The sequence below is a fragment of the Variovorax sp. J22R115 genome (genome assembly GCF_030317005.1).
GTDB lineage: Bacteria > Pseudomonadota > Gammaproteobacteria > Burkholderiales > Burkholderiaceae_C > Variovorax.
The window spans coordinates 111,844-224,592 of record NZ_JASZYM010000002.1 but is presented as its reverse complement, the minus strand read 5'-3'; the positions used below and the strand labels follow the sequence as shown (position 1 = coordinate 224,592).

At 64.8% G+C, this 112,749-nt stretch carries 104 protein-coding genes, 1 tRNA gene and 1 pseudogene (2 of these 106 cut by a window edge); 63 read left to right on the top strand and 43 right to left on the bottom strand.

Translation table 11 applies throughout. The annotated features are described in order from the left end of the window. The 6 genes from QTI04_RS03975 to QTI04_RS03950 form a co-directional block, all read right to left on the bottom strand. Positions 1 to 702, bottom strand: the 5' portion of a protein-coding gene (locus tag QTI04_RS03975; protein WP_286614281.1) for an L-iditol 2-dehydrogenase. It extends 87 nt beyond the left edge of the window; only the first 702 of its 789 coding nucleotides appear in the window; the start codon lies at positions 700 to 702; the stop codon falls past the left edge of the window. Beyond that, entirely contained in the window at positions 699 to 2,117 is a 1,419-nt protein-coding gene (gene dalD, locus QTI04_RS03970) for a D-arabinitol 4-dehydrogenase (protein ID WP_286614280.1), read from the bottom strand. Before dalD ends, QTI04_RS03975 begins: the two co-directional genes overlap by 4 nt. A 7-nt stretch (positions 2,118 to 2,124) precedes the next feature. Next, complete coding sequence (locus tag QTI04_RS03965; RefSeq protein ID WP_286597825.1) at positions 2,125 to 3,156, bottom strand: ABC transporter ATP-binding protein; 1,032 nt, start codon at positions 3,154 to 3,156, stop codon at positions 2,125 to 2,127. Between the two features lie 27 nt (positions 3,157 to 3,183). Further along, positions 3,184 to 4,008, bottom strand: coding sequence for a carbohydrate ABC transporter permease (locus tag QTI04_RS03960; RefSeq protein WP_286614279.1), 825 nt, complete (start codon positions 4,006 to 4,008; stop codon positions 3,184 to 3,186). A 10-nt stretch (positions 4,009 to 4,018) separates the two neighbouring features. After that, entirely contained in the window at positions 4,019 to 4,876 is an 858-nt protein-coding gene (locus QTI04_RS03955; protein ID WP_286614278.1) for a carbohydrate ABC transporter permease, read from the bottom strand. A gap of 117 nt (positions 4,877 to 4,993) precedes the next feature. Next, the gene (locus tag QTI04_RS03950; protein ID WP_286597828.1) at positions 4,994 to 6,301 is read right to left on the bottom strand and encodes a sugar ABC transporter substrate-binding protein; all 1,308 of its coding nucleotides are present in this window, start codon (positions 6,299 to 6,301) and stop codon (positions 4,994 to 4,996) included. Positions 6,302 to 6,547: 246 nt separating this feature from the next. Between QTI04_RS03950 and QTI04_RS03945 the strand changes: the two genes are divergently transcribed. The 5 genes from QTI04_RS03945 (at position 6,548) to QTI04_RS03925 (ending at position 10,529) form a co-directional block, all read left to right on the top strand. Then, positions 6,548 to 7,075, top strand: a complete 528-nt coding sequence (locus QTI04_RS03945) for a 2,4'-dihydroxyacetophenone dioxygenase family protein (protein ID WP_286597829.1) — start codon at positions 6,548 to 6,550, stop codon at positions 7,073 to 7,075. Then, a complete protein-coding gene (locus QTI04_RS03940) occupies positions 7,072 to 7,806 on the top strand; it encodes an SDR family NAD(P)-dependent oxidoreductase (protein ID WP_286614277.1) in 735 nt (244 codons plus the stop codon). The genes QTI04_RS03945 and QTI04_RS03940 overlap by 4 nt, the downstream gene beginning before the upstream one ends. Positions 7,807 to 7,873: 67 nt before the next feature. Beyond that, positions 7,874 to 8,857: a tripartite tricarboxylate transporter substrate binding protein gene (locus QTI04_RS03935; RefSeq protein ID WP_286614276.1), complete on the top strand. Its 984-nt coding sequence runs from the start codon at positions 7,874 to 7,876 to the stop codon at positions 8,855 to 8,857. Between the two features lie 11 nt (positions 8,858 to 8,868). Continuing rightward, positions 8,869 to 9,588, top strand: coding sequence for an SDR family NAD(P)-dependent oxidoreductase (locus tag QTI04_RS03930; RefSeq protein ID WP_286614275.1), 720 nt, complete (start codon positions 8,869 to 8,871; stop codon positions 9,586 to 9,588). A gap of 95 nt (positions 9,589 to 9,683) precedes the next feature. Next, on the top strand, positions 9,684 to 10,529 hold the full coding sequence (locus tag QTI04_RS03925; protein WP_286614274.1) for an IclR family transcriptional regulator: 846 nt from the start codon (positions 9,684 to 9,686) through the stop codon (positions 10,527 to 10,529). Between the two features lie 35 nt (positions 10,530 to 10,564). On the opposite strand, the gene QTI04_RS03920 is transcribed toward QTI04_RS03925, so the two are convergent. Both QTI04_RS03920 and QTI04_RS03915 read right to left on the bottom strand, forming a co-directional pair. Then, positions 10,565 to 11,770 carry an MFS transporter gene (locus tag QTI04_RS03920; RefSeq protein ID WP_286614273.1) on the bottom strand — a complete coding sequence of 402 codons (1,206 nt, stop codon included), beginning with the start codon at positions 11,768 to 11,770 and terminating at the stop codon, positions 10,565 to 10,567. 46 nt (positions 11,771 to 11,816) lie between these two features. Continuing rightward, positions 11,817 to 13,046 (bottom strand): MFS transporter, encoded by a 1,230-nt coding sequence (locus tag QTI04_RS03915; RefSeq protein ID WP_286614272.1) that lies wholly within the window; start codon positions 13,044 to 13,046, stop codon positions 11,817 to 11,819. Between the two features lie 188 nt (positions 13,047 to 13,234). On the opposite strand from QTI04_RS03915, the gene dusA reads away from it, so the two are divergent. Then, positions 13,235 to 14,224 (top strand): tRNA dihydrouridine(20/20a) synthase DusA, encoded by a 990-nt coding sequence (gene dusA / locus QTI04_RS03910; protein ID WP_286614271.1) that lies wholly within the window; start codon positions 13,235 to 13,237, stop codon positions 14,222 to 14,224. A 120-nt stretch (positions 14,225 to 14,344) separates the two neighbouring features. On the opposite strand, the gene QTI04_RS03905 is transcribed toward dusA, so the two are convergent. Continuing rightward, a complete protein-coding gene (locus QTI04_RS03905; RefSeq protein ID WP_286597864.1) occupies positions 14,345 to 14,992 on the bottom strand; it encodes a GntR family transcriptional regulator in 648 nt (215 codons plus the stop codon). Positions 14,993 to 15,124: 132 nt separating this feature from the next. On the opposite strand from QTI04_RS03905, the gene scpA reads away from it, so the two are divergent. The 5 genes from scpA to QTI04_RS03880 are packed head-to-tail and all read left to right on the top strand — an operon-like array spanning position 15,125 to position 22,462. Continuing rightward, positions 15,125 to 17,284 carry a methylmalonyl-CoA mutase gene (gene scpA, locus QTI04_RS03900; RefSeq protein WP_286597865.1) on the top strand — a complete coding sequence of 720 codons (2,160 nt, stop codon included), beginning with the start codon at positions 15,125 to 15,127 and terminating at the stop codon, positions 17,282 to 17,284. Positions 17,285 to 17,286: 2 nt separating this feature from the next. Beyond that, complete coding sequence (meaB, locus tag QTI04_RS03895) at positions 17,287 to 18,345, top strand: methylmalonyl Co-A mutase-associated GTPase MeaB (RefSeq protein ID WP_286614270.1); 1,059 nt, start codon at positions 17,287 to 17,289, stop codon at positions 18,343 to 18,345. 47 nt (positions 18,346 to 18,392) lie between these two features. Continuing rightward, positions 18,393 to 19,925, top strand: coding sequence for an acyl-CoA carboxylase subunit beta (locus tag QTI04_RS03890; protein WP_286597867.1), 1,533 nt, complete (start codon positions 18,393 to 18,395; stop codon positions 19,923 to 19,925). A 15-nt stretch (positions 19,926 to 19,940) separates the two neighbouring features. Beyond that, positions 19,941 to 21,989 carry an acetyl/propionyl/methylcrotonyl-CoA carboxylase subunit alpha gene (locus tag QTI04_RS03885; RefSeq protein ID WP_286614269.1) on the top strand — a complete coding sequence of 683 codons (2,049 nt, stop codon included), beginning with the start codon at positions 19,941 to 19,943 and terminating at the stop codon, positions 21,987 to 21,989. Further along, positions 21,986 to 22,462, top strand: coding sequence for a VOC family protein (locus tag QTI04_RS03880; RefSeq protein WP_286614268.1), 477 nt, complete (start codon positions 21,986 to 21,988; stop codon positions 22,460 to 22,462). The genes QTI04_RS03885 and QTI04_RS03880 overlap by 4 nt, the downstream gene beginning before the upstream one ends. A 39-nt stretch (positions 22,463 to 22,501) precedes the next feature. Here the strand turns inward: QTI04_RS03880 and QTI04_RS03875 are convergent, their stop codons facing one another. The 3 genes from QTI04_RS03875 to QTI04_RS03865 form a co-directional block, all read right to left on the bottom strand. Further along, positions 22,502 to 23,131: an RnfABCDGE type electron transport complex subunit B gene (locus tag QTI04_RS03875; RefSeq protein ID WP_286614267.1), complete on the bottom strand. Its 630-nt coding sequence runs from the start codon at positions 23,129 to 23,131 to the stop codon at positions 22,502 to 22,504. 4 nt (positions 23,132 to 23,135) lie between these two features. Continuing rightward, positions 23,136 to 24,539, bottom strand: a complete 1,404-nt coding sequence (locus QTI04_RS03870; protein WP_286614266.1) for a polyhydroxyalkanoate depolymerase — start codon at positions 24,537 to 24,539, stop codon at positions 23,136 to 23,138. Between the two features lie 156 nt (positions 24,540 to 24,695). Continuing rightward, positions 24,696 to 25,892: an amino acid aminotransferase gene (locus QTI04_RS03865; protein WP_286597872.1), complete on the bottom strand. Its 1,197-nt coding sequence runs from the start codon at positions 25,890 to 25,892 to the stop codon at positions 24,696 to 24,698. 110 nt (positions 25,893 to 26,002) lie between these two features. Here QTI04_RS03865 and uvrB point away from each other — a divergent pair, with 110 nt between their 5' ends. The 10 genes from uvrB to QTI04_RS03815 all read left to right on the top strand — a co-directional run bounded on the left by uvrB (position 26,003) and on the right by QTI04_RS03815 (position 34,584). Further along, positions 26,003 to 28,120, top strand: coding sequence for an excinuclease ABC subunit UvrB (uvrB, locus tag QTI04_RS03860; RefSeq protein ID WP_286597873.1), 2,118 nt, complete (start codon positions 26,003 to 26,005; stop codon positions 28,118 to 28,120). A 229-nt stretch (positions 28,121 to 28,349) separates the two neighbouring features. Further along, the gene (iscR, locus tag QTI04_RS03855) at positions 28,350 to 28,886 is read left to right on the top strand and encodes a Fe-S cluster assembly transcriptional regulator IscR (RefSeq protein ID WP_028253560.1); all 537 of its coding nucleotides are present in this window, start codon (positions 28,350 to 28,352) and stop codon (positions 28,884 to 28,886) included. 73 nt (positions 28,887 to 28,959) lie between these two features. Then, positions 28,960 to 30,180 carry an IscS subfamily cysteine desulfurase gene (locus QTI04_RS03850; protein WP_286597874.1) on the top strand — a complete coding sequence of 407 codons (1,221 nt, stop codon included), beginning with the start codon at positions 28,960 to 28,962 and terminating at the stop codon, positions 30,178 to 30,180. Between the two features lie 18 nt (positions 30,181 to 30,198). Then, complete coding sequence (gene iscU / locus QTI04_RS03845) at positions 30,199 to 30,612, top strand: Fe-S cluster assembly scaffold IscU (RefSeq protein WP_286597875.1); 414 nt, start codon at positions 30,199 to 30,201, stop codon at positions 30,610 to 30,612. Position 30,613: 1 nt separating this feature from the next. Then, on the top strand, positions 30,614 to 30,937 hold the full coding sequence (gene iscA / locus QTI04_RS03840) for an iron-sulfur cluster assembly protein IscA (RefSeq protein ID WP_286597876.1): 324 nt from the start codon (positions 30,614 to 30,616) through the stop codon (positions 30,935 to 30,937). Between the two features lie 60 nt (positions 30,938 to 30,997). Beyond that, on the top strand, positions 30,998 to 31,516 hold the full coding sequence (hscB, locus tag QTI04_RS03835) for a Fe-S protein assembly co-chaperone HscB (protein ID WP_286614265.1): 519 nt from the start codon (positions 30,998 to 31,000) through the stop codon (positions 31,514 to 31,516). A 4-nt stretch (positions 31,517 to 31,520) separates the two neighbouring features. Continuing rightward, entirely contained in the window at positions 31,521 to 33,377 is a 1,857-nt protein-coding gene (gene hscA, locus QTI04_RS03830; RefSeq protein WP_286614264.1) for a Fe-S protein assembly chaperone HscA, read from the top strand. Positions 33,378 to 33,385: 8 nt separating this feature from the next. Next, the gene (gene fdx / locus QTI04_RS03825; RefSeq protein ID WP_286597881.1) at positions 33,386 to 33,724 is read left to right on the top strand and encodes an ISC system 2Fe-2S type ferredoxin; all 339 of its coding nucleotides are present in this window, start codon (positions 33,386 to 33,388) and stop codon (positions 33,722 to 33,724) included. Next, positions 33,724 to 34,443 carry a DNA polymerase III subunit epsilon gene (gene dnaQ, locus QTI04_RS03820; protein WP_286597883.1) on the top strand — a complete coding sequence of 240 codons (720 nt, stop codon included), beginning with the start codon at positions 33,724 to 33,726 and terminating at the stop codon, positions 34,441 to 34,443. Before fdx ends, dnaQ begins: the two co-directional genes overlap by 1 nt. A 66-nt stretch (positions 34,444 to 34,509) precedes the next feature. Beyond that, positions 34,510 to 34,584, top strand: a tRNA-Val gene (locus tag QTI04_RS03815). Positions 34,585 to 34,715: 131 nt separating this feature from the next. Here the strand turns inward: QTI04_RS03815 and QTI04_RS03810 are convergent. Continuing rightward, entirely contained in the window at positions 34,716 to 35,654 is a 939-nt protein-coding gene (locus QTI04_RS03810) for a hypothetical protein (RefSeq protein WP_286614263.1), read from the bottom strand. Between QTI04_RS03810 and QTI04_RS34265 the strand changes: the two genes are divergently transcribed. The 6 genes from QTI04_RS34265 (at position 35,562) to QTI04_RS03785 (ending at position 38,948) form a co-directional block, all read left to right on the top strand. Continuing rightward, on the top strand, positions 35,562 to 35,756 hold the full coding sequence (locus QTI04_RS34265) for a flagellar biosynthetic protein FliO (RefSeq protein ID WP_353506082.1): 195 nt from the start codon (positions 35,562 to 35,564) through the stop codon (positions 35,754 to 35,756). The genes QTI04_RS03810 and QTI04_RS34265 overlap by 93 nt on opposite strands. Next, a complete protein-coding gene (locus QTI04_RS03805) occupies positions 35,753 to 35,971 on the top strand; it encodes a hypothetical protein (RefSeq protein WP_286614262.1) in 219 nt (72 codons plus the stop codon). The genes QTI04_RS34265 and QTI04_RS03805 overlap by 4 nt, the downstream gene beginning before the upstream one ends. Before the next feature lie 580 nt (positions 35,972 to 36,551). Continuing rightward, entirely contained in the window at positions 36,552 to 36,698 is a 147-nt protein-coding gene (locus tag QTI04_RS03800; protein WP_286614261.1) for a stereocilin, read from the top strand. Positions 36,699 to 36,724: 26 nt separating this feature from the next. After that, positions 36,725 to 37,822 (top strand): NAD(P)/FAD-dependent oxidoreductase, encoded by a 1,098-nt coding sequence (locus tag QTI04_RS03795; RefSeq protein WP_286614260.1) that lies wholly within the window; start codon positions 36,725 to 36,727, stop codon positions 37,820 to 37,822. A 91-nt stretch (positions 37,823 to 37,913) separates the two neighbouring features. Then, positions 37,914 to 38,222: a DUF883 family protein gene (locus QTI04_RS03790; protein WP_286368215.1), complete on the top strand. Its 309-nt coding sequence runs from the start codon at positions 37,914 to 37,916 to the stop codon at positions 38,220 to 38,222. 33 nt (positions 38,223 to 38,255) lie between these two features. After that, positions 38,256 to 38,948 carry a phage holin family protein gene (locus QTI04_RS03785; protein WP_286614259.1) on the top strand — a complete coding sequence of 231 codons (693 nt, stop codon included), beginning with the start codon at positions 38,256 to 38,258 and terminating at the stop codon, positions 38,946 to 38,948. Positions 38,949 to 38,958: 10 nt separating this feature from the next. Here QTI04_RS03785 and QTI04_RS03780 read toward each other — a convergent pair whose 3' ends face one another. After that, positions 38,959 to 40,026 carry a quinone-dependent dihydroorotate dehydrogenase gene (locus QTI04_RS03780; protein WP_286614258.1) on the bottom strand — a complete coding sequence of 356 codons (1,068 nt, stop codon included), beginning with the start codon at positions 40,024 to 40,026 and terminating at the stop codon, positions 38,959 to 38,961. 40 nt (positions 40,027 to 40,066) lie between these two features. Between QTI04_RS03780 and rpiA the strand changes: the two genes are divergently transcribed. Continuing rightward, positions 40,067 to 40,768 (top strand): ribose-5-phosphate isomerase RpiA, encoded by a 702-nt coding sequence (gene rpiA, locus QTI04_RS03775; RefSeq protein WP_286597892.1) that lies wholly within the window; start codon positions 40,067 to 40,069, stop codon positions 40,766 to 40,768. 27 nt (positions 40,769 to 40,795) lie between these two features. Here the strand turns inward: rpiA and QTI04_RS03770 are convergent, their stop codons facing one another. The 5 genes from QTI04_RS03770 to QTI04_RS03750 all read right to left on the bottom strand — a co-directional run bounded on the left by QTI04_RS03770 (position 40,796) and on the right by QTI04_RS03750 (position 47,768). After that, on the bottom strand, positions 40,796 to 41,422 hold the full coding sequence (locus QTI04_RS03770; RefSeq protein WP_286614257.1) for a glutaredoxin family protein: 627 nt from the start codon (positions 41,420 to 41,422) through the stop codon (positions 40,796 to 40,798). A 66-nt stretch (positions 41,423 to 41,488) separates the two neighbouring features. Then, complete coding sequence (locus QTI04_RS03765) at positions 41,489 to 43,537, bottom strand: M3 family metallopeptidase (RefSeq protein ID WP_286597894.1); 2,049 nt, start codon at positions 43,535 to 43,537, stop codon at positions 41,489 to 41,491. Between the two features lie 130 nt (positions 43,538 to 43,667). Next, on the bottom strand, positions 43,668 to 44,519 hold the full coding sequence (gene folD, locus QTI04_RS03760) for a bifunctional methylenetetrahydrofolate dehydrogenase/methenyltetrahydrofolate cyclohydrolase FolD (protein ID WP_286614256.1): 852 nt from the start codon (positions 44,517 to 44,519) through the stop codon (positions 43,668 to 43,670). 79 nt (positions 44,520 to 44,598) lie between these two features. Further along, on the bottom strand, positions 44,599 to 45,228 hold the full coding sequence (locus QTI04_RS03755) for a response regulator transcription factor (protein WP_028253580.1): 630 nt from the start codon (positions 45,226 to 45,228) through the stop codon (positions 44,599 to 44,601). Continuing rightward, entirely contained in the window at positions 45,225 to 47,768 is a 2,544-nt protein-coding gene (locus tag QTI04_RS03750; RefSeq protein ID WP_286597896.1) for a PAS domain-containing sensor histidine kinase, read from the bottom strand. The genes QTI04_RS03755 and QTI04_RS03750 overlap by 4 nt, the downstream gene beginning before the upstream one ends. Positions 47,769 to 47,960: 192 nt before the next feature. On the opposite strand from QTI04_RS03750, the gene aceE reads away from it, so the two are divergent. The 4 genes from aceE to lpdA (QTI04_RS03730) are packed head-to-tail and all read left to right on the top strand — an operon-like array spanning position 47,961 to position 54,777. Next, positions 47,961 to 50,675, top strand: coding sequence for a pyruvate dehydrogenase (acetyl-transferring), homodimeric type (aceE, locus tag QTI04_RS03745; RefSeq protein WP_286597897.1), 2,715 nt, complete (start codon positions 47,961 to 47,963; stop codon positions 50,673 to 50,675). 36 nt (positions 50,676 to 50,711) lie between these two features. Beyond that, complete coding sequence (gene aceF / locus QTI04_RS03740) at positions 50,712 to 52,367, top strand: dihydrolipoyllysine-residue acetyltransferase (protein ID WP_286614255.1); 1,656 nt, start codon at positions 50,712 to 50,714, stop codon at positions 52,365 to 52,367. Beyond that, positions 52,364 to 52,954, top strand: coding sequence for an MFS transporter (locus QTI04_RS03735; protein WP_286597900.1), 591 nt, complete (start codon positions 52,364 to 52,366; stop codon positions 52,952 to 52,954). The genes aceF and QTI04_RS03735 overlap by 4 nt, the downstream gene beginning before the upstream one ends. Then, on the top strand, positions 52,951 to 54,777 hold the full coding sequence (gene lpdA, locus QTI04_RS03730) for a dihydrolipoyl dehydrogenase (RefSeq protein ID WP_286597902.1): 1,827 nt from the start codon (positions 52,951 to 52,953) through the stop codon (positions 54,775 to 54,777). The genes QTI04_RS03735 and lpdA (QTI04_RS03730) overlap by 4 nt, the downstream gene beginning before the upstream one ends. A gap of 58 nt (positions 54,778 to 54,835) precedes the next feature. Here the strand turns inward: lpdA (QTI04_RS03730) and QTI04_RS03725 are convergent, their stop codons facing one another. Next, positions 54,836 to 55,396, bottom strand: coding sequence for a C40 family peptidase (locus tag QTI04_RS03725; RefSeq protein WP_286599238.1), 561 nt, complete (start codon positions 55,394 to 55,396; stop codon positions 54,836 to 54,838). A 296-nt stretch (positions 55,397 to 55,692) separates the two neighbouring features. Here QTI04_RS03725 and QTI04_RS03720 point away from each other — a divergent pair, with 296 nt between their 5' ends. Further along, a complete protein-coding gene (locus QTI04_RS03720; RefSeq protein WP_286614254.1) occupies positions 55,693 to 56,748 on the top strand; it encodes a PQQ-dependent sugar dehydrogenase in 1,056 nt (351 codons plus the stop codon). Between the two features lie 66 nt (positions 56,749 to 56,814). Beyond that, positions 56,815 to 57,414, top strand: coding sequence for an isochorismatase family protein (locus tag QTI04_RS03715; protein ID WP_286614253.1), 600 nt, complete (start codon positions 56,815 to 56,817; stop codon positions 57,412 to 57,414). Positions 57,415 to 57,447: 33 nt separating this feature from the next. Here QTI04_RS03715 and QTI04_RS03710 read toward each other — a convergent pair whose 3' ends face one another. From QTI04_RS03710 to QTI04_RS03680, 7 genes are all read right to left on the bottom strand, one after another. Further along, positions 57,448 to 58,296 (bottom strand): tetratricopeptide repeat protein, encoded by an 849-nt coding sequence (locus tag QTI04_RS03710; protein ID WP_336621871.1) that lies wholly within the window; start codon positions 58,294 to 58,296, stop codon positions 57,448 to 57,450. Further along, positions 58,293 to 59,222 carry a Ku protein gene (locus tag QTI04_RS03705; RefSeq protein WP_286614252.1) on the bottom strand — a complete coding sequence of 310 codons (930 nt, stop codon included), beginning with the start codon at positions 59,220 to 59,222 and terminating at the stop codon, positions 58,293 to 58,295. Before QTI04_RS03705 ends, QTI04_RS03710 begins: the two co-directional genes overlap by 4 nt. A 179-nt stretch (positions 59,223 to 59,401) precedes the next feature. Continuing rightward, positions 59,402 to 59,830, bottom strand: coding sequence for a hypothetical protein (locus QTI04_RS03700; RefSeq protein WP_286597910.1), 429 nt, complete (start codon positions 59,828 to 59,830; stop codon positions 59,402 to 59,404). Positions 59,831 to 60,152: 322 nt separating this feature from the next. Then, positions 60,153 to 61,109: a LysR family transcriptional regulator gene (locus QTI04_RS03695; RefSeq protein WP_286614251.1), complete on the bottom strand. Its 957-nt coding sequence runs from the start codon at positions 61,107 to 61,109 to the stop codon at positions 60,153 to 60,155. Positions 61,110 to 61,154: 45 nt separating this feature from the next. Continuing rightward, positions 61,155 to 62,948 (bottom strand): cytochrome c biogenesis protein DipZ, encoded by a 1,794-nt coding sequence (locus QTI04_RS03690; RefSeq protein ID WP_286614250.1) that lies wholly within the window; start codon positions 62,946 to 62,948, stop codon positions 61,155 to 61,157. A gap of 29 nt (positions 62,949 to 62,977) precedes the next feature. After that, complete coding sequence (locus QTI04_RS03685; RefSeq protein ID WP_286614249.1) at positions 62,978 to 64,342, bottom strand: ATP-binding protein; 1,365 nt, start codon at positions 64,340 to 64,342, stop codon at positions 62,978 to 62,980. A 107-nt stretch (positions 64,343 to 64,449) separates the two neighbouring features. Next, positions 64,450 to 65,235, bottom strand: coding sequence for a hypothetical protein (locus QTI04_RS03680; protein WP_286597917.1), 786 nt, complete (start codon positions 65,233 to 65,235; stop codon positions 64,450 to 64,452). Between the two features lie 113 nt (positions 65,236 to 65,348). On the opposite strand from QTI04_RS03680, the gene QTI04_RS03675 reads away from it, so the two are divergent. Then, the gene (locus QTI04_RS03675) at positions 65,349 to 66,089 is read left to right on the top strand and encodes a response regulator (RefSeq protein ID WP_286597919.1); all 741 of its coding nucleotides are present in this window, start codon (positions 65,349 to 65,351) and stop codon (positions 66,087 to 66,089) included. Here the strand turns inward: QTI04_RS03675 and QTI04_RS03670 are convergent. Beyond that, positions 66,053 to 66,631, bottom strand: coding sequence for a thioredoxin family protein (locus QTI04_RS03670; protein WP_286614248.1), 579 nt, complete (start codon positions 66,629 to 66,631; stop codon positions 66,053 to 66,055). The genes QTI04_RS03675 and QTI04_RS03670 overlap by 37 nt on opposite strands. A 258-nt stretch (positions 66,632 to 66,889) precedes the next feature. Between QTI04_RS03670 and QTI04_RS03665 the strand changes: the two genes are divergently transcribed. Continuing rightward, a complete protein-coding gene (locus tag QTI04_RS03665; protein ID WP_286614247.1) occupies positions 66,890 to 67,714 on the top strand; it encodes an oxaloacetate decarboxylase in 825 nt (274 codons plus the stop codon). A gap of 12 nt (positions 67,715 to 67,726) precedes the next feature. On the opposite strand, the gene hmpA is transcribed toward QTI04_RS03665, so the two are convergent. Beyond that, positions 67,727 to 68,920: an NO-inducible flavohemoprotein gene (gene hmpA / locus QTI04_RS03660; protein WP_286614246.1), complete on the bottom strand. Its 1,194-nt coding sequence runs from the start codon at positions 68,918 to 68,920 to the stop codon at positions 67,727 to 67,729. Positions 68,921 to 69,070: 150 nt separating this feature from the next. Between hmpA and norR the strand changes: the two genes are divergently transcribed. Continuing rightward, a complete protein-coding gene (norR, locus tag QTI04_RS03655) occupies positions 69,071 to 70,675 on the top strand; it encodes a nitric oxide reductase transcriptional regulator NorR (protein WP_286597924.1) in 1,605 nt (534 codons plus the stop codon). A 41-nt stretch (positions 70,676 to 70,716) separates the two neighbouring features. Here norR and QTI04_RS03650 read toward each other — a convergent pair whose 3' ends face one another. Continuing rightward, positions 70,717 to 71,376 (bottom strand): FHA domain-containing protein, encoded by a 660-nt coding sequence (locus QTI04_RS03650; protein ID WP_286597925.1) that lies wholly within the window; start codon positions 71,374 to 71,376, stop codon positions 70,717 to 70,719. Between the two features lie 258 nt (positions 71,377 to 71,634). On the opposite strand from QTI04_RS03650, the gene QTI04_RS03645 reads away from it, so the two are divergent. Further along, the gene (locus QTI04_RS03645) at positions 71,635 to 72,621 is read left to right on the top strand and encodes a tripartite tricarboxylate transporter substrate binding protein (RefSeq protein WP_286597926.1); all 987 of its coding nucleotides are present in this window, start codon (positions 71,635 to 71,637) and stop codon (positions 72,619 to 72,621) included. 12 nt (positions 72,622 to 72,633) lie between these two features. Here the strand turns inward: QTI04_RS03645 and QTI04_RS03640 are convergent, their stop codons facing one another. Beyond that, a complete protein-coding gene (locus QTI04_RS03640) occupies positions 72,634 to 72,795 on the bottom strand; it encodes a hypothetical protein (RefSeq protein ID WP_286597927.1) in 162 nt (53 codons plus the stop codon). Positions 72,796 to 73,000: 205 nt separating this feature from the next. Then, positions 73,001 to 73,216, bottom strand: a complete 216-nt coding sequence (locus QTI04_RS03635) for an oxidoreductase-like domain-containing protein (RefSeq protein ID WP_286614245.1) — start codon at positions 73,214 to 73,216, stop codon at positions 73,001 to 73,003. Positions 73,217 to 73,289: 73 nt separating this feature from the next. Between QTI04_RS03635 and QTI04_RS03630 the strand changes: the two genes are divergently transcribed. From QTI04_RS03630 to QTI04_RS03595, 8 genes are all read left to right on the top strand, one after another. Continuing rightward, the gene (locus QTI04_RS03630; protein ID WP_286614244.1) at positions 73,290 to 73,868 is read left to right on the top strand and encodes a nucleoside 2-deoxyribosyltransferase; all 579 of its coding nucleotides are present in this window, start codon (positions 73,290 to 73,292) and stop codon (positions 73,866 to 73,868) included. Positions 73,869 to 74,520: 652 nt separating this feature from the next. Then, positions 74,521 to 75,834, top strand: a complete 1,314-nt coding sequence (locus QTI04_RS03625; protein ID WP_286614454.1) for an MFS transporter — start codon at positions 74,521 to 74,523, stop codon at positions 75,832 to 75,834. Between the two features lie 22 nt (positions 75,835 to 75,856). Beyond that, positions 75,857 to 76,576, top strand: coding sequence for an aspartate/glutamate racemase family protein (locus tag QTI04_RS03620; RefSeq protein ID WP_286614243.1), 720 nt, complete (start codon positions 75,857 to 75,859; stop codon positions 76,574 to 76,576). Further along, positions 76,573 to 78,009: a dihydropyrimidinase gene (gene hydA / locus QTI04_RS03615; protein WP_286614242.1), complete on the top strand. Its 1,437-nt coding sequence runs from the start codon at positions 76,573 to 76,575 to the stop codon at positions 78,007 to 78,009. Before QTI04_RS03620 ends, hydA begins: the two co-directional genes overlap by 4 nt. Continuing rightward, a complete protein-coding gene (locus tag QTI04_RS03610) occupies positions 78,006 to 78,761 on the top strand; it encodes an aspartate/glutamate racemase family protein (protein WP_286614241.1) in 756 nt (251 codons plus the stop codon). Before hydA ends, QTI04_RS03610 begins: the two co-directional genes overlap by 4 nt. 25 nt (positions 78,762 to 78,786) lie before the next feature. Then, positions 78,787 to 79,500, top strand: a complete 714-nt coding sequence (locus tag QTI04_RS03605) for a GntR family transcriptional regulator (protein WP_286597936.1) — start codon at positions 78,787 to 78,789, stop codon at positions 79,498 to 79,500. Between the two features lie 83 nt (positions 79,501 to 79,583). After that, on the top strand, positions 79,584 to 80,753 hold the full coding sequence (locus tag QTI04_RS03600; protein ID WP_286614240.1) for a lipocalin family protein: 1,170 nt from the start codon (positions 79,584 to 79,586) through the stop codon (positions 80,751 to 80,753). Positions 80,754 to 80,863: 110 nt separating this feature from the next. Continuing rightward, positions 80,864 to 81,775 (top strand): hypothetical protein, encoded by a 912-nt coding sequence (locus QTI04_RS03595; protein ID WP_286614239.1) that lies wholly within the window; start codon positions 80,864 to 80,866, stop codon positions 81,773 to 81,775. A gap of 19 nt (positions 81,776 to 81,794) precedes the next feature. Here QTI04_RS03595 and QTI04_RS03590 read toward each other — a convergent pair whose 3' ends face one another. Together QTI04_RS03590 and QTI04_RS03585 are read right to left on the bottom strand one after the other, a co-directional pair. Then, positions 81,795 to 82,475 (bottom strand): plastocyanin/azurin family copper-binding protein, encoded by a 681-nt coding sequence (locus QTI04_RS03590; protein WP_286614238.1) that lies wholly within the window; start codon positions 82,473 to 82,475, stop codon positions 81,795 to 81,797. A gap of 4 nt (positions 82,476 to 82,479) precedes the next feature. Then, positions 82,480 to 82,890, bottom strand: a complete 411-nt coding sequence (locus QTI04_RS03585) for a hypothetical protein (protein ID WP_286614237.1) — start codon at positions 82,888 to 82,890, stop codon at positions 82,480 to 82,482. A 201-nt stretch (positions 82,891 to 83,091) separates the two neighbouring features. Between QTI04_RS03585 and QTI04_RS03580 the strand changes: the two genes are divergently transcribed. Further along, complete coding sequence (locus QTI04_RS03580) at positions 83,092 to 84,489, top strand: patatin-like phospholipase family protein (RefSeq protein ID WP_286614236.1); 1,398 nt, start codon at positions 83,092 to 83,094, stop codon at positions 84,487 to 84,489. Positions 84,490 to 84,500: 11 nt separating this feature from the next. On the opposite strand, the gene QTI04_RS03575 is transcribed toward QTI04_RS03580, so the two are convergent. Then, the gene (locus QTI04_RS03575) at positions 84,501 to 85,808 is read right to left on the bottom strand and encodes a ClC family H(+)/Cl(-) exchange transporter (RefSeq protein WP_286614235.1); all 1,308 of its coding nucleotides are present in this window, start codon (positions 85,806 to 85,808) and stop codon (positions 84,501 to 84,503) included. Positions 85,809 to 85,815: 7 nt separating this feature from the next. After that, entirely contained in the window at positions 85,816 to 86,256 is a 441-nt protein-coding gene (locus QTI04_RS03570; protein ID WP_286597946.1) for a response regulator transcription factor, read from the bottom strand. 44 nt (positions 86,257 to 86,300) lie between these two features. On the opposite strand from QTI04_RS03570, the gene QTI04_RS03565 reads away from it, so the two are divergent. After that, a complete protein-coding gene (locus tag QTI04_RS03565; protein ID WP_336621870.1) occupies positions 86,301 to 87,158 on the top strand; it encodes a glutathione S-transferase family protein in 858 nt (285 codons plus the stop codon). A 269-nt stretch (positions 87,159 to 87,427) separates the two neighbouring features. On the opposite strand, the gene QTI04_RS03560 is transcribed toward QTI04_RS03565, so the two are convergent. From QTI04_RS03560 to QTI04_RS34260, 5 genes and pseudogenes are all read right to left on the bottom strand, one after another. Then, entirely contained in the window at positions 87,428 to 88,573 is a 1,146-nt protein-coding gene (locus QTI04_RS03560) for a 3-deoxy-7-phosphoheptulonate synthase (protein ID WP_286614453.1), read from the bottom strand. A gap of 90 nt (positions 88,574 to 88,663) precedes the next feature. Next, positions 88,664 to 89,446, bottom strand: coding sequence for an adenylate/guanylate cyclase domain-containing protein (locus QTI04_RS03555; protein WP_286614234.1), 783 nt, complete (start codon positions 89,444 to 89,446; stop codon positions 88,664 to 88,666). Beyond that, entirely contained in the window at positions 89,443 to 90,528 is a 1,086-nt protein-coding gene (locus QTI04_RS03550; protein WP_286614233.1) for a carboxymuconolactone decarboxylase family protein, read from the bottom strand. The genes QTI04_RS03555 and QTI04_RS03550 overlap by 4 nt, the downstream gene beginning before the upstream one ends. A gap of 90 nt (positions 90,529 to 90,618) precedes the next feature. After that, positions 90,619 to 91,275 carry a hypothetical protein gene (locus QTI04_RS03545; protein ID WP_286614232.1) on the bottom strand — a complete coding sequence of 219 codons (657 nt, stop codon included), beginning with the start codon at positions 91,273 to 91,275 and terminating at the stop codon, positions 90,619 to 90,621. Positions 91,276 to 91,299: 24 nt separating this feature from the next. Then, a pseudogene (locus tag QTI04_RS34260) lies at positions 91,300 to 91,869 on the bottom strand (DUF1835 domain-containing protein); the annotation flags it as partial. A gap of 283 nt (positions 91,870 to 92,152) precedes the next feature. On the opposite strand from QTI04_RS34260, the gene QTI04_RS03535 reads away from it, so the two are divergent. The 7 genes from QTI04_RS03535 to QTI04_RS03505 all read left to right on the top strand — a co-directional run bounded on the left by QTI04_RS03535 (position 92,153) and on the right by QTI04_RS03505 (position 102,727). Then, entirely contained in the window at positions 92,153 to 92,983 is an 831-nt protein-coding gene (locus tag QTI04_RS03535) for a phosphate/phosphite/phosphonate ABC transporter substrate-binding protein (protein WP_286614230.1), read from the top strand. A 114-nt stretch (positions 92,984 to 93,097) separates the two neighbouring features. Then, a complete protein-coding gene (locus QTI04_RS03530; protein ID WP_286614229.1) occupies positions 93,098 to 95,053 on the top strand; it encodes a propionate--CoA ligase in 1,956 nt (651 codons plus the stop codon). Positions 95,054 to 95,291: 238 nt separating this feature from the next. Continuing rightward, the gene (locus tag QTI04_RS03525; RefSeq protein WP_286614228.1) at positions 95,292 to 98,174 is read left to right on the top strand and encodes a 2-oxoglutarate dehydrogenase E1 component; all 2,883 of its coding nucleotides are present in this window, start codon (positions 95,292 to 95,294) and stop codon (positions 98,172 to 98,174) included. A 47-nt stretch (positions 98,175 to 98,221) separates the two neighbouring features. After that, the gene (gene odhB, locus QTI04_RS03520) at positions 98,222 to 99,490 is read left to right on the top strand and encodes a 2-oxoglutarate dehydrogenase complex dihydrolipoyllysine-residue succinyltransferase (RefSeq protein WP_286614227.1); all 1,269 of its coding nucleotides are present in this window, start codon (positions 98,222 to 98,224) and stop codon (positions 99,488 to 99,490) included. A gap of 10 nt (positions 99,491 to 99,500) precedes the next feature. Continuing rightward, entirely contained in the window at positions 99,501 to 100,931 is a 1,431-nt protein-coding gene (lpdA, locus tag QTI04_RS03515) for a dihydrolipoyl dehydrogenase (RefSeq protein WP_286597959.1), read from the top strand. A gap of 3 nt (positions 100,932 to 100,934) precedes the next feature. Further along, positions 100,935 to 102,032: a cell division protein ZapE gene (zapE, locus tag QTI04_RS03510; protein ID WP_286597960.1), complete on the top strand. Its 1,098-nt coding sequence runs from the start codon at positions 100,935 to 100,937 to the stop codon at positions 102,030 to 102,032. Beyond that, the gene (locus QTI04_RS03505) at positions 102,032 to 102,727 is read left to right on the top strand and encodes a hypothetical protein (protein ID WP_286614226.1); all 696 of its coding nucleotides are present in this window, start codon (positions 102,032 to 102,034) and stop codon (positions 102,725 to 102,727) included. The genes zapE and QTI04_RS03505 overlap by 1 nt, the downstream gene beginning before the upstream one ends. A gap of 19 nt (positions 102,728 to 102,746) precedes the next feature. Here QTI04_RS03505 and QTI04_RS03500 read toward each other — a convergent pair whose 3' ends face one another. After that, the gene (locus QTI04_RS03500) at positions 102,747 to 103,514 is read right to left on the bottom strand and encodes a PP2C family serine/threonine-protein phosphatase (protein ID WP_286597962.1); all 768 of its coding nucleotides are present in this window, start codon (positions 103,512 to 103,514) and stop codon (positions 102,747 to 102,749) included. Between the two features lie 123 nt (positions 103,515 to 103,637). On the opposite strand from QTI04_RS03500, the gene QTI04_RS03495 reads away from it, so the two are divergent. Further along, positions 103,638 to 103,841: a DUF465 domain-containing protein gene (locus QTI04_RS03495; RefSeq protein ID WP_286597963.1), complete on the top strand. Its 204-nt coding sequence runs from the start codon at positions 103,638 to 103,640 to the stop codon at positions 103,839 to 103,841. Beyond that, the gene (locus QTI04_RS03490; RefSeq protein ID WP_286614225.1) at positions 103,841 to 105,856 is read left to right on the top strand and encodes an ATP-dependent DNA helicase; all 2,016 of its coding nucleotides are present in this window, start codon (positions 103,841 to 103,843) and stop codon (positions 105,854 to 105,856) included. The genes QTI04_RS03495 and QTI04_RS03490 overlap by 1 nt, the downstream gene beginning before the upstream one ends. Positions 105,857 to 105,973: 117 nt before the next feature. On the opposite strand, the gene QTI04_RS03485 is transcribed toward QTI04_RS03490, so the two are convergent. Next, the gene (locus QTI04_RS03485) at positions 105,974 to 106,780 is read right to left on the bottom strand and encodes an outer membrane protein assembly factor BamD (RefSeq protein WP_286597966.1); all 807 of its coding nucleotides are present in this window, start codon (positions 106,778 to 106,780) and stop codon (positions 105,974 to 105,976) included. Between the two features lie 50 nt (positions 106,781 to 106,830). On the opposite strand from QTI04_RS03485, the gene QTI04_RS03480 reads away from it, so the two are divergent. From QTI04_RS03480 to pilW, 6 genes are all read left to right on the top strand, one after another. Continuing rightward, on the top strand, positions 106,831 to 107,820 hold the full coding sequence (locus QTI04_RS03480) for an RluA family pseudouridine synthase (RefSeq protein ID WP_286614452.1): 990 nt from the start codon (positions 106,831 to 106,833) through the stop codon (positions 107,818 to 107,820). A gap of 127 nt (positions 107,821 to 107,947) precedes the next feature. Next, complete coding sequence (scpB, locus tag QTI04_RS03475; RefSeq protein ID WP_286614224.1) at positions 107,948 to 108,778, top strand: SMC-Scp complex subunit ScpB; 831 nt, start codon at positions 107,948 to 107,950, stop codon at positions 108,776 to 108,778. After that, entirely contained in the window at positions 108,775 to 110,469 is a 1,695-nt protein-coding gene (locus tag QTI04_RS03470) for a pseudouridine synthase (RefSeq protein WP_286614223.1), read from the top strand. Before scpB ends, QTI04_RS03470 begins: the two co-directional genes overlap by 4 nt. Positions 110,470 to 110,619: 150 nt before the next feature. Continuing rightward, positions 110,620 to 111,045 carry a nucleoside-diphosphate kinase gene (gene ndk / locus QTI04_RS03465; RefSeq protein WP_286597970.1) on the top strand — a complete coding sequence of 142 codons (426 nt, stop codon included), beginning with the start codon at positions 110,620 to 110,622 and terminating at the stop codon, positions 111,043 to 111,045. Positions 111,046 to 111,065: 20 nt separating this feature from the next. Continuing rightward, complete coding sequence (gene rlmN / locus QTI04_RS03460) at positions 111,066 to 112,214, top strand: 23S rRNA (adenine(2503)-C(2))-methyltransferase RlmN (RefSeq protein WP_286597972.1); 1,149 nt, start codon at positions 111,066 to 111,068, stop codon at positions 112,212 to 112,214. A gap of 4 nt (positions 112,215 to 112,218) precedes the next feature. Further along, a protein-coding gene (gene pilW / locus QTI04_RS03455; RefSeq protein WP_286614222.1) for a type IV pilus biogenesis/stability protein PilW crosses the window boundary here: on the top strand, positions 112,219 to 112,749 show its 5' portion. The gene runs 300 nt beyond the window's last position; the window shows 531 of its 831 coding nt (coding positions 1–531); its start codon is at positions 112,219 to 112,221; its stop codon lies off the right edge, out of view.

Genomic DNA, 112,749 nt, shown 5'->3' with positions numbered 1-112,749 from the left:
GGTGATGTCGTCGGGCTTGCCCATGCGGCCGAGGGGGACTTCGAGGCCGACCCGGCGCTTCTTCTCGCCGGGGGCGAGATTTTCGTACCTGGCAAAAAGAGAGTCGACCTGATCCCACATCGGCGTGTCGACCACGCCCGGCGAGATGGCGTTCACGCGGATGCCGCGCGGCGCCATGGCGAGCGCGGCGCTCTGGGTGTAGCTGATGACCGCCGCCTTGGTCGCGCAATAGTGCGACACCAGCGCTTCGCCGCGCCGCCCGGCCTGCGAGGCCATGTTGATGACCGAGCCGCCCTGAACGCCGGCATCGACCATGTGCTGCAGCACGCGCTGCATCACGAAGAACATGCCCTTCACGTTGACGGCGAAGAGGCGGTCGTACGCGGCCTCGCTGCTTTCCAGCAGCGGCGCCATGTCGAAGAGGGCAGCGTTGTTGACCAGCGTGTGGATGGCACCGTGCGACGCCTGCGCCGCGAACAGCATGCCGCCGATCGAGGGTAAGTCGGTGACGTCCGTTGCGACATAGGCCAATGCGTTCGGGTGCTTGCGCCGCAGGGCCTGCACGCCATCGGATGGGTCTTCCGCCAGATCGGCCAGCGTGCAGCGAGCGCCCTCGGCCAAACAGGCTTCGGCGATCGCGAGCCCGATGCCGCCACCTGCGCCGGTGATCAGGACGTGGCGCTCCGCAAGACGACCGGTCATTTGCCGCCTCGCTGGATGAAGGCCTGAACGCGCGCATCGGCCTTGCGCATGGCTTCGACGAGTCGCCTATCGGCGGCCGTGTCGCCCCACAAGGTCCCGTCGGCGCTCATCGAGGCGACGGGATCCGACGCGTCGCAGATGGCGTGCGCCGCAGCCTCGTCCATGCCCTGGTCCTGGTAGACATAGGGGAGCGCTCCCTTGTGCCAGCGTTGCAGGAAGGCAAGAAAAAGGGCCGGCAGCATCGCCACGCTCTCGATGCTCTCGCCGCGCGCCAGCCGCTCGTGGACGGTGGGCGCGATGAAGCCGGGAATCTTCGAGAAGCCATCCATTGCCACCCGCTGGTTGGTGTCGCGGATTGCGGGATTGCCGAAGCGCTCGAGCACGACGTCGCGGTAGACCGGCAGGTCGACCGGGCTCGGTCGCCCAGGCGAGTGCAGGCAGGGAATGACGTCATCCGTCACATAGTCGAAGGCCATGCGCCGGATCGCTGGCATGTGCGTTCCTTCGTGGATGTAGTGCAGGCCGACCAGCGTGCCGGCCCAGGCGATGCAACTGTGGCTTGCGTTGAGGATGCGGATCTTGGCCTCTTCGTAGGGCGACACCGAATCCACCAGCTGCACGCCGACGCGCCACCAGTCGGGTCGGCCGTTGACGAAGTCGTCCTCGATCACCCACTGGATGAAGCTCTCACCCGTCACCGGCGCGGCGTCGTCCCACCCCGTGGCCTGGAACACGCGCTGGCGCAGTTCGGGCGGCGGCCTTGGTGTGATGCGGTCGACCATGGCATTGGGGCTGCTGGTTTGCTTGCGTACCCAGTCGAGCAGTTCGGGTTGCCCGGCACGCTCGATGAACTCCAGCAGTCCCTTGCGAAAGCGGTCGCCGTTGTGGCGAAGGTTGTCGCAATTCAGCAATGTCACCGGCCCGGCATTCGCCGCGCGGCGCGCGCCCAGGATCGCGCAGACCGCGCCGTAGATCGTCGTACCGGGCTGGCCGTTGCGCGCCCGCTCGAGGTCGTTCGCGAGATCGGCGGCGCCGAAGTCGAGGCGGTCCTTCGAATCGAGGTAGTAGCCAGCCTCCGTCACCGTGAACGAGATCACTCGCGTGCGCGGATCGGTGCCTCGGGCGATGACTTCCTTCAGGTTCGCGTCGTAGGGAAGAACCTTGCGGATCGATTCGATACGCTGGTATCGGTACTCGCCGGCGGGTGAAACCGTCTCGAGCGTGTAGTGCCCGCCCTGTGCACGCAGGGCGCCTTCGACGTCGGCCATGTCCGGCCGCAGGTTGGCGCCGACCAGCGACCAGCGCGTGTCGCCGGCGTCGATCAGCGCTTGCAGGTACACGGCCTGATGCGCGCGATGGAACGAGCCGAGTCCGAGGTGCAGGACCACGAAGTCGGAAGGAGTGGAATCGGCCATGGCAGTGTCAGGCGGCGACGGTGCGGCCTTCGCGGTTGAAGAAGTGGAGCACCGATGGATCGAGTTCGACCCTCACCGCGTCGCCAGCCTGCAGGTCGGTGCGATCGTTCTGGCGTGCGACCAGCGGTACGCCGCCGACGTCGATGTGGATCAGTGTGTCGGCGCCCAGGGCTTCGATCAGTTCGACCCGGGCGGGCGCGCCCGACCCCTGCCCCTGGTGGACGCGCAGCCCTTCCGGCCGCACGCCGAGGAAACCGTCGCTCGGCAGCCGGCCGCCCGTCAACGCCGAGAAGCTCGGTATGGCCTTCGCCTCGACCATGTTCATCGACGGCATGCCGATGAACTGCGCGACGAACTGGTTGGCCGGGCGGTCGTACAGGTCCATCGGCGTGCCGACCTGCTCGATCAGGCCGTCGCGCAGCACGACGACGCGGTCGGCCAGCGTCATGGCCTCGACCTGGTCATGGGTCACGTAGATGCTGGTCGCGCCGAGTGCGCGGTGGAGCTTGTGGATCTCGACGCGCGTGTTGCCGCGCAACGCTGCATCGAGGTTGGAGAGCGGCTCGTCGAAGAGAAACACCTTGGGCGCCCGCACGATCGCGCGCCCGATCGCCACGCGCTGCCGCTGGCCGCCGGAGAGTTCCTTCGGTGTGCGGCTCAGGTACTGCGTGAGGTTCAGCGTCTTGGCGGCGTGGTCGACTTTGGTCTTGATGACGTCCTTCGAAACTTTGGCCAACTTGAGCGCGAAGGACATGTTGTCGTAGACGCTCATGTGCGGGTAGAGCGCATAGCTCTGGAACACCATCGCGAGATCGCGCTTGCCGGAAGGCGTGTGCGTGATGTCCTTGCCGTCGAGCGAGAGCTTGCCGCTGGTGATCGGTTCGAGGCCGGCGATCAGCCGCAGGAGCGTCGACTTGCCGCAGCCCGACGGGCCGACGAACACGATGAACTCGCCTTTGTCGATTTCGAGGTTCACGCCCTTGATGACATGGGTGTCGCCGAAGCTCTTCTGGATGTTGTCGAGTTGGAGGTAGGCCATGGGATGTCCTCTGTCTTGCGTGTTCGTTTACTTGACGGCGCCGAAGGTCAGGCCTTGGACGAGTTGCTTCTGGCTGAACCACCCGAACACCACGATGGGCGCGATGGCCATCAGCGAGGCGGCGGAGAGCTTGGCCCAGAACAGACCCTCGGGGCTGGAGTACGAGGCGATCAGCGTCGCGAGCGTGCCGGCCTTGGCGGAGCTGAGGTTCAATGCCCAGAAAGCCTCGTTCCAGCTCAGAACCAGGCACAGCAGGCCGGTGGAGGCCAGCCCGCCGATCGACAGCGGCAGCACCACGTGGCGGAACTCGGTCCAGAGGCTGGCGCCGTCCATACGGGCTGCCTCGAGGATCTCGGGCGGGATGTCCTTGTAGCTCGTGTAGAGCATCCACACCATGATCGGCAGGTTGGACAGCGTGAAGACGACAGTGAGCGCCGTGCGCGTATCGAGCAGGCCTGCGGTTTGCGCGATGACGTAGATCGGCACCAGCGCGCCGACGGCCGGCATCATCTTGGTCGAGAGCATCCACATCAGGATGTCGCGCGTGCGCTTCGTGCGGAAGAACGCCATCGAGTACGCGGCCGGCGCGGCGATGAGCAGGCCGATGACCGTCGATCCCACGCTCGTGATCAGGGAGTTCTTCGCGAAGAGCAGGTAGTCGCTGCGCCGCTGCACTTCCGCGAAGTTCTCCAGCGTCGGCTCGAAGATGAAGAGCGGCGGCACGTGGATCGCCTGCAACTCCGTCTTGAACGAGGTCAGCACCAGCCAGCCCAGCGGAAAGAAGAGCAGCAGCGACGCGACCCACGCGCCCACGGTGCGCAGGCCCAGGGAGAGGATGTTTTCGGTTTGCATGCCGGTGCCCTCAGTCGAGGTTCTTTCCGATGATCCGGATCAGGAAGGCGGCCACGATGTTGGCCAGCACCACCGCGAAGAGCGCGCCCGCCGAAGCCACGCCGACGTCGAAGTTCATCAGCGACTGCTTGAAGATCAGGTAGGTGAGGTTGGTGCTCTCGTTGCCCGGGCCGCCATTCGTCGTGACCGCGATCTCCGCGAACACGGAGAGCAGAAAGATCATCTCGATCATGATCACGACCGCCATCGGCCGGCCCAGGTGAGGCAGGGTGAGGTAGCCGAAGCGCTGGAAGGCGGTGGCACCGTCCATGCGCGCGGCCTCCATCTGCTCGCGGTCGAGCGATTGCAGCGAGGTGATGAAGATCAGGCAGGCAAAGGGCAGCCACTGCCAGGCGACCATGATGATCACGGAGAACAGCGGCACGTCCGTCAGCCAGTCGACCGGCTCTGCGCCGAAGCTGCGCCAGAGGTCCGCGAGGATGCCGTAGATCGGATTCATCATCATGTGCTTCCACAGCAGCGCATTCACCGTCGGCATGACGAAGAAGGGCGAGATGAGGAGCACGCGCACGATGCCGCGGCCGGGGAAGGGCTCGTTGACCAGCAGTGCGAGCCCCACCCCGAGCGCCACCGTGATGATGATGACGCTGCCGATCAGCACCAGCGTGTTCCACACCGCCGGCCAGAAGTCCGGGTCGGTGACGAAATAGTGGAAGTTCTCCAGCCCGTTGAACGTTCGTTCGCCCGGCTGCATGAGGTTGTAGTTGACGAACGAGAAGTAGATCGTCATCGCCAGCGGCACGAGCATCCAGAGGAGCAGCGTGACCACGGCCGGCGCCATCAGCGCGCGAGGCAACAAGCGGTTCATAAGAAGACCCCCAAGTCTTTCGTCGTGAGCTGCCGCGGACCCGGCTTCGCCGGTCCGCTGGCAGCGTCCCCCGCGGGGGGAAGGAGAAGCGACACGCAGTGCGCGCAGCCTGGGGGGCTACTTGTAATACCCACCTTTTTTCATCTCGCGTTCGGCGGCGGTCTGCGAGGTCTTCAAGGCCTGGTCGACCGTGACCTTCCCTGACAGCGCCGCGCTCATCTGCTGTCCGACCGCCACGCCGATCGCCTGGAACTCGGGGATGGCGGCGTACTGCACGCCGACGTACGGCGACTTCGGCAGCGTGCTGTCGTTCGCGTTCGCGGTGTCGATGGCCTTCTTCTCGGCTTCGGCGAAACGCGCCGCCTTCATGAACTCCGGCGATGCATAGGTGGACTTGCGCGTGCCGGTCGGCACCGTACCCCAACCGTGCTCCTTGGCGACAAGCTTGACGTAGTCCTTCGAAGTCGCCCATTTGACGAAGGTCTGTGCCGCGTCGACCTTCTGCGAGCTGGCCGGAATCGCAAGTGCCCAGGCCCACAGCCAGTTTGCGCCCTTGGGCGTGACGGCCACCGGCGCCTGCGCGAAGGCCACCTTGTCGGCCACCTTGGATTGCTTGGGATCGCTCACGAAAGAAGCCGCGATGGTCGCGTCGACCCACATGCCGCACTTGCCTTCGTTGAAGAGCGCGAGGTTTTCGTTGAAGCTGTTGGCCGAGGCGCCGGGCGGGCCGTAGGCCTTCATGAGGTCGACGTAGAAGTTGATCGCGTCATGCCAGGGCTTGGTGTCGATCTGCGGCTTCCAGCTCATGTCGAACCACTGGCCGCCGTTGGTGTTGACCATCGTCGTCAGCAGCGCCATGTTGTCGCCCCAGCCGGGCTTGCCGCGCAGGCACATGCCGTAGACGCCGGCCTTCGGGTCGTGGATCTTGCCGGCGAGTTCCTTCACCTGCACCCATGTCGGTTGGTCGGGCATCTTGAAGCCGACCTTGTCGGCCAGGTCCTTGCGGTACATCAGCATCGAGCTCTCGCCGTAGAAGGGCGACGCGTAAAGCTTGCCGTCGGCCGACAGGCCATTGCGCATGGCGGGCAGCAGGTCGTCGACGTCGAAGTTGGCGTCCGTGGCGATCGGCAGCAGCCATCCCTTCTTGGCCCAGATCGGCGTCTCGTACATGCCGATGGTCATCACGTCGAACTGACCGCCCTTGGTCGCGATGTCGGTCGTGACGCGCTGGCGCAGAGTGCCTTCCTCGAGCGTCACCCACTTGAGCTTGATATCCGGATTCGCCTGCTCGAAGAACTTGGTGAGCTTCTGCATTTCGATCATGTGGCCGTTGTTCACGGTGGCGATGACCAGTTCGGTCGCGGCATGCGCCAGGCCTGTGCCCGCGATCGCGAGCGCCAGGCCCGCCTTCAGAAAGCGCTTCATGAGTTGTCTCCTTGTGGTCGACGACAGGCGGTCGCCGTGGCCGGATTCTGGAGACTCTGGCTTGCAGGTTTGGTACTGGCTCAGCCGATTTCGATACTTGGATGCACCACTTGATCGGTGACTTCCCTAGTTTCGGAAAGCAGGGATGTGAAAGGTATCGACGCTCCCTCAGGGTTTACGCAGATAGGCAGCAGCCTCAAGAAATCTACAATATGGACACTCATCCACAATATGGACGGATTGAAAATGCCCCTCGATGACTCGGACCCCAACCCGAAGACCCCTTACCAGTACCCGAACCCACCGGATGCGCTGCCCGAGATCGTGGTGCCGCACGCCATCCCGACGGACGAACGTCTGTGGGTGCCGCAGGCGGAGAACGTCTGGTTTCGCCCGCTGTGCCTGAATGCCAGTCAGGGCTACTGGATGAATCTGCTGCGCGTGCGCAAGTCGGGCGTGCTGAGTCGCCATCGTCACCCGCAGGCGGTGCACGGCTTCGTGCTGAAGGGCCGCTGGCGCTATCTCGAGCACGACTGGGAAGCCACCGAAGGCAGCTACGTGTTCGAGCCGCCGGGCGAAACCCATACGCTGTACGTGCCGGAGGACGTGGAGGAAATGATCACTTACTTCCAGGTGAACGGTGTCATGTACTACACCGACCCCTGGGGCAAGGGCATGGGCTACGAGGACGTGTTCACCAAGATCGACATGTGCCGCAAGCATTTCGAGGCGGTGGGCCTGGGCGCCGACTTCACCAAGCAGTTCATTCGATGAGCGAGAACTACGGCCGCGCGAGCTACGACTTCGCCAACGCCGTGGCGGTCGTCACGGGCGGAGCGAGCGGCATCGGCGCTGAGGTGGTCGCGCACCTGCGGCGCTGCGGCGCGCGCGTGGCCGTGTGGGACATGGCCGCGTTGGCGGATGACGATGCGTGGAAGGTCGACGTGACGGATCTCGACAGCGTCGAACGCGCCGCGCAGGAAGTCGTGAAGCGCTTCGGCCGCATCGACTTCGCGGTCAACAGCGCGGGCTTCGCAGGGCCGACGATGCCACTCGATGCCTACGACCCGCTCATGTGGCGGCGCATCGTCGACGTCAATCTCGTCGGCACCTTCAACGTCTGCCGCGCTGTGGTGCCGCATCTGCGCGCAGCGGGAGCAGGGCGCATCGTCAACATCGCGTCGCTGGCCGGCAAGGAAGGCACGCCCAACGCCTCGGCCTACAGCGCGGCCAAGGCGGGTGTGCTGGCGCTGACCAAGTCGCTCGGCAAGGAACTGGCGACGACCGGCATCCTCGTCAACGCCATCGCGCCGGCCGCGGTGCACACGCCGATCCTGGCGCAGATGTCGCCCGCGCACGTGCAGACCATGATCGACAAGAGCCCGATGCAGCGTCTCGGCGAAAGCATCGAAGTGGCCGAGATGGTGGCGTGGCTCTGTTCGGGCTCATGCACCTTCAACACCGCATCCGTGTTCGATCTTTCGGGCGGACGCGCGACCTACTGAATCTTCGCGGCGAGGCGCTCCCCGTGCGCAACGCCATCACTTTTTTCCAACACCACCAGAGACATTCATGATTCGATTCGCACAAAATCTGCGCCGCGTCGCGGTCCTGTCCATGCTGCCCGCCGCGGCTGTGCTCGCTGCCGGCCAGGCCTCGGCCCAGGCGCGGGACTTTCCCAGCAAGCCGATCGAGTTGGTCGTGCCCTTCCAGCCCGGTGGCGGCACCGATGCGCTGGCGCGTGCTTTCGCCGACGCGACCCGCAAGCACATGCCGCAGAGCATGATCATCGTGAACAAGCCCGGCGCGAGCGGCGCCATCGGCTGGCAGGACGTGATCAACGCCAAGCCGGATGGCTACCGCCTCGCGGTCGTCACGGTCGAAGTGACCACGCTGCCGCACATGGGCCTCGCGAAGTTCACCTACGAGGACATGACGCCCATCGCGCGTCTCAATGCCGACCAGGCCGCGATCACCGTGCGTGCCGATGCGCCATGGAACACCGTCGAGGAGTTCCTTGCCGCAGCCAGGAAGGACAGCGGCAAGCTCAGCATGGGCAATGCCGGCAACGGATCGATCTGGCACCTGGCGGCCGCCGCGCTCGAGGACAAGACCAGCGTGAAGTTCAACCACACGCCGTTCCAGGGCGCCGGCCCCGCCGTGCTCGCATTGCTGGGTGGTCATATCGACGCCGTGGCCGTGAGCCCGGCCGAGGTCACGACCTACGTGCAGGCCGGCAAGCTGAAGACGCTGGCCGTGATGGCCGACCAGCGCGTGAAGGGCTTCGACAAGGTGCCAACGCTGAAGGAGCGTGGCATCGACCTGACCATCGGTACCTGGCGTGGCATCGCGGCGCCGAAGAACACGCCGCCGGAAGTCGTCGCCTACCTGAAGGACCTGAGCAAGAAGGCGTCGGACGAACCCGCCTTCCGCGAAGTGCTGGAGAAGCAGAACCTGGGCTTCGCCTACGCCGACGACGTCGCCTTCAAGGCCGTCATGGCCAAGGACAGCGCCTACTTCAAGACGCTGATGGGCAAGCTGGACCTCAAGAACTGATCGCGCGCGACATGACTTATCAGGCAGAACTTTTCAAGGGCAAGCGAGCACTGGTGGCGGGTGCCACGCAGGGCATCGGTGCCGTCATCGCCAACCACCTTGCCGCACTCGGCGCTGAGGTGACAGCGCTCGGCCTGGGTGCCGGCGACGGGACGCTGGACGCGGCGGTCGAGGTCAGGCAGGCCGACGTGACGTCGAATGAAAGCCTCGAGGCGGCACTGTCCAGCATCGACCGGCTCGACATCGTCTTCAACTGCGCGGGCATCATCCAGCGCGGCGCAGAGCACGACCTGGAGGTTTTCCAGAAAGTGTTGAACGTGAACCTCACGGGCACGATGCGCGTGTGCACCATGACGCGCGAGCGGCTGAAGGCGAGCCGGGGCTGCATCGTCAACACGGCCTCCATGCTCAGCTTCTTCGGGGGCGGGTTGGTCCCCGGCTACGCGGCCAGCAAGGGCGGTGTGGCGCAGCTCACCAAGTCGCTGGCCATCAGCTACGCGGCGGACGGCATCCGGGTCAATGCAATCGCTCCTGGCTGGATCGCCACGCCTCTGACGAAGCCGCTGCAGGACGACCCTTCGCGTGCCGGCCCGATCCTCGCGCGCACGCCGCTGGGGCGCTGGGGCACGCCGGACGACGTGGCGCGCGCGGCGATGTTCCTGTGCACGCCGGCGGCATCGTTCATGACGGGAGTGATCCTGCCGGTGGACGGTGGCTACATGGTGGCGTGAGGGCGATGGCGCAAGGCGAGCGGTATGAAAGGCACGAGGATAATGACCCGGCCTCTTCGGCCCTTCCTTCACTCGCTGGTCTCACTGTCCGTTCCATGCCCGCTCCCCGGTCTACTCCCGCCACCCCTTCGCTCGCCGAGGAGTCCGTCCAGGCGAAGGTCGCCGGCACCGCGGCGTTCTCCAAGTTCATGCGCGTGCTGCAGTTGGTGGCGGATGCCGAGGAGCCGGTCAATGTCGCTGCGCTGATGCGCGCGAGCGGCTATCCGCGGCCGACCGTGCATCGCATCGTTGCCGCGCTGATCGCCGAACGCCTGCTGGTGGAAAACCAGAACAGCGCGAACCTGGCGCTCGGCCCGCGACTGATCCAGCTCGCGAGCCGGAGCTGGGGCCGGTCGGAACTGCGGCTGGCCGCCGTCGATGAACTCAAGCGCCTGCGTGACCTGACCGGCGAGACGGTGCACCTGGCCGTGCCCAACGGCACGAGCATGGTCTACATCGAGAAGCTCGAAAGCCCGAGCGCGGTGCGCATGGCCTCGCGCATCGGCACGAGCGTCTCGCTGCACTCGACGGCGGTGGGCAAGGCGTATCTGGCCGCCCTCGACGACAAGACCTTCAGGGGCTTGGTCAAGGGCCTTCCCATGTCTCGCTACACAGACAAGACCACGGTTGAGCCGGCCGCCCTGCGCGCCCAGATCGAACAGACGCGCGAGCGGGGCTGGTCGGTGGACAACGAGGAAAACGAAGCGGGCATCTTCTGCTTCGGCGCCGCGATCCGCGGAGCGGGCGGCGTGCCCGTGGCGGCCATCAGCGTCAGCACGCTGATGTTTCGCCAGAAGGAAGACCCGGAGCAAGCCTACGTGGCGCCGCTGCTCGAAGCGTGCCGGGTGATCTCGGAGCGCATCGCGCAGACGCCATCGCTTTCATCCGGCGACGTCCTCTAGCCTTCGTCGGCTTGCGTCGGGAGGCCGAAGCGACCTCAGGCAGCTTGCAGCGTTGTCGTGCGTTCGCCGAGACGGCTGCTCCATGCCGCCAGTGCCAATGCGCCCAGCGTGATGGCGGCACCCGCCCACGGCAGATCGGCGAGTGGGGCACCGGCAGCCAGCATCCCGCTGCCGATCCACGCGCCGGTCGCGTTGCCGAGGTTGAACGCACCCTGGTTGAGCGTCGATGCCAGGTTGGGCGCGGCATCCGCATGCTGCACGATGAGCGTCTGCAGCAGGGGCACGAGCGCGAACGAGAGGGTGGTCCACAGCAGCATCAGCACGACGGTCGCAGCCTTCATCGGCAGCACGAAATGCATGAGCGCCAGCACCAGCGCGTTGAGTCCGAGCACCAGCAGCATCGACGGCACCAGCCGCCGGTCCCCGAGCCGGCCGCCGACCGTGCTGCCGATGGTCAGGCCCACGCCCAGCAAAAGCAGGATCGGCGCAACCGCCGCGTTCGAGAATCCGCTCACCTGCGTGAGCAGCGGCGCGATGTAGGTGAACACGCAGAACAGGCTTGCCGACGTCAGCGCGCTGGTTGCCAGGGCCAGGAGCACGCGGCGATCCGCCAGCACGGTGAACTCGCGCAGGATGTTGCCCTTCTGCATCTCGATGTGCCGCGGCAGCAGCACCACCAGCGAAGCGACCGCGGCAAGTGCGATCACCACGATGGATGCAAAGGTCATGCGCCAACCGTAGTGCTCGCCGATGATGCGGCCGAGCGGCACGCCGAGCACATTCGCCAGCGTGAGGCCGGTGAACATGAGCGCAATCGCCTGCGAGCGCTTGCTGGGCGCCACCAACCCTGCTGCGACGACCGAGCCGATACCGAAGAAGGTGCCGTGCGCGAGCGCGGTGATCACGCGGGCCGCCATCAGCAATCCGTAGTTGGGGGCCAGTGCGCAGAGCAGGTTGCCGAGCACGAAAAGAGAAGCCAGCGCGATCAGCGTGGCCTTGCGCGGCAGCCGCGCCGTTGCCACGGCGAACACCGGTGCGCCGACCACGACGCCCATGGCGTAGCCGGTGACCAGCAAGCCTGCCTGGGAGAGGGTGACGCCGAGGTCGAGCGCCATGTCGGGCAACAGCCCCATCACGACGAATTCGCTGGTGCCGATCGCGAACGCGGCGGCAGCGAGGGCCAGCAGGGCGACGGGCGTGCGCGACGGAGTTGCGAGCGCCGGATCGGTCGGAGTGGTCATTGAATGGGAAATTGGGGTTAACCCCTATTATCCCGGACGACCCGTCTCAAGTCGCAGGCAAAAGGGAATTCCGTCGGAACTCCGTCGCATAAAGCAACAGTGCGACCACCGCAAAGGCGCCGCCGAGGAGGCACAGGCCGCCCCATCCGTGAAATGCATAGATGGCCGCGGCCAAGCCGGATGCAACGGCGGCGCACATGAAGATGAAGGTCAGGAACAGGCCGTTCAGCCGTCCGCGCAGCTCAGGCGCCAGGATGTAGAGGTTGCGCAGGCTGAGCACGTTGCACAACTGGACAGCACCATCGAGCAGGATGCCAGCCGCGACCAGACCCGTCAGCGAGCGGTAGTGGACTGCCACGGCGCCGAGCCCGAAGGACAGTAGTGCGGCGACGATGGCCAGGCCCGTCGCCGGCCGCGTGAGTCCGCGGTCCGCCAGGCGCCCGGCCCACGGTGCCGCCAGCGCTCCGGCAGCGCCTGCCAACGCAAACAGCGCGATACCGCCCTGGCCCAGTCCGAACTCGTGGGCGAGCGCGAGCGGCACGGCGGTCCAGAACGCCTGGAAGCCCGCGAACATCATCCCCTGGTAGAAGGCGCGCCGGCGCAGCAGCGGCGTGCGCCAGACGATGCCGGGCAGCGAGGCCATGGTGCGGGCATAGCCGGTCGAGGCGTGCGGCTGGCGCTGGGGCAGTGCGCGCCACAGCACGACGGCCAGCGTCGCCATCAATACCGCGGAAATGGCGAATACGGCGCGCCATCCGAAGGCTGCGGCGATCAGGCTCGAAAAGGGGCGCGCGAGCATGATCCCTGCCAGCAGCCCCGCCATGATGTTGCCCACGACCTTGCCGCGCGTCGCCTCCGGCACGAGGTGCGAAGCCAGGGGCACCAGCACCTGGGCCGCCACGGCGCAAGTCCCGACGAGAAACGAAGCCGCGAGGAAAGTCGCTGCCGAATTCGACAGCGCGATGCCGACGAGCCCGATGACGGCGCCCACCATCAAGACGGTGATCAGCCGCCGGTTCTCCACCACGTCGGCCAGCGGCACCAGCATCAGCAGGCCGGCACCGTAGCCGAGCTGGGTCAGCGTCATGATCAGGCCGGCCAAGCCCGCATGCAGCTGGAGCGTGACGGCGATCGGCCCGATCAGCGGCTGCGCGAAGTAGATATTGGCGACGCAAAGCCCGCACGCGATGGCGAACAGGATGGTCAGTCCGGTGGACAGCCCGGCAGGCGCGACGGCGGATGTCCCGCGGGGAACGGAGTCTTGGGGATGGGGCACGGAGAGGTCTCGCAACGGACTCCAGGGCTCGCCCTGGGTGGAGGGCCGGCACCTTAGCATGTCTCCCGAGAACGTGCCGACGGACTTCGAAGGCAGCCCGCGCCCGCCGCCCTCTCCTTGGCCCGGCCGGCCGGCCGTTGCGTTGATGGAAAATGCCCTGCTCCCCCGAAAGATCAAGCACTTATCCAATGCTGACAACGAATTACGGCAAGCAGGTGCTTTCTGTTGCACCGATGATGGATTGGACAGATCACCACTGCCGGTACTTCCATCGCCTCCTCACGCGGCGCACGCTGCTCTACACCGAGATGGTGACGACCGGCGCGCTCATCCACGGCGACGTCCCGCGCCACTTGCGTTTCAACAGCGAGGAGCATCCTGTCGCGCTCCAGCTCGGCGGCAGCGAGCCGGCAGATCTGGCGCATTGCGCAAAGCTGGGCGAGGAGTGGGGCTACGACGAGATCAACATCAACTGCGGCTGCCCGAGCGAGCGCGTGCAGCGCGGCGCCTTCGGTGCGTGCCTCATGAACGAGCCGCAGCTGGTGGCCGACTGCGTGAAGGCGATGGTCGATGTGGTGGATCTGCCCGTCACCGTCAAGCACCGCATTGGCATCGACAAGATCGAAAGCTATGAATTCGTGCGCGACTTCGTGGGCAAGGTGAGCGAAGCGGGCTGCGAAACCTTCATCGTCCATGCACGCAACGCCTGGCTCAAGGGCCTGTCCCCCAAGCAGAACCGCGAAGTGCCGCCGCTGCGCTATGAGCTGGTGCATCGGCTCAAACACGACTTTCCGGCGCTGCATTTCTCGATCAACGGCGGCTTCAACGACAACGCGCAGATGCATGCGCACCTGCGCCTGCTCGACGGCGTGATGATCGGCCGCGAGGCCTATCACAACCCCTGGTGGCTGGTCGAATGGGATGCAGTCTTCTACGGCGAGGCACCTTCGACGCTGACACGGGAAGAGGTCGAGCGCCAGATGTGCGACTACATGGCCCGAGAGGCCGCCGAGCACGGCACGCCATGGTCGAACATCGCCCGCCATATGCTCGGCCTGCGCAATGGCCTCCCAGGCGCCCGCCGCTGGCGCCAGGTCTGGAGCGACCACCGACTCAAGTCCCGCCCCCCCCACGAGGTGATGGCGATCGCCCACGACCCGGCCGAGCAGGCTGCCTAAGCGAAAGCGAAGGCAGCCAGATCGAGGAATACCGCGGACCCGGCTCCGCCGGTCCGCCGGTATTGCCCCCGGCAGGGGGTAGGCGAAGCGACACGAAGTGCGCGCAGCCTGGGGGCGAGCCTAGTTCGCTGCTTCCAGGCCGTTGCTGAAGTGCCGCTGCATCCGCGCCATGGCCTCGGCGGCATCGCGCGCCTTGATCGCCGCCATGATGGCCCGATGCTCCTTCAGCGACTCGCCGATGCGGCCGGACTTCAACAGCGAGTTGTGGCGGTTGAGCTTCATCACCTTGCGCAGGTCGGCGACCATCTGGTCGCGCCAGCGGTTGTCGGCGATCGCGAGCAGCCGCATGTGGAAGCGCTCGTTGATCGCGAAGAAGTTCTGGCGATCGATGTGGCCCGGCGCCGCGGCGGCTTCGAGCTCGGCATGCAGGGCATCGAGCTCAGCCAGCTCGGCTTCCGTCGCGTGCTCGGCGACCACGCCCGCGGCATCGCTCTCCAGCAGGCTGAGCAGGTGGTAGACGTCCGCCAGATCCTTCTCCGAGACCTCGGTCACGTAGGCGCCTCGCCGCACCTTCATCGTGACCAGGCCCTCGGCCGCCAGCACCTTCAGCGCCTCGCGCAGGGGCGTGCGACTAATGCCGTATTCGTCGGCCAGCTTGAGCTCGTCGATCCAGCCTCCGGGTTCGAGCTCCCGGCTGAAGATGCGCTGGCGCAGAAGTTCGGCCACTTCTTCATAGAGGGCGCGCGGTGTGAGGGTGACAGCAGACATGGCTGGAATGTACCCCAGGTTCGATCTTTGAATTAATAATTACGGATCGGTTAGACTACCGATCGAATTTGAACTGTGCCGCTCCTGCGCGGACACTCCCGACACACTCGCACGACCTGCAAAGCGGCGCTCATGAGCAAATCCGACATCACTTTTTCCACCGCCACACTCGAAGCCTGGACCAAGGCCGCCGCCAAATCGGCCCCCGGCGGGGATCTCAAGGCACTGAACTGGATCACCCCTGACGGCATTACCGTCAAGCCGCTCTACACCGCGGCCGACTTGCAGGGACTGAAGTACACCGACACGCTGCCGGGCTTCGAGCCCTACCTGCGCGGCCCGCAAGCCACCATGTACTCGGTGCGTCCGTGGACCATCCGCCAGTACGCGGGTTTCTCGACAGCGGAAGAATCGAACGCCTTCTATCGCAAGGCGCTTGCCGCGGGCGGGCAGGGCGTCAGCGTGGCCTTCGACCTCGCGACCCATCGCGGCTACGACAGCGACCATCCGCGCGTGACCGGCGACGTCGGCAAGGCCGGCGTGGCGATCGATTCGGTCGAGGACATGAAGATCCTGTTCGACCAGATCCCGCTGGACACTGTGAGCGTCTCGATGACGATGAACGGCGCGGTGCTGCCGGTGCTGGCAGGCTACGTGGTCGCGGCCGAGGAACAGGGCGTCGCGCAGGACCAGCTGAGCGGAACCATCCAGAATGACATCCTCAAGGAGTTCATGGTCCGCAACACCTACATCTTCCCACCCGCGCCGAGCATGCGGATCATTGGCGACATCATCGAGTACACGGCGCAGAAGATGCCGAAGTTCAACTCGATCTCGATCAGCGGCTATCACATGCAGGAAGCTGGCGCCAACCAGGCGCTCGAACTCGCCTTCACGCTGGCCGACGGCAAGGAATACGTGAAGACCGCGCTCGCCAAGGGGCTCGATGTCGACGGCTTTGCCGGACGGCTGAGCTTCTTCTGGGCCATTGGCATGAACTTCTACCTCGAAGTCGCCAAGATGCGAGCCGCGCGCCTGCTGTGGTGCCGGATCATGAAGGAGTTCAACCCGAAGAACCCCAAGAGCCTGATGCTGCGCACGCACTGCCAGACCTCGGGCTGGTCCCTGACCGAGCAGGACCCGTACAACAATGTCGTGCGCACCACCATCGAAGCCATGGCCGCGGTGTTCGGCGGCACGCAGAGCCTGCACACCAACGCGCTCGACGAAGCCATCGCGCTGCCCACCGAGTTCAGCGCGCGCATCGCGCGCAACACGCAGTTGATCATCCAGGAAGAGACGCACATCACCAATGTGGTCGACCCGTGGGCTGGCAGCTACATGATGGAAAAGCTCACGCAGGACATGGCTGATGCGGCCTGGGCCATCATCGAGGAGGTCGAGGCCATGGGCGGCATGACCAAGGCGGTCGACAGCGGCTGGGCCAAGCTCAAGATCGAGGCGGCAGCCGCCGACAAGCAGGCCCGGATCGATTCGGGCAGGGACGTGATCGTGGGCGTCAACAAGTACAAGCTCAAGGAAGAGGACACGCACGACATCCTGCAGATCGACAACGTCAAGGTGCGCGACGGGCAGATTGCCAAGCTCAAGGCGATCCGCGAGAAGCGTGACAGCGCCGCCGTGCAGGCCGCGCTCGATGCACTCACCGCTGCCGCGGAAAGCGGCGAAGGCAATCTGCTCGACCTGAGCATCCAGGCCGTGCGCCTGCGCGCCACGGTCGGCGAGATCAGCGATGCGCTGGAAAAGGTCTACGGTCGCCACCGCGCCGACACGCAGAAGGTGACGGGCGTCTACGCCGCCGCCTACGACTCCGCGGAAGGCTGGGAAGCGCTCCAGCACGAGATCGCTGCCTTCGCCGAGGAGCAGGGCCGGCGCCCGCGCGTGATGATCTCCAAGTTGGGGCAGGACGGCCACGATCGTGGCGCGAAGGTCGTCGCGACCGCATTCGCCGACCTGGGCTTCGACGTCGACATGGGACCACTGTTCCAGACGCCCGAGGAATGTGCGCGCCAGGCAATCGAGAACGACGTGCACGCGGTGGGCGTCAGCACGCTGGCTGCCGGCCACAAGACGCTCGTGCCGGCCATCATCGAAGAGCTCAAGAAGCAGGGTGCCGACGACATCATCGTGTTCGTGGGCGGCGTGATTCCGCGCCAGGACTACGACTTTCTCTACGAAGCCGGCGTGAAGGGCATCTACGGCCCGGGCACCCCGATCCCCGCCAGCGCCAAGGACGTGCTGGAACAGATTCGTGCAGCAGTAGCGGCCTGAACATGCCGGTTCGAACACCGGTCACGGCTGAATCGCTGGCGACCTCGGATGGTGCTGTGCAGCGCCGCGCGATCGCCAAGGCGATCACGCTGCTCGAATCGACCCGCGACGACCATCGCGCGCAGGCGGACGAATTGCTCACCGCCTTGCTGCCTCACACGGGGAATTCGTTCCGGCTCGGGATTTCGGGCGTACCCGGCGTCGGCAAGTCGACCTTCATCGAGGCATTGGGGCTGTTCCTGATCGAGCGCGGCCATCGCGTGGCGGTGCTCACCGTCGACCCGTCATCCACCGTCTCGGGCGGCTCGATCCTCGGCGACAAGACACGCATGGAAAAGCTCTCGGTGCACGAGCGCGCTTACATCCGCCCGAGCCCGTCGTCGGGCACGCTCGGCGGCGTCGCAGAGAAGACGCGCGAGGCGATGCTGGTATGCGAAGCCGCCGGCTACGACATCGTGATCGTCGAAACGGTCGGCGTAGGCCAGAGCGAGACTGCGGTCTCTGGCATGACCGACATGTTCGTGCTGCTCCAACTGCCGAACGCCGGTGATGACCTTCAGGCCATCAAGAAGGGCGTGATGGAACTGGCCGACCTGGTCGTCATCAACAAGGCCGACATCGACAAGGATGCGGCGACCCGCGCGCAGGCGCAGATTGCGTCGGCGCTGCGTCTTTTCGGTCATCACGGCAACCCGGCTCACGCACAGGTGATGCACGCGGCGCATGCCGTGCCGGGTTCCCCCGAAGCGGAAGTGCGCTTCTGGCTGCCCAAGGTGATCCAGCTCAGCGCATTGGCCGGCATGGGCATCGACGCGTTCTGGGATGCGGTCCTGCAGTTCAAGACGCTGCAGACCGTCAACGGCAAGTTGGCCTTGCGCCGCGAAAAACAGTCGCTCTCATGGATGTGGGAGCGCATCGACGCCGGGCTCAAGCAGGCATTCCGCCATCACCCGCAGGTACGCGAACTGTTGCCCCAAGCCATCGCCCAGGTGGCGGCAGGCACGCTGCCTGCATCGACCGCTGCGCGCAATCTGCTCGCCGCGCAGGCCGGACGAGCGTAGCCTGTCGCCTGCCACCTCCACAAGATCAACTCTCCCGACGAAACGCCATGAAAGAAATCCTCGAACAACTTGAAAAACGCCGTGAACAGGCGCGGCTCGGCGGTGGCAAGAAGCGCATCGACGCGCAGCATGCCAAGGGCAAGCTGACCGCGCGCGAGCGCATCGAGCTGCTGCTCGACGACAACACCTTCGAAGAGTGGGACATGTTCGTCGAACATCGATCGAGCGACTTCGGCATGGCCGACAACAAGATCCCGGGCGATGGTGTGGTCACCGGCTACGGAATGATCAACGGCCGCCTGGTCTTCATCTTCAGCCAGGACTTCACCGTCTTCGGCGGCGCGCTCAGCGAGGCCCATGCCGAGAAGATCTGCAAGGTGATGGACCAGGCCATGAAGGTCGGCGCGCCGGTCATCGGCCTCAACGATTCGGGCGGTGCCCGCATCCAGGAAGGCGTGGCTTCGCTCGGCGGCTATGCCGACGTGTTCCAGCGCAACGTGATGGCCTCGGGCGTGGTGCCGCAGATCAGCATGATCATGGGCCCTTGCGCGGGCGGCGCGGTGTATTCGCCGGCGATGACCGATTTCATCTTCATGGTGCGGGACAGCTCGTACATGTTCGTCACCGGTCCCGAAGTGGTGAAGACGGTGACGCACGAGGACGTGACTGCCGAGGAACTGGGCGGGGCTTTGACGCACACCACCAAGAGCGGCGTGGCCGACATGGCCTTCGAGAACGACGTCGAGGCGCTGATGATGCTGCGCCGGCTCTACAACTACCTGCCGCTCAACAACCGCGAGAAGCCACCCGTGCGTCCCAGCGGCGACCCGGCGGACCGCGCTGATCTTTCGCTCGACACGCTGGTGCCCGACAACCCGAACAAGCCCTACGACATGAAGGAGCTGATCGTGAAGGTGGTCGACGACGGCGACTTCTTCGAACTGCAGCCCGACTACGCGAAGAACATCGTGATCGGCTTCGCGCGCATGGAAGGACAGAGCGTCGGCATCGTGGCGAACCAGCCGCTGGTGCTAGCCGGCTGCCTCGACATCAAGTCGTCGATCAAGGCGGCGCGCTTCGTGCGTTTCTGCGATGCGTTCAACATCCCGGTGCTGACCTTCGTCGACGTGCCCGGCTTCATGCCCGGCACCAGCCAGGAGTACGGCGGCATCATCAAGCACGGCGCCAAGCTGCTCTATGCGTATGCCGAATGCACGGTGCCGAAGATCACCGTCATCACGCGCAAGGCCTACGGTGGTGCGTACGACGTGATGGCGTCGAAGCACCTTCGCGGCGACGTCAACCTCGCCTGGCCGCGTGCCGAGATCGCGGTGATGGGCGCCAAGGGCGCAGTGGAGATCATCTTCCGCGAAGACAAGAACGACCCCGAAAAGCTTGCTGCGCGCGAGGCCGAGTACAAGGCGCGCTTTGCCAACCCGTATGTGGCGGGCACGCGCGGCTACATCGACGACGTGATCTTGCCAAGCGAGACGCGCAAGCGGATCTGCCGCTCGCTGGTCATGCTGCGCGAGAAAAAACTTGAAAACCCGTGGCGTAAACACGGAAACATTCCGCTGTAAGCCGGAAAGAAGAACATGTTCAAGAAAATCCTGATCGCCAACCGCGGCGAAATCGCCTGCCGCGTCATCAAGACCGCCAAGAAGATGGGCATCCTCACGGTGGCTGTCTATTCCGATGCCGACAAGGACGCGCGCCATGTCGAACTCGCCGATGAGGCAGTGCATATCGGCGCCTCGCCGAGTCGTGAGAGCTATCTGCAGGCGGACCGCATCATCGCGGCCTGCAAGCAGACCGGCGCCGAAGCGGTGCACCCGGGCTACGGCTTCCTGTCCGAGAACGAAGCCTTCGCGAGGAAGGTCGAGGAAGAGGGCATTGCCTTCATCGGCCCCAAGCACTACTCGATTGCCGCGATGGGCGACAAGATCGCCTCGAAGAAGCTCGCGAACGAGGCCAAGGTCAACACCATTCCGGGCTGGAACGACGCCATCGAAACGGCCGAGCGCGCGGTCGAGATCGCCAAGGACGTCGGCTATCCCGTGATGATCAAGGCATCGGCCGGCGGCGGTGGCAAGGGTCTGCGCGTGGCCTACAACGACAAGGATGCCTTCGACGGCTTCACCTCTTGCCGCAACGAAGCGCGCAACAGCTTCGGCGATGACCGGGTCTTCATCGAGAAGTTCGTCGAGGAGCCACGCCACATCGAGATCCAGGTGCTGGGCGACTCGCACGGCAACGTGATCTACCTGAACGAGCGCGAGTGCTCCATCCAGCGCCGGCACCAGAAGGTGATCGAGGAAGCGCCATCGCCCTTCATCAGCGAAGCGACGCGCAAGGCCATGGGCGAGCAGGCGGTGGCGCTGGCCAAGGCGGTGAACTACCAGAGCGCGGGCACGGTGGAGTTCGTGGTCGGCAAAGACCAGAGCTTCTACTTCCTCGAGATGAATACGCGGCTTCAGGTGGAGCATCCCGTGACCGAGGCGATCACCGGGCTCGACCTGGTCGAATTGATGATCCGCGTCGCGGCGGGCGAGAAGCTGCCGCTGGCGCAACAGGATGTGAAGCGCGACGGATGGGCCATCGAGTGCCGTATCAACGCCGAAGACCCATTTCGCAACTTCCTGCCTTCGACCGGCCGACTGGTGCGATTCCAGCCGCCGAAGGAGACCATGTTCTCGGCGGATACCCGGCATCTCTACGGCATTCGGGTGGATACGGGCGTCTACGACGGCGGCGAGATCCCGATGTTCTACGACTCGATGATCGCCAAGTTGATTGTCCATGGCCGCGATCGCGCGCATGCCATTGCCCTGATGCGCGAGGCGCTCAATGGCTTCGTGATTCGCGGCATCAGCAGCAACATCCCGTTCCAGGCGGCGCTGCTTGCGCATCCGAAATTCGTGAGCGGCGAGTTCAACACCGGCTTCATTGCCGAGCACTATGGCAAGGGCTTCCATGCGGAAGACGTGCCGCACGACGATCCGGATTTCCTCGTCGCGTTGGCGGCCTTCATGCACCGCCGGTATCGTGCGCGCGCATCGGGTATCAGCGGCCAACTTGAAGGACACGGAGTCAAGGTGGGCGAGCAGTTCGTGGTGGTCGTTCTGGATGACGAGGGCGAGCACGTGCACAAGCGTGTCTCGGTCACCGATTTCCATGGACAGACGGGCTCCAGCGCCGTGGCGGTGGGCGATCGCAACTACAAGATCGACAGCAAGGCGTCGCTCGGCAGCATCCGGGTGGAAGGCAACGTCAACGGGCGCGCATTCATCGCGCAGGTGGAACGTGGCGCGGGCAAGAACCCGCTGTCGCTGCGCGTGTCGCACAACGGCACGCAGATCGAGGGGCTGGTGCTCTCGCCACTCGGCGCGCGGCTGCTGAAGCTGATGCCATTCAAGGCGCCGCCTGACCTGAGCAAGTTCCTGATGTCGCCGATGCCGGGCCTGCTCGTCGAGGTGTCCGTGAAGCCCGGCCAGCAGGTGCAGGCCGGCGAGAAACTGGCGGTGATCGAGGCGATGAAGATGGAGAACGTATTGTTTGCGACGCAGGATGGCGTGGTCGCCAGCATCGTTGCAGCGAAGGGTGAGTCGCTTTCCGTTGACCAGGTGATCATGGAGTTTGCATGAGCCGTCCATTCAAGGTGCTGGGTATCCAGCAGATCGCGATCGGCGGGCCAGACAAGGGCCGGCTGCAGAAACTCTGGGTCGAGATGCTGGGGCTCGAAGTCACCGGCACCTTCAAGAGCGAGCGTGAAAACGTCGACGAGGACATCTGCGTGATCGGCAGTGGGCCGTTCAAGGTCGAGGTCGATCTGATGCAGCCGCTGGACGCCGAGAAAAAGCCCGCGGTTCACACCACACCTTTGAACCACGTGGGGCTTTGGATCGACGACCTCCCGAAGGCGGTCGAATGGCTCACCGGGCAGGGTGTGCGATTCGCGCCAGGTGGGATTCGTCAGGGGGCGGCCGGCTTCGACATCTGCTTTTTGCATCCCAAGGCCAACGATGAATTTCCGATCGCAGGCGAGGGGGTGTTGATCGAACTGGTCCAGGCGCCGCCGGAAGTGGTCAAGGCCTTTGCGGCTCTCGCGACAGGTTAAGCCTGCGGGAGCCTCTGTCCGGCGCCCTGGCGGCGCCGGCTATTTGATGCCTGTCTTGGCTGCGCTCGCGGCTCGTGCACGAGCCAGCGCAGCCTCGACGATGGCGCGCTTGCGATCCGCCGGGGCTGTCGTATCCGGCGAGCCTTCCGGTGCCTTGACGACGGAAGATTCGGGCATCCTGCGCCGCCGGCCATGCGCTTCATAGCGGCTTCGTGCGTGGTTCGCCTGCGCTTGTGACCACGCCTGCCACCCGCTTCGGCCGGGCGTTGCCACTTCGAGCGAAATGCAGTCGACCGGGCAGACCGGGATGCAGAGCTCGCAGCCTGTGCAATGCGCCTCGATCACGGTGTGCATGCGCTTGTGGATTCCGAGGATCGCGTCGGTCGGGCACGCATCGAGACACAAGGTGCAGCCGATGCACCAGGATTCGTCGATGACCGCCATCGCCCGAGGGCCCTCGACGCCGAACTTCGGGTCGATCGGCCGGACCGGTTTGCCGGTGAGCTCCGACAAGCGAGTCACCCCTTCAGCACCGCCCGGCGGACATTGATCGATGCCTGCCTCCCCTGCCGCGATCGCGTCTGCGTAGCCCGCGCAATCAGGATAGCCGCAGCGTGTGCACTGCGTTTGCGGCAGCGCCTCCAGGAGGCGCGCGGCCAGGGTGTTCACGATCTCATGGGGACGTGCGTACAGCCGAACGCGACCGCCGCGCAGGCGCCGTCTTCCGGGCCGAGGCGGCACGCTTCTTCGGCGCTGCCGTCGGCTTGATCGTGTCTTCTGCCGTCAGGACCGTTGCTTTGTCGGCGCGCTTTTGCGGCTTGTCGTGCGCTTCGATGAAGGCCTTCACTTTCGGATAGACCTGTTCGCGCCAACGGCGACCGCTGAAGATGCCGTAGTGGCCGGCACCCTTGACTTCGTAGTGGTGCTGTTCGTCCGCCGAGACGCCGGTGCACAGTTCGTGCGCGGCGCGGGTCTGTCCGGAGCCGGAGATGTCGTCGAGTTCGCCTTCGACCGTCAGCAGCCCGGTGGAGTGAATGTCCTGCGGACGCACGGGCTCACGCTCGCCTTCGGGGTTCTTCACTTCCCATGTGCCGTTGACAAGGTCGAAATCCTGGAACACGGTGCGGATGGTGTCGAGGTAGTAGTCCGCATCCATGTCGAGCACGGCGTTGTACTCGTCGTAGAAGGTGCGGTGCGCCTCGGCGCTCGCGTCGTCACCCTTGATCAGGTTCTTGAAGTAGTCGTAGTGGCTGCTCGCGTGACGATCCGGGTTCATCGCGACGAAGCCCGTGTGCTGCAGGAAGCCGGGGTAAACGCGGCGGCCGGCGCCCGGGAAGCCGTCCGGCACGCGGTAGATCACGTTGTTCTCGAACCACTCGAAGCTCTTGTTCATCGCCAGGTTGTTGACCGCGGTCGGCGACTTGCGCGCGTCGATCGGGCCGCCCATCATGGTCATCGACAGCGGTGTCTTCTCGCCCCGACTGGCCATCAGGGACACCGCCGCCAGCACAGGCACCGTGGGCTGGCAGACGCTGACGACATGGCAGTTGCCGTACTCAGCCTGCAAGTAACGAATGAAGTCCTCGACATAGTTGATGTAGTCGTCGAGGTGGAATTCGCCCTCGGACAGTGGCACGAGGCGGGCATTGACCCAATCGGTGATGTAGACCTTGTGACCCTGCAGCATGGTGCGCACGGTGTCGCGCAGCAGCGTCGCGTAATGGCCCGACAGCGGGGCCACGATCAGGACCACGGGCTGACTTTTCAGCGTGTGGAGGATGTGCGGCTCGTCCGTGAAGCGCTTGAAGCGGCGCAACTGGCAGAAGGGCTTCTCGATCTCGACGCTTTCGTGGATCACAACGTCGTGCCCGTCCACCTTGACGGTCTTGATGTCGAATTCGGGCTTCTCGTAATCCTTGCCCAGACGATAAAGCAGGTCGTAGCCGGCGGCCATGCGCTGTGCGATCGGCGTCTGTCCGAAGACGGCGCCTTGGCCGTAGAGCTTGGAGGCGGCCTGCGCGAAGTCTGCAAACGGCTCCATGAGGGAGCGCTGTGCTTCGTAAAGTTGGTAGAGCATCGGAGGGGCCAGATAGTTATTGCAATGCAATATATCAGTAGCCCTGTGCTCAAAGTAGGGGGAGCCCCCCACGAAACTGACACAGCCGCGACATTCGTGAGTTCTCCACGAAACGGCCTGAAAGCAGCGCGCGGTTCCACGCGCCGCCGTCATGGTTTAAATCACCTTGGCGATGCTCTGACAAACGTAGTCGATGTTCTTGCTGTTGAGCGCCGCCACGCACATGCGGCCGGTGTCGGTCCCGTAGACGCCGAATTCCTCGCGCAAGCGCACCATCTGGTCCTTGGTCAGGCCCGAGTAGCTGAACATGCCGATCTGGGTCGTGATGAAGCTCATGTCCTGCTTCACGCCGGCGGCCTTCAGGCCGTCGACCAGCTTCTGACGCATGGCCTTGATGCGCACCCTCATCTCGGCAAGCTCCTTTTCCCACACGGCACGGCGCGCCGGATCGTTGAGCACAGCAGCCACCACCGCGCCACCGTGGATCGGCGGGTTGCTGTAGTTGGTGCGGATGGCGATCTTGAGCTGCGACAGCACGCGGGCGGCTTCTTCCTTGCTCTCGCAGAGCACCGACAGGGCGCCCACGCGCTCGCCGTACAGGCTGAAGCTCTTGGAAAAGGAGGTCGACACGAAAAAGGTCAGGCCGGCTTCGACAAACTTGCCGATTACCGCGCCATCTTCGGCGATGCCGTGGCCGAACCCCTGGTAGGCCATGTCGAGGAAGGGGGTCAGGTTGCCGGCCTTGACGGCGGCGATCACCTGGTCCCACTGGGCCGCGGTGATGTCATAGCCCGTCGGGTTGTGGCAGCAAGCATGCAGCACGACGATGGTGCCAGCCGGTGCGGCCTTGAGGGCGCCGAGCATGCCTTCGAAGTCGATGCCGCGCTTGGCTGCGTCGTAGTACGGGTAGCTCTCGACCTCAAAACCGGCGTTGGTGAACAGCGCGCGATGGTTTTCCCAACTCGGATCACTGATCAGCACCTTGGCGGACGGGCTGAGCTTCTTCAGGAAGTCGGCGCCGACCTTCAAGCCGCCCGTGCCGCCGATGGCCTGGATGGTGGCGACGCGACCGGACTTCACCGGCTCGCTGTCGGCGCCGAAGACGAGGCCCTTCACCGCGTTGTCGTAGGCGGCGATGCCGTCGATGGGCAGGTAGCCGCGCGCGCTGGGCGCCTTCATCATGTCTGATTCCGCGGCTTGCACGCAAGAAAGCAGCGGCAGCTTGCCGTTGTCGTCGTAGTACACGCCCACGCCGAGGTTGACCTTTTTCGGATTGCTGTCGGCGGCGTATTGCTCGTTGAGTCCCAGGATCGGGTCGCGTGGCGCCATCTCGACGGCGGTGAACATTGACATTGGAAAAGTCCTTTGGGGGGTGATCGGTTCACGTGAACGCCGGACCTGCGTTACGCTGCCCGGTTCGCTTGAATTTTACCGGCCACGCCACCACCTCCCAGAGTCACGCCATGCCAGAAACCTCCGAAGTCATTCCAGAGCGGCAACACGCCGACCCCGTGGGCCCTGCCCCGCAGGGCGAATTCATCACGTTTCCCGGGTCGCCATTCGAACTGTTCCAGCCTTATCCGCCCGCCGGCGACCAGCCGGCCGCGATCGCCGGATTGGTCGAGGGTTTGCAGGATGGTGAGGTGTTCCAGACGCTGCTGGGCGTAACCGGCTCGGGCAAGACTTTCACCATGGCCAATGTGATTGCGCGGATGGGCCGTCCCGCGATCGTTTTCGCACCCAACAAGACCTTGGCCGCCCAGCTCTACAGCGAGTTCCGCGAGTTCTTCCCCAAGAACGCGGTCGAGTATTTCGTCAGTTATTACGACTATTACCAGCCAGAGGCCTATGTGCCTCAGCGCGACCTGTTCATCGAGAAGGACAGCTCGATCAACGAACACATCGAGCAGATGCGCCTGTCGGCCACCAAGAGCGTGCTGGAGCGGCGCGACACGGTGATCGTGGCGACCGTAAGCGCCATCTACGGCATCGGCACGCCCGAGGATTACACGCAGATGCGCTTCATCATGCGGGTGGGCGACAAGATCGGCCAGCGCGACGTGATCGGGCGCTTGATCCGCATGCAGTACACGCGCAACGAGCAGGATTTCTCGCGCGGCACCTTCCGCGTGCGCGGCGACACGATCGACGTGTTTCCGGCCGAGCACAGCGAGTTGGCGATCCGCATAGAGCTGTTCGACGACGAGATCGAGACGCTGCAGTTGTTCGATCCGCTCACGGGACGCATTCGCCAGAAGATCCCCCGCTTCACGGTCTATCCGTCCAGCCACTACGTCACGCCGCGCGACAAGGTGCTGAGCGCGGTCGAGACCATCAAGCTCGAACTCGACGACCGGCTCAAGTTCTTCGTCGCCGAGGGCAAGCTGGTCGAGGCGCAGCGCATCGAGCAGCGCACCCGCTTCGACCTCGAGATGCTCGCCGAGATCGGCCACTGCAAGGGTATCGAGAACTACACGCGCCACCTTTCGGGCGCAGCGCCTGGCGAACCGCCAGCCACGCTGACCGACTACCTGCCGAAGGACGCGCTGATGTTTCTCGACGAGAGCCATCAGATGATCGGCCAACTCGGCGGCATGTACAACGGCGACCGTGCGCGCAAGACCACGCTGGTCGAATACGGCTTCCGCCTGCCTTCGGCGCTCGACAACCGGCCCCTGAAGTTCGAGGAATTCGAAACGCGCATGCGGCAGTGCATCTTCGTCTCCGCCACACCGGCGCAGTACGAGAAAGACAACGCCGGAAACGTGGTGGAACAACTCGTCCGACCGACGGGACTGATCGATCCGGAGGTCGAGGTTCGGCCCGCCACCCATCAGGTCGATGACGTCCTGCAGGAGATTCGTCTCCGGGTCGACAAGCACGAGCGCGTGCTGATCACCACGCTCACCAAGCGCATGGCCGAACAACTGACGGACTACCTGGGCGACAACGGCGTCAAGGTGCGCTATCTGCACAGCGACGTCGATACCGTGGAGCGGGTCGAGATTCTGCGCGATCTGCGTCTTGGCACCTTCGATGTCCTGGTCGGCATCAACCTGCTGCGCGAAGGGTTGGACATTCCCGAGGTATCGCTGGTGGCCATCCTCGATGCCGACAAGGAAGGCTTCCTGCGTGCCGAGCGTTCGCTGATCCAGACCATCGGCCGGGCGGCGCGCAACCTGAACGGCAAAGCCATCCTCTACGCCGATCGCATGACGGACTCGATGAAGAAGGCCATCGACGAGACCGAGCGCCGGCGCGCCAGGCAGATCGCTCACAACGAGGCCCACGGCATCACGCCGCGCAGTATCGTGAAACAGGTTCGCGACCTGATCGACGGCGTCTACAGCGAAAAATCGGGCAAGGAAGCCGCCAAGCGTGACCTGGAGCGCGCCAAGGTGGAGGACATGTCCGAAAAGGACATCGCCCGCGAGATCAAGCGGCTCGAGAAGACCATGCTCGAGCATGCGCGCAACCTCGAATTCGAGAAAGCGGCCCGCGTGCGCGACCAGTTGGCGTTGCTGCGCGAACAGGCTTTCGGCGGGCCAGGGCACGACAACGTCGCCGTCCCGCCCGCCTGACGCGACCGCCCGGCCGGGTCCCGGACTGCAATCGGGTTTACCCCAGCAGGCCGGAGGGCCTTCTGCTATACTTGAGCGAAATACTCAACAACAAAGAAACTTCGCGATGAAGGGCCGACTCCTAATAACTGGTTCACCAGGTAAGCTGGGGTCGGGCAGGGCGGAGACGACGTCACCAAGGCCTGGTGCCAAGGTGTCATTTCAACGGTAAGCACTCAAGGAGCTTGCGATGCGTCTCACTACCAAAGGCCGCTTTGCGGTTACAGCCATGATCGACCTGGCACTGCGCCAGAACACCGGTCCGGTCACGCTGGCCGCAATCAGCCAGCGGCAGCAGATTTCGTTGTCCTACCTCGAGCAATTGTTCGGCAAGCTGCGTCGTCACGAATTGGTCGAGTCGACCCGTGGCCCCGGCGGCGGCTATTCGCTCGGCCGCAAGGCCGCGGATATCACCGTGGCAGACATCATTGTTTCCGTCGATGAGCCCATCGACGCTACCCAGTGCGGCGGCAAGGAAAACTGCCTCGGCGAAGCGGGTCGTTGCATGACCCATGAGCTCTGGGCCTCGCTGAACCAGCGCATGGTGGAATTCCTCGATTCCGTCACGCTGCAGAAACTGGTCGACGACCAGATCGCGAAGGGCGTGCAGATCGAGAACAAGCCGGCAGTCAAGCGTGCGATTTCCAGCCAGCCAGTGGTCAAACCGATTCGCGTCAACGCCCCGAATTCCGTGTTTGCACTGGGCAACGCCTTCGCCAAATCGTGAGCCGACGGCGCCTCCGGGCGCCGATCGAATCGTTTCGATAAAGATTAAACCCCACCGCCAGCCTGAGCCAGCCATGGACGTCACTCCTCATTTCCCGATCTATCTTGACTACGGCGCGACCACGCCGGTCGATCCGCGCGTCGTCGACGCAATGATTCCCTGGTTGCGCGAGCATTTCGGCAATCCGGCGTCGCGCAGTCATGCGTGGGGATGGGAGGCGGAAGAAGCCGTGGAAAAGGCCCGCGCCGACGTGGCCGACCTGATCGGCGCCGATCCGCGAGAGATCGTCTGGACGTCCGGCGCCACCGAATCGAACAACCTCGCTCTCAAGGGCGCGGCCCATTTCTACAAGGGCAAGGGCAAGCACCTGATCACTGTGAAGACCGAGCACAAGGCCGTGCTCGACACCATGCGTGAACTCGAGCGCCAAGGTTTCGAAGTCACCTACCTGGACGTCCAGGAAGACGGCCTGCTCGATCTGGAGGCATTCAAGGCCGCCATTCGTCCGGACACCATCCTCGCGAGCGTCATGTTCGTGAACAACGAAATCGGCGTGATCCAGGACGTCGTGGCGTTGGGCAATATCTGCCGCGAAAAGGGCGTGATCTTTCACGTCGACGCCGCGCAGGCCACTGGCAAGGTCGAGATCGACGTCAAGAACCTGCCGATCGACCTGATGAGCCTGGCTTCGCACAAGACCTACGGCCCCAAGGGCATTGGCGCGCTGTACGTGCGCCGCAAGCCGCGTGTGCGGCTCGAAGCCCAGATGCACGGCGGTGGTCACGAGCGCGGCATGCGCTCGGGCACCTTGCCCACGCACCAGATCGTGGGCATGGGCGAGGCTTTCCGGCTCGCCAAGCTCGACATGAAGGAAGACATCGCCAAGGCCCGCGCCCTGCAGCAGCGCCTTCTCAATGGCTTGAAGGACGTGGAGCAGGTCTTCATCAACGGAGATCTCGAGCACCGCGTGCCGCACAACCTCAACATGAGCTTCAACTATGTCGAGGGCGAGTCGCTGATCATGGGCATCAAGGGCCTGGCCGTTTCCAGCGGATCCGCCTGCACCTCCGCCAGCCTCGAGCCCAGCTATGTGTTGCGCGCCCTGGGTCGCAGCGACGAGCTCGCGCACAGCAGTCTGCGAATGACGATCGGCCGTTTCACGACCGAGGAAGAAATCGACTATGCGATCTCGACCATCAAGCACAACGTCGCCAAGCTCCGCGAACTGAGCCCGTTGTGGGAGATGTTTCAGGACGGCATCGACATCAGCACGATCCAGTGGTCGGCTCATTAAAGTTCAAAGAGGTACCCCATGGCTTACTCATCCAAGGTCATTGACCACTACGAAAATCCCCGCAATGTCGGCTCCTTCGAAAAGGGTGACGATTCGGTGGGCACCGGCATGGTCGGCGCGCCGGCCTGCGGCGACGTCATGAAGCTTCAGATCAAGGTCAACCCGGAAACCGGGGTGATCGAAGATGCGCGCTTCAAGACCTACGGCTGCGGCTCGGCGATCGCCTCGTCCTCGCTCGTGACCGAATGGGTCAAGGGCAAGACGCTTGACGAGGCCGCTGCGCTCAAGAACGCGCAGATCGCCGAAGAACTGGCCCTGCCACCCGTCAAGATCCATTGCTCGATCCTGGCGGAAGACGCGATCAAGGCCGCTGTCAGCGACTACAAGGCCAAGCACGGCGTCGCCGCCGCGACGACGGAAGCCGTTCACTGACATGGCTGTGACTCTGACCGAATCGGCCGCGCGCCACGTCACACGCTACCTCGGCAAACGAGGCAAGGGCGTGGGCGTGCGGCTGGGCGTCAAGACCACGGGCTGCTCGGGCCTGGCCTACAAGCTCGAGTACGTGGACGAGTTCGCGCCCGAAGACGTGGTGTTCGAAGACCATGGCATCAAAGTCCTGGTCGACCCCAAGAGCCTGGCCTATATCGACGGCACGCAGTTGGACTTCGTTCGCGAGGGCCTCAATGAAGGCTTCAAGTTCAACAACCCGAACGAACGCGACCGTTGCGGCTGCGGCGAAAGCTTTCGCATCTGATCCCGACCGGCCTCGCGACCGAGCCGCCACCATGTCATGTGCTGGCGGCTTTTTAACGCCATGAATCTGAACGACACCGACTTCGAACTTTTCGCCGTGCCGGCGACTTTCGCGCAGGACCGCGCCGCGCTGGACGCCCGCTGGAAGGAACTGCAGCGCGAGGCTCATCCTGATCGTTTCGCTGCGCAAGGTGCCGCGGCGCAGCGAGTGGCCATGCAGTGGTCGGTGCGCATCAACGAGGCCTATCAACGGCTCAAGAACCCGATCAAGCGCGCCACCTACCTGTGCGAGCTGAACGGCGCTCCCATCAACGCAGAGAACAACACGGCGATGCCGTCGGATTTCCTGATGCAGCAGATCGCATGGCGGGAAGAACTGGACGAGGCGAGCGATGCCGACGCGCTCGACAAGCTGCGGGCCGAAGTGGAAGCCGGACGAGCGCGCGCGCTGGCGTCGCTGGATAGGCTCATCGACGAAAAAGGCGACTATCCCGCCGCCGCGCGTCAGGTGAGAGCCCTCATGTTCATAGAGCGCTTTGCCGAAGACATCGAAACCAAGTCCGATCAGTGGGGACAATAGCGCCATGGCATTGCTTCAGATTTCAGAACCCGGGCAGGCGCCCGATCCGCACCAGCGCCGCATCGCCGTCGGTATCGACCTCGGCACGACCCACTCGCTGGTGGCTGCTGTGCGCAACGGTGTCGCGGAATGCCTTCCCGATGCGGAAGGCCGTGTGGTGATGCCTTCAGCCGTGCGTTATCTCGACAAGGATCGGCGTCAGATCGGCTTCGACGCGCTGGCGGCGCGTTCCGCCGATCCGGCCAACGTGATCACATCCGTCAAGCGACTGATGGGCCGCGGCATCCAGGACATCGCCAACCGGGACGCGATGGCCTATCACCTGACGGGCGACGACGGCATGGTCCAGGTGCAGACCGTGGCCGGCGAGAAGTCACCGATCGAAGTCAGTGCCGAGATCCTTGCGACCTTGCGCTACCGCGCCGAGGACACCTTCGACGATGAGCTCTATGGTGCCGTGATCACAGTGCCGGCCTACTTCGACGAAGGCCAGCGCCAAGCGACGAAGGATGCCGCTCAACTGGCCGGGCTCAACGTGCTGCGGCTGATCAGCGAGCCGACGGCGGCCGCGATTGCCTACGGGCTGGACAACGCAAGCGAAGGTGTTTACGCCGTCTACGACCTTGGCGGTGGCACCTTCGACATCTCGATTCTGCGGCTGACCCAGGGCGTCTTCGAAGTCATCGCCACAGGTGGCGACTCCGCGCTGGGCGGCGACGACTACGACCACGCACTGGCCGAGTTCGTTCTCTCGCAGACCGGCTACAAGGCGCAAGGCGACGCCGACAGGGCTGCGCTGCTCGTGGCGGCGAGGGCCGCCAAGGAGGCGCTGTCTTCGGCCGAGTCGACAGCATTCGTTGCCGGGCTGGTGGCGGGGGAGATCCGTTTCGAGGTCCGCCGCGAGCAGTTCGACGCGGCCACGGCAAGCCTTACGGCGCGCACGATCGTGGCGGTCCGCAAGGCACTGCGCGATGCACGCCTGCAATCCGCAGAGTTGCAGGGCATCGTGCTGGTCGGCGGCGCCACGCGCATGCCGCAGGTCCGCCGTGCGGTCGGCGATTTCTTCGGGCGTGATCCGCTGATCAACCTCAACCCCGATGAAGTCGTCGCGCTCGGCGCCGCGATCCAGGCCCATCAGTTGGCCGGCAACGGCGGTGCCGATGACCTGCTGTTGCTCGACGTGATTCCGCTCTCGCTCGGCATCGAGACGATGGGGGGCTTGGTCGAGCGCATCGTTCCGCGCAACCAGACCATCCCGACGGCCATGGCCCAGGACTTCACGACCTACAAGGACGGCCAGACCGCCTTGGCATTGCACGTGGTGCAGGGGGAGCGTGATCTCGTTGCGGATTGCCGCAGCCTCGCGCGATTCGAGCTGCGCGGCATTCCGCCGATGACCGCCGGTGCTGCGCGGATCCGAGTCACCTTTACCGTCGATGCAGACGGCCTCCTCAGCGTGAGTGCCAAGGAGCAGGGCAGCGGCGTGGAGGCGAATGTCACGGTCAAGCCGTCCTACGGTCTTTCCGACGACCAGATCGCGACCATGCTGCAGGAGAGCTTCTCGACCGCTCAGCAGGACATGCAGGCTCGCGCGCTGGTCGAGGCGCGCGTGGACGCCGATCGCATGTTGCTGGCCACGCATAGCGCGCTCGATGCCGATGGCGCGCTGTTGTCGACTGAAGAGCGCGGCGCGATCGAGGTGTTGATGGAGGGGTTGCGCAGTGCACGGTCCGCCAGCGACGCCGCTGTGGTCGAGGCGGCTACCAAGGCGCTGGCCGACGGCACGGAGGCCTTCGCCGCCCAGCGCATGAATGCCGGCATTGCGCGTGCGCTCGCCGGCCGCCAGATCGAATCCCTGTAGAACTCTCCATGCCCACGATCAAGATCCTTCCCCATCCAGAGTACTGTCCGCAAGGCGCAGAGATCAGTGCGCCTGCCGGCACCTCAATCTGCGAGGCCATGCTCGAGAACCACATCAACATCGAGCATGCGTGCGAGATGAGCTGCGCCTGCACCACCTGCCACGTCATCGTGCGACAGGGTCTCAATTCGCTCAACGAAGCGGAAGAGGGCGAGGAGGATCTGCTGGACCGCGCATGGGGCCTCGAGCCGCAGTCGCGCCTGAGCTGCCAGGCGATCCTGGCGCAGACGGACTTGACCGTCGAGATCCCCAAATACTCGATCAACCACGCGAAAGAAAAGCACTGATGACCCGGCAGATCGTTCTCGACACCGAAACCACGGGCCTCTCGGCGGAGAACGGCGACCGCATCATCGAACTGGGATGTGTGGAGCTGTACAACCGCAAGCTCACAGGTAACGACCTGCACATCTATTTCAACCCCGAGCGCGAAAGCCATGAGGACGCGCTCAAGGTGCACGGTTTGACGACCGATTTCCTGCGCGACAAGCCCAAGTTCGCGACGCTCGGCAACGACATCGTCGAGTATCTGCGCGACGCCGAGCTGATCATTCACAACGCGGCCTTCGACGTCGGCTTCCTCAACAAGGAGCTGGAGCTTGCCGGCCTGCCGCCATTGCGGAGTTTTGTCGGCGAAGTCACCGACACGCTTGCGATGGCGAAGACGGTGTACCCCGGCAAGCGCAACTCGCTCGACGCGCTGTGCGACCGCTTCGGCGTCGATCGCTCGAACCGCACCTTTCACGGCGCGAAGCTCGACGCTCAACTGCTGGCCGACGTCTACATCAATCTCACGCGCGGACAGGACGCACTGCTGATCGACGTGGCGGCGAACGAGCCGGCGCAAGGCATCGTCATCGTCGTGGATCTGAGCACGTTCGAGTTGCCGGTGCTCGTGGCAACCGAGCACGAACTCACGGCGCACGAAGAAGTGCTGCTGCAACTCGACAAGTCGAGCAACGGCCGGACGCTTTTTCGTCAGATGGCCGAAAAAGCTGTGGCATAATCGGAGGCTTCGCACCACACGGCGCGAATAAATCCAAATGGCGCATGTCACCTGCATGTGCGCCGCGGGCGGTTAGCTCAGGGGTAGAGCACAGCATTCACACTGCTGGGGTCGGAGGTTCGAAGCCTCCACCGCCCACCAAATTTCCCCCTCCTGTTTCATCTCTTGTGTCGAGTTGCCTCGACATGAGGCGCCGCGCGTTCCCTTCGTGGGTCTTGCGTAGAGGCGCGCTGCCGCGTGAACCGGCGGATGGGTGATCTGGCTGTTCAGCCTCAAGTCGAATCGGTTTCGGTTGCATGCGTTGGCGGCCACGGCGAGAAGTTTCCGCTGCAAACTTCAGTCCTTTCCGGAGCCGCAGACAGACACGCCTCGCATTCAAGATCAGGGCTGGTCGCGAGAATTCCCGCTTCTCGATCCACGGCGACGTGTTCCGCTAATACATCGGCTCGATGCACCCGCGATCGTGACTGTTGCCGACGGGCCGCCGATGAGCGACGGCTGCGTCGGGGCAGGTCGAAGCGAGTCGCCGTCAAACTGGCGTTGCCGGCCGCACCCCACTCGAACACCCATTCATTGAAGGAAAAGAACTGATGACGAATGCCATCGAAGGAATCGTCGCCGACAGGGAGCACCAGGTGCTGCGGCGCAATCGCGCCATCGACCAGTCGGTGGACCTGAGTATCGAAGGCAAGGTCGTCGCGCGCCGCCAATTGGTCTCTGTCGACGATCACTTTGCAATGCATCACCGAATTGCCGGTCGCGCCTGATCGATGTTTGTATTTGACACGCGACGGATCCCGGCTGGCGTTACTGCACTGTGCCTCGCGGGCCTGATGGCGATAGGGAGCCTCGCCGTTCCATCGATTGCCACAGCGCAAACTGCGGAGGCCGCGCCCACGCCCGTCGGCACGCCCAGTATTCCGGCCGGCTTTCCGGTCCAGCATGAGGCGCTGGGTCGCATCATGTTGCCCGAAGGAAACGCTTGGCGGGTCGGGTTCGCTCTGACGGGTGTGTTCCTTGCGATCGCAGCGATTCTCTCGACCCGGCAAACGAGGCGCGGGAGACCTTGGTGGAGACAGGTTGCATGCAGCCTGGACAAAAGGGCCAGTGCCAGGATCGTGCGCCTGTCCGGCGTTCGACTCTCGCCGCGCCACAGCCTGCATGTTGTTTGTTGGGAAGGCCGTCGCCTGCTGGTCGGATGCAGTGATCACGCCATTCAGTTATTGGCTGAATCGCCTGCCGGACCCGATGCCGAAGCCACTCCGATGCCCGTCGTGGGGCCCGAGCTGAAGGGTGTGCCGTGGGCACCATGAGCGGTGACACCGCGCAGGCGCTGCGCGTTGTCCTCGGGGCTCTCCGTGCTGGCGATCCTGCCGGCGCTGCTCGTGTGCCTGACAAGCTTCCTGCGCATCATCGTCGCATGGCGAGCAAGCTGTCCGTCGGGGCGGGCAAGGGCATGGCGCCATTGCGCAAGTTCAAGCGCGAAGGCGCCGCACATCCGTTGCCGCTCCAGATTTTCCCGAGTTGATCTAACGCGTTGTGGTTCGACGGCCAATTCAACGGCTGTCCCATTCGACCGATGCGGGAGACTCCCGCCCCAACCGCTGACGGTGATTCTCGATCGCTCGGGCATGCAAGAAGTGCGGCATGCCGCGTCATGCCTGGGGGGAGTACGCTGCAGATGCTGGCCCGCATGGATTGGCGCACGCGGTCGTCAATTTCATGGATTCGGGTCCCTCTGGAGTGCCGTGCCTCGGGCGATTCTTCAGTTCCGCGTTCACGGAACTGGCGCCGGACCGACGAGGCCCATGCGAATGCGATCGCCAGCATTGCTTTGTGCGAACAGATCGTCGGCGACCATCGTGGGCGCATCTATGCCGCGCCATCGCCGCTGGGCAGCCTTGGGCTGACCCTACGACTACCGCTGTGCTAACTATTGACAAGCCACAGCTAGAACCGATTGGAAAGTTCTCCGCCTGCCGGGCCGAGATCAACTCCGTCCAAACCCATTCCGGGTTCATGTCGGCCCGCACCGACGCAAAATTCGCCTGTGCGCCGTCCTCGCAGTTCCGCTGAAGTCGTAGAAGCGGCGCAAGAAGGAGTACGCCATGGCCACCAGTCCTGATCTCCCGACGCCCATCACGTCCGATCCCCCGGATGTGCCGGAGTTGCCCGTAGAGCCCGACGAGGGCCCTGTTACGCCGCCGGGCAGTCCAGTCGATCCAGAGAGTCCGTTCACGGTCCAGCCGGAGTGAGCGGATCAGGCGGCTAAGCTCGAGGGATGGATGAATTCGATTGCGCCGTCATCGGCGCCGGAGTGGTGGGGCTCGCCGTCGCGAGCGCGCTCGCGTTGCAAGGGCGTGACGTCATCGTGCTGGAGGCCGAAGGCGCCATCGGGACAGGGACGAGTTCCCGCAACAGCGAGGTGATCCACGCTGGCATCTATTACCCGCAGGGCTCGCTGAAGGCGCGGCTGTGCGTAGAGGGCAAGCAGTTGCTCTATGACTATGCCGGACAGCGAGGCCTGCCTCATCGTCGTTGCGGCAAGCTCATCGTGGCCACTGCCGAGCCGCAGGTCGCGCAACTCGACGGCATCATGGCCAAGGCGCGCGCCAACGGCGTGGACGACCTGGTGCTCCTCACGCGCGAGCAGGCCCAGGCGATGGAGCCGCAACTGGAATGCCTTGCCGCCTTGCACTCGCCGAGCACTGGCATCGTCGACAGCCACGCGTTGATGTTGAGCCTGCAGGGCGATCTTGAAAACGCCGGCGGGGTCGTGGCATTGAAGTCGAAAGTCGAGCGCGCCGAATGCGCGGACGGATCGGTCATCGTGATGACGCAGGACGGCACGGCCCTGCGTTGCAACACCGTGGTGAACTCCGCAGGGCTGGCGGCGCCTCTGTTGGCCCGCCAGTTTCAGGGGCTTCCCGCGAATGCGGTGCCGTCGGCCTACTACGCCAAGGGCAACTACTTCACCCTGGCGTGCCGGGCACCGTTCAGTCGCCTGATCTATCCGGTGCCGGAGGCCGCGGGCCTGGGCGTGCATCTGACGCTCGACCTGGGCGGTCAGGCCAAGTTCGGCCCAGACGTCCAGTGGGTGGCTTCGCCCGACGACCTGACCGTGGATCCGGCGCGCGGCGACAGTTTTTATGCCGAGGTGCGCAGGTACTGGCCCGCCTTGCCCGATGGCGTGCTCGTCGCGGGCTACGCAGGCATTCGTCCCAAGATATCCGGGCCGGGCGAAGCAGCGGCCGATTTCAGGATCGAAGGGCCGTCCACCCACGGTGTGCCGGGGCTGGTCAACCTGTTCGGGATCGAGTCACCGGGGCTGACCAGCAGCCTTGCCATTGGCCGCCATGTGGCCGAACTGCTGTCGTAGATGCGCGAGGGCATGTACCATGGAACGGCACGCCGCTGTCGGCGTGGAGCCGCCGGCGCGGTGCCGGCGCGACCGAGGAGGACCTTTTTCAATGACTGCATCCACCAATCTCGAAGCCGCGGCCAACGCCGTGGCTGAAGATATCGCGAGCGACGTCCGTGGCGTGCTCGCAAGCAAAGATCTCGACTCCGTGCCTCACATCAAGGCGCTGCGTCAGCGCATCGACAGCAAATTGGCGATCGCGCGTGAACTCGCGGCAGAGAAGAGCCGTGTTGCCGCTCAGAAGGCCCGCGAAGCAGCCAATACGGCCAATGCCTACGCTCATGACGAGCCCTGGCAGATCGCCGGCGCCGCGCTGGCGGTGGGCGTGCTGGTGGGCCTGCTGCTTGGCCGCCGCTGAGCGCAACGCACCCGGCGCCCGCGGGGGCCGCCGATGAGGGTGTCGAGTCTCTTCGGGCTCAAGGGTTACCTGCGCCGATTGCGCATCCTGGCAGGTGAAGGCGCACTGGCTGCCGAAGACCGGGCGCAGCTTCTGCGATTCGCGTGGCAGGACGAGAGAAAGCGCCTCAAGAGTATCCTGGGACTGGTGATTGCGGTCATCGGACTCACGACCGTTGCCATCGCGTTGCTGTCCGTGGCGATCGTCGTGCATTTCTGGGAGACGCCGCACCGCATCACAGCAGCCTGGTTGGTGGCCGCGATGTGGGTTGGGCTCTGGTTGGCGGCGGTAGTCGTTTTGATGTCCATGCTGAGCAAATCTTCGGAAGCGTTCGATCCGGCGCGCGAGGCGTTCGAGCGCGACTTGGCATGGATCCAGGAGAGCCTCGGTCGTCAGCGCAGTGAAGACGCGGCGCGCCAAGAACGACCCGCAACTCGCGAGGAACTGCTCGCACGCATCGAGCGCCAGCGCGAGCGCATCGCGACGCTCCAGGCTGCTGCCACGGGAGCGGGGGAGGCACCGTCGCCCCGAGCGGACGAATCCGCGAGTGCCACGGCCATGCGCCTGGCGCGCGAGCATCCCATCGCAACCGGTGTGGCGGCTGCAACCGTCGTGGCAGTCGTGGGGCCGCGTCGCCTCGTGCGCTGGGCATCCGTGATCGTTCCGGTGATCTGGCGGATGCGTTGATTGCCGGCGCTCAGGCCCGGCGCTTGCGCAGTGCCTGGGCCGCCTGGTGGATCAGCGCCGGCCCCCGATAGATCAGTCCGGTGTAGATCTGCACGAGATCGGCGCCGGCGTCGATCTTGGCCTGTGCATCCGCGGCGTTCAGGACGCCCCCCACACCGATGATCGGATATCTGGGTCCCAACTCCGCTCGCAATTGGCCGATCACGCGGTTGCTCGCTTCCTTGACCGGCGCACCCGAGAGGCCGCCGGTTTCATTGGCATGGGGCAGTCCTGCCACTGCGTCGCGCGCGAGGGTGGTGTTGGTGGCGATCACACCGTCCATCCCGTGGCGCTGAAGCGTGGCCGCGATCACCTTGACCTGGGCCGCGTCGAGGTCCGGCGCGATCTTCACGAAGAGAGGAACGCGTCTGCCTTGTCGTGCGGCCAGTGCCTCGCGCTTGTCCGCCACCGCGCCGAGCAGCGCGTCAAGCGCCTCGTCGCTTTGGAGTGACCGCAGGTTGGCCGTGTTGGGGCTCGAGATGTTGATGGTCACGTAGTCCGAGTGGGGATACACGCCGTCCAGGCAGATCAGGTAGTCGTCCACCGCGCGCTCGATCGGCGTGGCCGCGTTCTTCCCGATGTTGAGGCCGAGCAGCATCGGTGCCCGGGACGTATTGCGGCGAAAGCGCGCACGCTGGACGTTGGCGATGAAGGCTTCGAGCCCGTCGTTGTTGAAGCCGAGTCGGTTGATCAGCGCATCGCGCTGCGGCAGGCGGAACATGCGCGGCTTCGGGTTGCCCGGCTGTGGCTTCGGCGTGACGGTCCCGACCTCCACGAAGCCGAAGCCCATCGCGGCAAAGGCGTCGATGCAGCGCGCGTTCTTGTCGAGGCCGGCCGCGAGTCCGATGCGGTTCGGAAACTGCAGCCCGGCGACGGTGATCCTGTCGTCCACGCGCGGCGCCGCGTAAGCGCAGGCCAGCGGTGTGTTCTGCGTGCGCGCCAGCGCGTCGAGCGTCAGCTCATGGGCGTGCTCGGGGTCGAATCCAAAGAGGAAGGGTCGGGCAAGCCCGTAAAGTGAAGAGGGCAACAGCAGGGGCATCGGATAATTCTCGACTTCAATCAGCCAAGGATTCTCTCCGATGACCTCACCCGCCCCAGCTCCCGCCTTGACTCAGGACGAACTCAAGGCACAGGTCGGTCGCGCCGCGCTGGACTACGTGGTGAAGGGCCAGATCGTCGGCGTCGGCACAGGTTCGACCGTGAACAAGTTCATCGACGCTCTCGCGACGATCAAAGGAGACATCCGGGGCGCGGTGTCGAGTTCGGTGGCATCGACAGAGCGCCTGCGTGCCTTGGGCATCCCGGTGTTCGACAGCAACGAGGTCGAGGAACTGGCGGTCTACATCGACGGCGCGGACGAGATCGACGGCCGCGGCTACATGATCAAGGGAGGTGGCGCCGCGCTCACGCGCGAGAAGATCGTTGCCGCCCAGTCCAAGCGCTTCGTGTGCATCGCCGATGCATCCAAGCTCGTGAACACGCTGGGCGCCTTCCCGCTGCCGGTCGAAGTGATTCCGATGGCGGTGCAGCGCGTGATTCGGCAGTTCACGCGCCTGGGCGGCCTGGCGCAGGTCCGCGAGAAGGACGGCGTGCCACTCATTACCGACAACGGCCAGCACATCGTCGACGTGACCGGCCTGAGGATCCCCGACCCGCTCGGCTTCGAGAGCGAGGTGAATCAGTGGCCGGGCGTGGTGACGGTGGGCGTCTTCGCGCACCAGCGCGCCAGCGTGTGCCTCCTGGGCACGTCGACGGGCGTGAGAACCATGCGCTTCAACTGAGCAGCGCAGGCGGGCACCAGCGTTGCGTCAGAACTTGATGCCGGCGGGGTTGCTCGGGGTCGGTCCGCTCGCCGCAGCAGGTGCCGGTGCGGGCGGTGCCGCCGATGCGGGCGCTGCGGGCGCGGGCTGCGCCGCAGGTTGCAAGGCGACCAGGGGTTGCGCCGGCGGATTGCGGTAGCCCGGCGGCAACTGGGCGCTCTTGGGATAGCCCGCCGCATCGAGGTATTGCGACCACTCGGCATCCGAGAAGCCCTTGAGTTGCTGCGCGCCGATCGTGACCAAGGGAAGGGAGCTCTGGCTGCTCAGACGCTGCAGGGCGCCGATGTCCTCGTTGGTCTTGACGGTGCGTTCCTCGAAAGGCACGCCGCGCGCGATCAACAGCGAGCGGCCGGCACCGCAAGGGCCGCATTCGTCCCCGGTGTAAAGCGTGACCGGATAGCGTTGAGCCACTTGCCGCAATTCGTAAGGAAGGGCCGAATTCGTGCTGATCGAGCTGCCGGAGCGAGGCGCCGCGGGCTGGGCATTGGCAGCCGGCGGTTGGTCGGAGAAGGTGACCTTGCCGTTCTTGTCGACATTGCGGTAGACCGGCTGCGCGAGCGCGGCGCAAGCGACCGCCAGTAAGGTGAGGCCCGAGAGGGCGGCGTTGAGCTTCATCGATGACTACTCCCGAAATCGGATGTAACGAAGTATCTCAGGGTCTGCCGGCAACGCCGTCGTTTCTCAAGCGGTCTGGGCCTCTGCCATCCCCTGATGTCGCAACAGCGCATCGAGTTGAGGTTCGCGGCCGCGGAAAGCCTTGAAGGATTCCATCGCGGTGCGGCTGCCGCCTGCCTCCAGGATGGCTTGGCGGTACTTCCGTCCGGTCTCGATGCTGGGTTCGCCATTGACGCCGGCGGTCTCCTCGAAGGCCGCGTAGGCGTCGGCGCTGAGGACCTCGGCCCACTTGTAGCTGTAGTAGCCGGCCGCGTAGCCGCCCGAGAAGATGTGGCTGAAGGTGTTGGGCGTGCGGCTGAAGGGGGGCGCCGGCATGACCGCGACTTCGCTGCGCACCTTGCCGAGCAACGCCAGCACATCGCCTGGCTTGGCCGTGGCAGCGTCATATTCAGTGTGCAAAAGCATGTCGAATAGCGAGAACTCGATCTGGCGCAGGGTCTGCAGGCCGCTCTGGAAGTTCTTGGCCGCCGTCATCTTGTCGAAGAGGGCGCGCGGCAAAGGCTCGCCGGTGTCGACGTGCGAGGTCATGTGGGCGAGAACGTCCCACTCCCAGCAGAAGTTCTCCATGAACTGGCTCGGCAGTTCGACCGCGTCCCACTCGACACCGCTGATACCCGACACGTCGCGCTCGTTGATCTGCGTGAGCATGTGGTGCAGGCCATGGCCGAACTCGTGGAAGAGCGTGGTCACGTCGTCGTGCGTGAGCAGCGGCGGCTTGCCGTCGACGCCCTCGGCGAAGTTGCACACCAGCTGCGCGACGGGCGTCTGCAGGGTGCCGGTATCCGGGCGCAGCCAGCGAGCGCGCACGTCGTCCATCCACGCGCCACCGCGCTTGGCGGCACGGGCGGACGGGTCGAGGTAGAACTGGCCGACCTTTTCCCCGGCGCGCTCGATTCGGTAGAACTCGACGCTCGGGTGCCACACGGGTGCGCTGTCCCGGCGGATCGACACTTCGAACAGCGTCTCGACGATCTTGAACAGTCCCGCCATGACTTTCGGCGCGGTGAAGTACTGCTTGACCTCCTGCTCGCTGAAGGCATAGCGCGCTTCCTTGAGCTTTTCGCCGATGTAGCTCCAGTCCCAGGGCTGCGGATCGAGGATACCGAGTTGCTCGGCCGCGAATGCGCGCAGGTCGGCCAGATCGCGCTCGCCGTAGGGCTTGGCCTTGGTGGCCAGATCGCGCAGGAACTTGACGACCTGGTCGCCCGATTCAGCCATCTTCGGCACGATGGAAAGCTCGCCGAAGTTGGGATAGCCGAGCAGCCTGGCTTCCTCCTGCCGCAACGCGAGGATCTCGCGGATCAGCTCGGTGTTGTCGAAGGCCGGATCGCCGAACTCGCTGGCACGCGTCACGTAGGCACGGTAGAGCCTTTCGCGCAGTGCGCTGCTCTTGGCAAACTGCATGACCGGCAGGTAGGAGGGCATCTTCAGCGTGAGCTTGAAGCCGTCCTTGCCTTCCGCTTCGGCGGCCGCGCGCGCTCCGCTGACGACGTCCTCGGGCAGGCCTTCGAGTTCGTCGGCCTGTGCGTACCAGGCGAAGGCGTCGGTCGCATCGAGTGCGTTTTCGCTGAACTTCTGGCTCAGTTCGGCCTGGCGTTCCTGGATTTCCGCGAAGCGCGTCTTGGCGACGCCCTGCAGTTCGGCTCCACCGAGTACGAAGTTGCGGATCGCATTGCGATGGGCCTGGCGTTGTTCGGTGTTGAGCGTGGCTGGATCAATGGCCTTGTACTTGGCGTAGAGCCGCTCGTCGGATCCGAGCCGTGTCCAGAAGGCCGTGACCCGCGGCATGGCCTCGTTGTACGCGGCGCGCAATTCGGGCGTGTCGGCGACGGCGTTGAGATGCCCCACGGCACCCCATGCGCGGCTGAAGCGCTCCGAAGCTACGTCGAGCACCCTGGAGATCGTCATCCAGTCGGCCGGGAACTCCGGTGCCGTCACGGTTTGCAGCGCCGCCTCGGCATCAGCCAGGAGCGTATCGACGGCAGGCGCCACCTGCTCGGGCGTGATCCGATCGAACAGCGGGAGATCAGTGAAGTCGAGAAGCGGGTTGGTCATAGGTAAGTTTCCAGGGCGAGCGGAGCAAGGCCCCTTCGGGAACCACCGCGGATCCGGCTTCGCCGGGCCGCCGGTGGTGCCCCTCGAGGGGGAGGCGGCTACACGAAGTGAGCAAGCAACGGGGTGATTCCTAGTTTGCGGCGCGTTCTGCCGCTTCAAGGGTGTTGGCGAGCAGCATGGCGCGGGTCATCGGGCCCACGCCGCCGGGGACGGGAGTGATCCAGCCCGCGACTTCCTTGACGCCGTCGAAGTCCACGTCGCCCGCGAGCTTGCCGTCGTCCTTGCGGTTCATGCCGACGTCGACGACCACCGCGCCGGGCTTCACCATATCTGCGGTCAGGATGTTGCGCTTGCCGACCGCGGCGACGACCACGTCGGCCTGACGGGTGAGGGCGGCGAGATCTTTCGTCGCGCTGTGGCAGATGGTCACCGTGGCGTTCTTCGCCAACAGCATCATGGCCATGGGCTTGCCGACGATGTTGCTGCGGCCGATCACGACCGCGTGCTTGCCGCGCAGGTCGTAGCCGATCCACTCGAGCATCTTCATGCACCCGTGCGGCGTGCAGGGCCAGAAGCCCGGCTGGCCCACCATCAGCGCGCCTGCGCTGGCGACGTGGAATCCGTCCACGTCCTTCGCTGGCGAAATGGCCTCGATGACCCGATGGCTGTCCATGTGCGGCGGCAGCGGGAGTTGCACCAGGATGCCGTGCACCTTGGGGTCTTCGTTCAAGGCGTGGATGCGCGCGAGCAGGTCGGTTTCGGTCAAGGAGGCGGGATAGCGCTCGAGATTCGCGGTCAGCCCGGTTTCGCTGCTGTCGTTGACCTTGTGCTTGACGTAGACCTGGCTGGCAGGATCGTCGCCGACCAGGACGATCGCAAGCGTCGGTTCGATCCCCCGTGCCTTGAGTGCTCCAATGCGGCCAGCCACTTCGGCGCGGATTTTTCGGGACAGCGCGTTGCCGTCGATCAGTTGGGCGGTCATCGGTTTTGTGGATTTCCAAGTAGAAACGCCCGCTTGCGCAGGCGTGGAAGGCTGGTGGTGTCCGTTGCTCGAACGGCGGCTAGGCCTTGGCCGGGGCGGCCTGCCCGAGCGCAATCTTGAGCAGGTCGGCCACCGTGTTCGCGTTGAGCTTTTCCATGATGTTGGCGCGGTGCGCCTCCACCGTCTTGATGCTGATGCCGAGGTCGTCGGCGATCTGCTTGTTCAGCCGGCCGGCCACGATGCGTTCGAGCACCTGGGCCTCGCGGCCGGTGAGCTTCGACAGCAGCGCATCGCGGCTGGCAGATTGCTGGTGTTGCGCAAAAGCGCCGCGCGCGTGCTCGAGCATGCGTTCGACCAGCGCCACGAGGGCCTCGTCGTTGAAGGGCTTCTGGATGAAATCCATTGCACCCTTCTTCATGCTGTCGACCGCCATCGGCACGTCGCCGTGACCGGTGATCACGACAATCGGCAGGGGCGATCGCCGCTCGATCAGGCGGTCCTGCAACTCGATGCCCGACATGCCGCCCATGCGGATGTCGACGATCAGGCAGGCGACTTCGCGCGGGTCATAGCGGGAGAGAAACGATTCGGCAGAGTCGAAGCAGCGGACCCGGTAGTCCTTGCCTTCGAGCAGCCATTGCAGCGAATCGCGAACCGCTTCGTCGTCGTCGACGACATAGACGGTGCCCTTCTTGGGAATCAAACTCATGCAGGTACTTTCGCCTCGTTGCTTGCTACGGATTCGATAGCGTCTAACACCGGTATCCAGAAGGAGAAACGGCATCCGACCACATCGGGCCCATTGTAGATGTTCTCCGCCTGCATCCGGCCGCGATGCGACTCGACGATGGTCCGGCAGAGATTGAGCCCGATGCCCATACCTTCGGGCTTGGTGGAGAAGAAGGCTTCGTACAGCCGGTCCATCACTTCAGGTGCCAGGCCCATGCCGGTGTCCTGCACCGAGAATTCGACGGCGTTGTGCCCGTCGATGATCTTCGGTAGCACACGCAGTTCGACGCTGCGGCGCGCCAGCGGCCGGTTTGCCAGGTCGATGGATTCAGCGGCGTTCTTCAGCAGGTTGACCATCACCTGCTCGATCAGGATGGGGTCGACGCGCAGGATCGGCAGGCGCGCCGCGACGTAGTGGTTGAGACGCACGTTGCGGCGCCGCAACTCGATGCCGGCCAGTTCGACCGCTTCGCTCACCATGGTCGAGACTTCGGCCGGCGTCCGGTTCGGCTCGCTGCGCTTCACGAAGGAGCGGATGCGCTGGATGATCTGGCCCGCGCGCTGCGCCTGCTTCGACGTCTTGTCGAGCGCCGCGAGCAGGGCGTCCGAGTCGATCTGCTGGCCCTTGATGCGCGACATCATTCCGTTGCAGTAATTGGTGATGGCGGTCAGTGGCTGGTTGAGTTCGTGCGCCACGCTGGACGCCATTTCGCCCATGGTGATCAGCCGGCTGGCAGCCTGTGCCCGATCGGCCTGCGCTGCTGACAGGTCTTCCGCGTCGCGCCGCGGTGTGATGTCGGTCGCGATGACCAATTGCGCGAGCCGGCCGTCGACCCAGGTCAGATAGCGCGAACGCACTTCGAGCCACTTGCCGAGTTCGGGCACGAAGATCTCGTTGTTGGCCGGTTGCGCGGCAGTCAACTGGTCGACCGGCAGGCCGGCAAACGCGTCGACGTCGTCGAGGGCCTCGTCGTGCGCATGCGCGGCCGGCACGCCAGCCTGCGCCACCATGCCCAGGTGCCCCACGGTGTTGGAGCCGAACCAGAGGCGATAGAGCTTATTGGCAAACAGCAACTCTTCGCTGCCCAGCGGCGCGACCGACACCGAGGCATCCAACGCTTCGAGCACTGTGGTGAAGCGTTCGTATGAGGCCGACAGCTGTTCGCGAATGCGCGTTGGCTCCGTGATGTCGGTCATCGAGGTCATCCAGCCGGTCTGGTGCCCGCGTGCGTCGATCAGCGGCGAGACGTAGAGCCGTGCGTTGAACACGCTGCCGTTCTTGCGCTTCACGCGCACCTGGAAGCCACCCGGCAAGGCGCGGCCGTGCAGCTCTTCCTCGAGCCGCTCGTTCATGACCTCGCGGTCGGATTCGAGCCAGTAGGGGAAGGGCGGCGTCTGGCCGACGAGCTCGTTTTCGCTCCACCCCGTCATCGCGCAGAAGGCAGCGTTCACGTAGGTGATGCGGCCTTCCAGGTCGAGCACCCGCATGCCGGTGAGCATCGAGTTTTCCATCGCGCGACGGAAGTTGGTTTCGGCTACCAGCGCCTGTTGTGCCTGCAGTCGGCGCCGCGTGTGGCGCCAGGTGCCGATCAGCATCCAGCTGGTCAGCACGCTGAGCGCGCCAACCAGCCAGAAAAGCCCGTTGCCCACGACGCCTTGCGAGGTGCGATACGCCTGCGCCCGCAGCACCAGGGCATTCCCGACCGGCGAGACCGGCACCTCGTACTCATTGGTCCGCACCGTCCAGGGCAGGAGCCGCGTGCCGGCACCGCGCGGACTCGCGACCGTGTTGCCGGCGAGGAGGCCCCCCTTCGCGTCAAGCAGTGAAACGGCGTAGCGCGCCGAGACTTCCGCGGGCATTCCATAACGCAGCAGGCCGTCGATGGAGAACTCGCCAAGCAGCATTCCGGCAAACAGGCCCTGGTCGAACAGGGGAATATGGAGCTGCAGCATCGGCTGTGGCTCACCGCCGGCCAGGGGTTGCGAGAACACAGGTTGCCGCAGTTCGCGCGCGAGGGCGTAGTTGCTCTCCGTGTCGCCAGGCCGCAGCACGTCACCGATCGCATGCTGCTGCGCCGGGTGGACGCTGGGCGCGGCATAGCCGGCCTTGAAGCGGCGGCGATCGTCGATCCAGCTCACCGCCTGCAGTTCCGGGAACTGGCTCACGAGCGATTCGGCGCGGCTCGTGAATTCGGTCGCGTCGATCTCGCGGTTGGACGCATCGCGCGCCAGTCGCATGAGCTGCTCTTGGCGCTCCAGCAGACGAAGCCGCACGCGCTGCTGCGCGTATTCCACGTCGCGCCTCACCGACTCCTGAACGCGTTCCATTTCCTCCGCACGGAGATACCAGAAGGCCGAGACGATGGCCGCAAGGAAAAGCAGCACTGCCGCCAACGGGGCCAGCATCGCGACCGCGTCCTGCAGCATAGGCGTCTGGCGGCGCCACCAGCGGCGCCACCATGAAAGGGGCGACGCGTGCACCGCGTTGCGGGCGACGGCGATCGGGGAAGAAAGGGGCATCGGGCAAGTTTAGGTGAACGCTCTTGCGCGAGCACGGACGCGCAAGCGCCATCCTGCTCTGCTTTCCCGAGGTAATTTCATAATAAGAAATTGATACGCACTATTTGAAATCTGAAGATTTCTGTGAGAAACTGCCGCGCGTTGCCGGTTACGGCACTAAATTACAGCCACCCCCCTCAAAAGGAGACAAGCATGTCGGCAAATCCCGAGAGCCAGTTCGGCTCGGCCGCGAACGACCCGGACGCACAGGAGACACGTGAGTGGATGGACGCCCTTTCGGCGGTCATCCAAAGCGAGGGGCCAGAGCGAGCGCACTTCCTGCTCGAGCAATTGCTCGAGCACGCCCGCCAGAACAGCATCGACAAACCGTTCTCGGCCAACACCGCCTACGTGAACACCATCGAGACCGACCAGGAAGAACGGTCTCCCGGCAATACCGAGATCGAGGAACGCCTGCGCTCCTACATGCGCTGGAACGCGATGGCGATGGTCGTCAAGGCCAACCGCCACCACCCGCCCGAAGGCGGTGACCTGGGCGGCCACATCGGTTCCTTCGCCTCGCTGGCCAGCATGTTCGGCGCCGGCTTCAACCACTTCTGGCACGCCGAAAGCGAAAACCACGGCGGCGACTGCCTCTATATCCAAGGCCACGTTTCGCCCGGCATCTATGCCCGCGCCTACCTCGAAGGCCGCCTGACCGAAGAGCAACTGCTCAACTTCCGCCAGGAAGTCGACGGCAAGGGGCTGTCGAGCTACCCGCACCCGAAGCTGATGCCCGAGTTCTGGCAATTCCCGACCGTCTCGATGGGCCTCGGTCCGCTGATGGCGATCTACCAGGCCCGCTTCCTCAAGTACCTGCACGCGCGCGGCATTGCCAACACCGAGAACCGCAAGGTCTGGGTCTTCTGCGGCGACGGCGAAATGGACGAGGTCGAGTCGCTGGGCGCCATCGGCCTGGCGGCGCGCGAGAAGCTCGACAACCTGGTCTTCGTCATCAACTGCAACCTGCAGCGCCTGGACGGCCCGGTGCGGGGCAACGGCAAGATCATCCAGGAGCTCGAAGGCGAATTCCGCGGCTCGGGCTGGAACGTCATCAAGCTGATCTGGGGCAGCAACTGGGACCCGCTGCTCGCGCGTGACAAGGACGGTGCGCTGCGCAAGATCATGATGGACACGAACGACGGTGACTACCAGTCGTTCAAGGCCAACGACGGTGCCTATGTGCGCAAGCACTTCTTCGGCCGCGATCCGCGCACGCTGGAGATGGTCGCCAAGATGAGCGACGACGAGATCTGGAATCTGCGCCGCGGCGGCCATGATTCGCAGAAGGTCTACGCGGCCTTTCATTCGGCCGTCAATCACAAGGGCCAGCCCACCGTGCTGCTGATCAAGACCGTCAAGGGCTTCGGCATGGGCAAGATCGGCGAAGGCAAGAACACTGTCCACCAGACCAAGAAGCTGGGCGAGGAGGACATCAAAGCCTTCCGCGACCGCTTCAACATCCCGATCCCGGACAGCCAGCTCGCCGACCTGCCGTTCTACAAGCCGGCCGACGACACGCCCGAAATGAAGTACCTGCACGAGCGCCGCAAGGCCCTCGGTGGCTACCTGCCGCATCGCCGCGTGAAGGCCGACGAGAGTTTCACCGTGCCCTCGCTCGAAACCTTCAAGGCCGTGTTGGAGCCGACCGCGGAAGGGCGCGAGATCTCGACCACGCAAGCCTATGTGCGCTTCCTGACGCAGCTGCTGCGCGACCAGGCGCTCGGCCCGCGCGTGGTGCCGATCCTGGTCGACGAGGCACGTACCTTCGGCATGGAAGGTCTGTTCCGCCAAGTGGGGATCTACAACCCCGCGGGTCAGCAGTACACGCCGGTCGACAAGGATCAGGTCATGTACTACAAGGAAGACAAGGCCGGCCAGATCCTGCAGGAAGGCATCAACGAGGCTGGCGGCATGTCGAGCTGGATTGCGGCGGCCACGTCGTACAGCACCAACAACCGCATCATGGTGCCGTTCTACGTGTACTACTCGATGTTCGGCTTCCAGCGCATCGGCGACCTGGCCTGGGCGGCCGGCGACATGCAGGCCCGCGGCTTCCTGCTGGGCGGCACCTCGGGACGCACCACGCTCAATGGCGAGGGCCTGCAGCATGAGGACGGTCACAGCCACATCCTGGCGAACACCATCCCGAACTGCGTGAGCTACGACCCGACCTTCGCACACGAAGTCGGCGTGATCCTGCACCATGGCCTGAAGCGCATGGTGGAGAAGCAGGACAACGTCTATTACTACCTGACGCTGCTCAATGAGAACTACCCGATGCCTGGCCTCCAGCCCGGCACCGAGGAGCAGATCATCAAGGGCATGTACTTGTGCAAGCAGGGGCCTGCGCTGAAGGCCAAGGCGCCCACCGTGCAATTGCTGGGCAGCGGCACCATCCTGCGCGAGAGCATCTCCGCGCAGGAACTGCTCGAAAAGGACTGGGGCGTGAGCGCCTCGGTCTGGAGTTGCCCGAGCTTCAACGAGCTGACCCGTGACGGCCAGGAAGCCGATCGCTGGAACCTGCTGCATCCGACGGAGGAGCCTCGCGTTTGCTTCGTCGCGAAGCAACTCGGCGCGTCGACGGGTCCGGTGGTGGCATCGACCGACTACATGAAGGCCTACGCCGAACAGATCCGCCCCTTCATCCCGAAGGGCCGCAACTACAAGGTGCTCGGCACCGACGGCTTCGGCCGCAGCGACTTCCGCAACAAGTTGCGGGAGCATTTCGAGATCAACCGCCACTACATCGTGGTCGCTGCGCTCAAGGCGCTGGCCGAAGATGGCGTCGTTCCCGCGCAGAAGGTGGCGGACGCAATCAAGAAGTACGGTATCAACGCTGACAAGATCAACCCGCTCTACGCATAAAACAATCAACTGCGCCTCAAGGGCGGGAGACACGATATGGCAACAGTGGAAATCAAGGTGCCGGACATCGGCGACTTCGACGAAGTCGCGGTGATCGAGGTTCTGGTGAAGGTGGGCGACACGGTGAAGGCCGAGCAGTCGCTGATCACGGTGGAGTCGGACAAGGCCTCGATGGAGATTCCGTCGAGCCAGGCCGGCGTCGTGAAGGAACTCAAGGTCGAGGTCGGCAGCAAGGTCAAGGAGGGTTCGGTCGTGCTGGTGCTCGAAGGTGAGGGCGCGGTTGCGCCCACTGCGGCACCGGCGGCGGCTCCGGCCTCCGCGACGGCGGCGCCCGCTCCGGCATCTGCACCGGCTGCAGCCGCACCTGCCGCAGCCGCCGGTCCGATCGAAGTGAAGGTACCCGACATCGGCGACTTCAAGGACGTCGCGGTGATCGAGGTCCTCGTGAAACCTGGCGATGCGATCAAGCAGGAGCAGTCGCTGATCACGGTCGAGTCGGACAAGGCGTCGATGGAGATTCCGTCTTCCGCGGCCGGCGTGCTCAAGGAGCTCAAGGTCAAGGTGGGCGACACGGTCAACATCGGAGACTTGATCGCGATCATCGAGGGATCCGGCGGTGCTGCTGCGGCACCCGCCGCCGCTTCGGCAACGGCACAGGCCGCCGCGGCCCCCACATCGGCCAGCGCCTCTGCGCCGGCCCCAGCGTCCGTACCCTCTGCTGCTGTGCCTGCGCACGATCCGACTGTCGCGCCGTCCGGAAAGCTGCCGCATGCATCGCCCTCGGTGCGCAAGTTCGCCCGCGATCTCGGCGTGCCGCTCGAAGAGGTGAAGGGCAGCGGTCCCAAGGGCCGCATCACCCAGGAAGACATCCAGAACTTCACCAAGGCCGTGATGAGCGGCGCGGCGAGCACCAAGGCTTCGGGCGCCAAGGCACCCGCAGGCGGAGGCAGCGGCGAAGCGCTGGGCCTGCTGCCGTGGCCCAAGGTCGACTTCACCAAGTTCGGCACGGTCGAGCGCAAGGACCTGTCGCGTATCAAGAAGATCAGCGGCGCCAACCTGCACCGCAACTGGGTGATGATCCCGCACGTCACGAACAACGACGAAGCAGATATCACCGAGCTCGAAGCCTTCCGCGTGTCCACCAACAAGGAGAACGAGAAGTCGGGCATCAAGGTCACGATGCTGGCCTTCGTGATCAAGGCCATGGTCTCGGCGCTGAAGAAGTTCCCCGATTTCAACACCAGCATGGACGGCGACCAGCTCGTCTACAAGCAGTACTACAACATCGGCTTCGCGGCGGACACGCCGAACGGGCTGGTGGTGCCGGTGCTCAAGGACGCCGACAAGAAGGGCGTGCTGCAGATCAGCCAGGAAATGGGGGAGCTCGCCAAGAAGGCGCGCGACGGCAAGCTCGGCTCGGCCGACATGCAAGGCGGCTGCATCTCGATCAGCTCGCTCGGTGGCATCGGCGGCACGCACTTCACGCCGATCATCAACGCGCCCGAGGTGGCGATCCTCGGTCTCTCCAAGGGGGCGACGAAGCCGGTATGGGATGGCAAGGCCTTCCAGCCGCGCCTGATGCTGCCGCTGTCGCTGTCATACGACCATCGCGTGATCGACGGCGCGTCTGCGGCCCGGTTCAATGCCTACCTGGGTCAGGTCCTCGCCGACTTCCGCCGCGTTCTTCTATGACAACCGTCGTGGCCGTCCGAAAAGGCGGCCAAGTCGTGATGGCAGCCGATTCCTTGGTGACCTTCGGCGACACGCGGCTGTCGCATCGTGCCGAGAAAAACCAGAAGTTGTTCATGGTCAACGACGCCGCGGGCCAGAGCATCTTTGCCGTGGCCGGCGCGGCGGCCCACTTCCTGGTGCTGCAGCATGCGCTGGCGGCGCAGCCGGCCGAGGCGCTTCGCTTCGGCAGCAAGGACGAGATCTTCCGCACCTTCACGCTGCTGCATCCGGTGCTCAAGGACTCGTTCTTCCTGCAGACCAAGGAGGACGAGCATGAGCCCTACGAGTCGAGCCAGTTCACGATGTTGCTCGCCAACGCGAGTGGCATCTATGGCATCTACAGCTATCGCGAAGTCTTCGAGTTCAAGCAGTTCTGGAGCATCGGCTCCGGCCGCAGCTTTGCACTCGGCGCGATGCATGCAGCCTATGACAAGGCGCGCTCGGCGCGCGACGTGGCCGAGGCCGGCGTGGTCGCGGCCTGCGAATTCGATCGAAACTCGGCCGGACCGGTCGACGTTCTCACACTCAAACTGAAGGTGTCCAAATGAGCGAAGTACAAGTCAAAGTGCCGGACATCGGCGATTTCGATGAAGTTGCGGTGATCGAGGTTCTCGTAAAGCCCGGCGACACCGTGAAGGCGGAGCAGTCGCTGATCACGGTGGAGTCGGACAAGGCCTCGATGGAGATCCCCTCATCGCACGCGGGCGTGGTCAAGTCGGTGGCCGTGAAGGTCGGCGACAAGGTCAGCGAGGGGTCTGTGGTGTTGACGCTGGATGCAGCCGAAGGCGCCGCTGCTGCGCCGGCACCCGCGCCGGCCGCCTCCCCATCCGCCGCACCGGCGCCGAAGGAGGCGTCGGCACCGACTGCACCGGCACCGGCGTCTGCGGTGGCATCGACCTACGCGGGCTCGGTGGACGTCGAATGCGATCTGCTGGTGCTGGGCGCCGGCCCTGGCGGCTATTCCGCGGCCTTCCGCGCGGCCGACCTCGGCCTCAAGGTCGTGCTGGTCGAGCGTTACGCGACGTTGGGCGGCGTCTGCCTCAACGTCGGGTGCATTCCCTCCAAGGCGCTGTTGCATGTCGCGGCGGTGATCGACGAGGTCAAGCACTTCGCCGACTTGGGGGTGAGCTACGGCGAACCCACCGTGGATCGCGCCAAACTGCTCGGCCGCAAGAACAAGGTGGTCGGCAAGCTGACCGGCGGCCTGGCCGCCATGGCGAAGATGCGCAAGGTGACGACGGTGCGCGGTGTCGGCGAGTTCGTCGATCCGTACCACGTCAAGGTGCAGGAGACCACGGGCGACGGCAAGGACGTGACCGGCAAGGCGCAGACCGTCAAGTTCCGCCATTGCGTGATCGCGGCGGGCTCGCAGGCGGTGCAGTTGCCCTTCATGCCGAAGGATCCCCGCGTCGTCGATTCCACCGGAGCACTTGAACTCGGCGTCGACCCCAAGCGCATGCTGATCCTCGGCGGCGGCATCATCGGGCTCGAAATGGGCTCGGTGTATTCCACGCTGGGCGCGAGGCTCGACGTCGTCGAGATGCTCGACGGGCTGATGCAGGGCGCGGACCGCGACCTCGTCAAGGTCTGGCAGAAGCTCAACGCACCGCGCTTCGACAACATCATGCTGAAGACCAAGACCGTCGGCGCCGAAGCCACGAAGGAAGGCATCCGCGTGACCTTCGAAGGCGAGCAGGCTCCGAAGGAACCGCAGGTCTACGATCTGGTGCTGCAGGCCGTCGGCCGCAGTCCCAATGGCAAGAAGATCGGCGCCGAGAAGGCAGGGGTGAACGTGAGCGATCGCGGCTTCATTCCCGTCGACATCCAGATGCGCACCAATGTGCCGCACATCTTTGCGGTCGGCGACATCGTCGGTCAGCCGATGCTGGAGCACAAGGCGGTGCACGAAGCGCATGTAGCGGCAGAGGTGATTGCCGGCGAACAGAAGGGCGACAAGGAACTCGCAAGCGCAGCCTTCAATGCCCGCGTGATTCCGAGCGTCGCCTACACCGATCCGGAAGTGGCGTGGGTCGGCCTCACCGAGGACCAGGCCAAGGCCGAGGGCGTGAAGATCCACAAGGGTCTGTTCCCGTGGACGGCTTCGGGCCGCGCCATCGCGAACGGTCGCGACGAGGGCTTCACCAAGCTCCTGTTCGACGAGGAAACGCATCGCATCGTCGGTGGCGGCATTGTCGGGACGCACGCTGGCGACATGATCGGCGAGATCGCGCTCGCCATCGAGATGGGGGCCGACGCCATCGATATCGGCAAGACCATTCATCCGCACCCGACCTTGGGTGAGAGCATCGGCCTGGCGGCGGAAGCGGCGCACGGCAGTTGCACGGACTTGCCGCCAGTCAAAAAACGCTAAGGCAAATGACGAAAAAAATCCCGCCAGCGGCGGGATTTTTCGTTGGGGCGCCGCCGGATCAGTCGCCCGAGGTCTTGAGAAGGTCGTCCTGGGACGAGACCACGCGGCGCGCCCCGCTGAAGCGACGCTGCCAGTAGCTGCCGCTCATGTCTTCCACGCGCACCTGGGCGCCAGGCTTGGGGGAATGGATGAACTTGCCTTCGCCGACATAGATGCCGACATGGCTGAATGCGCGGCGCATGGTGTTGAAGAACACCAGGTCGCCGGGCTTCAAGTCGTGGCGGTCGATCTTCTGGGTAGCGGCGGCCTGTTCTTCGGCGCGGCGGGGGAGCAGGTGGCCGACGGTCTGGTTGTACATTGCGCGGACGAAACCGCTGCAGTCGAAGCCCGTCTCGACGGTGTTGCCGCCGCGGCGGTAGGGAACGCCGAGGAAGCCAATCGCCGTGACGACGAGGTCGGAAGTGCGGTCCACCATGGTCTGCCGAACCTGATGCAGCTGGCCCATCAGACTCTTGTCGACGACCATCATCTCGTTGTTGTCGTCCGCCCGATCGAGTTGCGGCGCGGCGTGAGCGGCGGTCGCAAGCAGGAGGGCGGCAGTGAGCATTAAAAATCGCATGGCGCGTAGGATATGGACGACACCATGGAGTGTCAATTTCATGTGAGTTCGGGATTTTGCACGTAACTGCTTGTCAGAGATGGGATTTTTTCACCTTCTCACAATCAAAAATGTAAAGGTTTCGATTATTGGCAATAAGTTCTTTCGCTCGTGTAATGCGAAAGGCTTGGAATTTCGCCGGAATGACCAAACGATTGCAAGTCCAGACGCATCGAAGGAGCCGAATGCCCTCACAATTTGTAACTGTTCGTCGATGGACATCACGCCTGCTTTGCCTGGCTGCGGCGAGTGCTGGGATGGCGACTGCGGCGCCCCGGATCGAGGTCGTTGCTTCAGGACTTGAGAACCCCTGGGGCGTCGGCTTTCTTCCGGGCGGACGCTTCCTAGTGACCGAAAAAGCCGGTCGCATTCGCGTCGTCGGGGTCGATGGCAAAGTGGGCGCGCCGGTTGCCGGACTGCCCGCCATCGCTGCGGGCGGGCAGGGCGGTCTGCTGGACGTGATCGCCGATAGCGCGTTCGAAGCCAACCGCACCTTCTATTTCTGCTACTCGGAGCCCGATGCGGCCGGAATGGGCAATAGCACGGCGCTGGCACGAGCCCAGTTGTCGGCCGATGGAAGCCGCATCGAAGGCCTGAAGGTGATATTCAGCCAGCAGCCCAAGGTCGCGAGCCGCAATCATTTCGGCTGCCGCATCGTCGAGGCCAAGGACGGTACGCTGTTCCTCACGCTGGGCGACCGCTTCAGCCGCAAGGAAGACGCCCAGAAACTCGACAACCATCTGGGCAAGATCGTGCGCCTAGGCAAGGACGGCTCGGTTCCGAAGGACAACCCCTTCGTCGGGAAGGCGGGTGCACTGCCCGAAATCTGGAGCTACGGGCACCGCAACGGGCAGGGCGCCACGCTGGCGCCGGATGGAAAGCTCTGGATGCACGAGCATGGCCCGCAGGGCGGTGACGAAATCAACATTCCGCAGGCCGGCCGCAATCATGGATGGCCGGTGATCACCTTCGGTGAGAACTACGGCGGCGGCAGGATCGGCGACGGGATCACCCAGAAGGAAGGAATGGAGCAGCCGCTGCACTACTGGGTGCCTTCCATCGCGCCGTCGGGGATGGCCTTCCTGACCAGCGATCGCTACGGCGCGGGCTGGAAGGGGAATCTCTTTGTGGGATCGCTCAAGTTCGGCTATCTCGACCGAATTGAGCTGAAGGGTGGCAAGGTCGTGGCCGAGCACAAGCTGCTGGAAGACGGCCGAGCGCGCATCCGCGACGTAAAGCAGGGGCCGGACGGCTTGCTTTACATGCTGACGGACGAATCCAACGGCAAGCTCCTTCGTCTCTTGCCTGAATGAAATGAAGCTTTCGGTGGTACGGTCTGGCCTCTCCTCTCTCCAGTTACTCGCGAAAGACGTTTTCCCATGCTGCTCGATGCATCGCAATCCCAGTTGGTTCTGGTCGACTATCAGGCGCGCCTGATGCCATCGATCTTCGAGGCGGACGCCGTGACGAAGAATGCGGTGCGCCTCGGCAAGATCGCCAAGCTGATGCAGGTACCGGTCTGGGGCACCGAGGAAAACCCGTCGAAGCTGGGCGAGAACCTTCCCGACATCCGTGTCCTGTGCCAGCGCACGCTCGCCAAGATGCATTTCAGCGCCGCGGAAGAAGGCCTTGGCGAATGGCTGCGCGTGCCGGCCAAGGCGCCTCAGGGCAATGCCCGCAGTCTCCCTAAGCACCTCCAGAAGCCGGCAGCGGCCGAAGAGCGCAACATGATCGTCATGGCCGGCTGCGAGGCGCACGTGTGCCTGATGCAGACGGCGCTCGATCTGCTCGAGGACGAGTTCGAAGTCTGGGTCGTCACGGATGCCTGCAGCTCGCGCACCGAGCGCAACCGGGACGCGGCCTTCGATCGGCTGGCGGGCGCCGGCGCGGAACTGGTGACCACCGAGATGGTGGGCTTCGAGTGGCTTCGCACGGCGGAGCATCCCCGTTTCGATGAAGTGCTGGCGTTGATCAAATAGCTGCTGGCGGCCCGCGAAAACCGGGCCGGTGCCCTATTTCTGAAGCCGGCGGTAGGCGCTGAAGTGCCGAATGGCCTCGCGCCGATGACCCAGGTGGTCATGCAATCGGGCGGCGTTGAAATGCGCATCACCGACGGTCGAATCGATCTCGAGGCATCGCTCGTAACTCTCGAGCGCATCATGCAGGCGTCCCAGGTCTTCCAGTGCCACCGCACGATTGAAATGCAGCAGCGCCACACTCGGTCGCAGGCCCAACGCAGCGTCATAGAGGGCTGCGGCTTCTTCGTGGCGCCCCGTCTCGCAGAGGATCGCGCCCAGATTCAGGTAGGCATCTGAAAAATCCGGCGCAATGGCTACGGCCTTCCGGTAGGCCGCTTCAGCGGCCTGCATATCCCGCGTTTCGAGTTCTTCAGCCTGCGTGAACCATGCGTCCGCGGATGCTTGAACCGATTGCGGCGGGTTTGCGTCTTCGCTCTGCAGATGCTCCACGAACGCCACCGAGCCTCGTGCGGCCGCAACCTCGAAGTCCATCAGCAACTGGCCCGACTCTGCCTCCCACTGGCTGTCGCGTTCGCGCACGGCGATCGTGCTGCCCACGGCCGTGATCCGCAAGCCGGTCAAGGGCAATTCCGCGGGCAACGTGGCTTTCAGCCGCTGCAGCGCGCGCAGGATCTTGCGCGTCGGGATGTCGGCGGCCTGGAGTTCGTGAGCGGTACGCAGCAGAACGACATCGCGAAAGGAAAACCGGTACTCGTTGCGCGGTCCTCGCGCAGGATGGACGAAGCCGTTCGCGATCAACCCCGAGATCGCACTCCGGGAGAGGCCGAGCATTTCCTGGAGGCTGCGCAGGGTGTGGGGCGCCTGCACCTTGACGTCGGTCACTTCCTCAAGCGCGCGGCGGCCGGGGCTGCGGTCGTCGTCTTGGCAGGGGCGCGCTTCACGCCCTTGCGTTCCTTCGAAGCGAGCGGTGTCACGACTTCAGCGGCAGGCGTACGCGGCGTCGCCGGGCGTTTCGTACCGCCGGCACCTGCGCGAACCAGGCTGGCGCGCAGCATTTCGGTGAGGTCGATGATCTGGCCGCTGCCCGGCGCTGTTTCACGCTCTTCCACCGCAACCACCTGCTTGCCCGCGATCTTCGCGTCGATGGCCTCGAGAATCCGCTTCTTCTCCTCGTCGACGAACTGCGCGGGGTCGTAGCTGTCCTGGGATATCTGGTCGATGAGCTGCAGCGCGAGTTGCACTTCCGCGTCCGATGGCTTGATCTCCTCGATCTCCAGATCCTTGAGCGAACGGACCTCGTCGGCGTAGAGAAGCTGCTGCAGCACCAGGCCGTCCTCGGCGGCTCGGACCTGCACGACGTATTGCTTGCCTTTCCAGGCCCATTTCGCGAGCGCGCACCGGCCGCTCTTGCGCATGGCCGCGCGCAGCAGGGTGTAGGGCTTGGCGCCGCGCTTGTCGGGCGCTATGAAGTACGCCTTGTCGTAATAGATCGGGTCGACGGCCTTTTCCGGAATGAAGGCGACGATGTCGATCGTATGGGTCGCGCTTTCCTCGACGGCCTTCAATTCGTCGGGGGTGAAGAGGACGTAGCGGTCCTTCTCGAATTCATAGCCCTTGACCATTTCGGAGCGGGGCACCACGACCGACTGATCCTTCTCCGAGACGTATTGCTGCTTCACGCGCGAGCCGTCCTTGGCCAGGAGATTGAATCTGACCGCTCCGGAGCTTTCGGTCGCGGAGTACAGCTTGACCGGGATGGAAACCAACCCGAAGCTCAGCGATAGCGAGGCGATCGAACGTGCAGCCATGAAACCTCCAAGGAGGTATTCAGCACCTCCCCGGCCGGAGAATGCCACTTTCCTGGACGCTCGGCCAGAGGGGGACGCAACTTCAGCAGGCGCGACGGATAGGCATACAGCGATTTCCAGTCGATGTTTTCTCTCTCGTCACTCACGCGGCGTCCTTCCCTTGATGGCATTGGCGTTCGTCATGTTTGCGGCACTTCGGGATTGGGCAGGAAGTCGAGCCCGACACGCGACAGTACTTCGCGCAGGCGGCCCAGCGTCTTCGGGCCAATGGCGACTTCTTTCAGTAACTCCTGCTCGCTGATCGCGGAGAGATCCTCGATGCAGAAGATGCTGAGTTCCTTGAGCGCATCCCGCGCGCTCGCGCGCACGGAGATCTCGTCGATCGGCGTTTCGGGGCTCAACTGGATCGGCATGTTGAACCGCTGCGCGCCTCTGGGGCGCCAGTTGAAGGACTGGAATTCGAAGGTTGAGTCCTCGGGGATCAGGCGTTCGCGCAGTGCTGCCGCGTGCTGGCGCTTGGCTTCATGAATGGCGCTCCGGAGGGCCCCGAGACAGGGGAGCAGTTCGTCGTCGGGCAACTGGGCGAGGTCATCAACGGATTGGATCATGCAAGACATAACTTGGACTTCCATCAATACGTGCGCCGTCGGACGTGGCTGCGGGCCACTTCTTCAACGCCGGAAAAACGAGGATGGGGTTCGAGGCGCGGAGCGCCTCAATGGCATGCACGTTGCTGCTCCGGTCGTCGGAGCCGGGTGATGCCAATCGGGAAAGTGCTTTCCCAGTGAAACCGCAGTGCGACGTGTCGCGAAACTTTGACCGGAGACTCCGAAAACCGCATGCCTGCTTGCTCTTTGATTGCCGATTCGACGGCGACGCCTAAGTATTGGGAGTCTGCTGCAGGAAGTCCATGCCGCGCATGGATGAAGGTTATGCGCGTAGCGAATGTCCGTCTTTCACCTTGAGTTCGAGGCTTTGCATGACCTGGTCGCGAAACCAGATGTGGGCCGCGTGGCGGTGTGTTCGGTCGTGCCAGGAGATGTAGACATCGAACGCCGGCACGACCACTGGCAATGCCAGTTCGGCAAGCCCGAAGCGATCGCGAAAACGCGACGCCAGCGACAGGGGCAGGAGCGCCACCATGTCCGATTTCTCCAGCAGGTGAGGTGCAGTGAGGTAGTTCGGAGTGACGTAGCGGCGCTGGCGCTGCAGCCCCTGCGCGGCCAGAGCCTGATCGACGGATTCGCCGAAGCAGTTCACGGTGTTCGGCATGATCACCACGTGTTCGAGGCCCGCGAACTCCGCCGGCGTGAGCGTCTTGCCCATGGCCCAGTGGCCGGCGCGCGCTATGCACACGATGCGATCGCGAAACAGCAGGCGGTGGCGGAGTTCGCGCAGGCTGGGCGGCAGGATGCCGACGCAGAAGTCGACATCGCCCGCCTCGAGCACCTTGTTGAACTGCGAAGGATGCACCGGGTGTCGTACCGATATCGAAATGCCCGGATACTCCGTGCCGAGATGCTGCACCAGGTGGTCGACGAAGAGGCACTCCAGATAGTCGGTGGCGACCATGCGGAACAGGTAGCGAGTGACTCTCGGGTCGAAAGCCACCGCGTTGCCGAGCAGTTCATCCATCTCCTCCAGGATCCGCTCGGCGAAGTCGCGCAATTGGAGCGCCTTGGCAGTGGGGATCAGGCCGCTGCCGCCCTTCACGAGGATCGGGTCACCCGTGACAGTACGCAACTGGCCGATCGCGCGGCTCATTGCGGGCTGGCTGATGGAGATCGCCTCCGCAGCGCGCGAGACGTGCGAGTGACGGACAAGCGCCACCAGGCATTTGAGCAAATGGAAGCTCAGTTCACCGTTGGCATTTCTTTCCTGGTGCATAGGCGGCTGTGTTGAACACGAAAACCTGAGGATACGGGCGGTTGCCTAGCCGAAGGTAAATACGTAGGCCTGTGCCCCCTCATCGAGAAATTCGATTTCGAAAAGGTGTTCCTTTGTACTCTTTGTCTGGCGAAGCAACTGATAAAGCCGCTGTACATCGATCATTCCGTTGCCTTGGGCGTCGACGTCGGAGCCGTGGTCCGACAGCGGCGGCTTGCCATCCAGGAGCACCCTGAAGCGCACGGGTTTCCCATCGGCCGATGGGCCGAGCACCAGATGCAAGTCCCGCGCATGAAAGCGATAGGCGATGCGCCCGTTGGTTCGGTTCGATATCGCGCGTTCGCGCTCCACAGTCCAGTCGCCGGCGAGCGCCCACTGGTCCGAACGCAACGAAGCGGGACGTCGGTAGACGTTGGCGCGGTCGCTTGCAATGCCGCCCGGGGAGGCGAAGTTGCGCGACCGTTCGTAGCCGAGGTAGGTCTCTTGCGAGAGCGAAGGCGAGACGTCCGGTGCGGCCTGAACGCCCGAGGCCGTCGGCGAAACCAGCCCCGATGGAACGTTGGTTCGCCCCGCCTCCGCCAGCAGTTGCTGAATGACCCGCTCTGATTCTTCGTACTGGTTTTCTCCGAATTGGTGATGGCGGATGTGACCCTGCGCATCGACGAAATAGAACGCGGGCCAGTACTGGTTGTCGAAAGCGCGCCAGATGGCAAAGTCGCTGTCGACCGCGACAGGAAAGCCGATGCCGAGATCCTCGACTGCCCGGTGAACGTTGGACGAACGCTTCTCGAATGCGAATTCCGGCGCATGCACGCCGACCACCACCAGCCCCACGTCCCTGTACTTGTCGGCCCAAGCGCGGAGGTAGGGCAGGGTCCGGAGGCAATTGATGCACGAGTAGGTCCAGAAGTCGACCAGCACCACCTTGCCGCGCAGACCTTCGGGGGTCAGCGGTGCCGAGTTGATCCATTCGGTCGCACCTGAGAACGAAGGAAGAAGGCCCTCGGTCCGCAGCGTTCGCGAGGGCGCGGGCTTGCGGGCCGCTGCCGTCAGCGTCAACTCTGTGTCTTCGAGTGTGGAGGGGGTGTCGGCCTGTGGGGGCTTCGGCGTCGGAAGTCCGATGCGATCCACGAGTGCCTGTTCCAGCGTCGACGTGGTCCCGATCGAAAGGCGGCCGAGCAAGCCGGTGTCCAGGCCCAGCGCAATCGCACCGACGCCTACCAGCACCAACGCCCCCGCCGTGCGCCGAACCCATTCGCCCGTGTGGAGCGAACGCTTCATCGCCGCAAACGCTCGTCCACCCAGCAACAGCGCAGCGGCCAGTGACGTGCAAGCGCCTGCGGCATAGGCGAGCAGCAACAGCGACGTGCCCACGCTCGCGCCATTGAGGGCTGCCCCCGTGAGGATCAAGCCGAGGATCGGCCCCGCGCAAGGTGCCCAGAGCAGGCCTGTAGCCATTCCCAGCAGCAGGGGCGTGCCGATGGAAGCGGGCGCTGTCGTCCCATTCGGCTGTGGCTCCGACAATCGAGTGCCCAAAGCGACCAGCGGTCTGGTCAGGCGGTCGGCGACTCTTGGGAAAAGTAGCGTGATGCCGAACACCGCCAACAACGCCATCGCGGCATGGCGCCCGTACTCGTTGAGCGCAACCACCCAACCTCCACCGACCGCAGCCAGCGTGGCAATGGCGGCAAAGGCCACCGCCATGCCCAGCAGCATCGGCAGACCGTGCGAGCTGAACGGGCGATCGGCACGCGCGAACACGAAGGGCAGCACCGGCAGGATGCAGGGACTCAGGATGGTGAGCACGCCGCCCACGTAGGCAATGATGAGGATGAGCATGATGTCGGGGTGATGGTGGTCCGCGGCGATCAGGTCGCGACGGGTTGAACGGTGGCCATGGTGAGCCGGGCCTCTAGCCCGCCTTCGGCGCGGTTGCACAGCTTCAGCTCCGCGCCCATTGCCACCGCGAGTTGCTGCGCGATGGCAAGCCCCAGGCCCGTGCCGCCGGTGCTGCGGTTGCGTGAGCCTTCCACGCGATGGAAGGGCTTGAGCACGGCGTCGAGCTGATCGGGCGGAATGCCCGGCCCGTTGTCGACGACGGCAACCACCCAGCGGTCCGCTTCGACGCGCACACGGACGCGCACATCGCTGCCGAACTTCAACGCGTTGTCGATGAGGTTTACGAGAATCCGCCGAAGGGCATTGGGGCGCGTCACGACCGGCACGTCGATCCGTCCCTCCAGCATCACAGGCTGGCCGGAGTCTTCGTAGTCGGCGACCATGCTTTCGAGCAGCGCGTCGGCATCGATGCGGCAGGGCGGCTCCGTCGCGCCATGGAGGGTGCGCGCGTAGGTCACGCCTTCCCGCACCAGAGCGTTCATGGCATCGAGGTCCTGCCTGAACTTGACCTGGTCCTTCCCGTTGTCCATCAGGTCGGTGCGCAGGCGCATCCGGGTGATGGGCGTCTGCAGGTCGTGCGAAATGGCCGCGAGGATTTCCACGCGCTCGGCCATGTAGCCCGCGATCCTTCGCTGCATGGCATTGAACGCGCGAGCCGCATGCACGACTTCGGTCGGCCCTTCCTCGACCAACTCGTGCGCCTTCAGGTCGGGTCCGAGCTCATCTGCCGCCGCGGCGAGCTGGGCGAGAGGGCGTGTGACCAGGCGCACCGCGAACCACGCACAGACGGCCAGCACCGCCAACTGGATCCAGAGCACCCACATGACCCATGCGGAGACAGGGATGCCCACCCGTCGCGCATGGACGATCACCGTGCTGCCGTCCGCCAGGCGCACCTGAATCTGCAGCCCCTCGTGCGGCTCGGCTGCCTGTGCCACTTTCACGACCTCGAACGGACGCAATGCGTTGACAATTGCCTCGCCAAATTCCCGTGCGACGGGTGACCCAGGCTGGGGGCCCTCCACGCTGCCGCCCAGCATGAACCGGTAGTTGCGCCGCTCGAGGCGTTCGAGCCAACCGGCGCGTTCCTCGGCAGGCAGGCGGTCCAGGATCGCGATCGAACTCGCGATGTCACGTTCGATGCCGCTCATCATCAGTTCGCGAAGTGCGACGCCGCGCTCGTAGCGGATCGAGGCGAACGTGAGCAACTGCGCAATCGCCAGACCCACCACGATGATCACCGTCACGCGTGCAAAGAGGGAGCGCGGGACCAGCCGACGCCAGCCTGCGGCGGGGGGCGGAGGGCGCGCATGGAGGCTTGCAGAAGTAGGCATGGGTGGGTTTATAGGCCCCGAACCACCCTCCAGCCGCTTCGTGTGTATTCCAGTGTGTCTGCCGGGGACGGCAACCTACACGACCATACGTACCGAGGGCGATCGCGCTATCGCGCGAGGTTCAGGTCCATGCTCTCCTTGAGCCGAACCATGTTCTCCTCGCCGACGCGGATGAGGCCGCTGCGCGGCTGGTCCATGTCGATGATGATCGTGAACACCATCGCGATCAGCAGTGCGAAGAGCGCTGTCGACACGTGGCGTCGCCGGCCCGTCAGACCGTAGCCATAGGCGATGAAGCTCAGTGCGCCCAGTGCGACGGCGATCAGCAGGCTGATCACGATCTGTGGCACATGGTTGTCCAGCGCGGCGCGGCGCTTCTCGTTGGTGTTGAACATCTCGTTCAATGACTGGATGACCAGCACTCGCTCCGGCGAGGCCTGGCTGAGCGTCGCAGATGCGCCCGCCAACGCCCAGAGTCGAGACTCGATGTCCGTCGTGGCGGCGCTGGTCCTTTCGAGCTGCGTACGGTCGACGCCGGCCTGCATGAAGTCGACACGCGCTGCGACATAGCTCTTCAGCAGGTCCGACACCTGCTCCCGCTGCGATGGCGGCAGCAACTGGGCTCGCAGATAGCTCGTGCGGATGGCATTGACCTCTTCCTGGATCAGCGTCTTGCGGGCGTCGAAACGCGAGGCGGCCATCGCGAAATTGAAGCCGAGCAGCAATGCCAGAAGTCCAAGCAATGCGGCTTGCAATGCGCCGATGTGCGATCTGGAGGTGTCGTCGCTCCGATGCACATGGCGACGGCCGAGCTGAAAGGCGATCTCCAGCGCAGCAAAGAAGGCCACCACAACGATGATGAACAGTACGGCCTCGTCCAGTCCAGCCAGCATGGGGGTCTCCTGCGAAGAGCCGCCCATTCTGCTGGATGCAGATGAAGCGACGCAATCCCCTTGAAGGCCGGCTACATTGCAAGGCAACGCCCTGCGTCGGAACCACGATCGCCATGCAACCCAGACCTGCAGACCATGTCCTCATCGTCGATGACGACCGCGAGATCCGCGAGCTGCTCACCACCTACCTGGTCAAGAACGGCCTGCGCGTGGCCTCGGTGCCCACGGGGCGCCACATGCGTGCGGCGCTCGAAGAGTCAGGTCCCTTCGACCTGATCATCCTCGACCTCATGCTGCCCGGCGAAGACGGGCTGACGCTGTGCCGCGACCTGCGCTCGGGCAGGCACAAGTCCATCCCCATCCTGATGCTGACGGCGCGCAGCGAAGAAGCCGACCGCATCCTCGGCCTGGAGATGGGCGCCGACGACTACCTCGCTAAGCCTTTCTCCGCCCGTGAACTGCTCGCCCGGATTCGCGCGGTGATGCGCCGCACGCGCATGCTGCCGCCCAACATGCACTCGACCGAGACGGCCCGGACGCTGGCCTTCGGCAACTGGCAGGTCGATACCGTTGCGCGACACCTGATCGACGACAGCGGCACGATGGTCGCGCTGAGCGGCGCGGAGTACCGGCTCCTGCGCATCTTTCTGGACCATCCGCAGAAGGTGCTGAGCCGCGATCAACTGTTGAGCCTGACGCAGGGCCGCGAGGCCGAACTCTTCGAGCGCTCGATCGACCTGCTCGTCAGCAGGCTGCGCCAGCGGCTGCGCGACGATGCGCGCGAGCCGCGGTACATCAAGACCGTGCGAAGCGAGGGCTACGTCTTCGCGTCGGCCGTCGAGGCTCGCGACTGAGGCTGCGCCAGGAGTGACTGGATCTTTTTCTCGGTCTCGCCGTAGGCGCCCTCGCCGGAGTGCGAGTACACGATGCGCCCTTGCTTGTCGATGAGGTAGACCGCAGGCCAGTACTGGTTCCTGAACGCCTTCCAGGTCGCATAGCTGTTGTCCTGCGCCACGGCGTGCTGGATCTGCAAGCGCTTGATGGCCTCCTGCACATTCTTCGTCGACTTCTCGTACGCGAACTCGGGCGTGTGCACGCCCACCACGACCAGGCCCTGGTCTTTGTACTTCGCGTGCCAATCCTTCACGTAGGGCAGATGGTTCAGGCAATTGATGCAGGTGTAGGTCCAGAAGTCGACGAGCACGACCTTGCCGCGCAGCTCGTCCAGCTTGAGCGGCTGTGAGTTGAGCCACGTGTCGATGCCCTGGAACTCGGGGGCGGTCCGCTGCTCGGCCGTGGGTGTGTCGCCGCCGTTCGGTGGCGCGGCGAAGGTCAAGGCTGCAAGCGAGGTCGCAAGGGCCACGCCGAAGAGGAGTGCACTGGCTCGGATGTTCATGGCGATTTCCTTCTGGGTTGTCGAACGGACGGATCTTCTGCCGCGACGTGCCTCGTGGGCGCCTGTGACGTACGACTCTGTATCCGGCGCACGAAGTCGACACACTACGTTTCACTGGCGACACACTGAAAGTCGATCGCAACAAATACAGCATCGGAGTTGCATCCCTGCCGGAGACATCCTCGAAGCCGTAAAGTGATTCACATAGGCCTCTCTCGCAGGCCATTTCAGGGACCAACACACCGCAGGAGACATCCCATGACTCGCACCGTTCAAGAGAAACGCACCGCATTCAGCGCGCTTCACACCCAAGGCTGCTTCGTGTTGCCAAATCCTTGGGACGTCGGCAGTGCCCGGATGCTGCAGGGCATGGGATTCAAAGCCCTCGCATCCACCAGTTCCGGCTATGCCTGGTCGCAGGGCCTTCCAGACGGCGGGGCTTCACGGGAGACCGTGCTGGCCCACTTGCGCACCCTCGTGGAGGCTACCGATCTGCCGGTGAATGCAGACTTCGAAAGCGGCTATGCGGAGAACCCGGAAGGCGTCGCGCTCAGCGTTCGCATGGCGATCGAAACGGGCGTGGCGGGCCTCTCGATCGAGGATGCGACGGGCAACGCCGACGACCCGGTGCGCAGCATCGGCGATGCGGTCGCGAGGCTACGTGCTGCCCGTGCGGCGATCGACGAAGCCGGCGGCGACACGCTGCTGGTCGGGCGCGCCGAGAATTTCCTGTACGGTCGCACGGACCTCGACGACACCATCGCCCGGCTCAAGGCCTACGCCGGAGCCGGGGCGGACTGCCTCTATGCGCCGGGCATTCGCACGCGGGAGCAGATCACAGCGGTGGTGGCCGCCGTGGCGCCGAAGCCGGTCAATCTGCTGATCGGCTCGGCCAGCGAATTCACGCTGCAGGATGTCGCGGCGATGGGTGTCCGGCGCATCAGCGTGGGCGGTGCGCTTGCTCGTTCCGCGTGGGGCGGCTTCATGCGGGCCGCGCGCGAGATAGCGGAGAACGGCCGCTTCGGGTTTGCCGAAGCGGCGCGGGGCGACGAGTTGAATGCGTTCTTCCGCCGCACCGATTGAGCGTCGCCGCGCTCACTCCAGCGCAGCGGCCGGTCCGAAGAACTCGTAGCGCACCTGCTGGTCCGGCACGCCGAGCGTCCGCAGCGCCGTCTTCACTTGCCGCATGAACGGCTTCGGGCCGAGGAAGTACGCGTCGACGTCGCGCGTCGTGGCCGGCAGCCATTGGGCGAGCTTCTGCGCGTCGAGCCGGCCGACCGCGTGCGGCGCGTCGGCATCGCCCGGCGCTTCGGGCGCCTCGTCGTAGCAGTAGAAGCGTTCGAGCTGGGGATGCTTCTGTGCCAGCGCGTCGATGGCATGGCGGAACGCGTGGACGCCGCGTGCGCGCGCGCAATGGATGAAGTGCACCACGCGCGAGGTCTTCAGCGCGGCTTCGAGCATCGCCAGCGTCGGCGTAATGCCCACGCCACCGCTGATCAGCACCAGCGGCCGGTCGCTCTCTGCGAGCGTGAATGCGCCCGAGGGCGGGAACAGTTCGATCGTGCTGCCCACTTGCACCTGGTCGTGCAGGTGATTGGAAGCGAGTCCGCCTTGCTCCCGTTTCACGCTGATACGGTAGGTCCGGCCGTTCGGTGCGGCCGAGAGCGAATAGTTGCGGCGGATGTCCTGGCCATCGAAGACCAGGCGCAGGCTGATGTACTGGCCGGGCTCGAAGTCGAGCACGGGCTGGCCGTCGACCGGCGCGAAATAGAAGGAAGTGATCTCGTCGCTTTCGACTTCCTTGCGCACGACCTTGAAGTCCCGCCCGCCGCGCCAGCCGCCGGGCGCTGCGGCCTTCGCGTCGTAGGCTTGCTTCTCGGCGCCGATCAAGATGTCGGCAAGCTGTCCGTACGCGGCGGCCCAGGCCTCGATGACCTCGTCCGTTGCGATCTGCGGGCCGAGCACTTCGCGGATCGCGCGCAGCAGGCAGGCGCCGACGATCGGGTAGTGCTCCGGCTGCACCTGCAGGGCGACGTGCTTGTTGACGATCTGGGTCGCCAGGTCGCCCAGCGCTTCGAGCCGGTCGATGTTGCGCGCGTACATGAGCACGCCGTTCGCGAGCGCGCGGGGCTGATCGCCGCTCGCCTGGTTGGCCTGATTGAAGAGCGGGCGGACTTCGGGGTGCTCGCCCAGCATGATGGCGTAGAAGTGCGTCGTGAGGGCTTCACCACCTGTTTCGAGCAGGGGCACGGTGGCGGTGATGATGGCCTTTTGGGAGACGGACAGCATGAAGGAGTCTTTCGATTGTGGGAGGGTGATGGCTTCTTCATTGCAATCCCCGTTCCAGCCTGGTGTTCCCGGTGAATCAAAGACTTGGGCGCCAACGATGTCTTGTTGACACGCATAGGATACCGTCATGTCGACACGAACAGAGTCAATATGACAACGCATCCCTTGCTCCAGGCCATCATCCCGCTGGTGGCCGACATCGCGCGCGAACTGCCCAGCGCCGAACGCTATCGCCGCCTGCTGGAGGCGTTGCGGGTGCTGCTCCCTTGCGACGCGGCGGCGCTGCTGCGCCTCGATGACGGTTGGCTGTTGCCGCTGGCCGTGGACGGCCTGAGCAGCGACACGCTGGGCCGTCGGTTCCGCGTCGAAGAGCATCCGCGCTTCGCCGCCCTGCTCGAAGCGGATGGCCCCTTGCGATTTCCGGCCGACAGCAGCCTGCCCGACCCCTATGACGGATTGGTCGAAGGCGTGAAGGGGCATCTGCCCGTGCACGACTGCGTGGGTTGCGTCATCCGCGTCGACGAAAAGCCATGGGGCCTTTTGACACTCGACGACCTGGCGCCGGAACGCTTCTCCCGCGTCGACCTGAAGGTGTTGCAGTCCTTCGGCAGCCTCGCCGCTGCGACGGTCAGCGTCGCGGGCCACGTCGAGCAACTCAAGACGCGCGTTCGCGACGAAAGCCTTCGCGCCGAGGGATACCGGCTGGCGGCGGCGCCGCGCGCGCGCGGACTCATCGGCCGCAGCCCTGCGATGCGGCAACTGCAGAAGGAAATCGAACTGGTCAGCGACAGCGAGTTGTCGGTGTTGATCCAGGGCGAGACCGGCGTCGGCAAGGAACTGGTCGCGGAGGCGCTGCATGCGGGCTCGTCCCGCGCCGCACGCCCCCTGATCAGCCTGAACTGCGCCGCACTGCCCGAGACGCTGGTGGAAAGCGAACTCTTCGGCCATGTGAAGGGTGCCTTCACCGGTGCCGTGGTCGAACGCCCGGGCAAGTTCGAGTTGGCCGATGGCGGAACGCTCTTCCTCGACGAGGTCGGCGAACTCACGCTGCCGGTGCAGGCCAAGCTGTTGCGCGTGCTGCAGAGCGGCCAGTTGCAAAGGCTCGGATCGGACCGCGAGCATCGGGTCGACGTGCGGCTCATCGCTGCGAGCAACCGCAATCTGGCCGACGAGGTGCGGGCAGGGCGCTTGCGCGCGGACTTCTACCACCGGCTGAGCGTCTACCCGTTGCAGGTGCCGCCCTTGCGCGAGCGCGGTCGCGACGTGCTCCTGCTCAGCGGCTTCTTCCTCGAAGAGAACCGCTCCCGCCTGGGGCTCGGTGGCTTGCGGCTCGACGCCAGCGCACAGGCCGCGTTGCTCGGCTACGACTGGCCGGGCAACGTGCGCGAACTCGAACACCTGCTCGGGCGCAGCGTGCTGAAGGCGCTCGGCCGTCATTCGCAGCGCCCGCGCATCCTGAGCCTGACGGCGGGCGACCTCGATCTGGCGGGCGCGCGACCGATCGAGCCCGAAAGCACGGACGGATCACCGGCGACTCCGACGTCCCTGCCGCGCTTGCGCGACGGCGAGGGTCTTCGCGATACCGTCGCCAGGTTGGAGCGTGAACTTGTGACGTCCGCACTGGCGCAGAACGACTACAACTGGGCCGCCGCGGGCCGCGCACTCGGCATGGACCGTGGCAATCTCGCCCGTCTCGCGAGACGGCTCGGCCTGCCAGGAGACAAGCGGTCGCTTCGCGCCATGTGCTCGTCCTGAAACCCGTCGTTGCCTGATTCGCCCTGCCGCACAGTGGCGACTCAGAAGTCGGACGACCTGACGACGATCGGCTCCCGGTGCGTGGCGTCATAGCGGGACCAAGCGGCCACGTTGATCGCCACGTGGTTCTCCTCGTAGGCGCTGACCGCACGGCTCGCGCCATCAGCGGCGTGAACGTAGGCACCGAAATGGGACGCGAGCGCATCGTCGGTGATGAGGGCCTCAATCTCGCGGCCTTGCGCGGGGAGGGCGAAGGCCACACCATTGCCGACCCAGCGTGCGCCGCGCGATCCGCCGATCCGGTGGCCGCCGGCATCGAGGCCGATGGCTGCTTCCAGTGGAGCCCGCTCCGTCTCGACTGGTTCCGCGACGGGTTCCGGCGGAGGGTCCTCGATGACTTCGGCCGAAGCGAAGTCCCTGTCGAGGAACATCATCTCGAAATTGCAGATCTGGATGATGTCGCGGTCAAGCAGCGGCCGCACCGACACATCATCGCCATTGACCAGCGTGCCGTTCGTGCTGTGGAAGTCGTGGAGGGTGACGAAACGCCCCTGCCGCGTGAGGACCGCGTGAGCCTTGCTGATGGTGGCGCTCGCGAGCACCAGGTGGTTGTTCATGCTGCGACCGATCCTGAACTCGCCTTCGCGGAGCCGCACGATGCGCAGCGATACCCCGTTCTTGGTCACGATCAGCGTCGGCATGGTGCGAGTCCTCCCTTCTCAGCCGATGGTATGTCCGCACAGGCGCAGTCGACGCGCGCCGTGACACGACGAGAGCATTGAGACGGACTGATACACATGGCCGAAAGCACGCCAGTCAGACCGTGAAGACCACCTTGTTTCCGTTCACACTGGAGGGTCGGCGGAACCGGCGCGGACGTGGAAGGCCTGCGGTCGCGCGTCGCATCGTGACGTGAAGCACCGCTCGACGGCCGGCCCCAACGCCAAAAGGAGACAAGCATGATTGAAGGACAACAGAATTTCTCTCGCCGCTCGGTGCTGGCCGCCTCGCTGGCAGCCGTCGCGATGGGCGCGCTGCCCCTTGCTGCTCGCGCGCAATCCGGCACGGTCCGGTTCATCCTGCCCAACGCCACGGGCTCGGGCGTGGACGCGATCACTCGCGCCGCCCAGCCGGCACTTTCCAAGGCGCTCAATGCGTCCGTGGTGGTCGACAACCAGCCCGGCGCAGGCGGCGTGGTCGGCCTGCAGGCGCTGGCGCGCTCGGCGCCCGACGGCAACACGCTGTCGGTCGTGTCGAACAACGTGGTGATCTTTCCTAGCGTGTTCAAGTCGCTGCCTTTCGACATGCCGGGCGATTTCACGCCGATCGCCATCGTGGGAGCGACGCCCATGGTGCTGGTGGTCAACCCGAAGGTACCGGCCAACAACAGCAAGGAACTTGTCGCCCTGCTCAAGAGCAAGCCGGGGGCGCTGAATTTCGCTTCCGGTGGCAACGGCACGATCCTGCACCTGGCGACCGAATTGTTCCTCGAGCAGGCGGGCGTGACCGCCAAGCACATCCCCTACAAGGGTGTCGGCCCGATGGTCACCGACCTGATCGGCGGGCAGGTCGAGTTCGGCACGGCCGCACTGCCCAGCGTCCAGGCGCACATCAAGAGTGGTGCGCTCCGCGCGATCGGTGTTCTCACAGCGAAGCGCGTTCCGGCCGCACCGGAGATTCCGACTTTCGTCGAGCAGGGGCTGCCGAATTTCGTGGTGGATGCCTGGTTCGCGGTCATCGGCCCGAAGGGCCTCAGTGCGGCCAACGTGAAGAAGGTCCACGACGCCGTGGTCACCGCTTTCGAGGACCCGGCCGTCAAGGAAGCAATGGCCAAGCAGGGGAACACGATCGCGGTCAGCACGCCCGAGCATGCGCAGGCGGCGTTCAAGAGTGAATTGGCGAAGTACGCGGCGCTCGTCAAGAAGGCGGGCATCGAGCCGCAGTAGGCGGCGCGCGGGCTAGAGGCCCATGAACTCGGAGATCCGCTGGGTGACCGTCTTCTTGGGCGGCTTCGGTCCCAAGGCACCCATGCGGTGATCCGCCACCGCATCCAGTGCGTCGGCGACTTTGGCGCGGCGGTCGTCGACGTCGCTGCCGCGGCGCCACCTGTTGGCCACCATCCGTATTTCCTCCAAGCTCATCGGAGGCGGGGGCGCCTCGCAGGTGATCGGCCTGCGGGGTTCGTTATTCACCGGGACGCGCAGCCGCCGCGGTCCGAATAGCCCGCTCGAAGACGATGCGGGACGGCCGGAGAAGTGGAATTGTTCCATGCGGGAATTCTGTCGAATGCACCTGCGGCGGGCCAATAGCGCGGAGGTTGTAGGTTCACTTCGGCAGCAGCGCCAGCGCTTCGTCTCGCCACCAGGCGACCGCTTCCAGATAGCCTTCCCAGACGCAGCCGTTGCACCCTCGGCCGCAGCAGGTCGTGGGCTCCGGCGGCGGGTCGCGAAAGGCCTGGACGCCCGATGCGCGAAGATGGGTGGCGATGCGATGCACGGCGGTGCGTGCCGACGAGGCGTCGTTGATGGCGGGGAGATCCACGCTTCGATGTTAGGCGACGTGGGGCTTGCAGGATGTGCCTGCCGAGGCGCGGGACAGGGGTACGATGCCCGCGATGAGTTCGAGTCCATCCATCATTTCCAATCACCATTGCCCGCGCATTTACCTCGCAGGCCCGGATGTTTTCTTCCCCTGCCAGGAAGACATCTTCCTGGCTCTGAAGGCGCAGTGCGCGCAACTCGGCATGGAGGGGCTCGCGCCGACCGACACTGCCTTGTCGCCAGCGACCCACCCGGAGCCCCATGACTTGGCGCAGGCCATCTACGAAGGCAACGTCGAGATGATTCGTCAGTCGGACGGCGTGATCGCCAACCTGATGAGCTTCCGCGGCCAGGAGCCCGATTCGGGCACGGTGTTCGAAGTGGGGTTTGCGGTCGCGCTCGGAAAGCCCGTCGTGGGCTACGGCGTTCCGGAGGGCACCTATGCGGACCGTGTCGCTGCGGCGATCGCCTGCAGTTCTGATGCGGTGGGGGAGGTCAGGGAGACCGAGACCGGTGCGATGGTCGAGGGCTTCGGCCAACCGCTCAACCTCATGTTGGCCCGCTCGATCCGGCTCGCTCCGACGGCCCGCGAAGCGCTCGATTGGCTCGCGGCCAAACTGGGAGCGCAAGCAAAGAGGCCCAGCGGGGTTTAGTCGCTGGGCCCTGGGCTTCCCTTTGTGCTGCGTTTGCCTTCGAGAGGCTGCGTTTGCCTACGTGAGAGGCGCACAGGAAACCCAACGGGCCCACTCTAAGCATTTGCATCCCGCGCGTCTCCATCCATCGGCCGATTGGCGCGATTCCCCAGGTTTCAGCTGCCACAAAAGGTTTCGCGCCCTCCAAAGTGCCCTACTGCCTCTTTTCGAGGCACCGCGTTGGAAACCCAGTCTGGAGTCGATCCCTTGCGTTATGCAGGCGGTTGTCCACAACTCAGTCCACGGTGCTCGGGGACAAACCCAGAGTGCCCGCCGCACCCTTTCGGAGCACCCGCCGATGAGGCGACCTGCCTCGGGAAGCGTATTGGCGTGTTGGCGGCGATGGCGTACTTTCGGCCTGGCCCGCAGGCCAGGGTGTAGTGATCTCTGCCTTGCGGCAGTGGGGTTCTTAGGTGTTTTCACTGATGTCGACGAATATTGTCAACATAGGTGTTGACATGAATTTCGACAAAACCTAAATTCCACCGGACAGTCTCGGCACGCCCGGCCAATCCAGGGCAGTCCGAGCTGACAAGTTCGCCAACATGCCGGGCCGGTCCCTGCAGGTTGGCGCCCGGTGCCACCGCAAGGAGACCAATCGATGCAAACCACCATGACGGCCGGCGCGACAGCGACCGCCGCAGCGCCCGACACCACCCTTCAGCCGACCAAGGTCCGCTGGAAGATCTTCCTGATGATGTTGTTCCTCATCTCGATCAACTACATCGACCGGGCGTCACTGTCCGTGGCCATGCCGCTGATCGCCAAGGAGTTCGATATCGGGCCGGCCGTGCAGGGCCTCCTGCTCAGTTCCTTCTTCTGGACCTACGCGCTCATGCAGATTCCCGGCGGCATGCTGGCCGACCGCTTCGGTCCGCGAGTCGTCATTGCCGGCGCGACGCTCGGCTGGGGCTTCTTCCAGGCCATCGCTGCGTTCTGTACCGGCTGGGTTCCGCTGCTGCTGACGCGCCTGGGGCTGGGTGCGGCGGAGGCGCCGATCTATCCGGCTGGCGGCAAGCTGAACGGCATCTGGATGACGCAGAACGAGCGCGGCCGCGGCGCGACCCTGCTCGATGGCGGCGCGCCGCTCGGGGCCGCACTGGGTGCGATCCTGATTTCGGGGCTCATCGCCTTGCTCGGATCCTGGCGCTTGGCCTTCGTCATCGCCGGTGTAGGCACCGTGATCGCCGGCCTGTTCGCCTGGAACTACATCCGCAACCATCCGCGCGAGCATCCCGGCGTCAACGAGGCCGAGGCGAAGTACATCGAAGCCAGCCATGCGGAAGACGCGGCCAGCGAGCCGCAAGGCGCCAGCGGCCGCCTGCTCGACTTCCTGCGCTTCCGTTCGGTCTGGGGCATGTTCTTCGGCTGGATGTGCTTCAACGCACTGTTCTACGGCCTGCTCACGTGGATGCCCAACTACCTCTCCAAGGTGCACGGCTTCGACATCAAGCAGATGGGCGGCGCGGTGTTCATCATGTTCTTCTCGGGCTTTGTCGGCGAAATGTTCGGCGGCTGGCTGGCCGACAAGTGGAAGGCCGCGGGCGCTTCGAACGCCAAGGTGTTGCGCACGCTGTTCGGCGTTTCGTCGGTCATCGCGACGATCGCGATCTACACGGTGTCGCAGATCACGAGCCCCGTCGCCGTCGTGATCCTCCTGTCGATCACGCTGTTCTTCCTGCGCTGGTGCGGCCTCTTCTGGTGCGTGCCTTCGATCCTTGGCCGCAGGGCGCACGTCGGCTTCCTCGGCGGCACGATGAACCTGGGCGGCAACGTCGCGGGCATCGGCGTGCCGATCGTGGTCGGCCTGATCGTTCAAGCCACCGGCTCCTACTTCATGGCACTGATGCTCTTTGCCGCGGCCGGTGCAGGCTTGTTCATCTGCTCCACGCTGTTGATCGATTACAGCAAGAAGCTTCCCGTCTAGTCCACTTTCGAGATCTCGCGAAATGTCCCAGTCCCAACGCATCGGCGTGTTGACGCCTTCCTCCAACACGGCACTGGAGCCGCTGACCAGCGCGATGGTCGCCGGCGTGCCGGGCGTCTCGGCGCACTTCTCACGATTCCGGGTGACCGAGATCTCGATGGGCGACAAGTCGCAAAACCAGTTCGACGAGCGCACGATCCTCGACGCCGCGAAGCTCCTGGCCGACGCGAACGTCGACGTGATTTGCTGGAGCGGCACGTCCGCGAGCTGGCTCGGCTTCGAGCGCGACCGCGCGCTGTGCGCCCGCATCACCGAAGCGACCGGCATTCCCGCGACGACCTCGGTGCTGGCGCTCAACGAACTGCTTGCCGCGCAGGGCGCGCGCACGCTGGGGCTGGTGTCGCCCTATGTCGAGGACGTGCAGCGGCGCATCGTCGCCAACTACGCTGAACTCGACGTGGAATGCATCGCGGAACGCCATCTGGACCTGACGGTGAACTTCTCGTTCGCTGAAGTCGCGCCCGACACCTTGCGGACCATGATCCGCGAGGTCGCGCAGAAGAAGCCCGACGCCATCACCGTGATGTGCACCAACCTCCACGGTGCACCGCTGGTCGAGGAGATGGAACGCGAGCTCGGCATCCCGATCTACGACTCGGTGGCGACCGTGGTCTGGAAGGCGCTGAAGATCACTGGCGTGGACCCGCGCGCGGTCAAGGGCTGGGGAGGGCTGTTCGCATGAGCGCAGGCACTTTCGATCTCGTCGTGCGCAATGCGCGCGTCGCCACCGCTAGCGACACCTTCGACGCGGACATCGGCATCACCGGTGGCCGGATTGTGCAACTGGGAATGGGCTTGCCAGCGGGACGTCGCGAGATCGACGCCGCTGGCGCCTTCGTCACGCCCGGTGGCGTCGATGCCCACTGCCATCTCGACCAGCCCATGGAAGCACCCGTGCGCATGGCGGATGACTTCGACACCGGCACGCGTGCGGCAGCCTGCGGCGGCACGACCACGGTGATCCCGTTCGCCGCGCAACAGAAGGGCCAGTCGCTGCGCGCCGCGGTGCGCGACTACCACGAGCGCGCCGAGGGCCGCGCGCACGTCGACCACGCCTTCCACCTGATCGTCAGCGACCCCACCGAGGACGTGCTGAAGAACGAACTGCCGCAGCTGATCGCCGAGGGCTATACGTCGTTCAAGATCTACATGACCTACGACGACCTCAAGCTCAACGACGGCCAGATCCTGGACGTGCTGGACGTCGCGCGCAGCCATGATGCGATGGCGATGATCCACGCCGAGAACGCCGATTGCATCGAATGGCTGACCCGGCGGCTGGAGGCCAGCGGACGCACTGCGCCGCGCTTTCATGCGCATTCGCGGCCGATGCTGGTCGAACGCGAGGCGACCCATCGCGCCATCGCGCTGTCGGAGCTGGTCGACGTGCCGATCATGATCGTGCACGTGTCGGGCAAGGAGGCGGTCGAGCAGATCCGCTGGGCGCGCTCGCACGGCCTGCACGTGTTCGCGGAGACCTGCCCGCAGTACCTGTTCCTGACGGCGGAGGACCTCGGCATCGACGACAGCTACGGCGGCGCCCGCTGCGTGTGCAGCCCGCCGCCGCGCAACAAGGACAACCAGCAGGTCATCTGGAATGGACTGGCCGACGGCCTGTTCACGATTTTCTCGTCCGACCATGCGCCGTTTCGTTACGACGCGCCGGAAGGCAAGAAACCGGGTGGCAAGGAGGTCGAGTTCCGCCACATCCCCAACGGGATTCCCGGCATCGAGACGCGCCTGCCGCTGCTGTTCTCGCATGGCGTGCTCGACGGGCGCATCACGATCAACCGCTTTGTCGAACTCACCTCGACGAACCCCGCCAAGGCCTACGGATTACATCCGCGCAAGGGGACGATCGCCATCGGCGCGGACGCCGACCTGGTGGTCTGGGGCGCGACGCCGCGGCAGGTGCGAAATGCCGACCTGCACCACGCCGTGGACTACACGCCGTACGAGGGCATCGACGTGAAGGCATGGCCTGCATTGACGATCGCGCGCGGCGAGGTCGTGTGGGACGGCCAGACCTTCCATCCGCGCGCCGGCCGCGGAGAATTCCTGCGTCGCGGCAGACCCACGCTGCTGCCCGCAGCAAGACAGCGAGGCGCGCCATGAAGATCCTGCTGATCAATCCCAACACCTCCCAGAGCGTCTCCGACCTCATCGAGGCCGAGGCGCGGCGCGCTGCCGCGCCGGATACGCAACTGAGCGTGCTCACGGCGCCGTTCGGCGTGGCGTACATCGAGACGCGGTTCGAGTCGCTCATCGGTGCCTACGCCACGGCGACGCTCGCGGCCGAGCACTGCGACCAGCACGACGCCATCGTGGTGGCGGCCTTCGGCGATCCGGGCATCGATGGCTTGCGGGAAGTGCTGGACATCCCCGTCGTCGGGCTGACGGAGGCGGCGCTGATGAGCGCCTGCCTGCTCGGCAAGCGCTTCTCGATCGTTGCGATCTCGCACCGCATCACGGCGTGGTATCGCGAGTGCGTCGCGGCCAACGGCCTGAGTAAGCGGCTGGCTAGCATCCGCAACCTGGACAACCCACTGAAGGACATCGGCCGCGTGCAGGACGACCACACGGCTCGCCTGGAAGCACTGTGCCTGTCGGCCATCCAGGACGACGGTGCGGACGTCATCATCATCGCCGGCGCCCCGCTGGCGGGCTTGGCGCGATCCATCCGGGACCGCATTCCCGTGCCCGTGGTCGATGGCGTGTCGAGCGCCGTGTGCCATGCACAGACGCTCGTCTCGCTGGGGACGTTGCCGGCGCGGCAGGGTAGTTTCGCGCCGCCACCGATCAAGCCGAACCACGGTCTGCCCGAAGGCATCGCACGGCTGCTCGCGCGGGACCGAATGCAGAGGTGAAGCGCCGTCGCTAAGATCGAAGCGCATGCCAAAGAAACTAAGTTCCCCCCCCATTGAAGCGAGCGGCACGGGCCGCGAGCAGAGCGTCGACGCCATTGCCGAGAAGATCTCCACGGCGATCCTCGAACACCGCCTGGCCCCGGGCACCAAGCTAGGCGAGGACCGTCTGGCCACGATCTTCGGCACCAGCCGTGCCAAGGTGCGCGAGGTGCTGGCCCGACTGGCGCACGAGCAAATCGTCGAACTGGTGCCGCAGCGCGGTGCGCACGTCGCCAAGCCGACCATCGAGCAGGCGCGCGATGTCTTCGAGGCGCGTCGACTCATCGAGCCCGGCGTGCTGCGCCGACTGGTCGGAACGATCGATGATTTCAAGATGCAGCGCCTGCGCCGGCACCTCGAACTCGAGGCCGATGCGCGTCAGCGCGGCGATGCGCGCGCCGTGGTGCGTCTCTCGGGCGAGTTCCACCTGCTGTTGGCCGAACTGGCCGGCAACTCGGCCCTCGCGCGCACCATGCGTGAGCTGTCGACGCTGACCTGCCTGATCATCTCGCTGTACGACGCCCCCACCGCCACCAGTTGCCGCGCCGACGAGCATGAGGAAATCGTCGATGCGATCAAGCGGGGTGACGCCAAGCGCGCCGAGACGCTCATGCTCCATCACCTGGATCACATCCAGGAAAGCCTCAAGCTCGATGCGGGAAGCGATGAGGCGGATCTCGAAAGCATCCTCGGGGAATGACCTAGTTCCTTTCGTCCGGCTGCCTCGCCGATAAGATGGCTGCCCATCGTGTGCGGGCCTCAAGACGAAAGGACTCTCCGAAGATGAATGCTGAAGACCCCGCTCGAAAGGGCCAGAGGCGTTTCGCCCCCGGGACCCATCGCTCTCATCGGGCCCGCAAGCGCAAGTCTCTGACGATTTTCTTCGTCACCGTAGTGATCGTCGCGGTGGTCATCGGGGCGGGCCTGCTTTATGAGTCGCCGCCCGAGCCGCTACCGGCGACCGCGGCCGCACCGGCCGGCAAGCCATCGGAGCGGACGGCCGCACTTGCGCCACTGAACCTGCCCGCCGACGATGCACCCCATGGATCTGCGATGGAATGGTGGTACTACAACGGCATCCTCGGCGCGAAGACGGGCGATCGCTACGCCTTTCACATGGTCGTCTTCGTGGCCAACGGGCTGATCAAGCACACCGTCGTTCATGCGGCGTTGACCGACCTTCAAACCGGCAAGCGCTACGCCAGCCAGACCCGCACCGCCGGCATTCCCGCGACGAGCGTCGTCAATGGGTACGACTTCCGGCACGAGAAATGGCAGGCCACGGCATCGCCCTCATCCCATGTGTTGCGCGCGGCCTTCGACGGCGCTTCCATCGCTTTCGACTTGGGCACCTCAGGCCGGGTCGTCGCGCATGCCGCGCCGGGCTCGGACACGCCGGGCATCTTGGACTTCGGCAAGAGCGGCATCAGCTACTACTACTCGCGCCCGCGTCTTCCGGCGCAAGGCAGCATCACCGTCGGAGGGAAGTCGCTGCAGGTGAGCGGTGACGTGTGGTTCGATCACCAATGGGGCGAGTTCGATGTGCTGACGCTGGGCTGGAACTGGTTCGCGCTTCACCTCGCGGACGGATCGGACCTGATGCTCTACCAGTTGTTCGACATGGACCGCCGGAATGTCATGACGGCGGGCACGCTCTCGAACGCCAAGGGCGCGGTGCCATTCAAGGCAGGCGAGGTCGAACTGGTCCCGGGCAGCACCTGGACGAGCCCGAAGACGGGCATCCCCTACGTCGTCGAGTGGAAGATCAAGCTTCCATCGGGCGACCTCAACGTCAAGCCGTTCGTGGCCGACAGCGAATTCGATTCCAGCGGCACGAGTGCGAACGTCTATTGGGAAGGGGCAGTGAAAGCGACCGGCAGCATCGAAGGGCAGGGCTTCCTGGAGTTGAGCGGCTACGACCGATTGAGCGCGAGGCAAGCGAAAGGCAAGTGATCCATTCCGTGCTGGAAGTCGCCATCGACTGAGTTGGTGAAAACAAAAGTTCCAATTTTCCTGTTTCCGGTGCGAAACTGTGGGGTATCGCAACACTCGGAAACCGAAGAATGGCCAGCGGTGCGCCTGCGACTGGGCACGCCTTCCTGCGAGGCGAGCGTCGCCTGACTGTCCCCGAATACGTCGGGCTGGTGGCTTCGTGCCAAGCAGCCTTCGATGCGGCGATGAGCGAGTTGCCGCCATCGAGCCAAGTCGACCTCTGGAACGCTTTTCATGCAGAGACATTTCTGCCGTCCAGTGGCAAGCGAATGCTGTGGGTGCTGCGACGGGGCGTGCTCGATGACCTGGCGCCCAGAGTCGAAAGCATCCTGTCCCAGGACTGGCAGCCCGAGCCGACGGAGATCGAGCAACTGGTCTTCCGCGCGGTCCTCGAGGCGCTCGCGACCGGCCGGGAGCGACCGAGCGAAATCGCGGAGTTCTGCAACGAGATCCATGCTTGGCCGTCGGTACTGGGCGTGGCCGAATACCTGACGGGTAACCTGGCCGCTGCGGTCCGCATGGCGACGCTCGATGTCACGAGCGATCGCCAGCCGCGGCAGGTGCGCTTGCCCAGCTGGGCGCTCGTTGGAACGTTGCTCGAAGCCCTTGGCGCCGCTCCTGAGCCGTCGGTCGCCCCCCTGCTGCCTTTCACTGCGGCACTGGCCACCGTGCTCGGACCCAAAAAAGGGCGGCTCACGATCGAACATTCGCGATGCCTGGCCCGGCTTTACTTCGAGACGGACGCGGGACGGCGCGCATCTGTGCTGGAAGTTGCGCTGCGGGCCGGCCTGGAGGCCGATCCACAGCGCACGCCATCGGGCGACGACGATGACAAGGTTCGCAAGCTGTTGCGGGGGCTACAGGCGCTCCAGCTTCTCCAGATGACCGCAGCGGAGCAGAAGATTCGCTGGACTGTGATCACCTTGCGCCATCTACCGCCTGGCCAGGCCGCGAATGAATTGATCTCCTCCTACTTCAAGTGACCACGAGCGTGGGGTTCCTTCAGATCCGCTTGCGCCGAGGCACCACGTTGAGTTGCAGCGTCGCCTTTGCGGGAGCGTCGCCGAGCAAGGCCTGCAGCGGCGCGATGTCGATAAGCTGGTCCGCGTGCCAAACCTTGATCGATGCGGCCCCTTCGGGAACGTCGAGCGTGACGAGGCCGTCGGCACCCGTCAGTGCGGCCCAGGGCGAGTCGCTCACATAGACATGTCCGCGCATCGAGTTGTGCAGATGGCAGCCGAGCAGCACGGCGCCGGGCTTGTCGAAGGTGGCATCGGCCGTCTTGCCTGGCTTGCCTTCGGGCTTGGCCCCGATCATCAATTCGAAACCGCCCGCCGGACCAGCATCGAATTGCGCGACGCCCGCGGCGGAGGCGCGCACATGGTGCTCCCACGGATCGTTGTTGACGAAGCGCGCCTTGGCACCGACGGAGACCAGGCTCACGGCCGGAACGAAGCGCATCTTTTCCTGGCTGATCGTCACTTCCCTGGGCAGCGGCTTGGCGGGCAGGGCCTTCGATGCGCTGACCACGACGACGACCGCATCGACGACGGGCTGACCGTCCTTGTCGAGCACGCTGACTTGCAGCGGCGTCGCCCCACACATTGCGCACAGCAGCGCGCCGGCGACCGCGACGATGGCGTTGCGCATGGTCGGCATGCGCAAAGGGGAGAGGGTGTGCATGCGCTCAGAGCTGGTTCGTCTTGATGACGTGCCAGACCTTGTTGTAGTTGTCGCCGTAGACGTCGCCGGGGTCCTGGTCTTCGGGCCAGGTGTAGAGCGGCTGGCCCTTGAAGGCCCACTGCTTGCGGCCGTCATCGCGGGCGATCACCGAGAGACTGCCGCTTGGCTTGGCGCCTTCGGCCGCCATGACCGGCGGCCACTTCACCGCGCAGTCGCCATTGCAGACCGAGCGGCCGCTGTTGGGGGCATCCTTGTCGAAGGAATAGAGCGTGAGACCCTTGTCGTTGACCAGAATGCCGTTGGCGACTTTCACGGTCGAGACGTCCTTGGACGCGACGGGCGCGGCAGGCGACCTGGTCGCGCAGCCGGCAATCAGGGTCAGGGTGAGGGCGAGACTGGCAACGGCAATGCGCAAGATGGGCTCCTTTGGATTCGTTGAATAGGGGAGATCGCCTCGCATTAAACATTTCGATACAGTTTTTTCCTTGTGCAATTTGTCACGCCCCGAATGCTTTCGTTTGCGCGGATCGAAGGAAACGTCGTGGTACAGCTCGGCATACGATCGGCGGTGACACTCTGTGCGACTCGTGCCGAACAACCTTGACCAGCGAGCGACATGACAGCTTCTTCGCCAGGCTGCGCGCAAGGATGGGCATTGCTGATGGGCATGACGCTGGCCCTCGGCGCCTGCACCACTTATGGGGTGGTCGAGAACGTGCCGTTGCCTGCGGGCGGCCACGCTGGCCCTGCCTATTCGTTGGGCGAATTCGTCGAGAAGCACCATCGACGTTCCGACGAGTTGATTCTGGCCGTTGCGTTCTCGGGTGGCGGCACGCGAGCCGCAGCCCTGTCCTACGGTGTCATGCAGGAACTGCGTGATACCCGTGTGCAGATGAACGGCAAGGAGCAAAGCCTGCTCGATACGGTCACCGTCATCAGTTCTGTTTCCGGGGGAAGTTTCACGTCGGCCTACTACGGCCTCTACGGCGATCGCATCTTCGTCGACTACGAGGAGCGATTCCTCCGCAGCGACGTTGAAGGCGCACTGCTGCGCGGGCTGTTGAATCCCGTGCGCTGGTTCAGCAGCCACGGCCGCACCGAAATGGCGGTTTCGTACTACCGGCAGTCGCTTTTCGGCGATGCGACTTTCGCCGACCTGGTCAAGCGCGATGCACCGTTGATCCTCATCAACAGCTCCGACCTGAGTTCGGGCGGGCGCTTTTCGTTCGTCCAGGAATACTTCAGCCTGATGTGCTCGGACCTCGGCAGCTTCCCGCTGGCGCGCGCCGTCACTGCCTCGAGCGCCGTGCCGGTGCTGTTCGGGCCGGTCGTGCTGCAGAACTATGCTGGCTGCGCTCGCGGCATGCCCCCCTGGCTCGCGGCTGCGAAGCAACGCGACAGTGACAACGACTACTTGAGCATGGTCGTGCAGGATGACCTCTCGTACGAGAACAAGGTCAAACACAAATACGCCCAACTGGTCGATGGCGGGATCACCGACAACCTGGGTCTTCGCGCACTGATGGACGCCGTCGACTTGACCGGTGGTGCGCAGAAGTACGTCAGGACTCTCGGCATCGCGACACCGCGCCGCATCGCCATCATCTCGGTCAATGCGGCGGCCGATGCGTCCGGGGGCATCGGAGAGAGCAGTCGGGAGCCGACTTTCGAGCAGACGATGAATGCCGTCACCAATGTCCAATTGCATCGCTACAACGTGGCAACGCTTCAGCAGACGCAGCAAAGCCTCGACCGCTGGACCCGCGAACTCTCGACGCCCGAACTGCCCGTGAGCTCGTACTTCATTCGACTGAGCTTCGAAGACGTGCCCGATCTGCCGCTGCGCCGCTTCCTGAACGAGATCCCGACCAGCTTCGCGCTGGACAAGGAGCAAGTGGCGAGGCTGATTGCCACCGGCCGCGAGTTGCTGCGCAACAGTCCGGACTATCAGCGCCTGCTGGCCGGCCTGCATGCACGGCCAGACACGGTCGTGCCGAAAGCCATCGCGCCCTGACCCCGCCCTTGCTACCCGGCCGAACGCAGTCTTCGTTCGGCCCGCTCGCGCAGCAGGTCGTAGATCGGCGGGATGCCGAGCAGGTTCATCACCACCATGGCGCCAAAGCAGGCGGCCAGCATCGGCAGCAGCAGATTGACGCTGCCCGTCATCTCGACGGCCAGGCAGATGCCCGTCAGCGGCGCACGGACGACCGCGGTGAAAAATGCCGCGAGGCCGACCACGGCGTAGGCGGTCGGCGACGCACCGGCCGGAAACCACTCCCCATACAGGCGACCGAACACGAGGCCGATTTGTGCGCCGAGAACCAGCATCGGCGCGAACAAGCCGCCGGGCGTCCCCGCCGCATAGGAGATGGGACCGAGCGCGAAGCGGATGACGAAGATCAGGGCGATCGTGGACAGGGAACCGGCATTGAGCAGCGTCTGCTGCGTGAGCGCGTCACCGCCCCCGACCCATTGGGGTGCCAGCCAGGCCAGGAGGCCGACCCCGCCGCCGATCAACGCCGCCCGCGCCGTGACTGGAAGTCCGCCGGGCCGGTCGGCCACTGCCAGCGCGCCCATGACCGCGCGCGTGTAGGCGGCGGCCGCGAGCGCGGCAAGGACACCGAGGGTCACATGGACCGGCACCGTCGCGAAACCCGGAAACGGTTGCGCCGGCACGGCGAAATCCGGCGCCACACCCACGAACACGCGCGACACTGCGATGGCGCTCGCCGAGGCGCCCAACGCGGCGGCCGCTGTGCGCGTATCGAAACGCCGCAGCAATTCCTCCAGGACGAACACCGCGCCGGCGATCGGAGCATTGAAGGCCGTAGCGAGTCCGGCGCCCGCGCCGGCGGCGAACAGCACCCGGGCGTCGACTTGACCGCGGCGGAACAGCCGGCCGATCACGTCGGCGATCGAGTGACCCATCTGCACGCTAGGTCCTTCACGCCCGAGGGCCAGGCCGGATCCGATGGCAAGCACGCCTCCGACGAACTTGACGATGGCAGTGCGCACGGGCCTGCCCGGTTCGCCGCCGCTGATCGCCGCCTCGACCTCGGGTATGCCGCTGCCTGCCGCGGCCGGGGAAATCCGGCTCACCAGGGCTGCCGCAACGGCAGTGGCTCCAGCGGCGCCGGCGACAACAAGCAGTAGGCCCAAGAGCCCCTCCTGGTGCGCTCGCGCAATGAACTCATCTCGCAGGGCATCGGCCTGTTGAAGCAGGAGCCGGAATACGGCGCAGACGAGCCCGGTGACGCATCCCACGAGCAGCGACAGCAGCGCGAGAACCAGCGTACCGGCTCTGCTCTCGTCCTGATCGGGGCTTGGCGCCACCTGGTTGTCACCCGAGCGGACCGCCGCCGGCAGAGGCGTCGTCGATGATGACCGGGCCGGACATGGAATGCGCGAACGTGGACTCGCAACGCAGGGCCTTGTAGATGGCATCCAGCAATTGCTGCTGCGGGTAGGGCTTCTGCAGGAAGTCCACGGCGCCGTCCCGGATGGCCTGGACCGCCGTCGAAATGTCGACGCTACCGCTGACGAACACGATCGGCATCTGGACGCCCATTTCCTGCAGTCGTTTCTGCAGCGCGAGCCCGTTCATCCACGGCATGCGCAAGTCCAGCACCAGGCAGCCACGCCAAGCGGGGTCGAAGGCGGCCAGGAACTCGAACGCCGAACCGAAGACTGCGGCCGCGAGTCCGACCGCAACGACCAACTCGCGAATCGAGTCGCGACAGGCGTCGTCGTCGTCAATGATGAATACGGTGGGTTCGCTCACGGACTGCCTTCGGAAGGGCGCGCCGAGCAGGGCCTGATCCTTCGATGCCCAACACTTTTGCCCTTGCGCTGGAAGTCCTGCACCGTAACCGCAGATGGTGTTTTTCGATATTGGCCATTGGTACGATGGCACGACATTTGTGCCGTCGCCGCAACACAATATGTTCTGCAACCGATTTCGCGGCTATCGCCCCGAATCTGCAACCCTTCGGACATGTCGTGACTGCTCTCACACTGCACTACCACCCGCTCTCGTCCTACTGCCACAAAGTGTTGATCGCGGTCGACGTGTTGGGCATTGCCATCGACAAGCGACTGCTCGATCTGGCCGACCCCGCAGAGCGAGCGGCCTACCTGGCGTTGATTCCCACGGGCAAGATGCCGCTGCTGGTGGACCAGGGCCGCCCCGTCCCCGAGACGAGCATCATCATCGAATACCTGCAGCGCCACCATGCAAGCTCTGGCCGCACCCTCATCCCGCACGACCCGGACGCCGCGCTCGATGTGCGCTTATGGGACCGGATCTTCGACCTGTACGTGATGACGCCGATGCAGGAGTGCACCGCCGATCTTCTGCGGCCGGAAGGAGATCGCGACGGCGCGAAGAGGGCGCGAGAAGGTCTTTCGTCAGCTTATGCGTTCATCGACCGCCACCTCGAAGGGCGAACCTGGGTGAGCGGCGATGCGTTCAGCCTGGCCGACTGCGCTGCAGCGCCGGCCTTGTTCTATGCCGTGACCTACGTCCCGCTGCGGCCGCAGCACGTGCGCCTGGCGGCTTACTTCGAGCGCCTCATGGAACATCCATCGGTGGCGCTCACCATCGATCAGGCGCGTCCCTACTTCAAGTTCTACCCTGGGCGTGAAGGTCTGTCCCGGCGCTTCTTCGACCCGATGGATCGTTGAAGCGCCGCGAAGTCAGCGCCGCGTTGGATACACGCAGCCACCGCGCGGGCAGTGAGGCTTGCAGCAATAACGAAGGGCCCTTCGGAGATTGATGATCTTCCGAAGGGCCCTCGCAGCCTTGGAGTACCTGAGTGGAGTTGCCGAGGCCGTGAAAGCAATATGGTCCGGACGATGATATCCAGGACTCAGCGGGACGCTGAAGGCGCAGACAGACAATTCCTACCGGCACGGGGAACCCCCTGAAGGGTGCGACGAATAAAACCTCCGAGTCAGCCCGTCGGGCCTCCGCGGAATCCGGGACTGCTCTTGCGCCGGCTACGCACGGCATTCGCCAAGTCGTCCAGGACCGGGACTGTCTGCGTGAAGCTGATGCAGGCATCTGTGATCGAGACGCCGTGCTTGGGCGGCACGCCGGGAATCAGGTCCTGTCGGCCTTCCTCAAGATGACTTTCGATCATCACTCCGGTGATGCGCGAGTCGCCCGCGGAGATCTGCTCCGCCACGTCGTGCGCCACGGCGATCTGCCGCTGGTGCTGCTTGCTGCTGTTGCCGTGCGAGACGTCGATCATGACCTGCTCCGCCAGGCCATTGGCACGCAGAGCGGCACAACTCGCGGCCACGTCGATGGCCGAATAGTTCGGCGCCTTTCCGCCGCGGAGGATCACGTGGCAGTCGTCGTTGCCGCGGGTCTCGAAGATTGCGGCCATCCCCATCTTGGTCATGCCCATGAATGCGTGCGGAGCCCTCGCCGCAAGGATGGCATCGGCGGCCACCTTGATGCTCCCGTCGGTCCCGTTCTTGAAGCCCACCGGACAGCTGAGCCCCGAGGCGAGCTGGCGATGGCTTTGGCTCTCAGTGGTGCGGGCCCCGATGGCGCCCCAGGCAATCAGATCGGCGATGAACTGAGGACTCAGCAGGTCGAGAAACTCGGTGCCCGTCGGCAGCCCCAGCAGCGTCAACTCCAGAAGCAGGCGCCGCGCACGTTCGAGGCCTTCGTTGATCGCGAAGCTGCCGTCGAGGTGCGGATCGTTGATGTAGCCCTTCCAGCCGACCGTCGTGCGCGGCTTCTCGAAATAGGTGCGCATGACGATCAGGAGGTCGTTTTCGAGATCGTCGGCCACCTTCTTCAGCCGGAGGGCATATTCGATGGCCTGGTCGTGGTCGTGGATCGAGCAAGGTCCGACCACGACGATCAGCCGGTCATCGCGTCCATGCAGGATATCGGCAATCGCCGCGCGGCTCTGCTCCACCAGCGCGAGCGTGTTGTCCAGAACCGGGACCCTTTCCTGCAGGAGCGCCGGCGTCATCAGTGGCCGAACCGCGCCGATGCGAACGTCGTCAATGCGAGTGGTATCGATCGTGCTGTCGCGGGAACCGATCTCGGCATCGTGGAGGGGGTCGTCGAGCTTCGGCATGTTGTGCGCATCGGTTGAGGAAGCGGCCATTGTCCATCAGCGACAGCTCGCAACGGAGCAGCACAACTCGGACGGCTTCGTGGACGTTCCTCATGCTTCGGACTCCACGCCATAGGTCTGGATCGGTTCCGCCTTGCCCTTGACCATCGCCGGGGGCATCGGCCGGAGGCGAAACTGATCCTGGACCGTGCGGCGAATGTCCTCAGTGATCAGCAGATCGACTTCGTACTTGCTGGTCAGCCCTTCGACCCGGGCAGCAACGTTGATCGGATCGCCCGTCACGCTGAACTTCGACAAGCCTGCGGTGCCGATCACGCCTGCCACCACCTCTCCGCCGTGAATGCCGATGCCGAAGCGCAGTTCAGGCAGGCCCTTCTCACGCAAAGTGGCGTTGTAGCGCGCCAGTGCCGCGCGCATTTCCAGAGCGGCCAGCACGGCGTCTCGCGCCTGCCAGGGGTTGGATTCCATGGCGCCGAACAGGGCCAGCAAGCCGTCGCCCACGAACTCGGTGACGTGACCGTGATGATGGGTAATGGCAACGGTCATGTGGCGGAAGTAGTCGTTCAGGATGCTCACGGTGACGGCGGGGTCGAGCCGATCGCACAAGGCCGTGAAGCCGCGCAGGTCGGCAAACAACATCGTCACCTGGCGTCGCTCGGGCGCAAAGGCGTCATCGGTGCGGGTGAGCCGCTCGACCACGTCAGCCGGCACGAAACGCTCGAACTGACGTTGCAGTTGCTCCAGCTTTTCATCGGAGGCCAGCAGCAGCTTCTCGAGCTGATCGTTCTGGCGACGGCCGCGCAGGACGAGTACTGCCAGGCTCGAAAGGACGACGGCCCCGACCGCGGCAAGGACCCATGCCAGCGCCATCATTCCAGCAACATGGCCAGCCGGACGGTCCCATTCGCCAGCGATGCCACCCCAATGGCTTCCAGCAGCGCGTCGGCGTCCAGTACGGCACCGAGGGCGCGCGTCTTTTGCTGGATCGACGAAGGTTCGTAGTACACCGTGTCGCGCGCCCAGGCCAGGAGGCCGGCTTCGCGTTGTGCCAGGCGGGGGCAACGAAGCGTTGCCAAGGCGCTTTCGATTTCCGTCTGACTCAGGCCCTCTTCGAAAAGCAACTGGGTCGCCGCGGCTTCGCAATGCGGGCAGCCGAGCGTGCGCGCGACCACGGCGAACATCAGCACTTTGGCGCTGCGGCTCAGCACCCCCGTCTCGAACGCGCCGTCGAGCGCCGCCTTCATGACTCGGCCTGCACGGAGACCCGCAAGCGGCGCCACCACGACGCCAAACGGGCCCGCGGCCAATGCAGTCTGATCCATCGCCGCTTCCGCCGGCCTGCTCGGCGCGAACTTCTTCATCAACGGCATGGCGAGCGCGAGCAGCCAACGGAACGGTCCGCTGGCCATGCGTTCGAACTTCTGTTCCGACGGACACGCCAACAGGGTGCTGACGCGGTTGTAGAAGCACCCGAGCGAGATCGCAAAGGCGATCTCGCCGATTTGCGCCGGCGTGTAGCCGAGCTTGAGCAGGGCAGCACGCTCTGCCGCGGCCGGGCGGGGCCTTGATCGGGCCAGACTGCGGCAGAAGGCGATGTACGCGCGCTCCTTGTCGTCCAGCTCGGCCGTCTGCACGTCGCGTTCGACTTGCTGGATGAATGACTCGGAATAGCCCAGCACCTTCATGTAAGCGCGGTTCGCGCCATAGCAGTAGCGGCAGGAATTCTCCTGTGCCGTCACCATGTTCCCCATGCGGTGCAGCCGCTCCGTCAGAGCGCCCGGCACATAGCTCGTCGCCTCGTAGGCTGCCTCGCGCAACCAGCGGCTGGGTGCGACTCGGCGGTCAACCTCCAGGACCTGGGCGCCGCGGCGCTTGAGTTCGGCTTCCCACTCCACGTCGTGCGCAGCCGGCAGGACCGGGTCGCCCCATTGGATTTCGCTCAGCAACACAGCCATCGGCCACTCCACCGGAATTGGACGGATTCTGCCGCAACGCCGAGCAGCTGGCCGCATGCTGCCTTTGGCCTTCACCACGCCCCAGGATCCTTATGGGCGCCACTTCGGCACGAGTGCTTCGTCGAGCGCCCAGTGCGGCCGGCCAGGCTCGATCCGCACGCCACCGATCCAGCGAGTGGTGCTGGCGTGATCGACCCAGTAGGCGGCGCCCTCCAGGACAACCTTGCCCAAGCCAGTCAGTTCGAGCGGCCGGCGAGTCCAATCCAGCTGGGTGTCGATTTCTCGAATCAAAGGATTCTCCACATCGATCAGGGCGCGCGCCGACGCGTAGAACATCGAGTCGCCCAGGAACGGAAGAGGTTCTCGAACACTCATCAGTTCACTGAAGATCCGGCCCAAAGTGGGCCGATCGAGTTCACGGATGATCTCCAACACAAGTCGTTCGGTCAGGGACAGTCCGTCGCGCAGAGATGGGAGCTCCTGCAGTTGGCGACGCAGCGCTGGTGCCAGGAACGGCAGCCCCAAGGACTCACTGAAGGCCAGTTCGGCCCAGGCTTGAGGCGAAGAGGCGCGATACGCCTTCCACGCCGTGCGTGCGAGTTCGAGGGTGCTTGCTTCCAGGCGGCGTCGTTGGGGCCATAGCCACGCGAGAACCTCTGGCGCCAACTGCCCGATTCCGATGAACCTTTCGACGCCTGGGACGTGGCTGATCTCTATCAGCTCCAGCAATTCCGGTGGCGTGGTCATCCCCGCCAGGACGGCAATGAGAAACAACTGGTCGTACGCATCCGCATCGCACCAAAGTACGGCATGCGGGGCCTGCGAAATCCGGGCGAGGTCTCGGTACTCGCCCCGCATGCGCTGCCGCGCGTCGTCGACGGGCATGTCGAAGGCACTGCTGATGAAATCGCAGCGAAGCTCGAGGAATTCGAGATCGGGTACGTCCGGTGCGGGTCCCATGCACAGGGGATCCGCAAACATGTGGAATTCGCCTCGGAAGCCGGCCACGCGCAGGCTGTGAGCAATGTCGTTGCCGCAGCGCCAATGCTGAGTGCTGGCTTCGCGGTCTGCAGCGAACTGCGGATGTCGAGCGGCGAAATCAACAGCGTCGGTATGCGATTTGAGCTTGGGCCAACTCGGGAACCCGAGCTCGCGAGCGATGAGCCACTGCGCGTCCGCCAATCGGGGAGGGGCGGAGTAGAGCGCATGTCGCTCGAGCAGGGCTTGCTGGGACACCGCCGTACCGTCTCTCAGCCGAGTGAGGAGCTCCTTGGCTCGCTTGCGTTGGTGCTCGAGGTTGATATGGCCGTTGTAGGCCGAGGCGCGATAGTCGTTGGGCATACGATCTCCAAGATCGGCCGTGTCCGCTGGCTGGCCGGGAGTCGCATGTGAATGCGCTGTGATCTGAAGCCTGGGCGCAGCCCTTTCCGCGGACGGGAGGCGTGGAGAGACGCCCGGCGGAATTCTAGTTTCCAGCGCAACGCTGAAAAGTGACCGAAGGGCCCCCGCCAGCGAAATTGCGCACTTTGACTCGAAAAATGTGGCCGAAATTCGCCCGATTCACCCACAACGGGCTGGCACTCGCCTATTCTGCGGGCCATTCCAACTACTCGAGACATCCGTGATGAATGACTGCGCCGATCAGCATCCGAGCCTCCTCCCGTGGGCTGCGGCCTTCCTGCTGGCCGCAGCCGCCCCAGCCCATGCGCTGGTCATCGGCGTGACCGAGGGCGTGACCTATCAGGCCAGTGACAGCCAGATCGAGGCCAAGTTCGAGCCTATCGCCGAGGCGCTGGGCAAGGCGCTGAAGCAGCCGGTGACGATCAAGGTCCTGAGCTCGTACCGCAACGCGCGCGAGGCGTTGAAGGAGAACCAGGTCGACCTGGCCTTCGTGCATCCGGCCCACGTGGCGTTCGAGGCGACCAAGGCGGGCCACTTCAAGACGCTCGCCTGGACCGCGGGCTTCACGGATTACAAGGTGTCCTTCCTGTGCAAGGACCTGAAAGCCATCTCCAATTGGAAGGAGATCGCCGGCAAGAGCCTGGTCATGCCCGATCCGGACTCCATCACCTCCGTGATCACGCGTGCGATGCTGCGTGAGCAGGGCCTGCAGGAGGGCGCGGTCAAGACCACCAACACGCGCTACCAGGATGCGGTGCCGTTCTATGTGCAGAACGGTTTCGCCGTCTACGGCGCCACCGCGTCAGCCGGTGTGATCAAGGCCTGGAAGTCCACTGGCGGGAAGACCTGCGCCGAATCGCGCGCCGTTCCCATCAAGCAGTGGCTCGCCTCGAGCAAGCTCGACGCGAGCACAGTCGCCACGGTGCGCGACACCTTGCTGGGGCTCGGACAGTTCGATGCCGGCAAGCGTGCGCTCGCCACCTCGACGTACACCGGATTCATCGCGCCCTCGGTGGAAGTCGAGAAGTCGTTGATGACCTGGCTGGGGATCTGACCCGAATCCGCGCGACGAGCGCCACGGGGATCGCCTGCACCGCGCAGGCCGGTTTGCCTTGTTTTGAAAATCCAGGCCGGCTGTCAGCTTGCAGAAAGCACGGTCTCAATAATTATGAATTCAGTTTCGGCGGCGGCCGGATCTGCAAGACAAGGAGACATGCCCATGAGCCGCTACGCAGAGTTCTATCGCCGGTCCGTCGACGACCCCGAAGGCTTCTGGGCCGAACAGGCCCGGTTGATCGACTGGAAGTCGCCGCCGCAACAGACTCTGGACGCCAGCCGGCCGCCTTTCGCGCGCTGGTTCGTGGGTGGTACGACCAACCTCTGCCACAACGCGGTCGATCGCCATCTGGCCCGTCGCGGTGATCAACGCGCCTTGATCTTCGTGTCGACCGAGACCGGCGTCGAGAAGAGCTACAGCTTCAAGGAACTCCATGCCGAAGTGCAGCGCGTCGCTGCCAGCCTGATGGAACTGGGCGTCGGCAAGGGTGACCGCGTCCTGATCTACATGCCGATGATTCCGGAGGCGGCCTTCGCCATGCTGGCCTGCGCGCGCATCGGGGCCATCCATTGCGTGGTGTTCGGCGGCTTTGCGAGTGGCTCGCTGGCGTCGCGCATCGAGGACGCGACGCCGAAGGTCATCGTGAGCGCCGATGCCGGGTCGCGCGGCAACAAGGTCCTTGCGTACAAGCCCTTGCTCGACGAGGCGATCCGGCTGTCTTCGCACAAGCCCGATGCGGTGCTGCTGTTCGATCGCGGCCTGGCGCCGATGGCGCTGACCGAAGGCCGCGACCATCTTGCGAGTGCGCTGATGAAGAGGCATCGCGATGTCGAGGTGCCCTGCGTCTGGCTCGATGCGACGGATATCAGCTACACCCTCTACACCAGCGGCACCACCGGCAAGCCGAAGGGCGTACAGCGCGACACCGGCGGCTACGCCGTCGCACTCGCCGCGAGCATGCAGCACATCTTCGACGGCCGCGCCGGCGAAAGCTATTTCTCGACCAGCGACATCGGGTGGGTAGTCGGTCACAGCTACATCGTCTATGGCCCGCTGATCGCGGGCATGGCGACCCTCATGTACGAGGGCCTGCCGACGCAAGGTCTCGACCAGCAGCCTGACGGCGGCATCTGGTGGCGCCTGGTCGAGAAGTACAGGGTGACGGTGATGTTCAGTGCGCCCACGGCGGTGCGCGTGCTGAAGAAGCAGGACCCCGCGCTGCTGAAGAAGTACGACCTGTCGAGCCTGCGTGCGCTCTTCCTGGCGGGCGAGCCGCTCGACGAGCCGACAGGTCGCTGGATCAGCGAGGGGCTGGGCGTGCCGATCATCGACAACTACTGGCAGACCGAGTCCGGCTGGCCGATCCTCACGGTCGCGAATGGCGTGGAGCGCACACCGAGCAAGTTCGGCAGCCCGGGCATCCCGATGTACGGCTTCAAGGTCAAGATCCTCGATGAGACGACCGGCGACGAACTCACCGGCGCGAACGAGAAGGGCGTCGTCGTCATCGAGGGCCCGACGCCACCGGGCTTCATGCAGACGGTCTGGAGGGACGACGAGCGCTTCGTCAATACCTACTGGAAGGGCGTTCCGGGCAAGCTGGTGTATTCGACCTTCGACTGGGGCATTCGAGACGCCGACGGCTATTTCTACATCCTCGGCCGCACCGACGACGTGATCAATGTGGCCGGCCACCGGCTGGGCACGCGCGAGATCGAGGAGAGCATCTCCGGCCACGCGAACGTAGCCGAAGTCGCCGTGGTCGGCGTGGCCGATGCGCTCAAGGGCCAGGTGGCGATGGCCTTCGTCGTTCCCAAGGACGGCGCGGCTGTCGCAGACGAGAAGATGGCCCTGCAGCTTGAAGGGGAAATCATGAAGCGCGTATCAGACGATCTCGGTGCCCTGGCCCGGCCCGCGCGCGTGCGCTTCGTGGCCGCATTGCCCAAGACACGCAGTGGCAAGCTCCTCCGCCGCGCGATCCAGGCCGTGTGCGAGCAACGCGATCCCGGCGACCTGACGACCATCGACGACCCGTCCACCCTCCAGCAAATCAAGAACCTGCTCTGACCGTCCGCCGCCGCCTCAGTCCAGAAATACCGCGGAACCGGCCTTGGCGGACGGCTGGTATTGCCCCCTTGCAAAGGGGGTGGGCGGCCACACGTAGTGGGCAAGCCTGGGGGTTACAATCCGCCGGTACTCAGGCCCTTCCCCAGCCACAGTCGCATCCGCCAATCGGTTCAGCCGTGTCGCGGAAGGTTTCTTAACCAGCTAGTGCTTCCTTCAGGGAAGCGAAGGTCAGCGGAATATGAGCGATTCCTCGTCGACGTCTTCGTCCGTCTACAGCGCCTATCAAGGCAATACCTACCTCTTCGGCGGCAACGCGCCCTATGTCGAAGAGATGTACGAAAACTACCTCTCCAACCCGGGCAGCGTGCCCGACAACTGGCGCTCGTACTTCGACGCGCTCCAGAACGTCCCCGCGACGGACGGAACCAACACCAAGGACGTGCCGCACCTGCCGGTCGTCAATGCCTTCGCCGAGCGCGCCAAGCAGGGCACGACCAAGGTGGTCGTCGCCAGCGGCGCCGATTCCGAACTCGGCCGCAAGCGCACGGCCGTCCAGCAGCTGATTGCTGCCTATCGCAACGTCGGCGCCCGCTGGGCCGACCTCGATCCGCTCAAGCGCACCGAGCGTCCCGCGATTCCCGAACTCGAGCCTTCTTTCTACGGCTTTGCAGATGCCGACCTGGAAACGGTGTTCAACACGAGCAACACCTTTTTCGGCAAGGAAACGATGTCGCTGCGCGATCTGCTCAATGCGCTGCGCGAAACCTACTGCGGCACCATCGGCGTCGAGTACATGTACATGACCGACCAGGCGCAGAAGCGCTGGTGGCAGCAACGGCTCGAAAGCGCCCGCACCAATCCGCAGCTCTCCGCCGAACAGAAGAAGCGCGTGCTCGAGCGTCTGACCGCTGCCGAAGGCCTCGAACGCTTCCTGCACACCAAGTACGTCGGCCAGAAGCGCTTCTCGCTCGAAGGCGGTGAAAGCTTCATCGTCGCGATGGACGAGGTGATCAAGCAGGCCGGTATCAAGGGCGTCCAGGAAATCGTGATCGGCATGGCCCACCGCGGCCGTCTCAACGTGCTGGTGAATTCGCTCGGCAAGATGCCGGCGGACCTCTTCGCGGAGTTCGACCACACGGCACCCGAAGACCTGCCCAGCGGCGACGTCAAGTACCACCAGGGCTTCAGCTCGGACGTGTCGACGCCCGGCGGCCCGGTGCACCTGAGCCTGGCATTCAACCCCTCGCACCTTGAGATCGTGAACCCGGTGGTCGAAGGCTCCGTGCGCGCTCGCATGGACCGTCGCGCCGACCCGCTCGGCAAGCAGGTGCTGCCGGTCATCGTGCACGGTGACGCCGCCTTCGCAGGGCAGGGCGTCGTGATGGAAACGCTGGCGCTGGCCGAGACGCGCGGCTATTCCACGGGTGGCACGGTGCACATCGTGATCAACAACCAGATTGGCTTCACCACCAGCGACCCGCGCGACAGCCGCTCGACGCTGTATTGCACCGACATCGTCAAGATGATCGAAGCGCCGGTGCTGCACGTGAATGGTGACGACCCCGAAGCCGTGGTGCTCGCGACCCAGCTCGCCCTCGAATTCCGCATGGAGTTCCAGAAGGACGTGGTGGTCGACATCGTCTGCTTCCGCAAGCTGGGCCACAACGAGCAGGACACGCCGGCGCTCACGCAGCCGCTGATGTACAAGAAGATCGCGCAGCATCCCGGTACGCGCAAGCTCTACGCCGACAAGCTCACCGCCCAGGGCATGGGCGCCACGCTCGGCGACGACCTGGTCAAGGCGCAGCGCGCGGCTTTCGATGCCGGCAGGAACACCTCGGACCCAGTGCTGACCAACTTCAAGAGCAAGTACGCGGTGGACTGGCACCCCTTCCTGAACAAGAAGTGGACCGACGCCGGCGACACGGCCATCCCGACCGCCGAATGGAAGCGGCTGGCCGAACGCATCACCAAGGCACCGGACAACTTCACCGTGCACCCGCTGGTCAAGAAGGTGCTGGACGACCGCGCCGCGATGGGCCGCGGCGACGTCAACGTCGACTGGGGCATGGGCGAGCACATGGCTTTCGCCTCGCTCGTGGCCAGCGGCTATCCGGTGCGCCTGTCGGGTGAAGACAGCGGCCGCGGTACTTTCACGCACCGCCACGCCGTGTTGCACGACCAGAACCGCGAGAAGTTCGACGTAGGCACCTACGTGCCCCTGCAGAACGTCGCCGACAACCAGGCACCGTTCGTCGTGATCGACTCGATCCTGTCGGAAGAAGCCGTGCTCGCGTTCGAATACGGCTACGCCTCCAACGATCCGAACACGCTCGTGATCTGGGAAGCGCAGTTCGGCGACTTCGTCAACGGCGCTCAGGTCGTGATCGACCAGTTCATCGCATCGGGCGAAGTCAAGTGGGGCCGTGTCAACGGCATCACGCTGATGCTGCCGCACGGCTACGAAGGCCAGGGCCCCGAGCACAGCTCGGCGCGCCTCGAGCGCTTCATGCAGTTGTCGGCCGACACCAACATCCAGGTGGTGCAGCCGACCACGGCCAGCCAGATCTTCCACGTGCTGCGTCGCCAGATGGTGCGCAACCTGCGCAAGCCGCTGGTGATCATGACGCCGAAGTCGCTGCTGCGTAACAAGGACGCGACCTCGCCGCTGTCCGAGTTCACCAAGGGCAGCTTCCAGACGGTCATTCCGGACAACAAGGATCTCAAGGCCGAGAAGGTCAAGCGCGTCATCGCCTGCTCCGGCAAGGTCTATTACGACCTGGCGAAGAAGCGCGAGGAAAAGGGCACCGACGACGTCGCGATCATCCGCGTCGAGCAGCTCTATCCCTTCCCACACAAGGCCTTCGCCGCCGAGCTGAAGAAGTACCCCAACCTCGTCGACGTGGTGTGGTGCCAGGACGAGCCGCAGAACCAGGGCGCCTGGTTCTTCGTGCAGCACTACATCCACGAGAACATGCAGGAAGGCCAGAAGCTCGGCTACTCCGGCCGTGCCGCCTCGGCATCGCCCGCCGTGGGCTACTCGCACCTGCACCAGGAACAGCAGAAGGCGCTGGTCGACGGCGCGTTCGGCAAGCTCAAAGGCTTCGTGCTGACCAAGTAAGAAGAACTCACATTCACCTCACAAAGAAACACGAAGCGGAATAGAAAATGTCCATCGTTGAAGTCAAAGTCCCCCAGTTGTCCGAGTCCGTGGCCGAAGCCACCATGCTCCAGTGGAAGAAGAAGCCCGGCGAAGCTGTCGCCATCGATGAAATCCTGATCGAGATCGAAACCGACAAGGTCGTGCTGGAAGTACCGGCCCCGGCTGCCGGCGTGCTGGCCGAAATCGTGGCGGGCGACGGCGCGACCGTCGTGGCCGACCAACTCATCGCGAAGATCGACACCGAAGGCAAGGCCGGCGCTGCCGCGCCGGCTGCAGCGCCCGTCGCTGCTCCGGCAGCGGCTCCTGCCGCTGCCGCTGCCGCTTCTGCCACCGGCGGCTCGAAGTCCGACGTGGCCATGCCCGCCGCGGCCAAGCTGCTGGCGGACAACAAGCTGAGCACCGGCGACGTCGCGGGCACCGGCAAGGACGGCCGCGTCACCAAGGGCGACGTGCTCGGTGCCGTCGCTTCGGGCGCGACCGCCAAGGTCGCTGCGCCCGTGCCCGTTCCGACCGGCGCGCCGAAGGCTGCCTTGCAGCAAGTCGCTTCGCCGGCCGGCGCACCCGATCTCGGCGAGCGTCCGGAAGAGCGCGTCCCGATGAGCCGCCTGCGCGCGCGCATCGCCGAGCGCCTGCTGCAATCGCAGTCCACCAACGCGATCCTGACCACCTTCAACGAGGTGAACATGGCGCCCGTGATGGAGATGCGCAAGCGCTTCCAGGAGAAGTTCGAGAAGGAGCACGGCGTCAAGATCGGCTTCATGAGCTTCTTCGTGAAGGCCGCGGTGCATGCGCTCAAGAAGTACCCGGTGCTCAACGCTTCGGTGGACGGCAACGACATCGTCTATCACGGTTACTTCGACATCGGCATCGCGGTCGGTTCGCCGCGTGGCCTGGTGGTGCCGATCCTGCGCAATGCCGACCAGATGAGCTTTGCGGACATCGAGAAGAAGATCGCCGAGTACGGCGCCAAGGCGCGCGACGGCAAGCTGGGCATCGAAGAGATGACCGGCGGCACCTTCTCGATCTCCAACGGCGGCGTGTTCGGCTCGATGCTGTCGACGCCGATCATCAACCCGCCGCAGTCGGCCATCCTGGGCGTGCATGCGACCAAGGACCGCGCCGTGGTGGAGAACGGCCAGGTTGTCGTTCGCCCGATGAACTACCTCGCGATGAGCTATGACCACCGCATCATCGACGGCCGCGAAGCCGTCCTGGGCCTCGTCGCCATGAAGGAAGCGCTGGAAGATCCCGCACGCCTCCTCTTCGACATCTGAGGAGCCACGGATGTCTGACAAACAATTCGACGTCATCGTCATCGGTGGCGGCCCCGGCGGCTACGTCGCCGCGATCCGTGCGGCGCAGCTGGGCTTCAACGTGGCCTGCATCGACGAGTGGAAGAACGCAAAGGGCGGACCGGCCTTGGGCGGCACCTGCACCAACATCGGCTGCATTCCCTCGAAGGCGCTGCTGCAATCGTCCGAGCACTACGAGCACGCGGCACACAGCTTTGCCGACCACGGCATCAAGATCGAAGGCCTCGGCCTCGATGTCGAGAAGATGCTGGCGCGCAAGGACACCGTCGTGAAGCAGAACAACGACGGCATCGTCTACTTGTTCAAGAAGAACAAGGTTGCCTTCTTCCACGGCCGCGGCTCGTTCGCGAAGACCGCGGACGGCGGCTATGAGATCAAGGTGGCGGGTGCGGCTGAAGAAAGCATCATCGGCAAGCACATCATCATCTCGACTGGCTCGAACGCGCGCGCCTTGCCGGGCGCTCCGTTCGACGAAGAGAAGATCCTCTCGAACGACGGCGCCTTGCGCATCGGCGGTGTGCCGAAGAAGCTCGCGCTCATCGGCTCAGGCGTGATCGGCCTCGAAATGGGCTCGGTGTGGCGCCGCCTCGGTTCCGAGGTGACTGTGCTCGAAGCCCTGCCGACCTTCCTCGGCGCGGTGGACGAGCAGATCGCCAAGGAAGCGAAGAAGGCCTTTGACAAGCAGGGCCTGAAGATCGAACTCGGCGTCACGGTCGGTGAGGTCAAGTCCGGCAAGAAGGGCGTCAGCATCGCGTACACCGACGCCAAGGGCGGCGCACAGTCGCTCGAGGTCGACAAGCTGATCGTCTCGATCGGCCGCGTGCCCAACACCATCGGCCTGAACGCCGAAGCAGTGGGGCTCCAACTGGACGAGCGTGGCGCGATCGTGGTCGACGACGACTGCAAGACCAGCCTCCCGAACGTGTGGGCCATCGGCGACGTGGTGCGCGGGCCGATGCTCGCGCACAAGGCGGAGGAAGAGGGCGTCGCGGTGGCCGAGCGGATCGCGGGCCAGCACGGGCATGTCAACTTCAACACCATCCCTTGGGTGATCTACACCTCGCCCGAGATCGCGTGGGTCGGCCAGACCGAGCAGCAGCTCAAGGCAAGCGGCCGTGCCTACAAGGCCGGCAGCTTCCCGTTCCTCGCCAACGGGCGCGCCCGTGCGCTGGGCGATACGACCGGCATGGTCAAGTTCGTGGCCGACGCGGTCACCGACGAAATCCTCGGCGTGCACATGGTCGGACCGATGGTCAGTGAGCTGATCTCCGAAGCCGTGGTGGCCATGGAGTTCAAGGCCAGCGCCGAAGACATCGCGCGCATCTGCCACGCGCATCCGTCGCTGTCGGAGGCGACCAAGGAGGCGGCTCTCGCCGTTGACAAGCGCACGTTGAACTTCTGATCCGTGAACGTTCGCCAGGCCTATGACGCGGAGCTGGCTGCGCGGGGGTTCCAGAGCGACCCCGCGCAGCTGCGCGCCGTGGAGTCGCTCGACCGCTGCGCGAGCGAGTGGGCCGATTTCAAGGCCCAGCGTTCCAACGCATTCAAGAAGCTGATCAACCGACCCGACGTCCCTCGCGGGGTGTACATGCATGGCGGCGTCGGGCGCGGCAAGAGCTTCCTGATGGACTGCTTCTACAACGCAGTCCCGCTCCGACGCAAGACGCGTCTGCACTTCCACGAGTTCATGCGCGAAGTGCACCGCGAATTGGCCGATCTTCAGGGCACAGTCAACCCGCTGGATGAGCTCGGGCGGCGCATCGCCAAGCGCTATCGGCTGATCTGCTTCGACGAGTTCCACGTCGCCGATATCACCGACGCGATGATCCTGCATCGACTTCTGGTGGCGCTGTTCGAGAACGGCGTGGGCTTCGTCACCACCTCGAACTTCAAGCCGGACGATCTGTATCCGGGCGGCCTGCACCGGGACCGCATCCTTCCCGCGATCGCGCTCCTGAACGACCGACTCGAAGTCATCAGCGTCGACAATGGCACCGACTACCGCCGCCGCACGCTGGAGCAGGTGCGGCTCTATCTCACGCCCAATGGCGCCGCGGCGGACAAGGAAATGCGCAAGGCCTTCGAGCGGCTGGCCGAAAGCGCGGACGAGAACCCGGTCCTGCACATCGAGTCGCGCGAGATCCACGCGCGGCGCAAAGCCGGGGGCGTGGTCTGGTTCGATTTCAAGACGCTGTGTGGCGGTCCGCGCTCGCAGAACGACTACCTGGAAATCGCAACGCAGTTCCACACCGTGCTGCTGTCCGACGTGCCCTACATGCCCGTTCGCATGGCGTCGGAAGCACGTCGTTTCACGTGGCTGGTCGACGTGTTCTACGATCGGCGCGTGAAGCTGATCATGTCCGCCGAAGTGCCGCCCGAGGCGTTGTACACGGAAGGGCCGCTGGCCCACGAGTTTCCGCGAACCGTGTCCCGACTCAACGAGATGCAGTCGACCGAATTCCTCGCGCTCGAACGCCGTGTCGTCGATACCCGCCTTACATGATGAAGAACATCGTCCTTGCATTGCTGACTTGCCTGACCGCGCTGCCCCTCTGGGCGCAGTCCGACGCGACGACCGGAAGCACGAACTTCGACGTCGAACGGGCACGCCTGGCACAGGAGCGGAAGGCCGCTGACGCCCGCTTCGCGACCGAGCAGGCCGCCTGCTACAGGAAGTTCGCGGTCGAGGACTGCCTGCATGAAAGCCGTCGCCGCCGCCGCGTGGCCACTGACGACATCAAGCGTCAGGAAGCGTCGATGAACGACTTCGAGCGCAAGCGCCGCGCAGCCGCGGAACTCGACAAGCTTGAACAGCAGAAGGCGGACCAGCGCGCGCAGGATGCGCAAGCGAAGCGGGACGAAGCGCTGAAGTCGCAGCAGGACCGTGAACAGCGCGCGGCCGATCACGCAGCAAGCCGTGCGCAAACGGCGTCCGAAGCAGCCCAACGGCAACGCCAGTTCGACGACAAGCAGCGCGCCCATGCCGAAGAACAGGCCAAGGCAGCCCAGCGGCGCGCCGATGCGCCGGCGGCGCGCGCGGAGTACGAACAAAGACTGCAGAAGGCGGAGGAACATCGCGTGGAACTCGAGAAGCGCAACGCCGCGAGAACCAAGCCTCGCTCAGCACCCCTGCCGACGCCTGGAGAGCCGCCTGCGTCTGTGCCGGCACCTGCAGCGCCGGCTCCGGTAGTTCGCTGACGGGATCGTGCCCGGCGCCTCAGTCTGCGGGCAGCGGTTCGAGCTTCAGAACGACGATGGAGATGTTGTCGCCAGTCCCGTGTGCACGCCGCCGCGCTTCGGCGACCAGCAACTCCACGGCAGCGCGCGGCGATTGTTCCGCCAGCAACCCGCCCATCTCCTCGGGCTTGAAGTAGTGCCATAGCCCGTCGCTGCAGGCCATCAGCACGTCGCCCGTTTGCAGGCGGGGGACGAGGTGGATGTCGACCGGCGGAGGACTCGAGTTCATGCCAAGGCAGCCCAGCAGGATGTTGCTCTGCGGGTGCATGTTGGCTTCATCGTCGTTGATCTCGCCGCGGTCCACCAGCACCTGCACGTAGGAGTGATCCTTGGTGCGCTTGACCAGCTTTCCGTCGTGGAAGTGGTAGATGCGCGAGTCGCCGGCATGAATCCAGGCGCAGTCGCCCTCGGGGTTCATGAGGAAGGCGGCCAGTGTGCTGTGCGGCTCCTGCTCGCTGGACACCGCTGTAAGCTTGATCACCGTGTGGGCGTCTTCCAGCAGTTGCCGCAATATGGCCACGCCTTCGTCGCGACCGGGCTTGTAGCGCGAGAAGAGCTGGCGGGCCGTCAGCAGAACCTGATCGGAAGCCTTGCGCCCGCCGCTGCGCCCGCCCATGCCGTCGGCGATCACACCGAGCACGCATCCCGGCGTGCGGGGGTGGGACATGATCAGGACCTGGTCCTGCTGGTAGGGGCGGTCTCCCTTGTGGAGACCGGTCGCGGCGGCGAGTCGAAAGCCTCGGGTCATGTGGGCGCGGATGCGCCGATGGCGCGGTCTTTCATGTTGTCGTGCAGAAGGGACGAAGACGTATTATCGAGTGAACACAAGCTGCGGCCGAAGCGCCGTTGCGTCGAATTCACACTGCCCCCGTTGGACTCCAATCTTCACTCCATTTCACGCCAGCTGATCGAACTCCGGATCCAGCATGCGGACCTCGACGCCACGATCGACCGGCTGGGCGAGGTCGTCCCGGTCGATGAACTGCTTCTTCGACGTTTGAAGAAGCGGCGTCTGGGTCTACGCGACGAGATCGCACGCCTCGAACGCCTGCTCGACCCGCAAGAGCCCGCCTGATGTCCATTGAACAAGAGGTGCGCGAGGCCTTCGCGCAGGATGGCGTGCTCTCCCATGCCGCCGAGCAGTTTCGAGAACGCGAAGGCCAGACGCAGATGGCTCTCGCTGTTGCGCGCACCATCGACCAGGGCGGCGTGCTCGTCGTAGAGGCAGGCACCGGCGTCGGCAAGACCTTTTCGTACCTCGTGCCGGCACTGCTGAGCGGCGAGCGCGTGCTGCTGTCGACTGCGACCAAGACCCTGCAAGACCAGCTCTTCGGCCGCGATCTGCCCCGGCTGGTCGCTGCGCTGGGGCTACCGGTGCGGACCGCCTTGCTCAAGGGGCGGTCCAGCTATGTGTGCCTGCACCGCCTCGATCAGGCGCGCCATGACGCCTCGCTGCCCGAACGCGGCTCGCTGCGCACGCTTGCGAAGATCGAGCAGTGGTCCAAGTCCACGCGCACGGGCGACATGGCCGAGTTGCCGGGGTTGGACGAGCGCTCGCCGCTGATCCCCCTGGTGACATCCACCCGCGAGAACTGCCTCGGCGCGCAATGCCCTCAGTTCAAGCCGTGCCACGTCAATCTCGCGCGTCGCGAGGCGATGGCGGCGGACGTGGTGGTCATCAACCACCACTTGTTCTTCGCCGACCTCGCCGTGCGCGAATCCGGCATGGCGGAGTTGCTGCCGACCGTGCGGGTCGTCGTATTCGACGAGGCACACCAGCTCAATGAAACCGGGGTTCAGTTCCTCGGCGCTCAGCTTGGCAGTGGGCAAGCCCTGGACTTTGCACGCGACCTGCTGGCAGCGGGGCTCCAGCATGCGCGAGGGTTGGTCGACTGGCAGCGACTGGTGGCAGGGGTCGAGCGCGGTGCGCGCGAACTGCGGCTGTCGGTGGGCAAGCAATACTCCGGCGCGAAGCTGCGCTGGGCCGGTGCGTCGCCGGAAGGCGTCGCGCCGGAGGCATGGCAGGACGCGCTCGATGCGCTGCAGCAGGCTTTCGCTGAAGCAGCGAGGGGGATCGACACCGTGAGCGAACTGTCGCCCGATTTCGGTCGCCTCCATGATCGCGCGCAGCAACTGTCGGACCGTGCAGAGCGCTTCGCCGAGAGCTGTCCCGACGGATCGGTGCGCTGGGTGGACGTCGGAACACAGCTGCGATTGATCGAGTCGCCGCTCGACATCGCCGAAGCGGTGCGAACGCGTGTCCTCAAGTCGGACGCGGACAACGAGGAAGAGCAAGGGCGCGCATGGGTCTTCACCTCGGCCACGCTCGGGGACGATCCCAAGCTGCGCTGGTTCACAGAGCCCTGCGGCCTCGACGATGCCGAGGTGCTGCGCGTCCAGAGCCCGTTCGACTACGCACGCCAGGCGGCGCTCTACGTACCGCGCATGTTTCCCAAGCCGAACGATCCGGCGCACAGCCAACGCGTGGCGCAACTCGCCGCCCGGGGAGCTGGCGTGCTCGGTGGTCGCACGCTGGTCCTCACGACGACGCTGCGCGCGCTGCGGACGATTGGCGATGCCATGCGGCAGGAATTCGAGCATCTGGAGCCCGTTCAGCGGCCGGAAGTGCTGGTGCAGGGTGAACTTCCCAAGCGGGTCCTCATGGACCGCTTTCGTGAAGGGTCTGCCGATGGGCGTTCCGGCTGTGTTCTGGTCGCATCAGCCTCTTTCTGGGAGGGGTTCGATGCTCCCGGCGATGCCCTGCAACTGGTCGTGATCGACAAGCTTCCGTTCCCGCCGCCCAATGACCCGCTCGTCGAGGCACGTTCGCAACGTCTCGAGTCGCAAGGACGCAGCTCCTTCAGCGACTATTCGCTACCCGAAGCCGCCGTAGCGCTCAAGCAGGGCGCCGGACGGTTGATCCGGCGAGAGACCGATATGGGTGTGCTGGTGATCTGCGACACGCGCCTCGTCGCCATGGGCTACGGCCGCCGCCTGCTCGCCGCGCTGCCGCCCATGCGCAGGATCGAGACCGAAATGGAGTTCGATGCCGCCGTCGTCGAATTGGTAGCGGAGAGGAACGCTGAGTAGTCTGCTGGCTCGAGCATGCGGCCACCGGGCCGCCCCAAGGCGAGCCGCGCCGCCCCGTTGGGGGGGTGGCAAATTACACGAAGCGAATGCGAAGTGAAAAGCCGGGGGGCTTTGTGTTCACCAGAGCTTCCACCAAGGATCGTCCTTGGCCCGGAAGCCTCGCGTCAGATATTCGCTCTTTGGATAGTTGGAGGTCAGCACACGCTGGGTGTCGTCACGGAGATCGTTGAGGCCCAGCTTGTCGTAGGACATGTACATGATGTACAGCGCTTCTTCGAGCGCCGGAACTTCGCGGTAGTCTGCCAGGGCCTGCTGCGCGCGGTTGATGGCCGCCAGGTAGGCGCCGCGGTTGTAGTAGTAGCGCGCCACGTGAACTTCATACTGCGCCAACGAGTTGACGATGTAGTTCATCCGTTGGCGCGCGTCTGGCGTGTAGCGCGACTCGGGGAAGCGGGTCACCAGCTCCTTGAACGCCTCGAACGATTCCTTCGCGGCCTTCTGGTCGCGCTCCGACAAGTCCTGGCGCGTCATGAACGCGAACATGCCGAGGTCGTCGTTGAAATTGATCACGCCCTTGAGATAGAGCGCGTAGTCGATCGCCGGACTGGCCGGGTGCAGCTTTATGAAGCGATCGAGCGTCGCGACGGCCGGAACCTTGTCGCCTGCCTTGAATTGGGCATAGGCCTTGTCGAGCTGCGCTTGTTGCGCGAGCGGCGTGCCGGCAGCGCGGCCTTCCAGCTTCTCGTACAACGGCACCGCTTTGTCGTAGGCGCCCGAGTCCACTTCGTCCTTGGCTTCGGAGTAGATCCGGTTGGGGCTCCAGTTCGCGGTCTTGTCGGTCGGGGTCGAGCAGCCAGCCACCAGCCATGCTGCCGCGCAAAGGGCCAGCCAGCCGGAGACAACCGATAATTTGGCGCGAAACATCAGATAAGGCTTTCGTGAAACAGTTGCCCTCAATTATATCGGCCGACCCCTTGGGCAATACCCCGGAGGCGGCCGACCACGACGAGGGTGTGGAGCTGTCCGACGCCAGCGAAATTCGCACTTTCCTGATCGGCGAGGCCCAGCACGGCCAGCGGCTGGATCGGGCACTTGCCGCATTGGTGCCCGAGTTCTCGCGCAGTTACCTCCAGCAACTCATCGATGCTGGCACCGTCGAACTGCAGGGGAGGGTGGTGACCAAGACCTCGGCCACGGTGCATGCCGGCGAAGCCGGGCGCGTCGAGCTTCGCCCGACACCGCAGAGCCAGGCATTCCGGCCCGAGACGATGGCGATCAACGTGCTGCATGAAGACGACCATCTGCGCGTCATCGAAAAGCCTGTGGGGCTTGTGGTGCATCCGGCACCAGGCAACTGGAGTGGAACCTTGTTGAATGGACTGCTTGCGCTCGATCCGCGGGCGGCGCTGTTGCCTCGCGCCGGCATCGTGCATCGGCTGGACCGCGACACCAGCGGCCTGATGGTCGTCGCGCGCAGCCGCGCGGCGATGGATGCGCTTGTTGCGCTGATCGCAGCGCGCGAAGTCAAGCGCCAGTACCTCGCGCTCGCCCACCGCACCTGGCAGGGCGCCAACGCGCGACATGTGGACACCGCGATCGGCCGCGATCCGCGCAATCGCCTGCGCATGGCGGTGGTCGACCTGGAGCGCCATTCCGGCAAGCCAGCGCGCACGCTGATCGAGGCGCTCGACACCAACGACCTGGGCTGTGCGGTGCGCTGCACGCTGGAAACGGGGCGGACCCACCAGATTCGCGTGCACATGGCGTCGATCGGCCATCCGCTCGTCGGCGATGCTCTCTACGGAGGCACTAACGCTGCCGGGCTGAACCGTCAGGCGCTGCACGCCTTCAGGCTCGGATTCGTGCATCCCATCACCGGGCAGCCGATGGAGTTCCAGTCGCAGCCGCCGGCGGATCTCGCTCAGGGTTTTTACGAGTGGGGGCTGGATTACAATCGCGCCTGACGGTCCCGAGGGCCGCGCCGGCCATTCGATGCCGGCCTCGCGTTGCATTCGCCGCGTGCCTGCAGCGCCTTCTTTCATCCATCTGAACAAGCGTCCCCGAGACGCCTTTTCCGGGATAACGCGAACCATGAATACGGCGGATGCCAAGCGCATTCTCGAAACCGCGTTGATCTGTTCGACCCAGCCGTTGCCGGTGCGCGAACTGCGCGTGCTGTTCGACGACGAACTGGGCGCGGACACGATCAAGTCGTTGTTGCTCGAATTGCAGGAAGACTGGTCGCAACGCGGCCTTGAGCTCGTGAGCGTGGGTACCGGCTGGCGTTTCCAGAGCCGGCCCGAGCTTCGTGACCATCTCGATCGCCTGCACCCCGAGAAGCCGCCGCGTTACACGCGTGCGGCCCTTGAGACGCTGGCGATCATTGCCTACCGGCAACCAGTCACGCGAGGTGACATGGAAGACATCCGGGGTGTCACCATCAATTCGCTGATCCTCAAGCAACTCGAAGACCGCAACTGGGTCGAAGTCATTGGTCATCGCGAAACCGTCGGCCGGCCGGGCCTGTATGCGACCACGCGACAGTTTCTCGACGACCTGGGCCTCGCTTCGCTGGACCAGTTGCCGGTGATCGAATCGCCATCGCAGCAGGGCGCCTTGATCGAAGCGCTCCATCGTGCGGCCGGCGAAGACCAGCCTACGCTGCCGATCGAAGAAATCGCAGCGCAGCCCGAGGCGGTGCCTGCGGGAACTAACGCAGCGAGTGGCGAAGCCCTCGAGGCCGTCGTGGTCATCGCTGAAACCGCCGACGCCACTGAAGCCGAAGTGGCGATCGATCCTGAAATCGACGCACCCGCTCAGACCGAATCCCCATCCTCCTCTCCCATCGACGCGGATGCAGATGCAGTTGCACCGTCCGATGAGGCCGACGCCACCGCTGTCCCTTCCGGAACCCGACCATGAGCCCCAAAGATCCCGATGACGCAGCCACGCTGCCGGCCGAACCCCTCTCCGAGGAGCGCGCGGCGGATGCGGCGTTGCAGCCTGAAGATGGTGCCACCGCCCCTGTCGCAGAAGGCGCTTCCGAGGCGCCGCGCAAGCGTCGTCCGCGTCGGCGCAAGCCCGACGCCACAGACGTGTCGGCCGAGACCCCGGCCGATGATGCGGTGGAGTCCGTCGGGGCGCCAGCTGTCGAGGAGCGGCCTGCACCGCCTGTGGACACCGCGCGCGAGGTACCTGCTTTCGAGGTGGATGAAGGCGATGAGGACGAAGAGCCGGACGAAGAGGAAGACGACCTCGACCGTGCGCGCCGCGCCGCCGAGCGTGAACAGCGCAATGCGCCGCCGCCCGAGCCGATTCGATTTGCCGACGTTATTTCGGGCCAGTTCGACGCCGACGAGGAAAGCCCCGAAGTGCCGCCGCTCAAGCGCGTGCTGCTGCCGGAGGCCGATTCGCCCAAGCTGCACAAGGTGCTGGCGCAAGCTGGCCTGGGCTCGCGCCTCGAGATGGAGCAACTCATCCTCCAGGGCCGGATCTCGGTCAACAACGAGCCCGCCCACATCGGGCAGCGCATCCAGTACGGCGACCAGGTCAAGGTCAACGGCAAGCCGATTCGCTACCGCATCGCACCGCCGCCGGCGCGCGTCATCGCGTACCACAAGCCGGTCGGCGAAGTCGTCACGCACGACGATCCTCAGAACCGCCCAACCGTTTTCCGCAAGCTCCCGCGCCTGCAGCAGGGCAAGTGGCAGTCCGTTGGCCGCCTCGACCTGAACACCGAAGGTCTGTTGCTCTTCACGAGCTCCGGCGAACTGGCCAACCAGTTGATGCACCCCCGTTTCGGGCTGGAGCGCGAGTACGCCGTTCGGGTGCTCGGCGCTCTCAGCAGCGAGGAGAAGCAGCGCCTGCTCGAAGGCGTCCGCCTCGACGACGGGATGGCCCATTTCGGGACCATCGAGGAGGGCGGCGGCGAAGGCTCCAACTGCTGGTACCGCGTCACCATCTCCGAGGGCCGCAACCGCGAGGTGCGCCGACTCTTCGAATCGGTGGGGCATGCGGTCAGCCGGCTGATCCGCATCCGCTACGGCGCCATGGTGCTACCGCGCGGTCTCAAGCGCGGCGCATGGATGGAACTCGACGAGCGTGACATCCGGGCGCTGTTCCAGGCTGCAGGCGGCTCCGGCGAGCGACAGGCTCGGCCGGGCGCAGGGCCGAGAGGCCAGGGCGGCCAGGACGGCGGCGGCGGACGCAACAACCGCAACCGCAAGCGGCGCGGCAACCGCAATGGCGGAGGCGTCGGCCCTCAAGGGGACGATCGCGAAGCGCCGATCCCGAATCCGCTGGCCCACGGTCCGGGCGCGCGGTCCGACCGTGGCATGGGCGGCGGCAAGGCTCCGTCGCAGGGGCGCCGGGGCAATCGCGGCGACCGCCAGGGTCAAGGTCAAGGCCAAGGCCAGCAGGGCCGCAACCGTCAGGGCGACGATCGTCCACCGAGCGGTGCCAACCAGCCGGACCCGATGAAGACATCGCTCGGATATATCGGCGCCGACAGCTTCTCGCGCCAGCGCAAGGAACAACGCCAGGGTCCGCGCCGTGGCGGGCCCGCCGGCGGCAACTTTGGTGGACAAGGCGGCGGTCGCCGCCGAGGTCGCTGAAAATCGGCGCGAACGCCGGTCTTTCGCCCGCTTCCTGCGGGTTGACCCTATCGCGCCGGTTAAAATCAAAGGCTTTGTCAAAGTCCGCAGCTTCAGGGTTGCGGTGCCGACAAAACCCATCCAGATTCAAGCTCTCAAGAAAGCATTTCCATGGCCATCGAACGCACCCTCTCCATCATCAAGCCCGACGCAGTGGCAAAGAATGTCATCGGCAAGATCGTCTCCCGCTTCGAGGCTGCCGGCCTCAAGATCGTGGCGGCCAAGCTGGTGCATCTGTCGCGCAACGAAGCCGAACAGTTCTACGCCGTCCACAAGGAGCGCCCCTTCTTCAAGGACCTGGTCGAATTCATGATCTCCGGCCCGGTGTTCGTGCAAGTGCTCGAAGGTGAAGACGCCATCGCCAAGAACCGTGACCTGATGGGCGCCACCGACCCCAAGAAGGCAGCCGCCGGCACCATCCGCGCCGACTTCGCCGACAGCATCGATGCCAACGCAGTGCATGGTTCCGATGCGCCCGAAACCGCGAAGAACGAAGTGGCCTTCTTCTTCGCCGGCCTCAACGTCTACGCACGCTGAGGTTCAGCCCGACTGACGCAATGACCACGGCCAACCTGCTCGACTTCGATCTGGAAGGACTGGCCGCGTTCTGCGAACGGCTGGGCGAAAAGCGTTTTCGCGCGACGCAGCTCTTCCGCTGGATTCACCAGCGGGGAGCGAACGAGTTCGCGCACATGACCGATCTGGCGAAATCGCTGCGCGAGAAGCTCGCGACCACGGCGCGTGTCGAGGCGCTCCCCGTGATCACGCAGCACGAATCCGCCGACGGCACCATCAAGTGGCTGTTCGATGTCGGTGACGGCAACGCGGTCGAGGCCGTGTTCATTCCCGAGGACGATCGCGGCACCCTGTGCGTGTCGTCCCAGGCCGGCTGCGCGGTCGGATGCCGTTTCTGCTCGACCGGGCACCAGGGCTTCAGCCGCAATCTCACGACCGGCGAGATCGTCGCCCAGTTGTGGTTTGCCGAGCACTTCCTGCGCAAGCACCTGAAGCGCGACGAGCGGGTCATCTCCAACGTCGTGATGATGGGCATGGGTGAACCGCTGCAGAACTACTCGGCACTGGTGCCGGCGCTGCGCACCATGCTCGACGACAACGCCTACGGGCTGTCGCGTCGGCGCGTGACGGTGTCGACCTCCGGCGTGGTGCCGATGATCGATCGGCTCGGCGGCGACTGCCCGGTCGCGCTCGCGGTCTCGCTTCACGCGCCGAACGACGCGCTGCGCGACGACCTGGTGCCGCTCAATCGCAAGTACCCCATCGCCGAACTTCTGGAAGCCTGCAAGCGCTACCTCGCGCACGCGCCGCGCGACTTCATCACTTTCGAGTACTGCATGCTGGACGGCGTCAACGACCAGCCGGAGCATGCACGTCAGCTGGTGGACCTGGTTCGCTCGCAGGGGGTCTCCTGCAAATTCAACCTGATCCCCTTCAATCCATTTCCGGCATCCGGCCTGTTGCGTTCGCCGCAGCCCCGGGTGTTGTCCTTCGCCAAGGTATTGAGCGAAGCAGGCATCGTCACCACGGTTCGGAAGACGCGTGGCGACGACATCGACGCCGCGTGCGGCCAATTGGCAGGCGACGTCAAGGACCGTACCCACGCGGCCGAGCGCATGGCCCAGCGGCGAACCGTCGTTTTGCATCCGGCCCGCACGAAGGCCGTCACATCCACTCCCGAGGAGCAATGACCCGATGAGCAAGGCCTTTCCGACTGCGCAAACGCTGGTGATGCAGGCGCTCTATGGCGTTGCGGCCGTGTTCCTGCTGACCTCCTGCGCCACCAGGGATGGCGTCTTGCCGAGCAATGCTCCCAATGCCGCTGCCATCGTGACCGATTCGGATGAAACGAACGCCCGCAAACGCGCCAAGCTGCGCATCGAATTGGCGATCGGTTACTTCCAGCAAGGGCAGACGACGGTCGCGCTGGACGAAATCAAGCAGGCGCTTGCTGCAGATCCGACCTTTGCGGACGCTTACAACTTGCGCGGCCTCGTCTACATGCGGCTCGACGATGCTCCCGCAGCCGAGGACAGTTTCCGCCGCGCCATTGCATTGAATCCGCGCGAGCCCAATGTTCTTCACAACTACGGCTGGCTCCTGTGCCAGCAGAACCGCTATGCCGACGCGCAGCAGCAGTTCAGTGCCGCGCTCGCAGTGTCCAGCTACGCCGATCGCGCCAAGACGCTCATGACACAAGGGATCTGCCAGCTGAGGGCGGGGCAG

Excerpts from the sequence above, each read along its gene's own strand:
- dalD (WP_286614280.1), bottom strand. The coding sequence starts at position 2,117 with ATGGCCGATTCCACTCCTTCCGACTTCGTGGTCCTGCACCTCGGACTC.
- QTI04_RS03965 (WP_286597825.1), bottom strand. The coding sequence starts at position 3,156 with ATGGCCTACCTCCAACTCGACAACATCCAGAAGAGCTTCGGCGACACC.
- QTI04_RS03960 (WP_286614279.1), bottom strand. The coding sequence starts at position 4,008 with ATGCAAACCGAAAACATCCTCTCCCTGGGCCTGCGCACCGTGGGCGCG.
- QTI04_RS03955 (WP_286614278.1), bottom strand. The coding sequence starts at position 4,876 with ATGAACCGCTTGTTGCCTCGCGCGCTGATGGCGCCGGCCGTGGTCACG.
- QTI04_RS03950 (WP_286597828.1), bottom strand. The coding sequence starts at position 6,301 with ATGAAGCGCTTTCTGAAGGCGGGCCTGGCGCTCGCGATCGCGGGCACA.
- QTI04_RS03945 (WP_286597829.1), top strand. The coding sequence starts at position 6,548 with ATGCCCCTCGATGACTCGGACCCCAACCCGAAGACCCCTTACCAGTAC.
- QTI04_RS03940 (WP_286614277.1), top strand. The coding sequence starts at position 7,072 with ATGAGCGAGAACTACGGCCGCGCGAGCTACGACTTCGCCAACGCCGTG.
- QTI04_RS03935 (WP_286614276.1), top strand. The coding sequence starts at position 7,874 with ATGATTCGATTCGCACAAAATCTGCGCCGCGTCGCGGTCCTGTCCATG.
- QTI04_RS03930 (WP_286614275.1), top strand. The coding sequence starts at position 8,869 with ATGACTTATCAGGCAGAACTTTTCAAGGGCAAGCGAGCACTGGTGGCG.
- QTI04_RS03925 (WP_286614274.1), top strand. The coding sequence starts at position 9,684 with ATGCCCGCTCCCCGGTCTACTCCCGCCACCCCTTCGCTCGCCGAGGAG.
- QTI04_RS03920 (WP_286614273.1), bottom strand. The coding sequence starts at position 11,770 with ATGACCACTCCGACCGATCCGGCGCTCGCAACTCCGTCGCGCACGCCC.
- dusA (WP_286614271.1), top strand. The coding sequence starts at position 13,235 with ATGCTGACAACGAATTACGGCAAGCAGGTGCTTTCTGTTGCACCGATG.
- QTI04_RS03905 (WP_286597864.1), bottom strand. The coding sequence starts at position 14,992 with ATGTCTGCTGTCACCCTCACACCGCGCGCCCTCTATGAAGAAGTGGCC.
- scpA (WP_286597865.1), top strand. The coding sequence starts at position 15,125 with ATGAGCAAATCCGACATCACTTTTTCCACCGCCACACTCGAAGCCTGG.
- meaB (WP_286614270.1), top strand. The coding sequence starts at position 17,287 with ATGCCGGTTCGAACACCGGTCACGGCTGAATCGCTGGCGACCTCGGAT.
- QTI04_RS03890 (WP_286597867.1), top strand. The coding sequence starts at position 18,393 with ATGAAAGAAATCCTCGAACAACTTGAAAAACGCCGTGAACAGGCGCGG.
- QTI04_RS03885 (WP_286614269.1), top strand. The coding sequence starts at position 19,941 with ATGTTCAAGAAAATCCTGATCGCCAACCGCGGCGAAATCGCCTGCCGC.
- QTI04_RS03880 (WP_286614268.1), top strand. The coding sequence starts at position 21,986 with ATGAGCCGTCCATTCAAGGTGCTGGGTATCCAGCAGATCGCGATCGGC.
- QTI04_RS03870 (WP_286614266.1), bottom strand. The coding sequence starts at position 24,539 with ATGCTCTACCAACTTTACGAAGCACAGCGCTCCCTCATGGAGCCGTTT.
- QTI04_RS03865 (WP_286597872.1), bottom strand. The coding sequence starts at position 25,892 with ATGTCAATGTTCACCGCCGTCGAGATGGCGCCACGCGACCCGATCCTG.
- uvrB (WP_286597873.1), top strand. The coding sequence starts at position 26,003 with ATGCCAGAAACCTCCGAAGTCATTCCAGAGCGGCAACACGCCGACCCC.
- iscR (WP_028253560.1), top strand. The coding sequence starts at position 28,350 with ATGCGTCTCACTACCAAAGGCCGCTTTGCGGTTACAGCCATGATCGAC.
- QTI04_RS03850 (WP_286597874.1), top strand. The coding sequence starts at position 28,960 with ATGGACGTCACTCCTCATTTCCCGATCTATCTTGACTACGGCGCGACC.
- iscU (WP_286597875.1), top strand. The coding sequence starts at position 30,199 with ATGGCTTACTCATCCAAGGTCATTGACCACTACGAAAATCCCCGCAAT.
- iscA (WP_286597876.1), top strand. The coding sequence starts at position 30,614 with ATGGCTGTGACTCTGACCGAATCGGCCGCGCGCCACGTCACACGCTAC.
- hscB (WP_286614265.1), top strand. The coding sequence starts at position 30,998 with ATGAATCTGAACGACACCGACTTCGAACTTTTCGCCGTGCCGGCGACT.
- hscA (WP_286614264.1), top strand. The coding sequence starts at position 31,521 with ATGGCATTGCTTCAGATTTCAGAACCCGGGCAGGCGCCCGATCCGCAC.
- fdx (WP_286597881.1), top strand. The coding sequence starts at position 33,386 with ATGCCCACGATCAAGATCCTTCCCCATCCAGAGTACTGTCCGCAAGGC.
- dnaQ (WP_286597883.1), top strand. The coding sequence starts at position 33,724 with ATGACCCGGCAGATCGTTCTCGACACCGAAACCACGGGCCTCTCGGCG.
- QTI04_RS03805 (WP_286614262.1), top strand. The coding sequence starts at position 35,753 with ATGAGCGGTGACACCGCGCAGGCGCTGCGCGTTGTCCTCGGGGCTCTC.
- QTI04_RS03800 (WP_286614261.1), top strand. The coding sequence starts at position 36,552 with ATGGCCACCAGTCCTGATCTCCCGACGCCCATCACGTCCGATCCCCCG.
- QTI04_RS03795 (WP_286614260.1), top strand. The coding sequence starts at position 36,725 with ATGGATGAATTCGATTGCGCCGTCATCGGCGCCGGAGTGGTGGGGCTC.
- QTI04_RS03790 (WP_286368215.1), top strand. The coding sequence starts at position 37,914 with ATGACTGCATCCACCAATCTCGAAGCCGCGGCCAACGCCGTGGCTGAA.
- QTI04_RS03785 (WP_286614259.1), top strand. The coding sequence starts at position 38,256 with ATGAGGGTGTCGAGTCTCTTCGGGCTCAAGGGTTACCTGCGCCGATTG.
- QTI04_RS03780 (WP_286614258.1), bottom strand. The coding sequence starts at position 40,026 with ATGCCCCTGCTGTTGCCCTCTTCACTTTACGGGCTTGCCCGACCCTTC.
- rpiA (WP_286597892.1), top strand. The coding sequence starts at position 40,067 with ATGACCTCACCCGCCCCAGCTCCCGCCTTGACTCAGGACGAACTCAAG.
- QTI04_RS03770 (WP_286614257.1), bottom strand. The coding sequence starts at position 41,422 with ATGAAGCTCAACGCCGCCCTCTCGGGCCTCACCTTACTGGCGGTCGCT.
- QTI04_RS03765 (WP_286597894.1), bottom strand. The coding sequence starts at position 43,537 with ATGACCAACCCGCTTCTCGACTTCACTGATCTCCCGCTGTTCGATCGG.
- folD (WP_286614256.1), bottom strand. The coding sequence starts at position 44,519 with ATGACCGCCCAACTGATCGACGGCAACGCGCTGTCCCGAAAAATCCGC.
- QTI04_RS03755 (WP_028253580.1), bottom strand. The coding sequence starts at position 45,228 with ATGAGTTTGATTCCCAAGAAGGGCACCGTCTATGTCGTCGACGACGAC.
- QTI04_RS03750 (WP_286597896.1), bottom strand. The coding sequence starts at position 47,768 with ATGCCCCTTTCTTCCCCGATCGCCGTCGCCCGCAACGCGGTGCACGCG.
- aceE (WP_286597897.1), top strand. The coding sequence starts at position 47,961 with ATGTCGGCAAATCCCGAGAGCCAGTTCGGCTCGGCCGCGAACGACCCG.
- aceF (WP_286614255.1), top strand. The coding sequence starts at position 50,712 with ATGGCAACAGTGGAAATCAAGGTGCCGGACATCGGCGACTTCGACGAA.
- QTI04_RS03735 (WP_286597900.1), top strand. The coding sequence starts at position 52,364 with ATGACAACCGTCGTGGCCGTCCGAAAAGGCGGCCAAGTCGTGATGGCA.
- lpdA (WP_286597902.1), top strand. The coding sequence starts at position 52,951 with ATGAGCGAAGTACAAGTCAAAGTGCCGGACATCGGCGATTTCGATGAA.
- QTI04_RS03725 (WP_286599238.1), bottom strand. The coding sequence starts at position 55,396 with ATGCGATTTTTAATGCTCACTGCCGCCCTCCTGCTTGCGACCGCCGCT.
- QTI04_RS03720 (WP_286614254.1), top strand. The coding sequence starts at position 55,693 with ATGGCGACTGCGGCGCCCCGGATCGAGGTCGTTGCTTCAGGACTTGAG.
- QTI04_RS03715 (WP_286614253.1), top strand. The coding sequence starts at position 56,815 with ATGCTGCTCGATGCATCGCAATCCCAGTTGGTTCTGGTCGACTATCAG.
- QTI04_RS03705 (WP_286614252.1), bottom strand. The coding sequence starts at position 59,222 with ATGGCTGCACGTTCGATCGCCTCGCTATCGCTGAGCTTCGGGTTGGTT.
- QTI04_RS03700 (WP_286597910.1), bottom strand. The coding sequence starts at position 59,830 with ATGATCCAATCCGTTGATGACCTCGCCCAGTTGCCCGACGACGAACTG.
- QTI04_RS03695 (WP_286614251.1), bottom strand. The coding sequence starts at position 61,109 with ATGCACCAGGAAAGAAATGCCAACGGTGAACTGAGCTTCCATTTGCTC.
- QTI04_RS03690 (WP_286614250.1), bottom strand. The coding sequence starts at position 62,948 with ATGCTCATCCTCATCATTGCCTACGTGGGCGGCGTGCTCACCATCCTG.
- QTI04_RS03685 (WP_286614249.1), bottom strand. The coding sequence starts at position 64,342 with ATGCCTACTTCTGCAAGCCTCCATGCGCGCCCTCCGCCCCCCGCCGCA.
- QTI04_RS03680 (WP_286597917.1), bottom strand. The coding sequence starts at position 65,235 with ATGCTGGCTGGACTGGACGAGGCCGTACTGTTCATCATCGTTGTGGTG.
- QTI04_RS03675 (WP_286597919.1), top strand. The coding sequence starts at position 65,349 with ATGCAACCCAGACCTGCAGACCATGTCCTCATCGTCGATGACGACCGC.
- QTI04_RS03670 (WP_286614248.1), bottom strand. The coding sequence starts at position 66,631 with ATGAACATCCGAGCCAGTGCACTCCTCTTCGGCGTGGCCCTTGCGACC.
- QTI04_RS03665 (WP_286614247.1), top strand. The coding sequence starts at position 66,890 with ATGACTCGCACCGTTCAAGAGAAACGCACCGCATTCAGCGCGCTTCAC.
- hmpA (WP_286614246.1), bottom strand. The coding sequence starts at position 68,920 with ATGCTGTCCGTCTCCCAAAAGGCCATCATCACCGCCACCGTGCCCCTG.
- norR (WP_286597924.1), top strand. The coding sequence starts at position 69,071 with ATGACAACGCATCCCTTGCTCCAGGCCATCATCCCGCTGGTGGCCGAC.
- QTI04_RS03650 (WP_286597925.1), bottom strand. The coding sequence starts at position 71,376 with ATGCCGACGCTGATCGTGACCAAGAACGGGGTATCGCTGCGCATCGTG.
- QTI04_RS03645 (WP_286597926.1), top strand. The coding sequence starts at position 71,635 with ATGATTGAAGGACAACAGAATTTCTCTCGCCGCTCGGTGCTGGCCGCC.
- QTI04_RS03640 (WP_286597927.1), bottom strand. The coding sequence starts at position 72,795 with ATGGTGGCCAACAGGTGGCGCCGCGGCAGCGACGTCGACGACCGCCGC.
- QTI04_RS03630 (WP_286614244.1), top strand. The coding sequence starts at position 73,290 with ATGAGTTCGAGTCCATCCATCATTTCCAATCACCATTGCCCGCGCATT.
- QTI04_RS03625 (WP_286614454.1), top strand. The coding sequence starts at position 74,521 with ATGACGGCCGGCGCGACAGCGACCGCCGCAGCGCCCGACACCACCCTT.
- QTI04_RS03620 (WP_286614243.1), top strand. The coding sequence starts at position 75,857 with ATGTCCCAGTCCCAACGCATCGGCGTGTTGACGCCTTCCTCCAACACG.
- hydA (WP_286614242.1), top strand. The coding sequence starts at position 76,573 with ATGAGCGCAGGCACTTTCGATCTCGTCGTGCGCAATGCGCGCGTCGCC.
- QTI04_RS03610 (WP_286614241.1), top strand. The coding sequence starts at position 78,006 with ATGAAGATCCTGCTGATCAATCCCAACACCTCCCAGAGCGTCTCCGAC.
- QTI04_RS03605 (WP_286597936.1), top strand. The coding sequence starts at position 78,787 with ATGCCAAAGAAACTAAGTTCCCCCCCCATTGAAGCGAGCGGCACGGGC.
- QTI04_RS03600 (WP_286614240.1), top strand. The coding sequence starts at position 79,584 with ATGAATGCTGAAGACCCCGCTCGAAAGGGCCAGAGGCGTTTCGCCCCC.
- QTI04_RS03595 (WP_286614239.1), top strand. The coding sequence starts at position 80,864 with ATGGCCAGCGGTGCGCCTGCGACTGGGCACGCCTTCCTGCGAGGCGAG.
- QTI04_RS03590 (WP_286614238.1), bottom strand. The coding sequence starts at position 82,475 with ATGCACACCCTCTCCCCTTTGCGCATGCCGACCATGCGCAACGCCATC.
- QTI04_RS03580 (WP_286614236.1), top strand. The coding sequence starts at position 83,092 with ATGACAGCTTCTTCGCCAGGCTGCGCGCAAGGATGGGCATTGCTGATG.
- QTI04_RS03565 (WP_336621870.1), top strand. The coding sequence starts at position 86,301 with ATGCCCAACACTTTTGCCCTTGCGCTGGAAGTCCTGCACCGTAACCGC.
- QTI04_RS03560 (WP_286614453.1), bottom strand. The coding sequence starts at position 88,573 with ATGCCGAAGCTCGACGACCCCCTCCACGATGCCGAGATCGGTTCCCGC.
- QTI04_RS03555 (WP_286614234.1), bottom strand. The coding sequence starts at position 89,446 with ATGATGGCGCTGGCATGGGTCCTTGCCGCGGTCGGGGCCGTCGTCCTT.
- QTI04_RS03550 (WP_286614233.1), bottom strand. The coding sequence starts at position 90,528 with ATGGCTGTGTTGCTGAGCGAAATCCAATGGGGCGACCCGGTCCTGCCG.
- QTI04_RS03545 (WP_286614232.1), bottom strand. The coding sequence starts at position 91,275 with ATGACCACGCCACCGGAATTGCTGGAGCTGATAGAGATCAGCCACGTC.
- QTI04_RS03535 (WP_286614230.1), top strand. The coding sequence starts at position 92,153 with ATGAATGACTGCGCCGATCAGCATCCGAGCCTCCTCCCGTGGGCTGCG.
- QTI04_RS03530 (WP_286614229.1), top strand. The coding sequence starts at position 93,098 with ATGAATTCAGTTTCGGCGGCGGCCGGATCTGCAAGACAAGGAGACATG.
- QTI04_RS03525 (WP_286614228.1), top strand. The coding sequence starts at position 95,292 with ATGAGCGATTCCTCGTCGACGTCTTCGTCCGTCTACAGCGCCTATCAA.
- odhB (WP_286614227.1), top strand. The coding sequence starts at position 98,222 with ATGTCCATCGTTGAAGTCAAAGTCCCCCAGTTGTCCGAGTCCGTGGCC.
- lpdA (WP_286597959.1), top strand. The coding sequence starts at position 99,501 with ATGTCTGACAAACAATTCGACGTCATCGTCATCGGTGGCGGCCCCGGC.
- QTI04_RS03505 (WP_286614226.1), top strand. The coding sequence starts at position 102,032 with ATGAAGAACATCGTCCTTGCATTGCTGACTTGCCTGACCGCGCTGCCC.
- QTI04_RS03500 (WP_286597962.1), bottom strand. The coding sequence starts at position 103,514 with ATGACCCGAGGCTTTCGACTCGCCGCCGCGACCGGTCTCCACAAGGGA.
- QTI04_RS03490 (WP_286614225.1), top strand. The coding sequence starts at position 103,841 with ATGTCCATTGAACAAGAGGTGCGCGAGGCCTTCGCGCAGGATGGCGTG.
- QTI04_RS03485 (WP_286597966.1), bottom strand. The coding sequence starts at position 106,780 with ATGTTTCGCGCCAAATTATCGGTTGTCTCCGGCTGGCTGGCCCTTTGC.
- scpB (WP_286614224.1), top strand. The coding sequence starts at position 107,948 with ATGAATACGGCGGATGCCAAGCGCATTCTCGAAACCGCGTTGATCTGT.
- QTI04_RS03470 (WP_286614223.1), top strand. The coding sequence starts at position 108,775 with ATGAGCCCCAAAGATCCCGATGACGCAGCCACGCTGCCGGCCGAACCC.
- ndk (WP_286597970.1), top strand. The coding sequence starts at position 110,620 with ATGGCCATCGAACGCACCCTCTCCATCATCAAGCCCGACGCAGTGGCA.
- rlmN (WP_286597972.1), top strand. The coding sequence starts at position 111,066 with ATGACCACGGCCAACCTGCTCGACTTCGATCTGGAAGGACTGGCCGCG.